Genomic DNA, 115,343 nt, shown 5'->3' with positions numbered 1-115,343 from the left:
CACACTGTGGTCCGGGGCCGGTGTCACGCGGGTCCGTGGTCAGTGCCGCGGAGCTACTTGGTCCACTGCGACCAGTCCATGTTCCAGCCGTTGAGGCCGTTGTCCGGCTGGATCGTCTTGTCGTGGGAGTTCGTCACGACCACGACGTCACCGATGAGCGAGTTGTCGAAGAACCACGCCGCCGGGGTACCCGAGTCACCGCCGCCGCGCGCGTCCAGCATGCCGACGCAGCCGTGGCTGGTGTTGGTGTTGCCGAAGACGCCGGAACCGCCCCAGTAGTTGCCGTGGATGAAGGTGCCGGACGTGGACAGGCGCATCGCGTGCGGCACGTCCTTGATGTCGTACTCGCCGCCGAAGCCGACGGTGTCACCGTTCATCCGGGTCACCCGGAGCTTCTCGCTGATGACCATCTTGCCGTTGTACGTGGTGGTGGCCGGGGCGCCGGCGGAGATCGCGATGTCCTTGATCTGCTTGCCGTCGCGGACGACCTTCATCCGGTGGGTGTTCGCGTCCACGGTGCTGACCTGCCGGCGGCCGACGGTGAACGACACCGTCTTGGCCTGCTTGCCGTAGACCCCGGGGCGTCCCTCGACGCCGTCGAGGTCGAGCTTCACGGTCACCTTGGTGCCGGCGGCCCAGTAGTCCTGCGGCCGGAAGTCCAGGCGGTCGTTGCCGAACCAGTGGCCCGCGATCTCGACGGCCGGGTCCGCCGTCACCTTGATGGCCTTCTCGACGGCCTCCGGGTCGGTGATCCCCCGGGTGAAGTGGATCGAGACCGGCATGCCGACACCGACCGTGGAACCGTCCTCCGGGGTGTACTGCCCGATGAAGGTGTTCTTCGGGACCAGCGTGGTGAAGGCGGTGTCCTTGGCGGACTCACGGCCCTTCTCGTCCTTCGCCACGGCGTGGACCTGGTACTTGGTCGCGGAGGCCAGGTGCTGGTCAGGCTCCCAGCTGGTGCCGTCCGCCGCGATCTTCCCCGCGACCTCGGCCCCCTTGGAGTCGGAGACCTTGACCGTGGAGAGCTTCCCCCGCTCGGCCGAGATCTTCAGCGCCCCGCTGGTGGCGACGGAGTCGGCACCGTCCTGCGGGGCGACCTTCACCACGGCCTGGGAGGCGCTGGTGTCACCGCCCTTCGCCCCGCCCTTGCCGGCGCCGCCCTTGCCCGCGTCCCCGCTGTCCTCGCCGCCGCATGCCGTCACCAGCAGCAGCAGCGCGCCCAGCACCAGGGCCAGCAGTCCGGTGGTCCCGCGTCCGCGCCGCCCGCTGCCCGCCCTGACCGATGTCCCCGATATCGGCTGCCCGTTCAATGTGGTCGTCTCCCCTCGCACGGCCTGGCCCCGCCAAGGCCGGCCCTGGGAGCTCGCAGGCTCCCGCCCCCGCGCGCTGCATATGCGCGCTCAGCGAAAGATAATCACACCGACTGCGGGCAGCTCTCCCCCGGAATGTCACCGTTCCGTCCCAACTCGTCTCGGACTTCCGCTGGTCGGGGGCGCTGCCCGCGCGAGGGGCCGTACAGAGCGGCGGCCCGGCCCGTCCCGGAGGACTCCGGAACGGGCCGGCGAGGCTCAGTGCACGGCGGAACCCGCCTTCCACTGCTTCCAGTTCAGGTTCCAGCCGCTCAGCCCGTTGTCCGGGGCCACCTGCTTGTCCTTGGAGTTGACGACCTCGACGACGTCACCGATGAGGGTCCGGTCGAAGAACCAGCCGGCCGGGGTGGACCCGCTGCCGCCCTGCTCGTCACGGAGGCCGATGCAGCCGTGGCTGACGTTGGTCGAGCCGAAGATGTCGTCGTCGGACCAGTAGTTGCCGTGCAGGAAGGTGCCGGACTTGGTGAGCCGGATCGCGTGCGGTACGTCCTTGATGTCGTACTCGCCCCCGAAGCCGACGGTCCGCCCGTCCATCCTGGTCACCTCGTGCATCTCGCTGACCACCATCTTGCCGTTGTACGTGGTCGTCGTCGGGGAGCCCGCCGTGATCGGGACCGTGGAGACGAGCTGCCCGTCCCGGCGCACCTGCATGGTGTGCGCGGCCGAGTCCACCCGGGACATCTGCTCCCGGCCCACGGTGAATCGGATGGTCTTGCGCTGGCTGCCGTACACCTGCGGCGCCCCCTCCACATCACGCAGCCCCACCTCGACGGTGACCTCGGTGCCCGGCTCCCAGTACGCGGCCGGGCGGAAGTCGAGCCGGTCGGCGCCGAACCAGTGCCCGGCCACCTCGACCGGCGGATCGCTGGTCACCCGGATGGCGCGCTGCACGGCCGCCCGGCGGGTGACCGGCCGGTTGAACTCGAAGGAGACGATCATGCCGGTGCCGACCGTGGACCGGTTCTCCGGCTTGAAGTAGCCGATGAAGCGGTGCTCGGGCACCACCGTGGTGAAGGTGGTGTGGCGGGCCGAGCGGTGCCCCGCGCCGTCCACCGCCACCGCGTCGACGCTGTACTTGGCGGCGAGCCCGAGCCGGCCCGCCGAGCCCTGCGGAGCCCAGGAGAGGCCGTCCTTCGCGATCAGGCCCCGCACCTCCTCCCGCTGCGCGTCCTCGATCCGGGTCACCTTGACGCTCTCCAGCCGCCCGTCCGGGACCTTCACCGCGACCTCGGCGTCCGCCTTCACGTCCTGGGCCCGGTCCTGCGGGGTGATCCGGATCGCCTCCTGCGGCGACCGGGACTTCCCGCCGATGATCGAACCGGCGCCCGAACAGCCGGTCAGAACAACCAGTACGGCCAGTACGACGAGCAGTCCCGACCGTCTCAGCACGGTGGCCTGTCTCGCGCCTGCCTTCTTCGCTACGTGGTTCACGTCCCCCCAACGACGTGGCCGCCGGAGGGAAACGTGAGTGCGGGGCCACTCGTGGGCAGAACAGAGGGGACGACCACACTCGGGGAGCCGCGGCCGGGACGCCGCGCGCTCCCTTTCGGTGCCGGTCCCCCAAGAGCCGCGGGAGGCGAACAGGTGTCGAGCGCAGCCGAGCAGGAGGCAGTGCCGAAGACGTGTCCGGGGCCGGTGGACCGGGCGGTGGAGCGGCCCGCGGTCGCCCCAGGACAGCGGGCGCCCGACGTGTGGCCCGGTACGCCGACGCCGCTCGGAGCCCGCTTCCGGGTGGGGCCCGACGGGGTGGCGGGCACCAACTTCGCGCTCTGGGCGGGCGGCGCGGAGGCCGTGGAGCTGTGCCTCTTCGAGGAGGACGGCACCGAGACCCGGCTGCCGCTGACCGAGCTGACCCACGAGATCTGGCACGGCTTCGTCCCCGGTGTGCGGGCCGGCCGGCGCTACGGCTACCGGGTGCACGGCCGCTGGGACCCGTGGACGGGCGCCCGCTGGAACGCGGCGAAGCTGCTCCTCGATCCGTACGCACGGGCCGTGGACGGCGATTTCACCCTTCCGGCCGAGGTGTACGGCCATGTGAGGGACTGGCCGGAACAGCAGGTCGCGGACACCGTGCGCGACGAACGGGACTCCGCCCCGTACGTCCCCAAAGGGGTGGTCGTCCACGATGACGACGACTGGGCGGAGGACCGGCGGCCCAAGACGCCCTGGGCCGACTCCGTCATCTACGAACTGCACGTGCGCGGCTTCACCGAGCGCCACCCCGGCATCCCGGAGGAGCTGCGCGGCACCTACGCCGGACTCGCGCACCCCGCGGCGATCGGCCATCTGAAGCACCTCGGGGTGACGGCGGTGGAGCTGCTGCCGGTGCACCAGTTCGCCCATGAGGACCATCTGCTGCGGCGCGGGCTGCACAACTACTGGGGTTACAACTCGATCGGCTACTTCGCCCCGCACGCCGGCTACTCCGCGAGCGGCACCGCGGGCCAGCAGGTCGGCGAGTTCAAGCGGATGGTCCGCGCGATGCACGACGCCGGGATCGAGGTGATCCTCGACGTGGTCTACAACCACACGGCGGAGGCGGGCGAGCTGGGCCCGATGCTGTCGCTGCGCGGCATCGACAACCGCGGCTACTACCGGCTCCAGTCCGACGCCCGCAGATACGCGGACTACACCGGCTGCGGCAACACCCTGCACGTGGTGCAGCCGAACGTGCTGCGGCTGATCACCGACTCGCTGCGGTACTGGGTCACCGAGATGGGCGTGGACGGCTTCCGCTTCGACCTGGCGGCGGCGCTCGCCCGCTCGATGCACGACGTCGACATGCTCTCCCCGTTCCTCGCGGTGATCGCCCAGGACCCGGTGCTGCGCCGGGTGAAGCTGATCGCGGAGCCGTGGGACGTGGGCAACGGCGGCTACCAGGTCGGCGCCTTCCCGCCGCTGTGGACCGAATGGAACGACCGCTACCGCGACGCCGTGCGGGACTTCTGGCGCGGCGCGCTGCCCGACGTACGCGATCTCGGCTACCGGCTGACCGGATCGAGCGACCTGTACGCGTGGGGCGGCCGCCGCCCGTACGCCTCGGTCAACTTCGTCACCGCGCACGACGGCTTCACCCTGCGGGACCTGGTGAGCTACGAGCAGAAGCACAACGAGGCCAACGGCGAGGGCAACCGCGACGGCACCTCCGACAACCGGTCCTGGAACTGCGGCACCGAGGGCGAGAGTGACGACCCCCAGGTCAACGCGTTGCGCCTGTGCCAGCTGCGCAACCTCCTCACCACCCTGCTGCTGTCGACCGGGGTGCCGATGCTGGTCGCGGGCGACGAGATGGGCCGCACCCAGGGCGGCAACAACAACGCCTACTGCCAGGACAACGAGATCAGCTGGGTCGACTGGTCGCTGCTGGAGCAGCCGCGGTGGCGCGCGCTGACCGAGCTGACGGCCCGGGTGCTGGCGCTGCGCCACACCCATCCGGTGCTGCGCCGCCGCGCCTTCTTCTCCGGCCGGCCGCAGGCCCCGGACGGGCTGCGGGACCTGGCGTGGTTCACCCGGCAGGGGGCCGAGATGACGGAGCAGGACTGGTACGCGCCGGCCGCGACGGTCGGGCTCTACCTCTCCGGCCGCGACATCCCGGGCCGGGACGCCCGGGGCGAGCAGGTGAGCGACGACAGCTTCCTCGCGGTGCTGCACGCCGGTGACCGCCCGGTGGACTTCCGGCTGCCGGGGGCGCCGTGGGCGCGGGAGTACGAACTGGTCCTGGACACCGCGCGAGAGGACCAGTCCACCGCACCGGGCACCGTCCACCGGGGCGACTCGGCCCTCACGGTGCCCGCGAGATCGGTCCTGCTGCTGCGGGTACGGGAGTGAGCCCGGCGGGGGTTGGACAACAGCCGCTCAGCCCAGGATGCCCCGGTCGTACGCGACGGCGACGGCCGCAGCGCGGTCCTTGGCGCCCAGCTTGGCGAAGACATGGGTGAGATGGGTCTTCACCGTGGCCTCGCTGATGAACAGCACGGCGGCGATCTCCCGGTTCGACGTCCCCCTGGCGACGAGTCCGAGCACTTCGCGCTCCCGCGCGGAGAGCGTCTCGCCGCCGGACGCGGCGGGCGCGCGCACCCGTGAGATGAGCCGGGAGGCGATGGCGGGCGACAGGACGGTGCGGCCGTCGGCGGCGGCGCGCACCGCGGTGAACAGCTCCTCGCGCGGGGCGTCCTTGAGCAGGTATCCGGTCGCACCGGCCTCGATCGCGGGCAGGGTGTCGGAGTCGGTGTCGTACGTGGTGAGGACCAGGACCCTGGAGCGGGCGCCGCGCCGGGTCAGTTCGGTGATCGCCGCGACTCCGCCGCCGCCGGGCATCCGGAGGTCCATCAGGACGACGTCGGGGTCGCGCAGGACGGCCATCTCGACGCCCTCGACACCGTCGGCCGCCTCGCCGAGCACCTCGAACTCCGGCGCGGACGCGAACATGCCGCGCAGTCCGTCCCGTACGACGGGGTGGTCGTCGACGACGATCAGCGTGATGACGCGCGCGGGTTCCTCAGCCATAGCGGCCCACCGTACTGTGCCCGCGGGCGGTGCGGTCGCTCAGTCGTCGCGGACCAGCGGGACCCGGGCGCAGACCGCGGTGCCGAGGCCGGGGCCCGTCTCCACCTCGACCGTGCCCGCGATGCGTTCGGCGCGGGCCCGCATGCCGCCGAGCCCGAACCCGCCGGCGCCCCGGTACGGCTCCAGCGCGCCCGGGTCGAAGCCCCGCCCGTCGTCCCGGACGTCGAGGGTGATCTCGTCGCCCATGTAGGACAGCGTGACGCCGGTCCGGGAGGCGGCGGCGTGCCGGCCGGCGTTGGCGAGGGCCTCCTCCGCTATCCGGAGCAGGGTGGCGCCGACCTCGTCGTGCAGCGGCTCCGCCGTACCGGTGACGGTCAACTCGGCCCGGACGCCGGTACGTTCGGACCAGCTGGTGACCGTCTTCTTGAGGGCGCCGGGCAGGTCGTCGTGCTCCAGCGCGGCCGGGACCAGATCGTGCACGGAGCGGCGCGCCTCGCCCAGGCTGTGCCGGGCCAGCGCGGTGGCCCGCAGGAGGTGTTGGCCGGCCAGTTCCGGATCGGTGACCGCCGCCGACGTCACGGCCTGGAGCTGGGCGATGATTCCGGTCAGCCCCTGGGCGATGGTGTCGTGGATCTCGGCGGCCAGCCGCCTCCGCTCGTCGGCCACCCCGGCCTCACGGGCCTGGACGAGGAGCTGGGCGTGCAGTCCGGCGTTCTCCGCCATGGCCTGTTCGAGCCGGGCGTTGGCGGACTCCAGTGCGGCGATGGTCTCGTCCTGGGTACGGGACTGCTCCGCCTCCCGGCTGCCGATCTGGGCGAAGACCATGGTGAGGGTCCCGTGCAGGGCGAAGAGGATGACGAAGGCGACCCAGTTCATGAGGCTGACGGGCGGCAGGCCGCTGCCGGACTGCGAGCCCGCCATGATGGCGGCGGTGGCCAGCAGCCCGGCCCTGACGCCCCTGCGCGGAAGCAGCCGGGCGGCGTCGAAGTAGCCGAGCGTCGTGAAGATGGCGAAGAACGGGTTGCACCAGGTCAGCCCGAAGGCCAGCAGGGTGCGGACGACGAAGTAGGACTGCGCCGCCCGCGAACCCGCCGCCGCCCGCGACCGTCCCCACCCGAGCTGGAGGACGAGGGCCAGCGGGACGAGGACCGAGACGGCGTACACGTCCTGCCGGGACATGATGAGGTCACCGGTGACGGCCGAGACCGCGGTGGCCAGGGCGAGCAGTCCGTACGGCCCGTACCGGAAGAACCGCTCCCACCACTGCTCGGCCGTCGGCGCCCCGGTCACGGCTTCGCTCTCACCCGCGTACATGGCTGAAGTCTCCCCGATCCGCTGCTCCCCCTACTCCTCCTACTCCCCCTGCTCCCCTCACTCCCAGCGGAACGTGCGGATCGCGACCGCCGCCACCGCCGCGGCCCACAGCACCATCACCCCGAGGTAGGCCCAGCTCGGCCAGGCTCCGGAGGCCGCCCGGTCCAGCGCCTGAGAGGCCGCGCCGAACGGGGTGACCTGGACGATGCGGCGGAGGGTGCCGGGCATGGCCTGCACCGGCACCCAGACGCCCGCGGTGAACATCATCGGGAAGAAGACGACCGAGCCGATGGCGGCCGAGATCTTGGTGGTGCGGGAGACCGCGCAGACCAGCGAGCCCAGGGCCAGCACGCAGGCGACGGCCAGCAGCAGCGCCAGCAGGTAGCCGAAGGGCTGTCCGGGCAGCCGCACTCCGAACGCGATCCGGCCGACCGCCATCACCAGCACGGCGGAACCGAGCCCCGCCACACCGTGCAGGACGATCTGCGCGCCGAGCAGGGCCGCGGGTCGCACCGGAGTGGTGGACATCCGGCGCAGGATGCCGCGCTCGCGGTAGCCGGTCAGTACGGGCGGCATCGCCTGGAGCCCGGCCATGATCATGGCGAGCAGCACCGCCACGGGGACGTAGAGGTCGATCACGCGCCGGCCGCCGAGTCCGTCGTCGTGCTCCCGGAACGACGGGATCAGTCCCAGGACCGTCATCAGGACGGTCGGGAAGACCAGGATCCAGAAGAGGCTGCCGGGCTCTCGCAGGAAGAGCCTGGTCTCGGACCTGAGGACCGCGAACGAGGCGCCGGAGGGGATGGCGCGGGGAGTGCGTGCGGGGGCGGTGTGCGAAGTAGCCATCTCAGACTCCCCGTTCCATGAGGTCGTGGCCGTCGGCCGGGCCGGAGTGCTCGGTGAGGTCGAGGAACGCGTCGTCCAGGGTGGCTTCCAAGACGCGCAGTTGGTGCGCGGTGATACGGAGCCGGGCCAGCAGCGAGATCACCGCGTTGACGGTCTCGTCGGTGCCGTTGATGACGATCCGGCCGCCCCGGCTCTCGTACGAGGCGGCGCCTGGCAGCCGGGTCAGTTCATCGTCGTCGAGCGGCTGCGAGGGCGTGAAGGAGATGACCGTGGAGCTGGCGGCCTTGGCGATCAGCCCGGAGGGGGTGTCGAGGGCGGCGAGCCGGCCCTTGTCGATCACGGCGATCCGGTCGCAGAGCCGCTGGGCCTCCTCCATGAAGTGGGTGACGAGCAGCACCGTGACGCCGCTGTCCCGCACCTCCTCGATCAGCTTCCAGGTGTCGCGCCGGGCGCGCGGGTCGAGGCCGGTGGTCAGCTCGTCGAGGACCACGACCCGGGGACTGCCGACGAGGGCGAGCGCGATGGACAGCCGCTGCTTCTGACCGCCGGAGAGCAGGCCGAACCGGGTGGTGAGCTTGGTGTGCAGGCCGAGGCGTTCGGCCAGTGACCGCCAGTCGGCGGGGTCCGGGTAGAACGCGCTGTACAGTTCGAGCGCCTCGCCCACCGTGATCTTGGGCTGGAGTTCGCTCTCCTGGAGCTGGGCGCCGAGCAGCAGCGTCACCCGCTCGTGGTCGGCGACGGGGTCGAGCCCGGCGACGCGGACCGTACCGGAGTCGGGGACCCGCAGTCCCTCGACGCATTCGACGGTGGTGGTCTTGCCGGCGCCGTTGGGGCCGAGGATCCCGAAGATCTCCCCCTCCTCGACGGTGAAACTCACCCCGTCCACCGCGGGGCGTCCGGCGTAGGCCTTGCGCACCCCGTCCACTTCGATGATTGCCATGCCACGAGCATCCCGGCCCCGGCCCGCGTGCTCCATCCGCCATCGCGCTCGAACCGGCATCAGCCGATCGGCTGATGCCGGACTACGACCGTCTTGCGGGCCGTCAGGCGCCCGCGTCGGCGTTGGTGGCCGGCCCGGTGGCGGAACCGGCCTCCTCGCTCTCCGACAGCCGTGCCTCCAGGCGTGCCACGGCCAGCCGTTCGGCCTCCTTGCGTACCGACGTGAGCCTTGCGTCGGCCAGCAGCATCGGCGCCATCCACAGCAGCCCCCAGGGACCGAACCCGTGGACCACGCCGGTCGTCCGGAGCAGCAGACTCGTCAGCGCCGAGAGCGCGAACGACACCGCCCACGCCTCCGCACGATGCCGGGCGGCCCAGCGCAGCCAGCCGGTCCCCGGCCCGGAGAGCGCTTCGAGTGTGTCCGCGAGAACGGCGGCCCGCCGGTCGTCGGGCCGGGCCGCGGCGGCGGCCCGGGCCTCGGCCCGCGCCTCCCCCGGCCCCCGGCCCTTGAGGGCTTGGGCGATCTCGTCGCTCCGGGTCTCGCGCTCCCGCCGCTTCACGGCGGTCTCCGCGGCCGACATCCGCAGGTCCTGCCAGTAGCCGCGGCCGGCCCAGCGATGGGCGGCCCGCAGCTGAGCGTTCTCCGCGGAGTCGGGGGCGAGCTCTTCGAGGCGTCGGGTCAGCTCCGCGGCACGGGCGGCACGGCCCGGGTAGTCGAACGAGTCGCTGCGCAGGCACAGCTCGGCGTATCCGGCCAGCAGTCCGAGATGGTCCGCGTCCAGGGCCAGCCCTCTGCGGAAGGCGCGTTCGGCCTCGGTGTCGTGGTCGTCGTCGTCCTCCGAGGCGTGCGCCACGGCCAGCCAGCAGTACAGATCCGCGTGCGGCCCCGACTCGTCGAGCCCCTGGGTGGCGGTGCGCCGGACCCCGGCGAGGCCTCCCGCGAGAAAGAGCTGCTCACAGCGCTCGTTGTACACGTCGGTCGTCGTCATGTGTCCCGCCCCTGATGTTCACCGCCCCGGCCGCGCGTGACCCGCGACAGCCGCCCCTCCCCGGGGCCGACCAAATATCGGACGCGGTGTGCTTTGCGTCAAGCTGCGGCCTGGGCCGGAAATTCAGATGAGCGATGTCAGTGGTGAACCGTAGGCTCGCGCCTGATGCCCGAAGAACATGTAGAGCCCAAAGACCGGTCCACCGCACGCTCCCTGATGCGGCTGTGGCCGTACGTGAAGCCGGTGCGGGCCCGGCTCTCGTCCGCCGTCCTGATCGCCGTCGTCGCCTCGTGCCTCGGGCTGGTGATCCCGCTCGTGCTGAAGTGGATGGTCGACGGCCCGGTCGCCGGCCGGGACCCGGGCGGCGTCTGGCTCGGGGCGCTGTACCTGCTGCTGCTCGGGATCGCGGAGGCGTTCCTGTTCGGCCTCCGGCGCTGGGTGGTGGCGCGTCCGCTGGCCGGCGTCGAGGCGTCGATGCGGGCCGCCCTGTACCGGCATCTGCAGCGGCTGCCGGTGGCCTTCCACGACCGGTGGCCGTCGGGCCAGCTGCTGTCGCGCGGGACCACGGACCTGATGCTGGTGCGGATGTTCCTGGCCTTTCCGCTGACCTATCTGGTGGTCAACTCGACCACCATCGTGGTCGGGTTCGTGATTCTGCTCGGCCAGGAGTGGACGCTCGGCCTGGTGCTGCTGGTCCCCGTCGCACCGCTGATGATCGTCTGCTCGGTCTTCGAGGCGAAGTACTCGCTGGTGGCGCGCAGCGCCCAGGACCAGGTCGGGGACCTGACGACGGTGGTCGAGGAGAGCGTGCTCGGCATCCGGATCGTGAAGGGCTTCGGCCGGCACCGCAGCCAGGCACTGGCGTTCCGCGCCCTCGCGCGGCGGCTGCGGGCCACGGAACTGGACAAGGCGCGGCTGCTCGCGGGCATCTGGGCCCTCATCACGACGATCCCCGAACTCGCCATCGGGGCCGCGCTGGTGCTCGGCACCATCGAGGTGGCGGACGGCGGTCTGTCGGCGGGCACACTGGTCGCCTTCCTCTCGACGGCGCTCGCGCTGCGCTGGCCGGTCGAGTCGATCGGCTTCCTGCTGGCGATGTGCCAGGAGTCGGCGTCGGCGACCGACCGGTTCTTCGAGGTGATGGACGTGGCCGAGGAGAAGGAGACCGCGACGCAGCGGGTGGCGGGCTCGTCCGGGGCGGGGTCCGGTGCGGGCGGCATGGTCTTCGAGGGGGTCCGGTTCCGTTACCCGGACGCGGCGCCGGACTCCGCTCCGGTGCTGGACCGGATCGATCTGCGGATCCGGCCCGGCGAGACAATGGCCCTGGTCGGGGCCACCGGAAGCGGCAAGACCACGCTCACCGCGCTGGTGCCCCGGCTGCACGACGCCACGTCGGGGCGGATCACCCTGGACGGCGAGGACATCACCGCGATGCCGCGCGAGCGGCTGCGGGAGCTGGTGTCCGTGGCGTTCGAGGAGCCGACGCTCTTCTCCGCGAGCGTCGCGGAGAACGTCCTGATGGGCGCGGAGGGCGCGGGCGAGGACGAGTTGCGGCGAGCCCTTTCTGTCGCGCAGGCCGACTTCGTCCACGATCTGCCGCACGGGACCGGCACCCAGGTGGGCGAGCAGGGGCTGAGCCTGTCCGGCGGTCAGCGCCAGCGCCTCGCGCTGGCCCGCGCCGTCGTCGGCCGGCCGCGCTTCCTGGTGCTCGATGACCCGCTCTCCGCGCTGGACGTGCACACGGAGACGCTGGTCGAGGCGGCGCTGCGCAGTGTGCTGAAGGAGACCACGGCGGTGGTGGTCGCCCACCGGCCGTCCACCGTGATGCTCGCGGACCGGGTGGCGCTCCTGTCGGAGGGCCGGATCAGCGCGGTCGGCACCCACCAGGAGCTGCTGCGCGGCAACGCCGAGTACGCCTGGCTGATGTCCGGCGCGGACCTCCCGGACGACCCGGACTCGTTCCCGCCGGCCCCCGGACCCACCACCGACACGCTGGGCATGTACGCCCCTGCCGAGGAGGGCAGCAGCCGATGACCAGCACCACGACGGGGCGGCCCACGGAGGACGACGAAGAGAAGGCCGCCCCGGCCCCGGCCCCCAGGGACTCCTTCGACCGCGATGACCTGCCCACTCCCCGTGGCGCGACGCGCGAGCTCCTCCTGTCACTGCTCCGCCCGCACCGCGCCCGGGTGGTGGTGGCCGCGCTGTTCCTGCTGGTCCAGCAGATCGCGGTGCAGGCGGGGCCGCTGCTCGTCGCGTACGCCATCGACAGCGGGGTGCCCGCGTTCCGGGACGAGGACTACGGGCCGCTGATCGCCGTGGGCCTCGGCTACGCCCTCTGCGCGGCCGGTGCGGGAGCCATGCAGTACGCGTTCATCAGGGCCTCGGCGGGGGTCAACCAGGACGCCCTGCTCGATCTGCGCGGCCGGATCTTCCGCCATGCCCAGGCCCTGAGCGTGGACTTCCACGAGCGGTACACCTCCGGGCGGCTGATCTCCCGTTCCACCACCGATGTGGAGTCGCTGCGGGAGCTGCTCAGCGAGGGGCTCCAGGAGCTGATCGGGGTCGTCCTCTCCTTCGTCTCCATCTCCCTGATGCTGCTCTGGCTGGATCTCGCGACGGGCGCCGTCGCCGTGCTCTCCTTCGCCCCGCTGTATCTGCTGGTGCGGCAGTACCAGCGCCGGGCCGGAGTCATCTTCGCCGCCCGGTCGACGGCGATCGCCGCGGTCATCGTGAAGTTCGCGGAGACGATGAACGGCATCCGGCCCGTCCAGGCGTTCCGCCGGGAGCCGGTCAACGACGCGGTGTTCCAGGAGCTGAACCACGAGCACCGGCGCACCAACGGCGCCGCGATGATCGAGAACGCGCGTTATGTCGTCGGGTCCCGGCTGATCGCCAACACCGCGGTGGCCGCCATCGTGCTGTGGGGTGCCTACCGGGTCGCCTCCGGCACCCTGGCCCTCGGAGTGCTGGCCGCGGTGGTGCTGTACCTGCGGCGGCTGTACGACCCGATCGACCGGCTCAGCATGTTCCTGAACTCCTACCAGTCGGCGGCGGCCTCACTGGCGAAGATCGCGGGCCTGCTGGCCCAGACCCCGACGGTCCCGGAGGCCCTGGAACCCCGGGAGCTGCCGCCGCTCAAGGGCGAACTGCCGGGCCGCGAGGTGGTCTTCGACGCGGTGAGCTTCGCCTACCGCACGGGTGGTGAGGTGCTGCCCCGCTTCGATCTGACCGTACCGGCCGGCCAGACGCTGGCCGTGGTGGGTTCGACGGGCGCCGGCAAGTCGACGCTCGCCAAGCTGCTGGCCCGCTTCTACGACCCGACCGAGGGCCGGGTGCTGCTGGACGGGGCCGACCTGCGGGATCTCGCCGTCCCCGAACTGCGGCGCGGGGTGGTGATGGTGACCCAGGAGGCGTTCCTGTTCTCCGGGACCGTCGCCGAGAACATCGCGATCGGCAGCCCGGACGCGACCCGCGAGGAGATCGAGCGGGCCGCGAAGGCGATCGGCGCCCACGAGTTCATCAGCGGCCTGCCCGACGGCTACGACACCGACGTACGCAAGCGGGGCGGCCGGATCTCGGCCGGCCAGCGCCAGTTGGTCGCCTTCGCCCGCGCCCTGCTGGCGAACCCGGCGGTGCTGATCCTCGACGAGGCGACCAGCTCCCTCGACATCCCGGGCGAACGTGCGGTGCAGCGGGCGATGGACACCGTGCTGCACGGCCGCACCGCGGTGGTGATCGCCCACCGGCTGTCGACCGTGGAGATCGCGGACCGGGTCCTGGTGATGGAGCACGGCCGCATCGTGGAGGACGGCGCCCCCGCCGAACTCATCGGCGGCACGGGCCGGTTCGCGGGGCTGCACCGGGTGTGGCGGGAGAGCCTGGTCTGATACCGGCCGAGAGCGGATCCGGCCAAAGATCACCTCTTTGGCCCTCCGCACGACACCTTGATCCCGATGTGCCGGTTGTGCCGCGCGTAACGACTCCAACGCGAAGGCAGCTCACTCCGATGACCACCACCCGTACCGTCACCCGGGGCGCGATCACGGCCGCACTGGCCACCGCGCTCTCCATCGGCATCACCTCCACCGCCCTGGCCGGCCCGGACGGGGCCGGCAGCTATCGGACGGCTGCCGCCCAGCAGCCGGGGGACGGATGGACCGGGGAAGGCGGGCTGTCACTCAGTCCGGCCGACAACGAGAGGGTCGAGGACTACATCGAGGACGCCGAGCGCGCCGAGCGGTCCATCAGTCCCCAGGTGCGGGCCGCGGCCTGGATCGCGGGCGCCGAGGTGATCGGCTTCGAGAACCGGCTGAAGTCCCCGGACTCCCTCAAGCGAAAGGTCGCCACCTCGCTCAAGGAGCGCCCCGGGCAGAGCGCCGAGACCGTGCTCGCCACTCTCAGTGACGCGGTGCGCTACACCCTCCAGTGGCGCGACGGCCAGTACACGGACGGTGTCACAACCGCCGCCCAGGAACTCTCCTCATGGGGCAACGACAGTACGAAGTGGTCCAACACCTGGGGCCGCACCGATGGGTACAAGGGGCTCAACAGCGGTTGGCGCGCTCCCCGTTCGGGGCAGCTCTTCGAGATCCAGTTCCACACCCCCGCCAGCAAGGGGGCCCAGGAAGCCACCCACAAGCTGTACGAGGAGCAGCGCCTCCCGGGCACCGGCCCCGAGCGGAAAAAGGATCTCCAGGAACAGCAGAACGCCCTCTTCGCCGCCGTACCCGTCCCGGCCGGCGCGGACCGGCTGACCGCACCTCTCCCCGCCCGGGTACCCGCACCCCTGGGGTAGCGGCACCACCGGCACGGCCCGGCGGCCGGCCCCGGCACGGCAGGTTCCTCCCGCCGGCACCGGGGCCGGGCCGTAGGCTGCGGGCCATGAATACGGCGATGACCAGCGGTGCGACCACTGAGCCCGCCATCCTTGACGCCATGGAGCTGACTTCCGATCCGGATCTGGGGGCTCGGTTCGTGGAGTCGGCTCACCGGATCCTGGCAGACCTGGTCAGTGGAGGTGCCGCGCTGGGCTGGGTCGAACCACCCTCGCGGGATGAGGTGGCGGAACTTGTCGGCCACGTCGTCTCCGCAGCGCGGTCCGGGGACGCGGCCTTGCGGGCCGCATACCTCGGCCACCGGCTTGTCGGGTTGGGGTACTGGCTGCGCCACGCCCGGCCGACCCACCGGCCACACGCCGATCTGGAGAAGATCGCGGTGGATGCCGCTGCCCATGGCCGTGGTGTCGGTCGGGCGCTGACCGCTGCCCTGATCGCCGACGCCCGGGAGGCGGGGATCGAGGTCCTCACCCTGGACGCCCGTGGCGACAACATCAATGCCTTGCACCTCTACCGGTCGCTGGGCTTCACCGAATACGGCCGCCTGCCCGACTTCGTAGCCGTCGGCGAGCACCGCTACGACAAAGTCCTGTGCATGCTGGACTTCCGTCGGCAGAGCTGACCACGAGCACACGCGAGAGCCCGGCGGCGACAGATCGCGAAGGCGGTCTCAGGGCTCGGCCGGCCCGGACTCCCCCGCCCGCCGCAGCACCACGAACGAGACCAGCGCGGCCAGCGCCATCGCCGCGGCCGCGCCCGCCGCCGCTGCGTTCAGGCCGTGGGTGAAGGCCTTGAACGCGGCGGAGAGCAGGGCGTCCTGGCCGCGTGACGGGAGCTCCCGGGCCACGGCCACCGCGCCGCCCAGGGTCTCGCGGGCCGCGTCCGGTGCGGTGGCGGTCATGTCGCGCCCGTAGACCACCGCGCCGAGCGAGCCGAGCAGGGCCATGCCCAGGGCGCCGCCGAGTTCCTGGCCGGATTCGAGTACGGCGGCCGCGGAGCCCGCGCGCTCGGGCGGGGCGGCGCCCAGGGCGAGTTCGTTGGCGAGGGTCATCGCGGCGACCAGTCCACCCGCGTAGACGGCCGAGCCCGCCAGCGTCATCCAGAGCGGGGAGCCGGTGCTGATTCCGGTGAGCCAGAGGAAGCCCGCCGCCGAGACGAGGAACCCGCCGCCCATGACGTATCCCCGGTCCAGGCGCTTGGCGAGCGCGCCCGCGGCGGGTGCGGCGACGATGACGCCGACGGACGGCACCAGGCTCCACATCGCGGCCTCGAACGGGCTCTTGCCGAGTACCGACTGCACGTACTGGGAGAAGAAGGCGGCGAAGCCGATCGTCGCGCCCATCGCCAGCAGGTTGACCAGGACCGAACCTCCGTAGGCGCGGCGGCGCAGGAGTGCCAGGTCGACCATCGGGTGGGCGAGCCGGCTCTGCCGGTGGACGAAGACCAGGCCGAGGACGAGACCGACGGCGATGCCGAGGGCGGGCAGCGGCCGGTAGCCGTGCTTGGCGAGCTCCTTGATGCCGTGGATCACCGGCAGCAGCGCGGCGAGGGAGAGCACCGCGCTCAGGACGTCGAACCGCGCCTTCACCGGGCTCCGGGACTCCGGGAGCAGGACCGGCGCGAGCACCAGCAGGAGCCCCATCGCGGGCAGGTTGATCAGGAAGACCGCGCCCCACCAGAAGTGTTCGAGGAGGATTCCGCTGACGACCGGGCCGAGCGAGATCCCGGTGGCCATCACCGTCGTCCACAGCGCGACGGCCCTGGACCGCTGGCCGCGGTCGTGGAACAGGTTGCGGACGAGCCCGAGCGTCGACGGCATCAGGCAGGCACCGCCCACCCCGAGCAGCGCGCGGGCCGCGATCAGGGCCTCCGGGGAGCGTGCGAGGGCGGCGGCGAGGGACGCGGCGGCGAAGACGAGCGTGCCGGCCATCAGCACCTTCCGGCGGCCGATCCGGTCGCCGAGTGCGCCCATGGTGATGAGCAGCCCGGCCAGCACGAAGCCGTACATGTCCAGGATCCACAGCTGCTGGGTGGAGCCCGGTTCCAGGTCGGCGCCGATGGCGGGCAGTGCGTAGAAGAGGATGGAGACGTCCATCGAGACGAAGAGCAGCGGCAGCATCAGCACGCCGAGTGCGGTCCATTCACGGCGGCCCGCGAGGGCGGCCGGCGGTGAGGAAGTCATGCCGCGAGCAGAGCAGCGGGCCCGCGTACACCACAAACAGCGCCGTAGTGCATGCCCCTTGTCCCGTGGCGGAGTTGAACGGTTCGGGCAGGTCGTCACGGTGTACGTCGTCCGCGGTGCACTAGTACAGTCCGCTCCGTGCCGATCGAACCGCCCTACCTCAGGATCGCCGCCGAGCTGCGTCGGCGGATCGTCTCCCGTGAACTCGCCCCGGGTGAGCGGCTGCCCTCCACCCGTGCCGTCGTCCGGGAGTGGGGTGTCGCCATGGCGACGGCCACGAAGGCGCTGTCCGTGCTGCGCGCGGAGGGTCTGGTGCGGGCCGTGCCGGGGGTCGGCACCGTGGTCGCGGAGCACGGGCAGAGGATCGCGGCCGCCGGGCAGGGTCCGGCGCTGAACCGCGAGCGGATCGTGCGCACCGCCGTCGGACTGGCCGATGCCGAGGGGCTGCCGTCGGTGTCGATGCGCCGGGTCGCGACCGTGCTGGGCACCTCCACGATGGCGCTGTACCGCCATGTTCCGGGCAAGGCCGAGCTGGTGCGGCTGATGTCGGAGGCGGCCTTCGGCGAGCGTCCGCTCGGTTCCGTACCGCAGCACTGGCGGACCGGGCTGGAACTCGCCGCCCGCTGGCTGCGCGCGATGTACGGGCGGCATCCGTGGATGGTCCAGGCGATGGCGTCCTTCACCCGGCCCACCGCCTCCCCGCACGCGATGGGGTACACGGAGTGGACGCTGCGTGCCCTCAGGGGCACCGGGCTCCCCCCGCACGCCATGCTCCACACCCACCTCACCCTGTTCGCCTACGTGCAGGGGGTGGCGCTGGCGGCCGACATGGAGGCGCAGGCGCTCCAGGACACCGGGCTGTCGGACGAGGAGTGGATGACGCGGAACGAGCCACAGTTCGAAGCCGTCTCGACAGGTGGTCACTTCCCGGTTCTTCACAGTCTTTTCGAACACGACAACTTCGAGCTCGACCTCGACACACTCTTCGAATTCGGGCTACAGAGGACTCTGGACGGCATCGCGGTGATGATCGGCGAAACGTCCGCTTAACGAACATGACCATTACGGCAACGGACGAATTCCGGCCATCTTGTTGACGCGGTCCTGACAGCAACGCCCTTCTGCTGACACTGTTCACCCCGTTCTGCGCACTGCCTGCTCTGCCCGGACGGCTCACTCAGCCGCCGGTACCCCCCTTGCAGAAGGAGTCCGCGTGAGATCCACGCCCAGCCGTCGTACCACCGCGACCGGCGCTCTGATAGCCGCAGCAGCTCTCCTGGCCGCCGGAGTCCAGACCGGCACAGCCACCGCAACACCGGCCGGCGACACCAGCGCCGCCGCCATCACCGCCGCGGCATCCGCGGGCGCCGACCACGGCGCGCTGCCCAAGCAGCTCTCCCCCTCCCAGCGGGCGGAGCTGATCCGCGAGGCCAACACGAGCAAGGCGGCCACCGCCAAGGACCTCGGTCTCGGCTCGCAGGAGAAGCTCGTCGTCCGGGACGTGATCCAGGACAACGACGGCACCACGCACACCCGTTACGAGCGCACCTTCGGCGGGCTCCCGGTACTCGGCGGCGACCTGATCGTCCAGGAGTCGAAGGCCGGCGCGACCGAGAGCGTCACCAAGGCGTCCAAGGCGACCACCGCCCAGCTGAAGGCCGTGGACACGACCGCGAAGGTCGCCCCGGCGGCGGCCGAGAAGCAGGCGCTCGGCGCCGCGAAGGCCGACGGCTCGGCGAAGACCGCTGCCGAGAAGGCGCCCCGCAAGGTCGTCTGGATGGCGAGCGGCACACCGCAGCTCGCCTACGAGACCGTGGTCGGCGGGCTCCAGGACGACGGCACCCCCAACGCGCTGCACGTCGTCACGGACGCGACCAGCGGCGCGAAGATCTACGAGTGGCAGGCCATCGAGAAGGGCACCGGCAACACCGAGTACAGCGGGCAGGTCACCCTCGGCACCGCCCCCTCGTACACGCTGACCGACACCGGTCGCGGCGGCCACAAGACGTACAACCTGAACCACGGCACCTCCGGCAAGGGCACCCTCTTCTCCGGCTCGGACGACATCTGGGGTGACGGCACCCCCCAGAACGCCGAGACCGCCGCCGCCGACGCGCACTACGGCGCGGCCGAGACGTGGGACTACTACAAGAACGTCCACGGCCGGACGGGCATCCGGGGCGACGGCGTCGGCGCGTACTCCCGCGTCCACTACGGCAACAGCTACGTCAACGCCTTCTGGGACGACAGCTGCTTCTGCATGACGTACGGCGACGGCAGCGGGAACGCCTCGCCGCTGACCGCGCTCGACGTCGCGGCGCACGAGATGACGCACGGCGTCACCTCGAACACCGCGGGTCTGGTCTACAGCGGTGAGTCCGGCGGCCTCAACGAGGCGACCAGCGACATCTTCGCCACCGCCGTGGAGTTCTACTCCAACACCAGCGCCGACCCGGGCGACTACCTCATCGGCGAGAAGATCGACATCAACGGCGACGGCACCCCGCTGCGCTACCAGGACAAGCCGAGCAGGGACGGCGCGTCCAAGGACGCCTGGTACTCCGGCATCGGAAACGTCGACGTCCACTACTCGTCGGGCCCGGCCAACCACTTCTTCTACCTTCTCTCCGAAGGCAGCGGCGCCAAGACGATCAACGGCGTCAACTACAACTCCCCGACCTCCGACGGCCTGCCGGTGACCGGCATCGGCCGCGACAAGGCCGCGCTGATCTGGTTCAAGGCGCTCACCACCAAGTTCAGCTCCAACACGAACTACGCGGGTGCCCGCACGGGCACGCTCGCCGCGGCCGGTGAGCTGTACGGCACGACCAGCGCCGAGTACAAGGCCGTGGCCGACGCCTGGGCCGGCATCAACGTCGGCTCCCGTCCCGGTGGCGGCACCGACCCCGGCGGCACGGTCTTCGAGAACACCACCGCCACGGCCATCCCGGACCACGGCTCGGCCGTCACCAGCTCGGTCAACGTCACCGGCCGCACCGGCAACGCCCCGAGCACCCTCAAGGTCGGCGTGGACATCACCCACACCTACCGCGGTGACCTGGTCATCGACCTGGTCGCCCCGGACGGCACGGCCTACCGCCTGAAGAACTCCTCCTCCAGCGACTCGGCGGCCAACGTCAAGACCACGTACACGGTCAACGCCTCCTCGGAGACGGCGAACGGTACCTGGAAGCTGAAGGTCCAGGACGTCTACTCGGGCGACACCGGGAAGATCAACAGCTTCAAGCTCACCTTCTGAAACCGGCAGCACCGCATGCCGCGTAGCTGACGCGGCATCCCGCCCGGGAGGAGAACGGACTCCTCCCGGGCGGCGCCGTGCTCAGTTGGGGTTGTTCGCGTGGGTCAGCGTCTCCCAGGCGACGAACAGGTTGTCGGTCCCGGCGGGCCTGCGCTGCTCGGTGAGGGTCTGGGTGTTCGTCATCGCGATGCCCATCCGGTTGTGCAGCGCGTTGAACCCGACCTCGGTGACCGGGCCGAGGTTGTCCTTGAGCGATCCGCCGCAGAGCGAGGACGGAACGGCCGCCCCCAGCTGGTACTTGGCGTGCAGCCCCAGCGCGTGGCGCAGCCGGTCCGCGATCTCCGGGTAGAGGTCCTGCCCCTGGATCCGGCTGGTCTCGGCGATGTGCGAGATGGCGGAGAGGCCGTAGCCGGTGTGGGTGAGGTCGCGACAGGTCTCCTGGGAGAGCCCGTCCATGAATGTCGACTGGCCCTGCCAGTAGTTGATGATCTTGTCGCGGGTGTCGAGCCCGCTGCCGGGCGCGGTCTTGGGCAGCGCCCCGTCCGAGGTCAGATAGATGTACGCGGGAACCCGGCCGCGGAACTTTGCCACCGCCTTGTCGTACGAGGTGCGGTCCTCCAGGAACACCGAGATGCCGATCGCGGCCTCGGTCATGCTCAGTTCCCAGTTCCCGTTGCTGTTCGACCCATTGATGACCTTGGGCAGATAGACGTCGCGCAGCATGGTGGCGAACCGGCCCGCGTTGGGCCAGCCGCTGTACGTGTACTTGATGATCTCGGCGGCCTTCGGCCAGGAGGAGCCGGCCCAGCCGGTCTGGAGCGGGGCGTTGCTGTTGGTGTGGTCCTTGATCACGGCCGACCAGGCGTCCATCAGCTCGATGGCCTTGGCGGCGTACCGGCTGTCCTGGGTGATGTACCAGGCCAGCGAGAGCGTGTAGGCGGCTATCGCGTCCTCGCGCTCGTCGGTGCAGCCGTAGTTGGGGTTGGAGTACGAGCCGCACTCGACGACCGCGCGGGGCTTGGCGGTACGGGTCAGCGAGGCGTACTTGCTGGCCATCATCTGGTCGTACGCGCCTTTCCAGGGCTGCGCGCCCGCCTGCACCTTGGCGCGCACGAAGTCCAGCTGGGGACGGCTGACGAGGACGCCGGGGTGGGTGAAGGCGGCGGGGGCGGCGGCCGCCGCCGGGGCCGGCTCCGGGGCGGCCCGGACGGCCGAGGCGGGGTTCATGGAGAGGCCGGTGATCAGTGCCGCGAGAGCGCTGGCGAGGCCGAGGCCGCGTGCGATGGTTCCGGTGCGCATGTGGGGGTGCCTTCCGGTGCGGGGGAGGTCCGGCAACTCGACCCGAGACCAAGGAAGTTCATATGCATGAACTCTGGGCCGAGTTGTGAACCCTGCGATGAGTGAGGAACTTAAAGGCATCGCATGAGCACGTCAAGCACCTGTGTTCAGAAGACGAAGGGCCCGGCACCGTGGAGCGGCACCGGGCCCTTCGCATGGGGCGAGAGAACGCAACGTCAGCGCATCAGCAGCCCCGCGCCCTCGCCCGTGGCCCCGGTCGGCTGCGCGACCAGGCCGAGTTCGGCGCCGCCGGCCAGCAGCCGGTGGGCGGGCAGCACCCGCACCGTGTACCCGTAGGGACCCGTGCGGTCCAGGGCGAGCGGGCCGTCGTACAGCCAGCGCCCCTCCAGGTCCTGGCCGCCGGCCGGCTTCAGCGGGAAGACCTGGGCGTCGGTGATGGCGTCGGCGGCGTCCACCCGGCCGGCCACCGCCTGCACCTCCACCTCGTCCGGCTCCAGCGCCCCGAGGGTGATCCGGACCCGCAGCGCCAGCGTCGAACCCAGCTCCGCGGAGCCGCCCGCCCCGGTGGGCGTCACCGCCTCGACGTGGTCGACCGCCACCCGGGGCCAGGCCGCCCGGACCCTGGACTTCCAGTCGGCCAGCTCCCGTGCCGTGGTGGCGTCCAGCGAGCGCTGGGCGCGGGCCGCGGGGGCGTACAGCCGCTCCACGTACTCCCGGACCATGCGATCCGCGAGGACCTTGGGGCCAAGGGTGCCCAGGGTGCGGCGGACCATCTCGATCCAGCGGTCCGGGAGCCCCGCTGCCCCGTGGTCGTAGAAGCGCGGGGCGACCCGGTCCTCGATCAGCTCGTAGAGCGCGTTGGCCTCCAGATCGTCACGCCGGTCCTCGTCCATGGCGGAGCCGTCGGCCGTCGGGATCGCCCAGCCGAAGTCCGGCTCGAACCACTCGTCCCACCACCCGTCCAGGACCGACAGGTTGAGGCAGCCGTTCAGCGCCGCCTTCATCCCGCTCGTACCGCACGCCTCCAGCGGGCGCAGCGGGTTGTTCAGCCAGACATCGCAGCCCGGGTAGAGCTTCTGGGCCATCCCCATCCCGTAGTCGGGCAGGAAGACGATGCGGTGGCGCACCCGGGGGTCGTCCGCGAACCTGACCAGCTCCTGGACCAGCCGCTTCCCGCTGTCGTCGGCCGGATGCGCCTTACCGGCCACGACGATCTGGATCGGCCGCTCGGGGTGGAGGAGCAGCGCCCGCAGCCGGTCGCGGTCGCGCAGCATCAGCGTCAGCCGCTTGTACGAGGGCACCCGGCGGGCGAAGCCGATCGTCAGCACGCCGGGGTCGAGCACGCCGTCGATCCAGCCCAGCTCGGCCGGCTCGGCGCCCCGGGTGCGCCAGGAGGCGTGCAGCCGCTCCCGCACCTCGGTGACCAGCTGTTCGCGCAGCGTCCGCCGTACGTCCCAGAGCTGCTGGTCGGGGATGCCGGCGGCGGAGTCCCACCGGCCGGGGGCGGCGCCGGACTCGGTGCGCAGCCGGTAGATCTCGGGGGCGACCCAGGTGGGTGCGTGGACCCCGTTGGTGACGGAGGTGATCGGCACCTCAGGGGCGTCGAAGCCCGGCCAGAGCCCGGCGAACATCTCCCGGCTGACCGCCCCGTGCAGGGTGGAGACGCCGTTGGCCCGCTGGGCGAGCCGCAGGCCCATCACGGCCATGTTGAAGACGCCGGGGTCGCCGCCGTCGTACGTCTCCGTGCCGAGGTGGAGGATGCGGTCGGCCGGGACACCGGGCAGTTCCCCGTCGTCACCGAAGTGACGGGCGACCAGTTCGCGGTCGAAACGGTCGATCCCGGCCGGCACCGGGGTGTGGGTGGTGAAGACGGTGCCCGCCCGTACGGACTCCACTGCGGCGGCGAAGTCCAGTCCGTCGTCCGAGAGCTCCCGGATGCGCTCCAGGCCCAGGAATCCGGCGTGGCCCTCGTTGGTGTGGAACACCTCGGGCGCGGGGTGGCCGGTGAGCCGGCAGTAGCTGCGTACGGCGCGGACGCCGCCGATGCCCAGCAGTATTTCCTGGAGCAGCCGGTGCTCGCTGCCGCCGCCGTACAGCCGGTCGGTGACCTCGCGTTCGCCGGGGGCGTTGCCCTCGACGTCGGAGTCGAGCATGAGGAGCGGCACCCGGCCGACCTGGGCCTGCCAGATGTGGGCGCGCAGCGAGCGGCCGCCGGGGAGCGCGAGGACCACCTCGCTCGGTGTCCCGTCGGCTTCGCGCAGCAGGGTGAGCGGCAGCTCGTTGGGGTCGAGGACGGGGTAGTGCTCCTGCTGCCAGCCGTCCCGGGAGAGGCTCTGGCGGAAGTAGCCGTGGCGGTAGAGCAGGCCGACGCCGACCAGGGGAACGCCCAGGTCGCTGGCGGCCTTGAGGTGGTCCCCGGCGAGGATGCCGAGCCCGCCGGAGTACTGGGGCAGGGCCGCGGTGACCCCGAACTCGGGTGAGAAGTAGGCGATGGCGGCGGGCAGTCCGACGCCCTGCGCCAGCTGTTCCTGGTACCACCTGGGGCCCTGGAGGTAGTCCTGGAGACCGGCGGACACCTCGGCCAGCCGGCGCAGGAACTCCTCGTCCCCGGCCAGCTCGGCGAGCCGGCCGGCGGACACGGAGCCGAGGAGGCGCACGGGGTCACCGTCCGCCGTCCGGCCGGCCACCGGGTCGACGGACTGGAAGAGCTCACGGGTCTCGGTGTGCCAGGACCAGCGCAGGTTGCGGGCGAGGTCGCTGAGCGGTTGAAGGGGGTCGGGAAGGACGGGACGCACGGTGAATCGACGAATGGCCTGCACGTGTTCCACCTTTACAGGGGACGTCCGGATCCGAGGGGACGCACCACGCTGTGCGCCGCTCCGTCACCCTCGACGTTAGCCGGGCGCGGCACTCGGCAACCACGGCGCACGGCCGTCCGGCGGCGTGCGACCCCGGGCGGGCCGACCGCCCCCTCCGCTCCACGCCCCGCGCAACGCCGGCCACTGGACTCCATTTCAGGCACATCCGTCACAGGGGTTATGGCCGATTCCCTCCCCGCATGCGGCCTTGTGGACCTTGGCCCCACGGGGAAGGCTTCCCAGTGGCGCCCGCCGCCCCCGCGTGCGCCGGATTTCCGCAACCCCGCGCATGCGCGGCGGAGCCCGGCGCATTCAGACCGTCACAGATACGCCCGAGTAGTTAACAAACCACCGGATTGGCCCACCGGCATCCGTGGGAAGGCTTCTCCGGTACCCGGAACGAATGCGTTCGGACGACAGCTCAAGGCGATCCGGCTCGGACCCCGAAGCCGGTTCATCCGCCGTTCGGCGGCATTCCACCCACGGTTCGTATGCAATCGGTGCGGCCGTGCGCATTCGATCCACACCCGTGCACCACACCCGCGACCCATCCATTCGAGTGCCATTCGAGTGAACGCGGACAGGAGCGGCCATGCCCACACCCCACCAGTCGTCAACGGAGCAGCTAGAAAGGACGGAACCCCACCATCGCGGCGCGCGCGTTCAGCCCTCCGCGGCCGCAACGCGCCCTGTTGAGTCCGAGCTCCAGTCCCCAGGTGATTTCATGATCGGTCGCATTCCCGTCCTCGACGTCCGCCCGCTCGTCGATTGCGGAAGAAGGCCCGCCAAGGCGGTCTCCGGTGAGACCTTCGAGGTCTCTGCGACCGTCTTCCGCGAGGGTCATGACGCGGTCTCGGCCAATGTCGTCCTGCTGGACCCGAACGGGCGTCCCGGCCCCTGGACGCCGATGCGCGAACTCGCCCCGGGCACCGACCGCTGGGGCGCGGAGGTGACACCGGACGCAGAGGGCCGCTGGACGTACACGGTCGAGGCCTGGAGCGATCCGGTGGCCACCTGGCGGCACACCGCGCGGATCAAGATCCCGGCGGGGATCGACACGGCGCTCGTCCTGGCGGAGGGTGCCGAGCTGTACGAGCGGGCTGCGGAGGGCGTGCCCAAGCGGGACGGCCGCGAGGCGGTGCTGGCCGCGGTCGACGCCCTGCGCGACACGTCCCGGCCGGCCGCCGCCCGGCTGGCCGCCGCGCTCACCCCGGAGGCGGCGGCCGCGCTGGACCGTCATCCGCTGCGTGAGCTGGTCACCGCCTCGCGCCCGCTGCCGCTCGTCGTCGAGCGCCGGCGTGCGCTGTACGGCTCCTGGTACGAGCTGTTCCCCCGGTCCGAGGGCGCCAGGACCGAACCGGCGAAGGCGCCGCGCAAGAGCCGTACGGGCAAGCCCGCCCCGGCCCCGAAGCCGCCCCGCATCATCAGCGGCACCTTCCGCACCGCCGCCGAGCGGCTGCCGGCGGTCGCCGCGATGGGCTTCGACGTGGTCTACCTGCCACCGGTCCACCCGATCGGGACCACCCACCGCAAGGGCCCGAACAACTCCCTCTCGCCCGCCCCGCACGATGTCGGGGTGCCCTGGGCGATCGGCTCGGCCGAGGGCGGCCACGACGCCGTGCACCCCGATCTCGGCACTCTCGACGACTTCGACCATTTCGTGGAGACGGCCCGGAACCTGCGCATGGAGATCGCGCTGGATTTCGCCCTCCAGTGTTCCCCCGACCATCCGTGGGTCACGGAACACCCCGAGTGGTTCCAGCACCGCGCGGACGGCTCCATCGCCTACGCGGAGAATCCGCCGAAGAAATACCAGGACATCTATCCGATCGCCTTCGACAAGGATCTCCGCGGAATTGTCACGGAGACCGTGCGCATCCTCCGCTTCTGGATGGATCACGGGGTACGGATCTTCCGCGTCGACAATCCGCACACCAAGCCGGTGATCTTCTGGGAGAAGGTGATCGCCGACATCAACCGGACCGATCCCGATGTGATCTTCCTGGCCGAGGCATTCACCCGTCCCGCGATGATGCGCGCGCTCGCCACCATCGGATTCCAGCAGTCGTACACCTACTTCACCTGGCGGAACAGCCGGCAGGAAATCACCGAGTACGTGACCGAGCTCTCCGGCGAGTCGGCCTCCTGCATGAGGCCCAATTTCTTCGTGAACACCCCCGATATCCTGCCCGGATATCTCCAGGACGGCGGCAGGCCCGCCTTCGAGGCACGGGCGGTGCTCGCGGCGACACTCTCCCCGGCCTGGGGGGTGTACGCGGGGTACGAGCTCTGTGAGAACGCCCCGATCCGCAGCGGCAGTGAGGAGTACCTCAACTCGGAGAAGTACGAGATCCGGCCCAGGGACTGGGAAGCCGCCGAGCGCGAGGGCCGGTCGCTGGCCCCGCTCATCACCACGCTCAACCGGATCAGGCGCCGCCACCCGGCGCTGCAGCAACTGCGTGACGTGCACTTCCACTCGTGCGACAACGACGCCCTGATCGTGTACAGCAAGCGGTCCGGTTCGAACATCGTTCTGATGGTCGTCAACCTCGACCCGCACCACACCCAGGAGGCGACCGTCTCGTTGGACATGCCGCAACTCGGCCTCGACCGGCACGAGAGCGTGCCGGTGCGCGACGAGCTCACCGGCACTTCCTATCACTGGGGCAGGACCTTCTATGTGCGCCTTGAGCCGGGCGTCACGCCCGCGCACATCGCCGTCCTGCGACCGTCCCCGCCGACCGGAGGGTCACCCACACCATGATCGTCAACGAGCCCGTCCACGACTTGTTCGAGGACACCCCGGCCAAGGACCGCGATCCCGACTGGTTCAAGCGCGCCGTCTTCTATGAGGTACTCGTCCGTTCCTTCCAGGACTCCAACGGCGACGGCATCGGAGATCTGAAGGGCATCACGTCCAAACTGGACTACCTCCAGTGGCTGGGCGTCGACTGCCTCTGGCTGCCGCCGTTCTTCAAGTCGCCGCTGCGCGACGGCGGTTACGACGTCTCCGACTACACCGCCGTGCTCCCCGAGTTCGGCGACCTCGCCGACTTCGTCGAGTTCGTCGACGCCGCACACCAGCGCGGCATGCGCGTGATCATCGACTTCGTCATGAATCACACCAGCGACCAGCACGACTGGTTCCAGCAGTCCCGTACCGACCCCGACGGTCCGTACGGCGACTACTACGTCTGGGCCGACGACGACAAGCAGTTCCAGGACGCCCGGATCATCTTCGTCGACACCGAGACGTCCAACTGGACCTTCGACCCGGTGCGCAAGCAGTACTACTGGCACCGGTTCTTCTCGCACCAGCCCGACCTCAACTACGAGAACCCGGCCGTGCAGGAGGAGATCATCTCCGCCCTGCGCTTCTGGCTGGACCTCGGCATCGACGGCTTCCGGGTCGACGCCGTGCCGTACCTCTACCAGCGCGAGGGCACCAACTGCGAGAACCTCCCGGAGACCCACGGCTTCCTCAAGCGGGTCCGCAAGGAGATCGACGCCAACTACCCGGACACCGTGCTCCTCGCGGAGGCCAACCAGTGGCCGGAGGACGTCGTCGACTACTTCGGCGACTACCGGGCGGGCGGCGACGAGTGCCACATGGCGTTCCACTTCCCCGTGATGCCGCGGATCTTCATGGCCGTACGCCGCGAGAGCCGCTACCCGGTCTCCGAAATCCTGGCCAAGACACCGGCGATCCCGTCCGGCTGCCAGTGGGGCATCTTCCTTCGCAACCACGACGAGCTGACGCTCGAAATGGTCACGGACGAAGAGCGCGACTACATGTACGCGGAGTACGCCAAGGATCCTCGGATGCGGGCCAACATCGGTATCAGGCGGCGCCTGGCACCCCTGCTGGACAACGACCGCAACCAGATCGAGCTGTTCACCGCCCTGCTGATGTCGCTGCCCGGCTCCCCGATCCTCTACTACGGGGACGAGATCGGGATGGGCGACAACATCTGGCTGGGCGACCGGGACGCCGTACGCACCCCGATGCAGTGGACGCCCGACCGGAACGCGGGCTTCTCCTCCAGCGACCCGGGCCGGCTCTTCCTGCCCACGATCATGGACCCGGTCTACGGCTACCAGGTCACCAACGTCGAGGCGGCGATGGCGTCACCGTCCTCGCTGCTGCACTGGACGCGCCGGATGATCGAGATCCGCAAGCAGAACCCGGCGTTCGGCCTCGGCTCGTACACCGAACTGCCCTCGTCCAACCCCGCGGTGCTCGCCTTCACCCGTGAGCACGGGGACGACCTCGTGCTGTGCGTGCACAACTTCTCGCGGTTCGCGCAGCCGACGGAGCTGGATCTGCGGTCCTTCAACGGGCGTCATCCGGTGGAGCTGATCGGCGGGGTGCGCTTCCCCGCCGTCGGACAGTGGCCCTACCTGCTGACTCTCGCCGGACACGGCTTCTACTGGTTCCGCCTCCGCAAGGACGCGCCGCCCAGCTGACCGACAGGCGGCACCCAGGCTCTGGTGCGGGGCGGTTTCCGCCGCTCCGCACGGGGCACTCTCCACCCATATCGAACGCTTCAGGGTCCTTCCTGGATCCTCCTGGCGTTTCGTTCCCTCCGAGTCGAGTCCGTACGGACCATCCTGACCCGACACGTCCCGCACAGCCGGACAGCAAAAGCCGCAATCCGGGACACTCTTCGCATCCTGTGGTGTGCCCGGGGAAAGGACGCGATGCCATGTCGGAGGCTGCATCCGCTCAGGTCACCCTGGCGAACAGCACAGCCCTGCTCCCGTCTCTCGGACCGCTGCTCCACGAATGGCTGCCCCGGCAGCGCTGGTTCGCGGGCAAGGGACGGCCGATCACGGCCTTCTCGCTCGTCTCGGCCACCGAGATACTGCCGGTCGAGAAGCCCGGCGACACCGCCGCCGCCACCACCGGCCCCGGACTCCTGCACCTGCTGGTCCGGGTCCATCAGCCCACCATGCCCGCCCAGCCGCCCATCGACAGCTACCAGTTGCTGCTCGGCGTGCGGCCCACCCTGCCGGCCCGGCTGGCGCCCGCCCTCATCGGCCATGTGACGGACGGTCCGCTGGCCGGGCTGACCGTCTACGACGGACTGCACGACCCGCGCCTCGCCGCCCTACTGCTGGAACGGCTGCGCACCCCCGGCACGCTCGGCGCGCTCCGGTTCGGCCGGGGCGCCGCCCCGGTCCCGGCCGGTCTCGCGCCCCGGGTGCTGGACACCGAGCAGTCCAACTCCTCGCTCGTCTACGGCAACGCCTACATCCTCAAGATCTTCCGCCGGGTCTTCCCCGGCACCAACCCCGATCTGGAGCTTCCCCTCGCGCTCTCCCGCGAGGGGTGCGGGCGCGTTCCGGCCCCCGTCGCCTGGTTCGAGGCCGCCGTCCCCGAGCCCCTCACGCTCGGGGTGCTCCAGCCGTTCCTGAACGGCGCGCAGGACGGCTGGCAGCTCGCCCTGCGCGCACTAGCGGCGGGCGACGACTTCGGCCCCGAGGCCCACGCGCTGGGGCGGGCCACCGCGGAGGTGCACACCGCGCTCGCCGCCGCGCTGCCCACTCCGGCGCTGCGCCGGGGCGAGAGCGAGGAGCAGGCCGCCGGTATGGTGCGGCGGCTGGAGGCGGCCGCGCACGCGGTGCCGGAGCTGGTGCCGTACGTACCGGGGCTGCGCGCCGCGTTCGACGCCGTGACGGTGCTGGGCCACCGGGGGCGGAGCTGGACGGCGCAACGGGTGCACGGCGATCTCCATCTCGGCCAGACCCTGCGCGGGGCCGACGGCTTCTGGTCGCTGATCGACTTCGAGGGCGAACCGGCCCGGCCGCTCACCGAGCGCCGCAGCCCGCAGCCACCGGCGCGCGACATCGCCGGGATGCTCCGTTCCTTCGACTACGCGGCCCGCTCGCACCGGCCGTGGAACGCCGACTGGGCGGCGCGCTGCCGCTCCGCGTACTGCGACGGCTACGCCGCCGCCTCCGGCGTCGATCCCCGCGCGGAACCCGAACTGCTGCGGGCCCACGAGACCGACAAGGCGGTGTACGAGGTGCTGTACGAGGCACGGCACCGGCCCGACTGGCTGCCGGTCCCGATGGCCGCGATCCACCGCCTCGCCGCCGACGCCACCGGCTGAGCCCCGCCGTGCGGACCGGCCCGCACCCGGTCCCCCGCCTCTCCCGCCCCACCCGACCGCACCCCTCAAGGAGGCTGTCCCTGTGACCGCCCGCAAGCCGTCCCGCAAAGCGCCCGCTCCCGCCCCCGCCACGAGCACCCCGGAGGCCACGCCCGGCGCGTCCGCGTCCGCCTCCGCCGCCGCGTCCGCCTCCGCCTCCGTCTCCGCCTCCGAGCACGCCGACGCCGCCGCAGGCCCGGCGACCGGAACCCTCGCACCGCTGGAGGCGAGCGCCCCTCCCCCGGAGCCGGTCACCACCCCGATGCCGACGCCTGACGCGGCCCCGTCCGCCGCGCCCACACCATCCCCGGCCTCCGCTACGGGCCCGGCCCTCGATCCTGCTGCCGCTCCCGCTCCCGCTCCCGCCAAGCGGGCCAAGCGAGCGGCGGCCCCGCCCCGGCCACGCCGGGCCGGCGGTCAGGGGGTCCGCCCGGCCCGCCCGCTGGACGAGGGGGACCGGGCCCGGCTGCTGGCGGGCGAACACCACGCCCCGCACGATCTGCTCGGCGCGCACCAGATCCGCGGCGGGGTCGCCTTCCGGGTGCTGCGGCCCTTCGCGCGGTCTGTCACGGTGCTGGCGAAGGGGCTCAGGGCCCAGCTGCACGACGACGGCGACGGGTTCTTCTCCGGACTCCTGCCGATGCCGGCGGTCCCCGAGTACCAGCTGCTGGTCGGCTACCCGGACAACGAGATCGAGATCCACGACCCGTACCGCTTCCTGCCCGCGCTCGGCGATCTCGATCTGCACCTGATCGGTGAGGGCCGGCACGAGGAGCTGTGGACCGCGCTGGGCGCCCGGACGATGGAGCACCAGGGCGTCGCCGGAACCCGGTTCACCGTCTGGGCCCCCAACGCACGCGGGGTCCGCGTCTCCGGCGACTTCAACTACTGGGACGGCACCGGCTTCCCGATGCGTTCGCTCGGCTCGACCGGGGTGTGGGAGCTGTTCCTGCCCGCGATCGGGGAGGGCGCGCTCTACAAGTTCGACATCTGCCGCCCGGACGGCACGCACACGCTGCGCGCCGACCCGATGGCCCGCCACGCCGAGGTCCCGCCCGCCACCGCCTCGGTCGTGACGGCCGCGCACCACGTATGGCAGGACCAGGAGTGGATGGCGCGCCGCGGGAACGTCCCGGCGCACGAGGCGCCGATGTCCGTCTACGAGGTGCATCTGCCGTCCTGGCGACCCCGTCTCACCTACCGTCAGCTGGCGGAGCAGCTCCCCGCGTACGTACGCGATCTGGGGTTCACGCATGTGGAGCTGATGCCGGTCTCCGAGCACCCCTTCGGGGGTTCCTGGGGCTATCAGGTGACCGGTTTCTACGCCCCGACCTCCCGGATGGGCACGCCGGACGACTTCCGCTTCCTGGTCGACGCGCTGCACCGGGCCGGGATCGGCGTCATCGTCGACTGGGTGCCCGCGCACTTCCCGCGCGACGAGTGGGCGCTGGCGGAGTTCGACGGCCGGCCGTTGTACGAGCACGCGGACCCGCAGCGGGCCGCGCACCCGGACTGGGGCACGCTCGAATTCGACTACGGCCGCACCGAGGTGCGCAACTTCCTGGTATCCAACGCCACTTACTGGTGCGAGGAGTTCCACATCGACGGGCTGCGGGTGGACGCCGTCGCCTCGATGCTCTACCTCGACTACTCGCGCGAGGAGGGCGAGTGGTCCCCGAACGAGCACGGTGGCCGGGAGAACCTGGACGCCGTCGCCTTCCTCCAGGAGATGAACGCCACGGTCTACCGGCGCAGCCCCGGAGTCGTCACCATCGCCGAGGAGTCCACCGCCTGGGACGGTGTCACCCGGGCCACGCACCACGTCGGTCCGGGCGGTTTCGGCGGGCTCGGCTTCGGGCTGAAATGGAACATGGGCTGGATGCACGACTCGCTGGAGTACGTGTCGAAGGAGCCGGTGCACCGCAAGTACCACCACAACGAGATGACCTTCTCGATGGTGTACGCGTACAGCGAGAACTACGTGCTGCCGATCTCGCACGACGAGGTCGTGCACGGCAAGCGGTCCCTGGTCAGCAAGATGCCCGGCGACTGGTGGCAGCAGCGCGCCACCCACCGCGCCTACCTCGGCTTCATGTGGGCCCACCCCGGGAAGAAACTGCTCTTCATGGGCCAGGAGTTCGCCCAGGGGGCGGAGTGGTCGGAGGGCCACGGTCCGGACTGGTGGCTGCTCGATCCCTCGTACGCGGCGGAGAGCGACCACCGGGGCGTGCGGACCCTGGTCAGCGATCTGAACGCGGTGTACGGGACGACGCCCTCGCTCTGGCAGCGCGACACGGTCCCGGAGGGGTTCGCCTGGGTGGAGGGGCACGCTGCGGAGGACAACGTGTTCGCCTTCGTCCGGTACGACGAGGAGGGAGCGCCGCTGATCGCCGTCTCGCACTTCTCCCCCGTGGTGCGGCACGACTACCGGATCGGGGTGCCGGACGGGCCGGCGGCCTGGGTGGAGGTGCTGAACACGGACGCGGCGCGGTACGGGGGCGGCGACGTGTGCAACGAGGAGCCGCTGAAGCCGGAGGCCGTACCGTTCCACGGCAGGGAGGCGAGCGTGACCCTGACGCTCCCGCCGCTCGCGACGGTGTGGCTGCGGCCCGCCTGACAGTCCGGCGGCGGCCCCGGGTCATCTCCCCCGGGGCCGCCGCCGTTTCCTGCCGTGCCGGTCCGGCGTCAGTACACCGTGTCCCGCTGGTCCGGTACGACGCTGCCGTCGCCGCGCCGCACGGGGCCGAAGCCACCGCCGGGCTCGGTGTAGGCGGCGGTCGCGCAGGGGTAGGCCGTGCTCTTGCGGGGCAGCGGCTCGATGAACATGGGGTTCACGACCCAGCGGCCGTCGGCGTTGTCGTAGGCACGGCACATCACCTCGTTCTTGTTGCGGTTGAGCACGAGGTGCGCGCCGGTGGCGTCACCGACGAACGTCACGTCGGTGTCGGCGTCACCGCCGCCGAGCGTGATCCGCCGGTCCGGGGCCTGCTTCTGCCAGGCGGCCCGGCCCTTGATCCCGTAGATCTCCTGGTTGATCCAGCAGCGCTTGCCGTCGATGTACGGGATGGCCTCGCCCTCGGTGACGCCCGTTCCGCCGCAGCCCTCGTTCCTGGTCGTGATGCGGCCCTTGCGGTCGAGTACGGAGCGGATGGCGACGGTGTGCGCGCGGTCGATTCCGATGCCGCGCGACCAGACCTCGGTGACCGGCTCGGAGCCCGCCGAGACGATCCAGACGTCGAACCCGGCTTTCTGGAGCGTACGGACGAGGTCACGTTGCTGTTCGTAGTACCGGACGTAGGCGGGCAGGACGTGGGTGCCGACGGTGCGGGTCGCGCCGACGGGCGCGGCGAGGGCCTCCGTGCGGGCGGCCGCCGTGTACGCGCGCAGTTCGGGGACGGTGTGTCCGGCGAACAGCTGGGGCACCCAGGCGTACTGCGGAACGGTGCGCCGGTGGTTCCACTTGCCCGCGAAGGCGGCCTCGCCGCTCATCGTGGTGCCGTCCTCACGGATCTGGAGGATCTCGTCGGCGCAGCGGGCGTTGGTGGAGGTGGGCAGGGGCGCTCCCACCGCGACGTCTGTGCCGCAGGCCTCGGTGAGGGCCTTGTCCGCGGTGCCGGTCAGCCACTTGCTGGTGTCCTTCCAGCGGGCGGGCCGGAGGATCTTGTCGTGCCGCAGGGACCAGCTGATGGTGGCGTCGGTGACGTCGTTCTTGGTGATGGTGTTGTCCCAGTCGAACGCCGCGACCGGGCGTGGTCCGCCCCTGCCGCGGCAGCTGCCGCGCTCGTCGATCACGCGCTGCAGCCGGGCACGGTTGTCGCCGTACCAGGGGAGGTCGTCGGAGAGTTGGGGGCAGCGGGCCGTCGGCGTCGCGGACCCGCGACCGGCCGGGGAGGCTGCCACGGGGCCGGCCGCGGCCGCGACCGCGAGTGCGGCGGTCACCGCCGAGGTCCACGCGAGAACAAGTCGGGTACGCATGCGAGTGGACCGTACATCAATGTTTCCGCGATGTTGAGGGGGCGCGCGCCGGTCCCGGAACGTGGGCCGGGGCGCGCTCGGGTCCTCAGACCGCCGCCGGGATCACCTCTTCGAGCTCCTGGAGCAGCCGCCGCTTCGGCCGAGCGCCGACCATCGACTTCACGGGCTCGCCGGAGCGGAACACCATCAGGGTCGGCATCGACAGCACCGCGTACCGGGAGGTGATCCCGGGGTTCCGGTCGACGTCGATCTGGACGATCCTGACGCGCTCGCTCTCCTGCGCCGCGATCTCCCCCAGCACCGGGGCGAGCTGGCGGCACGGTCCGCACCAGTCGGCGGTGAATTCGACGAGGACGGGGAGCGAGGCCCCCAGTACCTCCGCGTCGAACGTCTCGTCGGTGACCTCGGCCACGCCATCCACCTGGATCATGTGTCGTCCTCCCAGTTCAGTTCACATCGTGGTTCGGGGCCGCCGGGCAGTTCGGCGGACGCCTCCAGCTCGGCGCGGGCCAGCTGGGCGCCCACCTCCGCGCGGACCGACCGCAGCTGGCCGATGAGCGCGTCCAGCTCGCCGAGCTTGCGCCGGTAGACGGCCAGCGACGCCGGGCAGGAGTCACCGGCCGGATGACCGGCCCGCAGGCAGTCGACGAAGGGCCGGGTCTCCTCCAGGTCGAACCCGAAGTCCTGCAGGGTCCTGATCTGTTGGAGCAGCCGCAGATCGCCCTCGTCGTAGGTGCGGTACCCGTTCTCCGCCCGCCGCGTGGGCAGCAGCCCGCGCGACTCGTAGTAGCGCAGCGTCCGCGTCGTCGTTCCGGCCCGCTCGGCCAGCTCCCCGATTCGCATGTTCCGACGGTAATCCTTGCCGTCGGCGTCAAGGCAAGGGCGGCAGGGGCGGGACGACTGGAGGGCGGACGCACGCCGGGCCGGTACGGAAGCTCCGTACCGGCCCGGCGTGCATGGGGGCGCTTATGCCTTCACGAGCGAGGGCTGTTCCTCGCCACCGTCCCTGGCCTCGGGGACGTGCGGTTCCGCAGGGCCCTCGTCCGAGAGCATCGTCTCGTCGAACGGCAGCGCCCCGGAGAGGACCTGGTCGACCTTCTCCCGGTCGATCTCCTTGGTCCAGGTGCCGACCAGGACCGTGGCGACCGCGTTGCCCGCGAAGTTCGTCAGGGCGCGGGCCTCGCTCATGAAGCGGTCGATGCCGACGATCAGGCCGACGCCGTCCACCAGCTCCGGGCGGTGCGACTGGAGGCCGCCCGCGAGGGTGGCGAGACCGGCGCCGGTGACGCCTGCGGCGCCCTTGGAGGCGATCACCATGAAGACCAGCAGCGAGATCTGCTCGCTGATGCTCAGCGGGTCGCCCGTCGCGTTGGCGATGAAGAGCGAGGACATCGTGAGGTAGATCGCGGTGCCGTCGAGGTTGAAGGAGTAGCCGGTCGGCACGGTGATGCCGACGACGGGCTTGCTGACGCCCAGGTGCTCCATCTTCGCGATCAGCCGGGGCAGAGCCGATTCGGACGAGGAGGTGGAGAGGATGAGCAGGAACTCCCGGCCCAGGTACTTCAGCAGGGAGAAGATGTTGAGCCCGGCCACCAGGCGCAGGATCGCGCCCAGGATCAGGAACACGAAGAGCCCGCAGGTGATGTAGAAGCCGACCATGATGACGGCGAGGGACTTCAGCGCGTCCACGCCGGTCTCACCGACCACTGCGGCCATGGCGCCGAAAGCGCCGACCGGGGCCAGCCACATGATCATGGCGAGGATGCGGAAGACGAGGCGCTGGATGTGGCCGATGCCGCGCAGTACGGGCTCGCCGGCCGATCCCAGGGCCTGCAGCGCGAAGCCCGCGAGCAGGGCGATGAGCAGGGTCTGGAGCACCTCGCCCGAGGTGAACGACGACACCATGGTGTCGGGGATGATGCCGAGCAGGAAGTCCGCGGTGGACGCGCTGTCCCCTGCCTGCGCCTCACCGGCGGCACGGGTCGCCTCGGTGATGTGGAGGCTGGAGCCGGGCTCCAGGATGTTGCCGACGACCAGGCCGATGGCGAGCGCGACGGTCGACATCACCAGGAAGTAGCCGAGGGCGAGACCGCCGACGGCGCCGACCTTGGCGGCCTTGCGTACCGAGCCGACCCCCAGCACGATCGTGCAGAAGATGATCGGCGAGATCATCATCTTGATCAGATTGACGAAGCCGGTTCCGATCGGCTTGAGCTCGACGGCGGCATCCGGGGCGACGAGGCCCACCAGGATGCCGAGCCCCACCGCCACGATCACGGCGAGATACAGATACTTCGAACGGTCCCGTTTGGCGGCGGCCACTGCCACGAGGGTCTCCTCGGCTCTTCTTTGTCCCTCCCCCGTCCCTGGGGGCCCCGGCGACTATTCCGCGCCCTGTGACACCGGTCACCCTTACGTGCATTTCGTTCATATGTTTTCGGCCATGGACTGGCGGGTGCCGGTGGCCGCGGAGAGCCTGATCACGTCGAGAAGGCGGTGTGCTCGCAGGCCCGCCTCGAAGTCCGGGGAGTCGCGCGAGCCGGTGCGGAGGTCGTGGGCCAGCCGGGCGTACATCTGCGCCACGTTGAAGCCCTCCGTGTCCGGGCCGGCCCCGGACACCCAGCGGTACCTGCCGGGGATGGGCAGCTCCTGCCGGGTCCCGCCCGGGGCAGGGGTTCCCAGCAGACGGAGTTCACCGATCTGGACGCCCGCCGCGCCGCTCGCCCCGGTGGAGACGATGACGAGGTCGCTCCTGGTACCGGAGATTTCCAGCCGGGTCCGGGCACCGGTGACCTTGGCGTCGTGGATGTGCGCCGAGACGACGGCGCCGCCACCGAGGGTCGCGTTCAGCAAGAGATGGTCCGGGCCGGTCGCCTCGACCGCTTCGCCGGTTTCGGCGACGGTGTAGCCGGGGCGCTGGACGGACAGCGAGGCCGAGAGGTCGCTGATGCCGCCCAGTACGTACTGCAACGCGTCGAGCGTGTGCCCGCCCGCGACCTCCAGGAGTCCGGCACCGCTGCCGGAGTCGAGGGTGTAGGCCGCCCAGCCGGGAATCCTCTCCCCGGCCCCCTTGTCACGGGTGGCATACACCGCGGCGGAGGTGACCCGTCCCACGTGACCGGCGGCGACCAGGTCGCGGGCGTAGACGATCGCGGGGGCGTTGCGCGCCTGGAGCCCGATCACGTGGTGGACGCCCGCCGCGTGGGCCGACTTCGCGAGTGCGGCGGCCTCCTCCGTGGTCCGGGCCAGCGGCCACTCGCAGTACACGTGCTTACCGGCCGCCAGCGCCGCCCCCACCAGTTCGGCGTGGGCGGGAACCTTGACGGTGACGGCGACCAGGTCGACCTCCGGGTGCTCGGCGAGCCGCCGGGCGTCGGTGAAGGCGTGCGCGGCTCCGAACCGGCGCGCCGCCGCGTGAGCACTCTCGGGACGACTGGTGCCGACCGCGGTGATCTCGTAGTCCGGCAGCGCCGTCAGGGCCGGGATGTGCGCCCGAGCCGCCCAGCCCCGGTCGGGGTTCGCGCCGATGACACCCACCCGGATCTTCTTCGCTTCCACGTCCATGGTTCCCGCCCACTCCCGCCCACTCAAGCGGACAACACTTGTCCGCTTAGGGGACCTTAGCTAAGCGGACAGAGGCTGTCCATTTATTGCTAGAATCGGGCTCATGAACCGACCGGACAGTGCCGTGGACCGCTTGCTGGCCGACGCGTCCGGACGCCGGCCGAGGGCCGACGCGCGGCGCAACGTCGAGCGGCTGGTGGCTGCGGCCCGGATCGCGGTGGCCGAGGTCGGCGTCGGTGTCTCCGCGCACGAGATCGCGCGCCGGGCCGGTGTCGGCGTCGGCACCTTCTACCGCCGCATCCCCTCTCTCGAAGTGCTGCTGGAAACCGTGCTCGACGAGGTGCTCGACGAGATCGCGGAGCTGGCCGACCACGCTCTGGACGACCCCGATCCCTGGCACGGGCTGTGTACGTTCGCCACCGCCTTCGTGCGTCTGCGCGCCGAGAGCTGCGGCATCAGCGAGGCGCTCGGAGGCGCCTGCGGAGACGCTCTGGACCAGCGTCTGACCGGACTGCGGGAGCGGATCCGGCGCCTGGTGGAGCGCGCCCAGGCGGCCGGTGCCATGCGCTCCGACGTGACCTGGCAGGACGTACCCTTCCTCTTCGCCGCCGCCGCGACCGGTGCCCACACGCTGGGCATGCGAGCCGGCGAGCAGCAGTGGGAGCGCAATCTCCACATCGTTCTCGACGGCCTGCGCCCCACCCGGGCGGGTCCGCTGCCGGGCACACCGCCGGACACACCACCGGGCCGAAGCCTGCCGCACTGACCGCCGCTCCGCTCCCGGCAGGCAGACTGGAACCATGCGCATCCCCCGCCCCCGTGCCCGTCCGCGCAGCCTGGCCGGACAGCTCTTCGCCATGCAGGTGGTGCTGGTGGCGGCCGTCGTGGCGGGGTGCGCCTTCTTCGCGTACGCCTCGGGCAGCGCGCAGGCCCGCGAGACCGCGACCCGGCAGGCGCGGGCGGTGGCGCTCTCGGTGGCCGATTCACCATCCGTACGGGAGGCCATCCGCACCCCGGACCCCTCGGCCGTCCTCCAGCCGTACGCGGAAGCGGCCCGCAGGCACACCGGGGTCGCCTTCGTCACGATCATGGATCCGCACCGGGTCCGCTGGACCCACCCGGACACCGGCCAGATCGGTGCGACCTTCCTCGGGCACACCGCGCGGGCGCTGCGCGGCGAGACGTTCTCGGAGACGTACACCGGCACGCTCGGCCCCTCCATCAGGGTCGTCACGCCGGTCCGGGACCACGGCAGGATCGTCGGCCTGGTCAGCGCGGGCATCACGGTCGACCGGGTCTCCACCCAGGTGCGGGAGCAGCTGCGCGCGCTGGCGCTCGCGGCGGGTGCGGCCCTGGCGCTCGGCGGCCTCGGCACCTATGTGATCAACGCCCGCCTCCGGCGGCACACCCACGGGATGAACGCCGCCGAGCTGAGCCGGCTGCACGACTACCACGAGGCCACGCTGCACGCGGTGCGCGAGGGGCTGTTGATGCTCGACGGGCAGCGCAGGATCGCCCTGATCAACGACGCGGGCCGGGAGCTGCTGGGTCTGGCCCCGGGTACGGTCGGGCGCCGGGTCGGCGAACTCGACCTGCCGGCGCCGCTGACCGGGGCGCTGCTCGCCTCCGAGGAACGGGTCGACGAGGTCCACCTGACGGCGGACCGGGTGATCGTGGTCAACACCCGTCCGGTGGTGGGCGGGGAGCGGCGCGGCACGGTCGTGACCTTGCGCGACCATACGGAACTCCAGGCGCTGTCCGGCGAGTTGGACTCGGAGCGGGGGTTCACCCAGGCGCTGCGCTCGCAGGCCCATGAGGCGGCGAACCGGCTGCACACGGTGGTGTCGCTGATCGAGCTGGACCGGGCGGAGGAGGCGGTGGGCTTCGCCACGGCGGAGCTGGAGCTGGCTCAGGCGCTGACCGACCGCGTCGTCGGCGCGGTGGCCGAACCGGTGCTGGCGGCCCTGCTGCTGGGCAAGGCGGCGCAGGCGAACGAGCGGGGCGTGGAGCTGGTGCTGGCGGACGACAGTCTGATCGACGACGGGGCGCTGCCCGCGTCGCTGCCGCAGCGCGATCTGGTGACCGTCCTCGGCAACCTGATCGACAACGCGGTGGACGCGGCGTCGGAGGCGGTGGCCGGCCCGCCGGACACCGTCCCCGGGGACGGCGCCGTCCCCGCCCAGCGCGCCTCGTCCCCGCACCGCCCGGTACGCGCCCGGGTCACCGTCACGGCACTCGCCGGGGACGGCGAACTGCTACTGCGGGTCGCGGACAGCGGGACCGGCGTCGATCCGGCCGACGCCGCGGAGGTGTTCCGGCGCGGCTGGTCCACCCACGGCGCCGGTCGCGGGATCGGCCTGGCGCTCGTGCAGCAGGCCGCGCACCGCAACGGCGGCTCGGTCACACTGGAGCGGGGGCCCGACGGCGGCGCGGAGTTCACCGTACGGCTGCCGCTGCCCGACGGCGGCGGCGTGAGAAGGAGCAGGACCAGATGAACCCCGTGATCAGGGTGCTGGTCGTCGAGGACGACCCGGTCGCCGCCGACGCCCATCAGCTGTACGTGGACCGGGTGCCGGGGTTCGCGGTGGCCTCGGTCGCGCACTCCCGCGCGGAGGCGGTGCGCGCGCTGGAGCGCACGCCGGTCGATCTGCTGCTCCTGGACCTCTACCTGCCGGACGGGCACGGTCTGCACCTGTTGCGTTCGCTGCGGGCTGCCGGGCACACGGCCGATGTGATCGCGGTGACCTCGGCCCGCGATCTGGCCGTGGTCCGGGAAGGGGTGTCGCTCGGTGTCGTCCAGTACGTGCTGAAACCGTTCACCTTCGCCACCCTGCGCGACCGGCTCGTCCGCTACGCGGAGTTCCGGGCGGCGGCCGGTGAGGCCAGCGGACAGGACGAGGTCGACCGCGCGCTCGCCTCGCTGCGCTCCCCGCAGCCCGCCCGGCTGCCCAAGGGGCTGAGCGGTCCGACGCTGGAGGCGGTGACGCGGGCGCTGCGCTCGGCCCCGGACGGGGTGACGGCCGCCGCCGCGGGCGTGGAGCTGGGGATCTCCCGCATCACCGCGCGCCGCTACCTGGAGCACCTGGTGGACGCGGGGCGTGCGGTGCGCAGTCCGCAGTACGGACAGATCGGGCGCCCGGAGCTGCACTACCGTTGGGTGGCGGAGGCCCGCTGAACAGACCGCGAGCACGCCCCGCAGTCCCTCCGCAGTCCCTCCGCAGAGCCTTCGCAGTCCCTTCGCGGGCCCTAGGAGATTCCTACGAGCCGTGGCCTAGGTGGAACACACCGTAGTCAGACCGCCTCCGACCTCTTACGGTAGGGCCGTGCACCCCACCCCGCCTTTCAACGCCCCCGCCGCGCGCAGACTGCGCGAGGCCCTGGGAATGGCTCCCGGTCATGTCGCCTACGGCCTCGGCGCCCAGTACGGACTCCGGATCACCGCCGAGACCGTAGCCGCCTGGGAGCGTGGACTCGCCCTGCCGAGCGAGTACGAACTCACCGCGCTCGCAGGCGTGTTGTGGTGCGCTCCCGGTGAACTCCTGACCGCCGCCCGGACCCTGCGCGAGCACCGGGTCGCCCGGCAGCTGTCGCCGGACGAGCTGGCGGGACTGGTGGGGCTGGCCACCTCCGCGTATCTGCGCATGGAGGAGTCCGGGCGGTGGCGTGGCAACGAGCGCCAGTCCGCGGCGCTCACCGAGGCGCTGGGACTGACGGCGGCCGACTTCGTGACGGCGACCGGCCGGGACGAGGAGCTGGCAGAGCTGCTGCGCAGCGCCGTGACGACGCGCTGGCAGGCGTACGTGAAGCCGGTCGCGAAAGTGGTGCCGGTGGACCGGCGGCTGCTCCAGGGCGTCCTGGAACAGCTGCACTCCGAGTACCAGGCGCTGATGGTGTCCACACTGAGCTGGAGCAGCACCGGCAGCGAGCGGGAGGGTGCGACGGGTGACGCGGGCCGGGCGTTCCTGGCCCAGATAGTGGGCCGGTTCTGGCAGACGACGGAGAAGTGACCGGCGCACGCCCGCGCTCCTCAACGGCCCCCGTCACGCCCGCCGTCGTAGCTGTGGTGCGCGCAGGCGCAGCGGCGCACGAGCAGAATCCCTCCGCCGTGCGGCAGCGGCACGTCCTCGGTCCGGCGGCACGCGCGGTGCAGCTCCGTGTACCCGGGTCGCTGGGCGACCCTGCACTCGGCGGACATCTCCGCGCCCTCCGCCCCGGCGCTCACAGGTACCTCCTGCCGCTGCTCACCGCGTTCAGCTCACGGGTCCGCTCCCGGACGGACCTCAGCCGCTCCTCGTCCGCGACCCGGCGCACGCCGTCCGGGGTGGCCTGGCCCCCTCGGCGTAGCGCCTGAGCCAGCCGGACGGCCACGTCCGCGCGCACCCGCCCCAGCTCCACGAGCCGTAGCCGCGGGGACGCGACGTCGAGCCCGAGCGAGGGGAGGACGATGCCGGCCTCGGTCAGCGCCGCTCTCAGGGACTCGACGGCCGCGGCGGGGGCCGAGTCGGTGTTCTGGTTCTGCTGCTCATTGATCGCCATGAACAGGACGTTAGAAGCCGGGCGTTGGCGGCGATATGCTGCTTTCTCGAATTTGCTCGGGAGACGACCTGTCTTGCTGATGTTTTCTCCCGTGTCCGGCCGGACACGGTGGTGCCCGGCCCGCACCTGCCGCCAAGCTGTTGGATCTACCCCTGGAAGGGAGAGCGTCCATGGCACGGCAGTTGCGCTTCACCGGCACGGACAGCAAGGTCGACGGCTGCCCCGCTCTGCACACGGACGACGGCACCGGCGAGATCATCGTTCAGGGCACACCCGTGACCGACCCCGATGACCTCGCGCAGCTCCGGCACTTCGGGCCGGGTGAGGCAGCGGTGTCCGTGCCGCGCGAGCTGCTCGTGAACTGGGGGCCCAAGGAGGTGGAGCGCGTGCCGGAGCTTGTCGACCGGACCACCTTCCGCCGCCTCTTCGAGACCTTCGAGCACACCGCTTGGCGGCTGGAGACGCGGCGCGGTTACGCGTCCGACCGGCAGGATCCCGACTTCCAGGAGTTCCTGGCCACCGGCTCCTCGCCGTGCGACCCCGATGAGCCCTGGTTCGTCACCATCGGAGCCCAGACCGACGCGGGAAAGACGGTCGGCCGTGTCCGCATCGCGGACATGCCGCCCACGACCGAGCAGCTGTTCCTCCTCGACTACGCCCGGCACAACGCGGCGGTCGGTGAGGACATCCGCTACCTGTGGCGCGCGGACGCCGCGGGTCTGCCGTCCGAGGACTTCTGGATCTTCGACTCGCGCGTCGTGGCCGTGCTCCACTTCGACGACCAGGACAACCTGCACAGCTTCGAACTGATCACGGAACCGGCGGAGGTCGTGCGGTATGCGATCGTGCGCGACGCAGCGATGCACCACGCCGTCCCGTTCGTTCAGTTCGCCGCGCAGGTGGCAGCAGCGGAGTAGCGTGTCCGGCCGGTGAGCACCGACTATCAGCAAGCCAGAGCGGCACTGGGCGCACGGCTGCGCGAGCTGCGCTTCTCTTGCCCCGGTGGCCGGCTCACCGGTCAGCAGCTCGCCCAGCGGCTCGGGTGGCCGGGCTCCAAGGTCAGCAAGTTGGAGAACGGCAAGCAGACGGCCACCCCCGAGGACCTGAGGGCGTGGGCCGACGCGACCGGACAGCCGGGCGTGTACCCGGAGCTCGCCGCCCGACTGGCCGGGTTCGAATCTCACATCAGGTCATGGCGCAGGGCCCTGGCGAACGGCTTCAAGCCGCTGCACGAAGGGCTGAGTGCGGAGATCGACCGCACCTCTGTCATGTGGATCTGGGAGGAGTCCGTCGTTCCCGGGCTGCTGCAGACCCCCGAGTACGCGCGCCATGTCATCCGGCGGTACTCCGAGCTGCTGGGCGGGGCGGGCGACATCGAGGACGCGGTGCGATCCCGGGCGCAACGGCAGGAGTGGCTGTACCGGCCCGGCCGCAAGCTGCACGTCCTGACCTGGGAGGCCGCGTTGCGGTCGCTGATCTGTCCTGCCGCCGTCCTGGCCGCCCAGCTCGACCGCCTCACCGGAATGATCGGCCTGGACACGGTGGAGCTGGGCGTCATCCCGTTCACGGCGTCCATGGAGATCGTGCCCGCCAACGGCTTCTGGATCCTTGACGACCGCCTGGTCGTCGCGGAGGACTGGCACGCCGAACTGTGGCTGGACGACGCCGACAACGTCACCTTGTACAAGAAGGTGTGGCAAACCCTCCGCGAGTCACCGTCCACGGCGCCGACGCCCACCGCGTCATCGTCTCCGCCCGGCGCGCGCTCGACCCCCGTTGACCGCGCCCGGCGGCCGGGTCCCGGTCCGCGGTGCGGGCCGGGACCCGGCCGCCGGCTCAGAACACCGACTCGGCCTCGTGCATCCGCTCCAGCGGAACGTGCTTCAGCTGGGTCACCGCGTCGGCGAGCGGCACCATCTCGATGTCGTTGCCGCGCAACGCCGTCATCCGGCCGAAGTCACCCCGGTGGGCCGCCTCCACCGCGTGCCAGCCGAAGCGGGTGGCGAGCACCCGGTCGTACGCGGTCGGCGTGCCGCCGCGCTGCACATGGCCGAGGATGACCGGCCGGGCCTCCTTGCCGAGCCGGGTTTCCAGCTCGACGGCGAGGCGGTTACCGATGCCCTGGAAGCGCTCGTGGCCGAACTGGTCGATCGCGCCCTTGGCGTACGGCATCGAGCCCTCGGCCGGGTGCGCGCCCTCCGCGACGCAGATGACGGCGAACTTCTTGCCGCGCGCGAACCGCTCCTCGACCATCTTGACCAGGTCCTCGACCTGGAACTTCCGCTCGGGCAGGCAGATGCCGTGCGCCCCGCCGGCCATTCCGGACTCCAGCGCGATCCAGCCCGCGTGGCGGCCCATCACCTCGACGACCATGACGCGCTGGTGGGACTCCGCGGTGGTCTTCAGACGGTCTATGGCCTCGGTGGCGACGCCCACGGCGGTGTCGAAGCCGAAGGTGCGGTCGGTGGCCGAGATGTCGTTGTCGATGGTCTTCGGTACGCCGACGACGGGCATTCCGGCGTCCGCGAGCATCCGGGCGGCCGTGAGGGTGCCCTCGCCGCCGATCGGGATCAGCGCGTCCATGCCGTAACGGCGGCTCAGCTCGGCGCAGTTCTCGGCCGCCTCGCGGAGCCGGTCGCGCTCCAGCCGGGCGGAGCCGAGGATGGTGCCGCCGCGGGCGAGGATGCCGCTGACCGCGTTGAGGTCGAGGGGACGGTAGTGGCCGTCCAGCAGCCCCTTGAACCCGTCCTCGAATCCGATGACCTCGTCGCCGTGACCCACCACGGCACGGTGCACGACCGAGCGGATCACTGCGTTCAGGCCTGGGCAGTCTCCGCCTGCGGTGAGAACTCCGATGCGCATCGTGCTTTATCTCCTGCTCGCTAGGGCCTGTCCGGCGGCAACTGCGGAATCCCCCGTACCGTGAGCCACGGTGATTGTCCCATGCCGAGTACGTACCCCGCGCTCCCGGCTGCTCCGGGGCCGCGGAGAGGGGCTTTCGCCCGGCGGGCGGCCCCTCGGCCCCCGCAGGTATCGTCAAACAGGCGATATCACCCATACCTGCCAGTCAAGGACGGGAGAGCACGCGTGACGCGCAGCGTGTACGTGACCGGGATCGACCGGGGAGACGGCCGCCAGGTCGTCGATCTGGGAGTCATGGAGCTCCTGACACGTCAGGTTGACCGGGTCGGGGTGTTCCGCCCGCTGGTCCACGACGATCCCGACCGGCTGTTCGAGCTGCTGCGGGCCCGCTACCGGCTCTCCCAGGACCCGGGGACGGTCTACGGCCTCGACTACCACGAGGCGTCCGCGATCCAGGCCGAGCAGGGTACCGACGAACTCGTCTCCCGGCTCGTCGACCGCTTCCACCGGGTCGCCCAGGCGTACGAGGTGGTCATCGTGCTCGGCACCGACTTCGCGGCCACCCAGCTCCCCGACGAGCTGGCCCTCAACGCCCGCCTCGCCAACGAGTTCGGCGCCTCGGTCATCGCGGTGGTCGGCGGCCAGGAGCAGAACGCGGAGTCCGTGCGGGCCGAGACCCGCAACGCCTACCGCGCGTACGCCGGTCTGGGCTGCGACGTGGTCGCGATGGTGGTGAACCGGGTGGCCGCAGAGGACCGCGAGGTCATCGCGGAGCGGCTCGCGGCCACGCTGCCCGTCCCCATTTCCGTACTGCCCGACGATCCGGCCCTCTCGGCGCCGACGGTCGCCCAGATCACCGCGGCGCTGGACGGGACGGTGCTGCTGGGCGACGACGCGGGGCTGGCCAGGGACGCGCTGGGCTTCGTGTTCGGCGGCGCGATGCTGCCGAACCTCCTGAAGGCGCTGACGCCGGGCTGCGTGGTGGTGACGCCCGGGGACCGGGCCGATCTGGTGGTCGGCTCGCTGGCCGCGCACAGCGCCGGGACCCCGCCCATCGCGGGCATCGTGCTGACGCTGAACGAGCGTCCCGGCGAGGAGATACTCACGCTGGCGGCACGGCTCGCACCGGGCACCCCGGTCGTCGCGGTGGCCGACGGTTCCTTCCCCACCGCCGAGAAGCTCTTCGCCCTGGAGGGCAAGCTGAACGCGGCGACGCCGCGCAAGGCCGAGACGGCGCTGGGCCTCTTCGAGCGCCATGTCGACACCGGTGCGCTCCTCGACCGGATCTCGGTCGCCCGCAGCGGCCGGGTCACGCCGATGATGTTCGAGCACGAACTCCTGGAGCAGGCCCGCGCCGACCGGCGCCGGGTGGTCCTGCCCGAGGGCACGGAGGAACGGGTGCTGCGCGCCGCCGACGTACTGCTGCGGCGCGGCGTCTGCGACCTCACCCTCCTCGGTGACCCCGGCGTCATCCGCAAGAAGGCCGCCGACCTCGGCATCGACCTGGCCGGAACCCAGCTCGTCGACCCGCAGACCTCCGAGCTGCGCCAGGGCTTCGCGGAGCGGTACGCGCAGCTGCGGGCCCACCGCGGGGTCACGGTCGAGCTCGCGTACGACGTCGTCTCGGACGTCAACTACTTCGGCACCCTGATGGTCCAGGAGGGGCTCGCGGACGGCATGGTCTCCGGCGCGGTGCACTCCACGGCGGCGACGATCCGGCCGGCCTTCGAGATCATCAGAACGAAGGGGGCCGAGCAGAGCTCGTCAGGCAGGGTGGCGGCGGGCGCTGGGGGGACCAAACCCGATGCCTCGATCGTCTCCTCCGTCTTCTTCATGTGCCTCGCGGACAAGGTCCTGGTGTACGGCGACTGCGCGGTCAACCCGGACCCGAACGCGGAGCAGCTCGCGGACATCGCCGTGCAGTCGGCCGTCACCGCCGCCCGCTTCGGCGTGGAGCCCCGGATCGCGATGCTCTCGTACTCGACGGGGACCTCGGGCACGGGCGCCGACGTCGACAAGGTCCGCGAGGCGACGGAACGGGTGCGTGCGAGTCACCCGGAGCTGATGATCGAGGGCCCGATCCAGTACGACGCGGCGGTGGAGCCGAGCGTCGCCGCGACGAAGCTGCCGGGCTCAGAGGTGGCGGGCCAGGCCACCGTCCTGATCTTCCCGGACCTGAACACCGGCAACAACACCTACAAGGCCGTGCAGCGCTCGGCGGGAGCGGTGGCCGTCGGCCCGGTCCTCCAGGGACTGCGCAAGCCCGTCAACGACCTGTCCCGGGGCGCGCTGGTGCAGGACATCGTCAACACCGTGGCGATCACGGCGATCCAGGCACAGGGCGAGGAGCGACCCGCATGACCACCAACGAAGGCGCCGCAGCAGTCGAGGGGGCGAGCCGGGTGCTCGTCCTCAACTCCGGCTCCTCCTCCGTGAAGTACCAGCTGCTGGACATGCGCGACCACTCCCGGCTGGCGTCCGGGCTGGTCGAGCGGATCGGCGAGGAGACCTCCCGGCTGGTGCACACCCCGCTGACCGGCGGCGGTGGCGAGAGCCGCGAGCGGCTGGGCCGGATCCCCGACCACGACGCGGCGCTCAGGGCGGCCGCGGAGGAGCTGGCCGCCGACGGGCTGGGCCTGGACTCCCCCGAGCTGGCGGCGATCGGCCACCGGGTGGTGCACGGCGGGCTGAGGTTCACCGAGCCGACCCTGATCACCGAAGAGGTGCTGAAGGAGATCGAGCGTCTGGTCCCGGTGGCGCCGCTGCACAACCCGGCGAACATCACCGGCATCCGCACCGCGCAGGCGCTGCGCCCCGACCTGCCGCAGGTCGCGGTCTTCGACACCGCGTTCCACACCACGATGCCGGAGTACGCGGCCCGGTACGCGATCGACGTCGAGACGGCCGACGCGCACCGGATCCGGCGCTACGGATTCCACGGCACCTCGCACGCGTACGTCTCGCGCAAGACGGCAGAGCTGCTGGGCAGGACGCCCGAGGAGGTCAACGTCATCGTGCTGCACCTGGGCAACGGGGCGTCGGCCTCGGCGGTCAGGGGCGGCCGGTGCGTGGAGACCTCGATGGGACTGACCCCCTTGGAGGGGCTGGTGATGGGTACGCGATCGGGAGACATCGATCCGGCCGTCACCTTCCACCTCAAGCGGGTGGCGGGGATGTCGGCGGACGAGATCGACGTCCTGCTCAACAAGAAGAGCGGTCTGGTCGGCCTCTGCGGCGACAACGACATGCGGGAGATCCGTCGCCGGGTCGACGAGGGCGACGAACGTGCCGCCCTCGCCTTCGACATCTACGTCCACCGGCTGAAGAAGTACATCGGCGCCTATTCGGCGGTCCTCGGCCGGGTGGACGCCGTGGTGTTCACGGCGGGGGTCGGTGAGAACTCCGCTCCCGTACGGGAGGCTGCGATCGCCGGTCTGGAGGAGCTCGGCCTGGTGGTGGACGCGGATCTCAACGCCGTACGGTTCGGCGCACCCCGGCTGATCTCGCCGGATTACGCGCGGGTCGCGGTCGCCGTGGTGCCGACGGACGAGGAGCTGGAGATCGCCGGCCAGACCTACGCACTGGTCGACAACTGAGCACCCCCGCGCCCTTTTGTATCTTCCACCAGCCGGAATATTCCGCAGCTAAACAAACCGATAGGATCCGCCTCATGCGCCGTTCCAAAATCGTCTGCACCCTCGGCCCCGCCGTCGACTCCCATGAGCAGCTCGTCGCTCTGATCGAGGCCGGCATGAGCGTGGCCCGATTCAACTTCAGTCACGGTTCCCACGCGGAGCACCAGGGTCGTTACGACCGGGTCCGCGAGGCCGCCGCCGAGACCGGCCGGGCGGTCGGCGTACTCGCCGACCTCCAGGGCCCGAAGATCCGCCTGGCGAAGTTCGCCGAGGGCCCTGTCGAACTGGTCCGCGGGGACGAGTTCGTCATCACCGCCGAGGACGTCCCCGGGGACAAGTCGATCTGCGGGACGACCTACAAGGGCCTGCCCGGAGACGTCGCCAAGGGCGACCCGATCCTGATCAACGACGGCAACGTCGAGCTGAAGGTCGTCTCCGTGGACGGCCCCCGGGTCCACACCATCGTCATCGAGGGCGGGGTGATCTCCGACCACAAGGGGATCAACCTGCCGGGTGCGGCGGTCAACGTCCCGGCCCTGTCGGAGAAGGACATCGACGACCTCCGGTTCGCCCTGAAGATGGGCTGCGACCTGGTCGCCCTCTCCTTCGTGCGGGACGCCGGTGACGTCAAGGACGTCCACAAGATCATGGACGAGGAGGGCCGCCGGGTCCCCGTCATCGCCAAGGTCGAGAAGCCGCAGGCCGTCGAGAACATGGAGGGCGTCGTCGCGGCGTTCGACGGTGTGATGGTCGCCCGTGGCGACCTCGCCGTCGAGTACCCGCTGGAGAAGGTCCCCATGGTGCAGAAGCGCCTGGTGGAGCTCTGCCGCCGGAACGCCAAGCCGGTGATCGTCGCGACCCAGATGATGGAGTCGATGATCACCAACTCCCGCCCGACCCGCGCCGAGGCGTCCGACGTCGCGAACGCGATCCTGGACGGCGCGGACGCGGTCATGCTCTCTGCGGAGTCCTCGGTCGGCGCGTACCCGATCGAGACGGTCAAGACGATGTCGAAGATCGTCGTCGCCGCCGAGGAGGAGCTGCTCTCCAAGGGCCTCCAGCCGCTGGTGCCGGGCAAGAAGCCGCGCACCCAGGGCGGTTCGGTCGCCCGTGCGGCCTGCGAGATCGCGGACTTCCTGAACGGTGAGGCGCTGGTCGCCTTCACCAAGTCCGGCGACACCGCCCGCCGCCTCTCCCGCTACCGCGCGGCCCAGCCCATCCTGGCCTTCACCACGGACGAGTCCACCCGCAACCAGCTGGCCCTCAGCTGGGGCGTCGAGGCGTACGTCGTCCCGCACGTGGACACCACGGACGCGATGGTGGACCTGGTCGACGCGGAGCTGCTGAAGCTGGACCGCTACAGCAACGGCGACACAATGGTCATCACGGCCGGCTCGCCCCCCGGCGTCCCGGGCACGACCAACATGGTGCGCGTGCACCACGTGGGCGGTCAGGGCCGCGACTGACGGCCTCCGCCGCAGACATGACTGTGGGCCGCATCCCCGAAAAGGGGGTGCGGCCCACAGCCGTTGTGCGGCTCCCGAATGGGTCAGGGCTGCGTCAGCCGTCCTGGGTGAAGTAGTTGTGCAGGCCCGGCACCGTCAGCGTCCCGCCGAACTGGCCGGCCTGGGTCACCTTCACCTTGGTGAAGAAGGCGAACGGGACGTTGATCGGCGGCGGCGTCTCGGGGCTGAACGTGATCGGGATGAGGCCGAAGAGGTTGCCCTTCAGCTCCTCCGTGTACATCGTCACCGTGCCGTCTTCGATGGTGGAGTGGGAGCCCTGCTTCGCCTTCACGTGGCCGGTGACGCCCGGCTGCGGGCCGACCGTGAGCTGGTGGAGGTCCTTGATGTCGACGGAGGAGGCGGTGAACTTCAGCACCTTCTTCGTGGAGCCGTCGCCCTTCTGCACCTCCACGATGCCCTTGTAGTCGAGGCCGCTCAGGGTGAGCCGTGAACTCTCCAGGATCCACGGGTCGTTCGGGAGGCGGGGGATGCCCTGCTCCAGATCGGCGTCGGCCAGTGCCTTCGGGTCGGCGGTCGGGCACGGGAAGGAGGGCTTGGCGCCGTCCGGGATGTCCTCGTCCTTCTTGGGGTCGAGTCCCTTGACGTCCTTGTCCAGCTCCTCGACCGGCTTGCCGGCCTTGCCCGCCGCCTCGCGGATGGCTTCGGCGGTCTTGTCGGCCGTGTCCTTCGCCGCGTCCGTGACCTTCTTGACGGGCTTGTCGGCCGGCTTGTCCGCCGCCTTGCCGGAGGCCTTGTCCGAGGACTTCTCGTCCGTGGTGCTCGCGGAAGGCTTCGGGGACGCGGTGGTGGCACTCGGAGAGGGGTCGGGCGTCTTCTTGTCCGGTCCGTCGAAGAGGTCCTTGAGCGCGTCGCCGAGTCCCAGCGGGTCGAGCGGGTTCTTCGACTTGGTGGGCGAGGGGGTCGCGCTCGGCGTTTCGGCCGGGGTGTCGGCGGCCTTCTTCGTGGAGTCCGCCTCCGTGTCGCCCGAGGAGCTCGCGGACGGGGTGGCCGAGGGCTTCGGGGTCGTCGTCCCGTCGCTCTTGTCCGGCGTGGCCTTGTCGCTCGCCGTGGCGGACGGGGACGGCTTTTTCGTCTCCGAGGCGGAGGGCGACGGCGACTCGCTCGGCTCGTCGGAGCGGGTCACGCAGGGGCCGGGCGCGAACGGGATGTCCGTGTTGTCGTCGGCCATCGCGAGCCTGGGGGTGAGCCCCATCCCGACGAAGACAGCCGTCGGCATCGCTGCGAGCGCGAACGCCTTCTTACCGGAGGGCATGTGCAGCTTCGTCAGAAGCGACTTCCTGGGAGCGGCGTGCCGGGGCCCCCTGTGTTCCTGGAGCCCGCTCTCGTCCGAGCGGTTCATCTGCTTGTCGTCACCCCGCACGGTGCCTCCCGCCCTCGGCCTCGGCCGTCGAGTCGTACGGGGCCTGCTGCTCGGGGATGCCCGCCCCTTGGAGCGCGCCCTCGGGAAGCGGCTCGCCCTTCGCGAAGGAGAGGGTGCCTGGGGCCTCCTCGGCGGGAGCGGCCGCGGCCGGCGCGGGCTCTTCCTTCGCCGACGTCTCGCCCGGGACCCACGACACGGAGAGCGCGCCGCCGATCAGGGAGAACAGGAAGCCGATCACGAAGCCGCCGATGTTGGCGACGGGTATGGAGATGAGGGCCAGCAGAATCGCCGCGACACCGGCGAACACGCGGACGATGCTGTGGAACCACATCGTCAGGCCCAGCGTGACGAGCAGGACACCGATGATCAGCGAACCGGCGCCGGCCGTGGTGGACATCGCCAACGTCACGTTGCCGAGGTGCATGTTCGCGTACGGGAAGTACATGATGGGCGCGCCGCCCAGCATGGTGAACAGTCCGGCCCAGAACGGCCGGTCACCCCGCCAGGTGCGGAAGCCTCGCCGGGCGACGGAGAGGTAGTGCTCGTTCTGCCCTTGGGATTCGGGGCTCATGGAAAACAGCTCCCTGGGAACCGGTACTGCTGTGAGAAGGAGAAGGTGGACGGTCGGGGACCCGCTGTGCGCCCCCGACCGCCCGGGCTAGTGCCCTGGGCCGTGTTTCGAAAGTCCCGTCTGCGTGGCAACGCCTGGCACGCCCGCCCTACGGGCGGACGACGCTACTCTCGAAACACGCCCTAGTAGCACTCGTTGACGCCCTTGGACAACGCCAGGTGCAGACCCGGCAGCTTGAACGTTCCTGCCGTGGTGGCCCACGCCTGCTGCTTCACGCCCGTCAGCTTGGCGGTCTCGGCCCGCTGCGAGAACCCGTTCGGGTTGACGTACTTCCCGGCCTTGGGCTGGACGCCCGGGTTCGCCAGATCGCCCGTACGCACACCGATGTCGATATTTCCGAACTCGGCGTCAGCGTTGAGATCCGAGACGTCGAGGTAAAGACCCGTGGCGTCAACCAGTTTGCCATTGGTCTTGGCCGGGTCACCGGCTGTCAGCCGCAGCGTCACGCTGCCCAGCCCGAACGGCAGGTTGGGGGTGACGACCGACTGGCACATCTTGCTGATGGTGGCGTGGCTGAACCCGGAGACGGCCACGGCGTGCGCCTTGCCCTCCTTCGCGGGGTCGGCGCCGTCCTCCGTCGCGATGCTGCCGTACTGGACGAAGTTCTCGCCATTCAGCTCGGCGGCCGAGACCTTGAACTGCTGCCCCGACACGCTGAACGAAGCGGCGAGCGCGCCCTGCGCCAGGCCGACACCCACCGCGGCGGTGGCTATGACGCTCGGCACCATGACGACAGCGAAACGCTTCCATCTCGTGCCACCGCGAACCTGGGAACTCATACTTTTCCTCCTTCTCGGACGTACATCTCCGGCCTGGCATCCTGCCCGACGCGGGATGGGAGAAGTGCTACGTCCTCGGAAAGGAGAGCGCTAGCGAACGGAAACGTGAACCGCGCCCGAAACACCGGCGATCACCCCCGAGCGACAACCACTGGCCACGCGTTCGCGCAACCTCTTCGGACAGGCCCTGCGGGTATGCAGGAACCCCCCTGTCCGGAGCCGGCGCCACTGCCGCCGACCCACCCGGTGGGGACCCAACAGAGCCGCCGCACCGACTGGCAGCCGGACTGACGTTATTGGACCGAGCGTGGCCGATCGTGGTCCATTCGCGGCCGTGACACAAGGGGGTTCGTTACTCACTGGTAACGGCGCGATAACCCAGCCACGACCGGGCGGCACCGAGCGGCCACACAGGGTTGCCCACAACGCACAGACGAATCACGGCATTGGCGGCCGAAGCCGGACAGATCCCGGTCGGTGATTTACTCGGAGTAACAGCCGTTGCTTTTATCAAGATTTGGTAAAGCGCGGGCTTCTCTTATCGTCCTGACGCGAAAACGGCCGCGACTCCCACCAGGAGCCGCGGCCGTGTTGTCAGATCAGAACAAGACGCGCGCGAGAGCGGTGCGCGCGGCGCCGACCCGGGGGTCGTCGGGGCCGATCACCTCGAACAGCTCCAGCAACCGCACCCGCACCCGGTCCCGGTCTTCACCGAAAGTGCGGCGAACCGTCTCGACGAGACGGCCGAACGCGTCCTCGACATGACCGCCCACCAGATCCAGGTCGGCCGCGGCGAGCTGGGCCGGCACATCGGCCGGATTCTCGGCGGCGTCCTTGCGGACCTGCTGCGGGTCCGTCTTCTGGACCCGGGCCAGGAGTTCGGCCTGGGCGAGGCCGAGCTTGGCCTCGCTGTTGGCCGGCTCGTCGGAGAGGACGTTCTTGTACGCCTGGACGGCGCCGGCGAAGTCATTGGCGTCCAGCGCCTGCGCGGCCGCCTCCAGCAGGGCGTCGTACGGCCCGGCGGGCACCGGGGCGGGCTCCCGCACGCCGGCGCCGGGAGCCGCCGCGTCCTGGTCGACCGGGATGCCGGTGAGCCCGAAGCGCTCCTCGCCGACCTGGATCAGCTGGTCCAGGGTCTCCCTGATCTGGGCTTCGGGGGCCGCGCCCTGGAAGAGCGGCAGCGCCTGCCCGGCGACGACGGCGAAGACCGCCGGGATGCCCTGGATCCCGAACTGCTGCATCAGCATCTGGTTGGCGTCGACGTCGACCTTGGCCAGCACGAAGCGGCCGTTGTACTCCTGGGCCAGCCGTTCGAGGAGCGGTCCCAGCTGCTTGCACGGCTCGCACCACTCGGCCCAGAAGTCGATGACGACGGGGACTTCGGCGGAGCGCTGCAGTACGTCGCTCTCGAAGCCCGCCTCATCGACATCGAACACAAGAGAAGAAGCGGGTACGGCGGCGGGGCCACCCTGCCGGGCGGACTCGGCACGGGCCTGCTCCGCTTTTACCTTGGCCTCACCGGCCGCCTTCACCGCGGCGAGGTCGACGACGCCGCTCATGGACATGTTCCTAGGCTGCATGCGTACATCCTCCCCCCTCGGCACACCGTTCCGGAAAGCGATACGTGAACCGCGCCCGTCCGCGACCCCCGCCGGTGTGCGAGGTGTACGGACAGACACGGTCCGAGGGCCCCTGAAAGACCCGGTTCGGCACCCGGTCCCCACCCGGCGCCTGTGGCTGTCGTTCGTCCGTCGCGCGACGACGGCACAGCCGTCGTCCTTACGCTACGACCCGTAGCGTAACTGGCCACAGCCCCTGCTGAACAGGACCACCCGGTGATCTGTCTCACGGCCGACGGGGCCGGTCGAATTTAGCTACTGGCGGGTATGGTCGCGTCATGCTCAGCCGCAGCCACCCCAAACCCGCACGAACGGGACGCCCGCGCAATGCCGCGGCCGATGAGGCGATCCTGGAGGCGACCAGAGCCTCCCTGGTCGACCTCGGCTGGTCGAAGCTGACGATGGGCGATGTGGCGACGCGGGCCGGGGTCGCCAAGACGACGCTGTACCGGCGCTGGGCGGGCAAGAACGAACTGGTCGTGGACGCGGTCGCGGTCCTCTTCGACGAACTGGAACTCCCCGATCTGGGCAGCCTGTCCGCCGATGTGCAGGCGGTGGTGCTCCAGTTCGCCGCGCTGCTGGAGCGGCCGGAGACCCAGACCGCGCTGATGGCGGTGGTCGCGGAGTCGACCCGTGACGAGGCGCTGCGGACCCGGATCCGCGACTCGATCGTGGACCGGCAGAAGCGCCTCGTCCTCCAGGGCCGACAACGGGCCCAGGAACGGGGCGAGTTGCCGGTGGAGCAGGACGAGGTCACGGCGGCGCTGACGGCGGATCTGATCTTCGATGTGATCGCCGGCGCGGTGGTGCACCGGGCACTGGTGAGCGCCGAGCCCGTCGATGCCGACTGGGCCCGGCGCTTCACCCTGCTGCTCCTGGCGGGGCTGGGCGCTGCTGCGACCGAACGGCGCCCCGGGGCCTGAGGGCGCTTTCCCTTCACATGCCCGTACTCGGCACCTCTCAGAACCGGGCCAGATGCTCCACATCGGAGACGTGGAACTGCCCGTAGCCGAACGCCTCGCCGAGGGCCTCGTACCGGGCGTACTGGGCGTCGGTGAGCGGCACCCGACAAACGTTCAGCACGCGGAGGAGGAGCCGGAGACCGAGGTCGGGATCGACCTCGGTGGCGACCAGTTCCAGCCCCCGGACCACGTCGCCGGCCTCATGGCCGTGGAAGGTGGCTGCCTTGGCCGCCAGGGCAGGTGCCGCCGACCTGATGACCTCCACGACCGCGTCCACCGACTCCTCGGCGGCCCTGACCGGCTCGACGTCCGGCACCCGGGCAGGATCAGCCTGCCGCACCTGCCCGGAGCAGACAGCCGCGACCTGACGCAGCCAGTCCCGTCCGTCGACGCCGAAATAGGCGAGGTTGTAGCCCCCTTCCGAGGCCACCGTCCATACCGTGGCGATCACCTCGGTCGGCAGCGACGACTCCTCCAGCCGGACGGCGTCCTCAAGGATCGCCGAGGCGGCCGCTCCGGACGGGTCGTCCGTGTGTCCCGTAGCCGCGTCCGCGATGGTCTCCTCGACGGTCCGTTCGTGGGACCACGGCCCGGCGAAGAACTTGGTCAGCCGGCTGAAGCCGAAGTCCCAGTCAAATCGATGCACTGTCATGGTCGCTCTCAGTTCGGATAGGCGGTGCACACGACGAAGCCACCGCGTCCCTTGTGGGTCCACTTCTTGAGGAGGACAGTCACCTCGTTGCCGACTGTCGTGATGGTGCTGCCGTCAGGATGGTAGGCCTTGCCCAGCGATGGATAGGCGTCCCATTTCCCGTTGATGGTGAAGTAGTCGCCCGGTCCCGCAGTGTTCCGCCACCTCTCCAGCTTGGCGAAGGCGGCCTTGTTCCTGACGCCTCTCGGGTAGAAGTAGTCGGCGACCACCCGGTCCACCGCCTGCTGCGCGATGTCCCCGTTCGTCCATAGGGTGTTCTCGCCAGTGACCGAGCCGAGCGCGACGTTGACGCCGACGACCCGCTTGTCGCCCTTCTCCAGCGAACGCCGTTAGCGGAAGGCCGATTCGGCGATCTCGCCGGTGAACCAGCCGTCCTCGATGCCGCGCAGGATGCCGGAGGTCATCGGGCCGATCGGGTGCTGCCCGTCGGGGTGAGCCCGGGTGCCGCGCTCCCTGATCTGCTCGAAGATCTTCTCGGCGTCCGCCTCGATCCGGTCGGTGAGCTGCTCCACGTACCAGGAACCGCCCAGCGGGTCCGCATCTTCGACGTGATCGCCGGGGCCGTGGTGCACCGGGCACTGGTGAGCGCCGAGCCCGTCGATGCCGACTGGGCCCGGCGCTTCACCCTGCTGCTCCTGGCGGGGCTGGGTGCGGCCGCCGGCGGTTAGCGCCTGGGAGGTTACTTCTGCCAGGCGCAGCTGCCCAGCGTGGCCTTGCCCGCGGCGACCAGGCGGTCCGCCTGCTTCGGCGCCAGCAGCTTGGTGCGGTCGCTGTGGCAGACGACGGTGCGGTCTCCCTGTCCGGCCAGGTCCACCAGGATCTGGTCCCAGTGCCGGTACTGGACGTCATGGCCGGAGTCGGCGTACGTACGGACCACCGGGGTGACCGGCAGCGCCTTGCGCCAGTTGGCCAGGGCGGCGGCCGTCGGGACGGTGGTGTCCTTGTCGCCGCCGTACAGGTAGACGGGCGCCTTCAGCTTCGACAGGTCGGGGCCGGGGCGCTGGCAGTAGAGCCTCTGCTCGTGCACCTGCGGCGCCGGATCGGACTTCTGGCCGCGCTGGTTGTACGTGCGGGCGCCCTCCTCGTACGCGGTGTCGGCGAAGCCCGGGATGGACTTGACGGCACTGTCGTCGGGGAACGCCCACCAGGAGCGCGGGTCGGCTATCGAGTCCTTGACCGCGTCGGTCAGCGCGTCGTCGCTCAGAGAGCAGTACGCGGCCTTCTCGCCGTACGGCGGGAGCGCGGCGGCCAGGTGGAGGGCCTTGATCCGGCCGGGGGCGCGGGCGGCGAGCTCGGCGGCGTACGGGCCGCCGCCGGAGATCGCGATCACCGAGACCTTCTTGACGCCGATCCGGTCCAGGACCTCCAGGGCGTCCTTCGCGAAGTCGGCCTTGCCGAGGGAGGGGTCGTACTCCGTGTCACCGAAGCCGTTGCGCTCCACGGAGATCAGCCGGAGGCCGAACGACTCCCGGGTGGACCGGAAGAAGTCGGTCATGTGCGCGGCGCGCGCGCTGGTTCCGGTGCCGCCGATGTACAGGACCGGGGTGCCGCCCCTGCGCCCTTCGTCGATGTAGTGCGCGGTGCGGCCGCTGGAGAGCTTCGCGGCCTGCACATCCGGGCCGAGCGAGTCGAAGGTGTCCTGCACCCTCGGCTTCGGCGTCGGTGCGGCGCTGACCGCCGTCGAACCGCTGACCAGCAGCGTTCCGAGTACGGCGAGTGCGGCGCCCGCGGCCGCTGTCATTCTCCCGGACAGTCTCACGGTGTTGCCTCCAGAGGGGTACGAGTATCGCGGCTGCGCCTACCCGGGCCCCTGGAGGTGACACCTGTAACTACCAACTATCTGTCAGAAGCCGGGCGGCTCCGTGTAGGTGCCCCACTCCTCGCGCAGCACCCCGCAGATCTCGCCGAGGGTGGCCTCCGCCCGTACGGCGTCGAGCATCGGGGCGATCATGTTGGAGCCGTCGCGGGCGGCGGCCAGCATCGCGTCCAGCGCGGCGCCCACCCGGGCGTCGTCGCGGCCGCCCTTGCGGCCGGCGAGCTCGCTGACCTGGTCGCGCTCGACCTCGTGGCTGACCCGCAGGATCTCCAGGTCGCCGGTGACGGAGCCGTGGGCGACGTTGACGCCGACGACCCGCTTGTCGCCCTTCTCCAGCGACTGCTGGTAGCGGAAGGCCGATTCGGCGATCTCGCCGGTGAACCAGCCGTCCTCGATGCCGCGCAGGATGCCGGAGGTCATCGGGCCGATCGGGTGCTGCCCGTCGGGGTGGGCCCGGGTGCCGCGCTCTCTGATCTGCTCGAAGATCTTCTCGGCGTCCGCCTCGATCCGGTCGGTGAGCTGTTCCACGTACCAGGAACCGCCCAGCGGGTCGGCCACGTTGGCGACGCCGGTCTCCTCCATCAGCACCTGCTGGGTGCGCAGGGCGATCTCGGCGGCCTGCTCCGAGGGGAGCGCGAGGGTCTCGTCCAGGGCGTTGGTGTGCAGGGAGTTGGTGCCGCCCAGGACCGCGGAGAGCGCCTCCACGGCGGTGCGCACGACGTTGTTGTAGGGCTGCTGGGCGGTGAGCGAGACTCCGGCGGTCTGGGTGTGGAAGCGGAGCCACTGCGCCTTGTCGGTCTTCGCGCCGTACGTCTCCTTCATCCAGCGGGCCCAGATCCGGCGGGCCGCGCGGAACTTGGCGATCTCCTCGAAGAAGTCGAGGTGCGCGTCGAAGAAGAAGGAGAGGCCGGGGGCGAAGGTGTCGACGTCGAGCCCCCGGGAGAGGCCCAGCTCCACGTATCCGAAGCCGTCGGCCAGGGTGTACGCCAGCTCCTGCGCGGCCGTGGCTCCGGCCTCGCGGATGTGGTAGCCGGAGACGGAGAGCGGCTTGTACGCGGGGATGTCGCGGGCGCAGTGCTCCATCAGGTCACCAATGAGGCGCAGATGGGGCTCGGGCTGGAAGAGCCACTCCTTCTGCGCGATGTACTCCTTGAAGATGTCCGTCTGGAGCGTGCCGTTGAGCACGGCCGGGTCGATGCCCTGGCGCTCGGCGGCGACCAGGTACATGCAGAAGACGGGCACGGCGGGGCCGCTGATCGTCATCGACGTCGTGACGTCACCGAGCGGGATGTCCTTGAAGAGGACCTCCATGTCGGCGGCGGAGTCGATGGCCACCCCGCAGTGGCCGACCTCGCCGAGCGCGCGGGGGTCGTCCGAGTCGCGCCCCATCAGCGTCGGCATGTCGAAGGCGACGCTGAGGCCGCCGCCGCCCGCGGCCAGGATCATCTTGTAGCGCTCGTTGGTCTGCTCGGCGTTGCCGAAGCCGGCGAACTGGCGGATCGTCCAGGTGCGGCCCCGGTAGCCGGTCGGGTAGAGCCCGCGGGTGAAGGGGTACTCCCCGGGCCAGCCGATCCGCTCGAAGCCCTCGTACGCGTCCCCCGGCCGGGGTCCGTACGCGGGCTCGACCGGGTCACCGGAGAGCGTGGTGAAGTCCGCGTCACGCTTGCGGGCCTTGTCGTAACGGGCCTGCCAGCGTTGGCGGCCTTCCTCGATCGCGTCAGCTTCCATGCGTACAAATTTACTAGGACGTCCTAGTAAATGTCGATGGCAAACCGCCCGGCGCTTTGCGCGGGGCGGTTCGGGCCAGGCTTCGGACCGGCTTCGGACCGGCGCCGGTCAGGCCTTCGCGGGTACCGGGGCGGCGTCCGTGAGCAGCGGCTCGACCTCGCGGACGACCTTGCGCTCGACGAAGAACGCGGCCGTCGGGATCGTGCCGGCGATCAGCACCCAGAGCAGCTTGCCCATCGGCCACTTCGCCTTGGAGCCGAGGTCGAAGGCGAAGATCAGGTAGATGATGTAGAGCACGCCGTGGATCTGCGAGACGACGAGCGTCAGGCCCTCGCCGGTATCGAAGCCGTACTTGAAGACCATGCAGGTGCAGAGCACGAGCAACATGACGGCGGTGACGTAAGCCATCACCCGGTACCGGGTCAGGACGCTGCGTTTCATGCCATCGAGCCTAACCGGACGTCCGGGGCGATCTTGCAGCGGGCCGGGCCCGGAACCGTGCCCTCCGCGGACCCGCTCAGATCTCCTCGAAGTCCTGGGCGGCGATCCGCAGCGGCCGCAGCAGCGCGAAGATCTCGCCGCACTCCTCCGCGTCGTACACCCCGAGCCCGAACTCCATCGCGACCAGGTCCTCGGTGGCCGCCTCGACGACCTCACGGCCCTTGTCGGTGATCGAGGCGAGCGTGCCCCGCCCGTCGTTCGGGTTGGGACGCTTGTCGACCAGGCCGGAGCGCACCAGCCGGTCCACGGTGTTCGTGACGGACGTGGGGTGGACCATCAGCCGCTCACCGATCTTGGACATCGGCAGCTCACCGGCCTTGGAGAAGGTGAGCAGGACCAGCGCCTCGTACCGCGCGAACGTCAGTCCGTACGGTTTGACCACCGCGTCGACCTCGGCGAGCAGGATCTGCTGCGCACGCATGATCGAGGTGATCGCACCCATGGAGGGCACGGGGCCCCAGCGCTGCTGCCAGTGTTCGTCGGCGCGGGCGATGGGATCGAAGGGGAGACTGAGCGGCTTCGGCACGGCATCGACCTTACCCACTGGTCACATGCTGGTCCGCCCCGTCTCGAACTTCGGTCCGAATTCGGTGAGCGGGTCCGGTTCTGCGGACCTCCGCCACGAGCACCAGCAGGCACAGGGTGCCCACGGCTCCCGCCCCGGCGACCACCTGGTGCACCGGGAAGAACTCGGCGGCCAGGCCCGCCAGCGCCATGCCGACGCCCTGGAGCGTCATGAGCCCGGCGGTGAGCACGGTCATGGCCCGCCCGCGCAGCTCGTCCGGGACGGCCTCGACGAACCACTGGTCGAGCCCGATGACGTACGCGGAACCCGCCCCGGCCAGCACCAGCGCGACGGCGGCCAGGGCCGCTCCGGGACGGAACCCGTACAGCACGAGGGGCAGCAGCCCGGCCCCGGCGAGGGGCAGCACGACGCGGGAGCGGGTACGGGGGCTCAGTGCGGCGCCCGTGTACAGCTCGGCGGCGATGGAGCCGACCGGCATCGCGCACATCAGCAGCCCGAGCGCGGCGCTGCCCACACCGATCTCGTCGGCGTACGGGGCGGCCAGCGCCTCCGGCGCGACGACGAACATCGGGGGCAGCCAGAAGAGCAGCAGCAGCGCCCGGATCCGGCGGTGGCCCAGCACCAGCCGGGCGCCCGCGAGCGACTCCCCCAGCAGGGTGCCGCCGCCCTTGCCCGTGGTGCGGGCGGGCCGGTCCCGGGTGCCGAGCCTGAGCAGCGCGGCCGAGCAGAGGAAGGTGGCGACGGTGATGGTGATCGCACCGCGCGGCGAGACCACCGCGAGCAGCAGCCCGCCCACGCCGAAGCCGGCCAGCAGCGCGCTCTGCGAGACGATCCGCAGCAGCGAGCGGCCCAGCACGAAGAGGTCGCCCTCGCCCAGGATGTCGGTGAGCGCGGCCATCCTGGTCCCGGTGAAGACCGGTGACACGGCGGCCACCAGGCAGCGCAGCAGGAGCAGTCCGGCGACGGGGGTGCCGGGGAGCACCATCACGGCGACGCAGGCCGCGCAGATCAGGTCGCAGGTGACCAGGACCCGGCGCGCGGGGTAGCGGTCCGCGATCCCCGCGAAGAGGGTGCCGCCGACGAGGTACGGCAGCATGCCGAGCGCGAAGGTGAGGGCGCTGAGCAGGGGCGAGTCGGTGAGGTCGTACACGAGGACGGTCAGCGCGAGCTCGCTGACGACGACGCCGAGCAGCGAGAGCAGATGCGCGGCGAAGACGGCGCGGAACTCGACGACGGCGAAGACGGCCCGGTAGCCGCGGGAGGGTTCGGACGGTTCCGCGTCGGGTCCCGGCCCGGCGGGTCCGGACACGGTCACGGGGGCCGCGGGGGCCCGGAGCGCGGGCGGTTCGCTCGGGTCAGGGGGACCGGCGCGCTCCGGGTCGCGGGGCGGGTGGCCGCCCGTCGGCGGATCGGTGTCTCTCGGCATGGACGCAGCCTGCGGGAACCCGGCACGCGGTCCGTAGACTTTCGGTCCCAGCCGAATCTTCCCGGGGCCGCGTATGCCGTTCCATCTGCATTTCGACGAGAGCGATCTGCTGCGCTGCCGGTTCGCGCTCTCCCCGCTCGGGGAGACCCAGGCCGCCGTGCGGGTGCTGGCCACGCCGCAGCGGCAGGGCTATCACCTGCCGTGGCTGCGCCGGATCCGGGAAGCGGCCGCCGGGCTCGATCTCGGGCCGCTGTGGCTGCTGATGAACGAGCGCGGTCACAGCCCGGACTTCTTCTGCCCGCCGCCGCTGGGGCCGCTCACCTCGTTCGAGGAGGAGATCGCGGGCGTGCGGGCGGTCGATCCGGGGCTGGCGCGGGAGGACATCGCGTGGGCGCTGTCGGACCGGCCCGGGGCGCTGGACTCCCCCGCCGGGCGGGCGCTGCTGGCCGATCCGGCGCGGACCGTGCGGGAGCTGGCCGATCTGCTGGAGCGGGCCTGGCGGGCGCTGGTCGAGCCGCACTGGCCCCGGCTGCGGGCGCTGCTGGAGGCGGATGTGGCGTACCACTCGCGGCGGCTGGCGGCGGTCGGCTTCGAGCGGCTGCTGAGCGAGTTGAGCCCGCAGCTGAGCTGGGCGGACTCCACGCTCACCATCGCCCGCACGGCCGGCCGGCACTCCCGGGTACTCGGCGGGCAGGGCCTGGTGCTGATGCCGAGCGTGTTCGCCTGGCCGAACGTGGTCGGCGGCTTCGAGGCCCCCTGGCTGCCCGCGGTCATCTACCCGGCACGCGGGATCGGCGGGCTCTGGACGGAGCCGGGCGACCGCACCCCGGACGCGCTGGCCCGGCTGCTCGGCCGGGCCCGCGCCGACGTCCTGTGCGCGCTGGACGAGCCGGCCGGCACCACCGCGCTCGCCCACCGGCTCGCCCTCGCGCCGTCCTCCGTATCCGGGCACCTGTCGGTGCTGCGGTCCTCCGGGCTGCTGACCTCGCGCAGGTACGGGCACCAGGTGCTGTACGAGCGGACGCCGCTCGGGATCGCGCTGGCCGCGCCGCAGCACCCGTGACCGGCGCGGGTCACAGACCGAGCGTGCTGAGCCGGTCCTCGTAGCGGATGGCGAGGTCCTCCGGCTCGTCGGCCGGGTCGTGCCACATGCTCTCCAGCTCGGACCGGACGGCGGCGGGCAGGGCTTCGTAGCGCCGGGTCCAGGACTCGCCGTCCGGCATCCAGTAGCCGACGACCTTGAAGCGCTCGGCGGGGAGCCGCAGTTCCCTGCGCAGGTAGCGCCGCACCGCGCGCAGGGCGTCCGTCTGCCCCGCGACCCACACGTAGCCGCCGGTCAGGTCGGTGCCGGGCGGGATCGCGGCCTCGACCAGTTCGGCCAGCCGGCTGGGACCGTGGCCGTTGCCGCCGTAGGTCCAGGTGGCCCGGACGCCGGGCCGGTCCGGGAGCGGCTGGACGCAGGACGGGTCGGGGACCTCCAGGACGGCCCGGGTGATGACGTGGTCCGGGGTGTTCTCGATGAGGCGTCCGACGGCGGGCAGACCGCTCAGGTCGGAGACCAGGACCTGCCGGGAGAGGTCGGCCGGGGGGCTGTAGAGGCCGGTCGGGGAGTTGAGGCCGATGACGTCGCCGGGGCGGGCGGCGGCGGCCCAGCCGGACGCCGTCCCGTGGCCGTGCAGCACGAAGTCGATGTCGATCTCGCCGGCCTCCGGACGGGCGGACCGGATCGTGTAGGTGCGCACCGGGGCCTCCGGCCGTCCCTCCGGGGTCCGCCAGCCGCCGTTCTCCGTCGAGTCGGGCAGGGAGACATCGGTCCGGTCGGGGCCGTGCGGCAGGAACAGCCGGACGTACTCGTCGCCGACGCCCGTGGAGGTGAACGCGGCGAGGCCCTCGCCGTGGAACGTGATGCGGGCCATGGTCGTGCTGAGCGGCCGGACGCGGGCCACCACGGCGCGGTGAATGGTCATGGGTGCTGCTCCTTCGGGTGTGAGGGGGTGAAGGTGGGTTCGGGATCGGTCGTCGGGATCGGCCGTCGGGATCGGCCGCGGTCGTCTAGGGGCGGCCGGTTCTGCTCGTGTACGCCTGCCAGAGGGCCGCGTACTCGCCCCCGGAAGCCAGCAGTTCGTCGTGCGTGCCCTGCTCGACGACCTCGCCGCGCCGCAGGGTGAGGATGCGGTCCGCGTCGCGCGCCTGCTCCAGTCGGTGCGCCACGATCACGCTGGTACGTCCACGGGTGACGCGTTCCAGGGCCTGCTGGAGCGGACCGCGGGTCTGCTGGCCGGACTGGGCGGTGGCCTCGTCGAGGACGACGACGTCCGGGTCGGCTATCAGCGCGCGGGCCAGCGCGAGGTGCTGGACAGAGCCGTCGTCGACGGGGGTGCCCGCCGCGCCGAGCACCGTGTCGAGCCCCGCCCGCGTCCCCAGCGCCCAGTCGGCCCCGGCCTCTGCCAGTCCCCGGCGGAGTTCGTCGTCGGTGGCGGTGGGCCGGGCGATCCTCAGGTTGTCCGCCAGGGTACCGCCGAACAGGTGGATCTCCTGAGTGACCAGGTACCGGGACGGGACCCGTCCGGCCGCCGCCTCTCCCGCTGTGATCTCGCCCCGGTCGGGTTCGGCCAGTCCGGCGATCAGCTGGGCCAGGGTGCTCTTCCCGGAGCCGCTGGCGCCGACGAGCGCCAGGCTCGAACCCGGCGGTACGTGGAACGAGACGTCACGCAGGGCGTCGCGGCTGCCGTCGTACGAGAACGAGACGCCCTTGACGTCGATCGCCGGGCGGTGGCGCGCGTCCCCCGTGCCGGGCCGCCCGTGCCCGGCACCGGACCGGCCCAGCTCTGTGATGCCCACCAGCCGCGACAGCCCGGCCGTCGCCCGCTGGATGTCGTCCAGGCTCCCCAGCAGCGCCCCGACAGGGCCGAAGAGGCGGTGGAAGTAGAGGGCCGCGGCCGTGGCGGCGCCCACCGAGACGGCGCCGGAGCCGAGCAGCGCGAAACCGGTGACGAGTACGGCCGCGAGGCCGAGGAACTCCGCCGTGTTGAGCAGGCCCGTGAACCGGTTGCGCAGCCGTACGCCGTCGCGCTGCCGTGCGATGGCCAGTTCGCTGTGTCCGGCCAGCGCGCCGAGGTGCCGGTCCTGCGAGCGGTACGTACGGATCGTCTCGGCGCCGTGCACCGCCTCGATGACGGACTGGCCCCGGGTGGACTCCAGCCGGCGGATGTCCGCGTACACGACGTGCGAGCGGGCGAGGAACTGCCGGGTCGCGAGGATGTGGACGGGCAGGCAGACCAGGCCGGCCAGGGCCAGGCGGATGTCGAGGACCGCGAGGCCCACCAGGCTCAGGCCGATCGTGAAGCTCGCGTCGGTGACATCGGGAAGCACGTCGGAGGCGGCTTCGGAGACCGCTTCCACGTCGCGCGTCACCCGGGAGACGACATCGGAGCTGTCCGAGGACTCCAGCGTGCTCGCCGGAAGGTGCACCGCGGTCTCGAACACGTCCTCGCGCAGCGCGGCGAGCACACCCTGGACGAGGACGACCAGCATCCGGCCACCGGCGTAGGCGAGTGCGGACCCGGCGACGGCGACGAGCACGAGGGCAGCGCCGAGCAGCGTGACGCGGCCCCGGCCCTCCCCGTCCGCGACGGCGTCCACGACGGCGCCGAGTACCGGGGGCGTCGCGAGTGTGACGGCCGTACCGCAGCCCAGCGTCAGCAGCGCGGCGGCGAGCCGGGCGCGGTGCGCGCCGAGCCGGCGGACGATCTCCTCGCGGGTGCGGCGGGGGCCGGCGATGGGCAGGGCGCCGGGTGCGGGGGTCATCTGGTCGTTCCGTTCGGTCCGGGGTGGGCGCCGCCGAGGTCGACGACCCGGTCGCAGGCGGCGAGCAGGATCGGGCTGCTGGTGATGAGGAGCGTGGTGGCGGGCAGTCCCCGCAGTCCCGCGGCAATGCGCTGCTCGGTCACCGGGTCGACCGCGGTGGCGGGTTCGTCGAGGACGACGAGGTCGGCGTCGGCGTGCAGGGCACGGGCGAGCAGCAGGCGCTGCCGCTGGCCGCCGGAGAGCCTGCGGCCGTGCTCACCGACTTCGGCCTGGTCGCCGCCGACCAGTTCGAGTACGTCGTCGAGCATCGCGGCCCGCAGCACGGCCGGGTCGCCGGCACCGCCCGTGGGGGTGAGGTTGGAGCGCAGGGTGCCGGAGAACACCGCGCCGTGGTGGGGCGGCGCCGCGATCCGGGCGCGCACCGGCTCCGGTCCGAGGTCGACGGCGTCGGTGCCGTCGATCAGGAGTTCGCCCCGGCGGAGCGGGACGCGGTAGCCGAGCCGGTCGCTGAGCTCGCGTGCGTGCCCGGGGTGGCGGGGGACGACGCCGAGGAGTTCGCCGGGCCGCAGGTCGAGGGGCTCGCCGTGCTCGGGCGGGTGCCACCGCAGCGCGGGGCGGGAGCCGGCGGTGACGTGGGCGGAGCTCTCGCCGGTGCCGGTCCCGGCGGGGCCGATCAGGTGCGGTTCGTCCAGCAGGTCGCCCAGCCGGCGGGCGGAGGCCCGCTTGTGGAACCAGTTGGAGGCGAACGTACCGACGTGGGTCAGCGAGCCCTGGAGGAACTGGGCGAGTCCGAGGACGGTGACGAGCCGGCCGATGGTGATGCTGCCGTCGAGCGCGAGGTATCCCGACGCCGTGGAGAGCGCGGCGAGGAGCGCTCCCGACAGCAGCCGGCTGAGGCTGCCGTACGCCAGGACGGAGCGCGAGGTGGCCACGGCCGCGCGCCTGGATTCCCCGCTCGCGGCGCGGTAGCGGCGGGCGGCCTCCGCCCGTGCGTTCATGCCGATGACCACCCGGAGTCCGGTGATCATGTCGGTGGCCACCTCGCCGGCCCTGGCCGCCGTACTCTGCTCGGCCAGTCCCCGCGCCTCCAGCGGCATCGAGACCCGGCGCATCACGACGAGCACCAGGACCGTGCCGGCGATGACGCCCAGGCCCAGGGGTACGGAGATCAGCAGCAGGGCCGTCGAGGCGGTGAGGATCGCGGTGACCGTCGAGGCCTGCTGCACGACGCTCCAGGAGACCCCGGCGACGCGGTAGGTGTCGGACGAGACCAGCGAGAGTGCCTCGCCGGGGCCGGGCCCGCGGCGCAGGGAGCGCGGGTGCAGCAGCCGGGCCATCACCCGTTGCCGCAGCTCGTGCTCGCCGTGGCCGTAGACGTCCACCATGGCCGTCGACGCCCGCCGGTACGACAGGGACAGTACGACGAAGACGGCGCCCAGGACGCCGAGCCACTGGAGCAGGGCGGAGCGGTCCTGCGGGGCGAGTGCCCGGTCGATGACCACGCCGATGAGGACCGGCACCAGTGCCTCGCACAGCTGATGGACCATGAACGCGAGGGTGGTGAGGGCGAGCAGGCGGCCCCGGCCGTCGCGCAGCAGTGCGACCCGGAACAGCGCCGCGACGGAGTTGGGCCCCCGGGCACCGCTGTCCGGACCGGGTCCGCCGGCGGGGGCGGTGGCGGCCGGGTTCACCGGGCGTCCCGTCGGCGGGTCAGCGGGACGACCATGGGGGTGCCGGTGACCGGGTCGGGGACGACCTGGCAGGGCAGGTCGAACACCTCCCGCACCAGGGCGGCGGTCACCACCTCCTGCGGGGTGCCCTCGGCGACGACCCGGCCGTCGCGCATGGCGATGAGATGGCTCGCGTAGCGGGCCGCGTGGTTCAGGTCGTGGAGTACGGCGACGAGGGTGTGCCCGGCGCGGTGCAGATCGGTGAACAGCTCCAGCAGGTCGATCTGGTGGGCGATGTCGAGGAACGTGGTCGGTTCGTCCAGCAGCAGGACCGGGGTCTGCTGGGCGAGGACCATCGCCACCCAGACGCGCTGGCGCTGGCCGCCGGAGAGTTCGTCGACCGCCCGGCCGGAGAGCTCGGTGACGGAGGTGGCCGCCATGGCGTCCAGGACCGCCTGTTCGTCCTGCCGGGTCCACTGGCGCATCAGCCTCTGGTGCGGGTGGCGTCCGCGGGCGATCAGGTCGGCCACGGTGATCCCGTCGGGCGCCACGGAGGACTGCGGCAGCAGCCCGAGCGTCCGGGCCACTTCCCTGGAGCCGTACTCCGCTATGGACCGGCCGTCGAGGACGACCTTGCCGGCGGTGGGCCGCAGCAGCCGGGACACGGCGCGCAGCAGGGTCGACTTGCCGCAGGCGTTGGGGCCGATGATGACGGTGAACGAGCGGTCCGGGATGGCTACGTCCAGGTGCTCGGAGACGGGATGCCGGCCGTAGCCGATGGAGGCGTCGAGCACCTGAAGGCGTGCCGGGGCCGGGGTGCGGGTGCGGGCGGGCTGCGTCGTGACGGTCACGGGTACTCCTCGCGGACGGGCGGCGGGCGGGCTAGGGCGTGTCGTCAAACTGCCGTCGTCGCCCGGAGGGCGGCCGGGCGGCGTCAGGTGGGTGCTCTCGGCGTGCCGGCCCCAGGCCCCTGTACTGGACGTACCGGGGTCTGGGGCCGGTGCGGCGAGAGTGCGTGCATGGCGTCGCCCGGCAGACGGCAGCTTGACGACACGCCCTAGGGGGGCCGGGCGCCGGGGACGGCAGGACTGGTGCGCTCATCCCCGCCGCCCCGCGTACCGGCGGGCGAGCAGGCAGGCCAGATAGGCGCCTCCGACGCACACCGTGACGACGCCCACGGGCAGGTCGACGCGCTGGGCGATGAAGTCGGCGCCGGTCAGGACCGCGGCGCCGGTCAGCGCGGCGGGCCCGATCCGGACCGTGGTGGAGCCGCGCGTCAGCCGCTGGGCGATCTGCGGCGCGGCGAGCGCGATGAACGAGATCGGGCCGACGGCCGCGGTCACGAGCGCGGTGAGCGCGACCCCGGTGAGCGTGGCCGCGAGGCGTGCGCGCTGGGCGCGGACCCCGAGGGCCACGGCCGCGTCGTCGCCCAGTTCCAGATGGACCAGGGGCCGCGCCACGGCTGCGGAGCAGATCAGCAGGACGACGAACACGGCTGCGGCCGGACGCAGTTGCTCGAAGCCGAGTCCGCTGAGGGAGCCCGCTCCCCAGGTCGCCGCCAGCATCGCCTGCTGCGGGTTGACGGAGAGCAGCAGCATCGAGGTGAGGGAGGAGAGGAAGGCGCCGACGGCGATCCCCACGATGATGAGGCGGAAGGGTGCCAGGTCCTTGCGGTAGGCCAGCAGGTACACCAGGAGCGCGGTCAGCGCCCCGCCGATCAGTGAACCCGAGGCGACCGCGAGGTAGTTGGCGGTGCCCAGCACGAGCATCACGACGCTCGCCCCCGCGTAGGAGCCGGAGGCGAAGCCGATCACGTCGGGCGAACCGAGCGGGTTCCTGGTGAGCGACTGGAACAGCGCGCCGCTGATGGCGAGCGCCGCTCCGCAGAGAAGCGCGAACAGCAGGCGTGGCAGCCGCCAGGTCACGACCACCAGCCGGTCGCGGGGGTCGGCGTCCGGGTCGAACAGGGCGGACAGCACCTGGGCCGGGGTGAGCTGGATGGACCCGGTGCCGAGGGTGAGGACGCCGAGGGCGGCCACGGTGACGGCCAGGGCGGCGCAGACCAGCACGGTCCGCCGCTCGACGCGCAGGGCCAGGCCGGGCCGCCGCCAGGCCCAGACGGTCCGGCCGAAGTCGACCCGGTCCGCTGCGGCGTCCTTCGTCGTCGTGGCGTTCACAGGGTGCTCACCTTCCGGCGCCGGACGAGCGCGACGAGGACGGGTGCGCCGACGAGCGCGGTGACGAGCCCGACCCGCATCTCGCCGGAGGGCAGGACCACGCGTCCGATGATGTCGGCGGCCAGCAGGAAGGCGGGCGCGACGACGATCGTGACGGGCAGGATCCAGCGCTGGTCGGGTCCCGTGAACCAGCGGACGACGTGGGGCACCATCAGCCCGACGAACGAGATCGGGCCGGCGACGGCGACCGAGGTCCCGGCCAGCAGGGTGACGGCGAGCACCAGTACCGCCCGGGTCAGGGCGAGCCGGGTGCCCAGCGACCGGGCGAGGTCGTCGCCCAGCGCCAGGGTGTTGAGCGAGCCCGCGCTGCCCAGTCCGAGGACGAGCCCGGCGCCGATCAGGGGCAGGGCGACGGGGAGGATGTCGAGCGACCGGCCCCCGATGGAGCCGACGCCCCAGAACCGCATGACGTCGAACGTGGTGGTGTTCTTGAGCGCCATGGCGGAGGTGAAACCGCCGCACACGGCGGTGAACGCGACGCCCGCGAGGGTGAGTTTGACCGGGCTGCCCCGGTCCGCGCCGATCGAGCCGAGCGTGTAGACGAGCACCGTGAGCCCGAAGGCCCCCGCCAGGGCGAACCAGATGAACTGGCCGGCTCCGGTGTACCCGAGCACGGCGACGGCGAACGTCACCGCGAGGCTCGCGCCCGCGTTCACGCCGAGGATGCCGGGGTCGGCCAGCGGGTTGCGGGTGAACGCCTGGATCAGCGCGCCGCTGAGGCCGAGGGCCGCACCGACGACCAGCCCGATCACGGTGCGGGGCACCCGCAGTTCGCGCACCATCACGTGCTCGTCGGAGTCGTCGAAGTGGAACAGCGCGTCCCACACCGTGCCGGGGGCGATGGAGCGGGCGCCGACCATCACGCTGAGGACGGCGACGACGAGCAGCAGCGCGATCGCGGCCAGCAGGATCAGCGGGCGGTACCGGGTGCGCCGGGCCGGACCCGCGGCGCCGCGCGGGTCCGGCACATCGCGCGCCGCGCCGGTGGTGAGGTCACCCGTGGGTGAGGCGGTCGTCATGGTTGTCCTTGGGAGAGGGCGTCACACGGGGCGGCGGACGGCGGTCAGGAGCCCGCGCCGGCGCTCCCGTTGCCCGCGACGGCGTCGGCGAGCATCGGGACGTAGCGCTTCAGCGCCCAGGGGATGGAGAGCACCGAGGGTCCGCTGGTGGCCATGCCCATCGCCGGATCCTGTACGAACGCGTAGTTCTTCCCGGCGATCGGCTTCCAGCGCGAGAACAGCGGGTCCTTGAGCGAGTAGGGGACCTCGTCGGCGCCGTTGGCCCAGCCGACGAAGATGTCGGCGTCGATCGTGTCGAGCTTCTCCAGGCTGACCCCGCCGTACCAGTTGGTGCCCTTGGCGGTGGACGCGATCGCCTTCATCGACGGGGTGTTGCGGAAGCCCATCTCGGTCAGCAGCCGGACCCGGGCGTCGTAGTTGAGGTACAGCCCGACCTCTGTCGAGCCGGGGGTGAGGGCGACTCCGTAGGTGAACGTCCTGCCCTTGAACTCGGGGTGCTCCTCGGTGACCTCGGCCAGCCGGCCCCGGACGTCGGTGACGAGGCTCTCGGCCTTCTTCGTCTCGCCCATGGCCTTGCCGATGGTGCGGGTCATCTCCTGCCAGGTCCCGCCGTCCCAGGGCTTGTTCAGGTACGGGATGGTGGGGGCGATTCCGGACAGGCGCTTGTAGTCGACGTCCGAGATGCCGGAGTACAGGCCGACGATGAGGTCGGGCTTCAGCGAGAGGATCTGCTCGAAGTCGATCTCGCCCGCGTCACCGTAGTTCAGCGTCTCGGGCAGCGGTCCGCCGAGTTTCTCGACCGTGCTGCGGAACCACGGGGTGTAGCCCTGCTTGTCGCCGCCCCACTGCTTGTCGACGCCGACCGGGACCGTGCCCAGCGCCGCGACCACGTCCAGCGACATCCAGCTGACCGCCACGACCCGCTTGGGCTTCGCCTTGATCGTCGTGGTCCCGTGGCCGTGCTTGATGCTCACGGGGAACGCGCCCGGAGCGCTGCCCGGCTTCGCCTCCGCCGGGTCCGGACCGGAGCCGCCGCTGCCGCAGCCCGCCAGCACCACGACGGCCGCGAGCATCAGCGCCATGAGGCGTGCGACGGCGCCCGTTCCGCGTTCGGCCGGGATGGATATGGACATGCTTCTCCTCGGATCTGCGCGCGTCGCGGTGGAGCGACGGCGGATGTACGGGGAGGGCGGCCGTGGCGGGACGACGCGTATGCGACCGGACCCGCTTCAACTTAGGTAACCCTCACCTAAGTGAACGCTAAGGAGCGGCGGCGCTCGAAGGGGGCGCGAACTGGCCAGGGTCTGTCGCGATTCGGCCACCCGCCGAATCGGCGGCACACGGGGCAGTGCGCGGTGGGAGGTGGGACCGTCAGCGGCCGGCCTGCACCGGTACCGCCTGATCGCGCAGGTACTCGGTCGGGCTGACCCCGGTCACCCGGCGGAAGGCGGCGGAGAACGCGCTCGTCGTGGAGTAGCCGCAGCGGTGCGCGACCAGACTGACCGGACGGCCCTGGGCCAGCAGCGTCGTCGCCGCGGACATCCGCACCAGCGACCGCCACCGCGCGAAGGACATGCCGATGTCGCGGCCGAACGCACGGGTGACGGTACGCACGCTCAGCGCGTGCCGCGCCGCCCACGCCTCCAGCGAGAGTTCGCTCTCCGGATCACGCATGACGTCGTCGGCCAGGGCGCGGATGCGCGCGTCCTCGGGGACGGGGACGTCGATGGCCGGATGCGGGTCGTCCTCCAGTAGGTCCAGGACGACGCGCTGGGTCCGCAGCCGGAGATCGTCGGGCATCGACGTGGTGTCGAGGTGGAGCAGCATCTCCTGGAGCGCGCGCAGCACCCGCAGCGGGCGCAGGCCGGACCAGTGCGGCGGAATCGCCGCACTGGTCACGTAGGTGTAGCAGCTCACGCCGCCCGGGTCGGCCGAGGAGTCGTGCGGGGTGCCGGGCGGCAGCCAGATCCCCTGCCCCGGCACGAGCCGGCGCACGGCGTTACGGGTATGGAGCGTCAGCGAACCGTGCCGGGGCCAGACGAGGAGTCCGTCGGAGTGCGTGTGCACACCGGCGGTGACCGGGGCCGCCGGGGGGTTCCCGCCGAGGACGGCGGTGGTGAGCAGATAGGGGGCGGACACCTGGGCGCCGCCCGCCGACGGCTCGGCCCATCGGAGCGCGGCCGCCGGGAGCGGCTCGCCGCGCTCACGGCCCGGGACTGTAGCCAGCATGAAGTTAGGCTACCCTAACTTGCCGCTCGGCCGACGTGCCCCGGTGTCAGTCGGCCAGGTACCGCTCGACCGTCTCGACCTTGGAGTTCAGACCGTCGGTCACGCCGGGGCGGATGTCGGCCTTGAGGACGAGGGAGACCCGTCCGGACCGCGCCTCGACGGCGGCGACGGCCCGCTTGACGACGTCCATCGCCTCGTCCCACTCCCCCTCGATGGAGGTAAACATGGCGTCCGTGCGGTTGGGCAGCCCGGACTCGCGGACGACGCGGACGGCGTCGGCGACGTACTCGCCGACGTCCTCACCGACACCCAGCGGACTGACGGAGAAGGCGACGATCATGCGCTGACCGTCCCTTCCCGGCGCGCGCGGGCGGCGATGACGCCGTCGGCCTCGTAGCGCTTGAGCACCTTGTCGCCGTACAGACCGCCGAACGGCAGCACACAGAGCAGGAAGAAGAACGCGACGCGCTTGAGCGGCCACTTGGTCTTGTTCCAGACGTCCAGCAGCAGCACGACGTAGATCACGAAGAGCACGCCGTGCAGCATGCCGAGCGGCATCATCAGGAAGTCGATGTCGGAGATCCTGCTCAGCACCGAGCCGAAGAGGATCAGCGCGGGGAAGGACAGCGCCTCGGGAATCGAGATGAGGCGCAGCCGGTGCAGGGCGGTGGCGGTCTTGATGTCCACGGGGGCACCTTCGGTGGGAGGACGGTGACAGCTTGTGAACGCAGGCACAAGCGCGACCATTGTGGCACCGGCCGCCGTCCGCACGTGTGGCGGGGGCCGTTTCGCGCCCTTCGGGCAGTTCTTGTCCTCATTCGCGGGACGGGCCTGATTTCCGGCGGCTACCGTCGCACCGTGGCAATGTTCCGACTCCAAGGCAGCAAGACGCTCGCCGTCGACCTGACCGGCGACGCCGTCAAGGCGAAGAACGGCTCGATGGTCGCGTACGACGGCCGGATGGCGTTCAAGAAGATGACCGGCGGCGGTGAGGGGCTGCGCGGCATGGTGACCCGTCGGCTGACCGGCGAGCAGATGGCCGTGATGGAGGTGAAGGGCGAGGGCACCTGCTACTTCGCGGACCGGGCGAGCGACATCAGCCTCGTCTCGCTGCGCGGCGAGAAGCTGCACGTCGAGGCGAGCAATCTGCTCTGCACCGATGCCGGGCTGCGGACCGGCACCACCTTCACCGGGCTGCGCGGCGGCGGGACGGGCAACGGCCTGTTCACCACCACCGTCGAGGGGACCGGCCAGGCGGCGATCATGTCGGACGGCTCCGCCGTGGCCCTGCGGGTCTCCGCCCAGTACCCGCTCTTCGTCGACCCCGGCGCCTACATCGCCCACCAGGGCAGCCTCCAGCAGCACTTCCAGTCCGGGGTGAACTTCCGGACGCTGATGGGCGAGGGGTCCGGCGAGTCCTTCCAGATCCGCTTCGAGGGCGAGGGACTCGTCTACGTCCAGCCCAGTGAGCGGAACACGATCGGGGGCGATCTCTGATGCCGTTCCGCGAGATCAACTCGAAGATGGTCGAGGCGACGGTGGTCCCCGGCCAGAAGATGTTCAGCCAGCGCGGCGCGATGCTGGCCTACCGGGGCGAGGTGTCCTTCACCCCGAACATCCAGGGCGGTCAGGGCGGCGTGATGTCGATGATCGGCCGACGGGTGGCGAACGAGGCGACCCCGCTGATGACGGTCGAGGGAAACGGCACCGTGATGTTCGGTCACGGCGGCCACCACATCCAGGTGATCAACCTGTCCGGGGACACCCTCTACGTGGAGGCCGACCGGCTGCTCGCCTTCGACGGCGCGCTCCAGCAGGGCACGATGTTCATGGGCTCGCAGGGCGGCGTGATGGGCATGGTGCGCGGCCAGGTGAGCGGCCAGGGCCTGTTCACCACGACGCTCAAGGGGCACGGCGCGGTGGCGGTGATGGCGCACGGCGGGGTGATCGAGCTGCCGATCACGCCGGGCCGCGAGGTGCACGTGGACCCGCAGGCGTACGTCGCCCACCACGGCGATGTCCGCAACAAGCTCTCCACCGCGCTCGGCTGGCGCGAGATGGTGGGGCGCGGCTCCGGCGAGGGGTTCCAGCTGGAGCTGAGCGGCAGTGGTGCGGTGTACGTCCAGGCGTCGGAGGAGAAGCTGTGAGCACGCCCGTGGTCTTCGATCCGATGACACTGCCGTCGGACGACAACGTCAACGCGTACACCTTCTGTGTGGAGCTCAAGGGGAGCCAGTGGTTCCTGCAGAAGGGCAAGATGATCGCCTATTACGGGCGGATCGAGTTCAACGGCATCGGGCACGGCCGCTTCGAGCGGCTGGTCCGTACGAGCTTCCACTCGCCGCTGCACGCGAGTGACTGGGTGGTGGCGGAGGGCAGCGGGAAGATGCTGCTCGCGGACCGGGCGTTCGATGTGAACTCCTACGACCTGGAGGACGGGAACCTCACGATCCGGTCCGGCAATCTGCTGGCCTACCAGCCGACGCTGGCGTTGAAGCAGTCGATCGTGCCGGGTTTCCTGACGCTGATCGGCACCGGGAAGTTCGTCGCCGCGTCCAACGGTCCGGTGGTCTTCATGGAGCCGCCGCTGCGGGTCGATCCGCAGGCGCTGGTGGGCTGGGCGGACTGCCCCTCGCCCTGCCACCACTACGACCACGGCTATATGCGGGGCGTGCTGGGCGGGATTCGGGCGTTCACCGGGATCGGCGGCGCCTCCGGCGAGGAGCACCAGTTCGAGTTCGTGGGCGCGGGTACGGTGCTGCTCCAGTCCACCGAGGTACTGATGGCCGAGCAGCCGACCGGGACGGTGCCGCAGCAGCCGGGTGTTCCGGGCGGGGGTCAACCTGGGTCCAGTCCCCGCACCCCAGGCCAGCTCGGGGACCTCCAACGGCGCTTCGGTTTGTGAACGGTACTCTGCGCAGTGTGACGCCGAACCGTCCGCACCTCACTCGCGGGACCCGGCCGGCGCGTGCCGGGCGTCACACCAACTAACTTCGTCCGGATTTCAACTTCTTAGGTAGAATCCATATATGGAGACCGAGACGGCCACCCGCTGGCTGAGCAACGCGGAGCAGTGCGCCTGGCGCACCCACCTGGATGTCAGCAGGCTGCTGATGCACCAGCTGGAGAAGGACCTCCAGCCGTTCGGCCTGACCAACAACGACTACGAGATCCTCGTCAACCTCTCGGAGTCGCAGGACCAGCGGCTGCGGATGAGTGATCTCGCCACCGCCACCCTGCAGTCCAAGAGCAGGCTCTCGCACCAGGTCACCCGCATGGAGAGCGCGGGCCTGGTCCGCCGGGAGAACTGCGAGTCCGACCGGCGCGGGCTGTACGCGGTCCTCACCGAGACCGGCGCCGAGACGATGCGGAAGGTGGCACCGCACCACGTGGCATCGGTGCGCAAGCACTTCATGGACCTGCTGACCCCGGAGGCGCTGGAGCAGCTGCACGCGGCCCTCGCCCCGGTCGCGGACCACCTGCGCGCGCGCCGCGGCTGACACAGCTCGACACCACCGGGGGCGGCGCTCAGCGCGAGACCGGCAGCCACAGCTCGAACCGGGCGCCGCGCTCCCCCGCACCGGCCACGGTCAGCCGGCCCCCGTGCCTGGTGGCCACATCGCGGGCGATGGCGAGGCCGAGACCGGCCCCGCCGTCGTCGCGGGCGCGGGCGTCGTCGAGCCGCACGAAGCGCTCGAAGATCCGCATCCGCTCCGCCTCCGGCACCCCGGCCCCGTCGTCCGTGACCGCGACGACCACGCCACCGGGTGCCGCCCGCACCTCGACGGCCACCGAACTCACCGCGTGCCGCTGGGCGTTGTCCAGCAGATTGCCGATCACCCGGGCCAGCTGACCGCGTGAACCGGTCACTTCGAGCCCGCCGGGCTCGGGCGCCGACACCACCACCGCCACCGGAATCCGGTCACCGGTGCGCTGCGCGACCTCCTCGCGCACCAGCGCGGCCGGCTCCAGCCGCGCGTTCCCGGGCCGCTCCCCCGCGTCCAGCCGGGCCAGCAGCAGCAGATCGGCGGCCAGCACCTGGAGCCGTACGGTGTCGGCCACCGCGCCCTCCACATCCAGCAGCTCCGGGTGCGCGGCGCCCACCTCCAGCTGGGTGCGGAGCGAGGCGATCGGGGAGCGCAGCTCGTGCGAGGCGTCCGCGACGAAGCGGCGCTGCCGGTCGACGGAGGACTCCAGCGCGGTGAGCGTCTCGTTGGTGGTACGGGCCAGCCGGGCGACCTCGTCGCGCGAGCCGGGCTCCGGCACCCGCCTGCCGAGATCCTCAGAGGCGGTGATCGCCGCCATCTCGCGCCGGATGTCCTCGACCGGGCGGAGCGCCCGCCGGGTCACCAGCCAGGTCACCCCCGCGACGACGAGCAGCACGACGGGGAGCGCGGCCAGCATCGCGGCGCGCACGCTCGCGACGGCCCGCTGCTCCGCGGCGAGCGGGGCTCCGGCGTGGACGGTCAGGGTCAGCCCGGCGGAGTCCGTCGCCTCGACGGAGGCGAACCGGTAGTCGGCGCGGTCGCCGTCGACGGTGGCGGTGCCGTTGCTGAAGTCCGGCTCATCGGTGGAGACCTCGCCCCGGCCGGGGTCTGCGCCCTCGTCATCGTCGTCGTCGCGGTCACCGTCGTCGTCACCCTTCTCCGGGGCGGCGGGCGAGGACTGCGGAGTGACCCGGTCCGTGCCGGTGCCGGAGATCGCCTCCAGGTCCTCGGAGACGGCGACCACCCGCCCGTCCTCGTCGGTCACCTGGACCGGGTGGTCCTCCTCGTCGCCCGTCTCCAGCTTGTCGTACGGGACGTCGAGGGCCAGCTGCCCCGCGGTCTCGCGGGCCGCCACCTCGGCCTGGAGGCCCGCCTGGTCGGTGAGGTTGGCGCGCAGGACCAGCAGGGCGGCCAGCCCGGCGGCGACGAGGGCGAGGGCGACGACCACCGTGGCACCGAGCGCCGCCCTGGCCCGTACCGATCTCACAGTGCCTCCAGCCGGTATCCGGCGCCGCGCACCGTGCGGATGGCGGCCGCGCCGAGCTTGCGGCGCAGGGTGCTGACGTACACCTCGACGATGTTCGGGTCGCCGTCGTAGGCGAAGTCCCAGACGTGCTCCAGGATCTCCGCCTTGCTCACCACCTGCCCGGCCCGCAGCGCGAGTTGTTCGAGCACGGCGAACTCCTTGGTGGTGAGCACGATCTCGTCCCCGCCGAGGTGGATCCGGCGTGCGGCGGTGTCCATCCGCAGGGCGCCGACGGTGACCACGGGCGAGGCGGAGCCGCCGCGCCGGCGCAGCAGTGCGCGGACCCGGGCGACCAGCACCACGTAGCTGAACGGCTTGGTGAGGTAGTCGTCGGCGCCGGTGTCCAGCCCCTCCGCCTCGTCGTACTCCCCGTCCTTCGCCGTCAGCATCAGGATGGGCACCTCGTGGCCGGCGGCGCGCAGGGCGGCGCAGACCCGGTAGCCGTTCATCCCCGGCAGCATGATGTCCAGGACGACCAGGTCGTAGGCGCCCTCCGAGGCCCGGTGCAGCCCTTCGAGCCCGTCGTGCACGACGTCCACGGCGAATCCCTCGGCGGTGAGCCCCCGGGCCAGGGAGATCGCCAGCCGCTTCTCGTCCTCCACGATCAACAGGCGCATGCGCACAGCCTCGCAAACCGGAGCTGAAGACGGCTTCAGGTGGCTTCAGGCTGCGTTCAGCATCACCCCGGCAGGGTGGATCCCGTCGCAACGGACCATCCGATCGGGGAGGACCCCTCATGAAGCGGAAGATCGTCATCGCCACCGTCACCGCCGCCGTTCTGGCCGGCGGCGGGGCCACCGCCGTCGCCCTTGCGGGCAGCGGCTCGACGGGCGGAACGAACGGAACGAGCGGCACGGCGAGCCGGGACAGCGCCCGCGTCACCGTCGGGGACGCGGCCGGGGCCGCCGTCCGGGCCGTCCCCGGCACGGTGACGGAGGCCGAACTCGACGAGGAGGACGGCCGGCTCGTCTGGGAGCTCGATGTGTACGGCTCGGACCGGGCCTGGCACGACGTGACGGTGGACCCGGGCAGCGGCAAGGTGATCGGCAAGCACGTCGACATCGACGACGACGGCGACCGGCACGCCCCCCGCAGGACCGCCGTGACGCTCGACGAGGCGGTCCGGGCCGCGCTCGGCTCCGTGCCCGGCACGGTGACCTCCGTCGAGCTGGAGGACCACGACGGACGCGGCGGCCGGGCAGTGCACTGGGAGGTCGACATCCGGGGCAAGGACGGCGCGAAGCACGAGCGGAACGTGGACGCGAAGACGGCGAAGGTCACGGTGGACCGGCCGGACAGCGACCACGGGGACGACGACGGGGACGACGACTGAGCGGCCGCCGCCCCTACGCCTCAGGGCACGTAGCCGGAGACGACCGTGCCGTCGCGGAAGCCGAGGAACACGACGTCACCGACGGCCAGCAGCTGCGGTGAGTCCTTGGGCGGATAGGGGACGCCGGTGTAGCTGGTGCTGTTCTCCAGCTCCCCGTCCGTCCGCCGGTACGTGGCGACGCCCCCGCGCGTGGCCGCGAGGACCAGGTCCCCGGCGACCGAGGGCGTGCCGCCCCCGTCCGCGAACCGGTCCGTGGGCCATTTCGGGACATCGCCGGCCACGGAGAAGGCGCGCAGGCTCTCGTCGTCGTTGACCACCACGGTTCCGTCGTCGGTCAGCGCCACCGGGCCCCGGACCGTGATCCCTGCGGCGATGATCCGGTGCTCCCCGGGCCGGTCCACGTCGTTCATGGCGGCGAGGCCCGTGCCCGACGCCGCCCGGCAGACCAGCACGCGCCCCCTGAGCACCGGATCCCGGCACGGGAAGTCGTTCGGTGACAGCCGCTCCTTCACGGCGCCCGTCGCCGCGTCGACGATCCGGGTGTCTCCCGCGACCACGACCAGCCGCCCGTCGTCGGCGACCAGGACGGGCCGGGTCCCGTCGTAGGGCTTGTGCCACAGTTCGCCCCGGTCGCCGGTCAGCCTGCGGGCGGCCAGCCTGCCGGTGCCGGGCGAACCGCCCGCGGTGACGTAGAAGAGGGTGTCGCCGTCCTGGACGGCGGCCGAACCGGTGTGCCCGGCAGGCAGTTTCGCGCGCCACCGCTCCTCGCCGTCCGTGATCCGGTAGCCGACCAGTGCCTGGCCGACGAACGCGTACACGGTCCCCTTCGTGAAGCCGGCGACGACGGCCCCGGCGGCGCTCTCCGGGACCCGCCAGCGCTTCTTGCCGTCGGCCGCGTCGAGCGCGGTGAGCCCCTTCGTCCCGCCGCACAGCAGGGCCGACTCCGCGTAGCCGCAGTCGCCCGTGCCGCCCTGGACAGTGGACTTCCACGCCTTCCAGCCGGCGGGCCGGACGGACTCATCGGTCGCGGCCTTGCCGAAGTCGCCCGTGCGGCCGCTGTCGGCCCGGGGAACCGCGCGGACGCCGACGGTCTCTGCGGCGTGCGAGGGACCGGTGCCCGGACCCGAGGACCGGGCACCGCTTCCCGGGCCGCCGCCACCGGCAGGCGGGTCCGGCCAGAGCAGGTAGCCCAGCAGCAGGCAGACCGTGACCGCCACGGCCGCCAGGACCAGCTGGGGCGCCCGGCGCGGACCGCCCGTCCCGCCGGCCACCTCCGGAAGGGGGAAGGCGAGGGGCGGCGGGCCGGGCGGCAGCGGCGGTGCCGCGTAGGGCGCGGGGCCGGACTCGGCCGGAGCCGAGTCGGCGCACTCCCTGGCCGCCCGCCCGTAGTCGGCCTGCTGCTCCCGTACCCCCGCCGTCCAGGGGAACGGGGCCACGGGCCCCTCCGGGAGCAGCAGCGCAGCCAGTTCCCGTGAGTCGGGGCGCCGCTCGGGCCGTGCGTCCAGGCACCGGGAGACCACCTCGCGCAACAGCGGTGGCACACCGGAGAGTTCGGCGTCACCCCGGGCGATCCGGAAGATCACCGCCGCCATGTCGGAGTCGTCGAACGGACCGCGCCCCGCCGCCGCGAACGCCAGCACCGCGCCCAGGCAGAACACGTCGGACGCGGGCACCAGCGCCGCCGAGCCGTTGACGTGCTCGGGCGAGATGTAGCCGGGGCTGCCGACCACGACACCGGTACGGGTCAGCTGGGTGGCGTCGAAGGCCTGGGCGATGCCGAAGTCGATCACCTTGGGTCCGTCGGGGCCCAGGAGCACGTTGCCCGGCTTCAGGTCGCGGTGCAGCACCCGCACGGCGTGCATGTCCGCGAGCGCCAGGGCCAGTCCCGCGCCCATGGCCCTGACCACCGGCTCCGGCAGCGGCCCGTCCCGGGTCACCGCCTCCGCGAGCGAGGGGCCGGGGACGTACTCGGTGGCGAGCCAGGGCGTCCGGCTGCTCGCGTCGCCCCCGAGGAACGCGGCGGTGCGGGGGCTGCGCACGGCGGCCGCCGCCTGGATCTCCCGCCGGAACCGGACCCGGAACCCGTCGTCCAGGTCGAGTTCGAGCCGTACGGTCTTCAGTGCGACGAGCGCCCCGTCGGGCACCCCGGCGGGCCGCGCCAGGTACACCTCGCCCATGCCGCCCGTGCCGAGCAGGCCGAGGACGCGGTAGGGCCCGATCCGGGTCCGGGTGCCGGGGGCCGGCCGTTCGATCATGAGGCGGACGCGCCGGGCAGCGGGACGGAGAACACCTTGCCGCCGTGCTGGATGACGTAGACGGCCCCGCCGACCGGCAGCACCTCCGGCGGCAGCACCTCTTCGGACAGCACGACGCCCCACTGGAGCGTGTCGTACTCCTTGCGGGCCTCCGGCCCCGGAGCGCCCTTGAGCGCGGTCCTGCGCAGCGGGCCGGGCTTCCCCGTGCCGTGCAGGGCGACGCTGTACAGGCTGGTGCTGTCCGCCCACACCAGGGTGTCCGCGACGATCACGGGGGGCGAGACGGCGTTGATGGGGTCACTGAAGGACCGCCGGTCCAGCGGGTAGCGGGCGAGGATCTTTCCGTTGTCCCGGCCCGCCAGGACGATCTCCGGGTCGATGTCGTCCTCCGCCCAGGGCAGGCCGGTGCGGACCAGGACGGCCACGTGGTCGTCGACGGCGGCGAGGGCGGCATCGTCGGTGACCGCGTCCGGCAGCGGAATCTCCCCGTCGGACGCGAGCGAGGGGATGCGGAGCCGCTGGACGGCCATGTGCGGGCCGTCGTCCGAGTAGGTGTACGCGGCGCAGTAGACGTGCGGGGCCCGGATCAGCGCGTCGTAGCACCGGGAGTCCTGCCCCTCCTCCCTGCGGCCGAGTTCGGCGCCGTCCCCGGTGCGCAGGGCGCGCAGTCCGTCCTGGCCGCGCAGGTAGAGCACGCCGTCCCTGGTGGTGAGCGGCCAGAAGTCGTACTCGTCGACCTTCGCGAGGTTGTCGCCCACCAGCGGTTTGCGCCACTGCTCCTTGCCGGTGGCGAGGTCGAACGCGGCCACCCGGGCGCCTTCCGGTACGGGGCCGATGTCCGCGAAGACCAGCCCGTCGGCGACCAGCGGCGCGCTCTCGAAGCCGTGCGTCGATCCGGCGCGGGTCTCCCAACGGGGCTTGCCGGTACGGGAGTCCAGCGAGACGATCCGGTCCCCGGTGGCGAGCAGCACAGAATCGCCGTAGACGGCGGGCCGGGTCGATCCGGACGGCATGAAGACCTGCCCCGTGGGGCTGATCCGGGCGCCGACCTCATCGGCGTCCAGCCGGGCCGAGTAGTCCCACAGCTTCTTTCCGTCGGACGGCGAGAGCGCCTCGTAGGAGCCGGCCGTGGTGCGGCAGACCAGCACGTCCCGGCCCGCCGCGCAGCCGAACGGGACCCCGGTCACCTTGCCCTGCCAGGTGTGCCACCCGGCCGGGCGGACGTCACGGCCGTACGGAACGGTGCCCGAGCCCTCCCGGCCGCCCTGGGCGTCGATGCCGGCGAGCACCTCGGCCGGCTCCTTCCGGTCTTCACCGCCCTGGGCGCCCTCGCGCAGGGCCAGCAGCGCTCCGGTCGCGCCTCCGAGGAGGACGAGCGCGGCGAGGGCGGCCAGGAGGTTCCGGCGCCGCCGGGAGCGGGGAGGCGTGGCCGGCTCCGGGGCGGGTGCGGGCTCCTGGGCGGGTGCGGGCTCCTGGGGCGGGCGCAGCACGAAGTCCGTCGCCACCGTGGGGTGGCGGGGCGCCTCCCGGCTGCCGGTGGCCGCCTCCGTGGGCGTGTATCCGGGCAGCAGCGGTCCGTCCAGCGCGCCGACCCTGGCCAGCTCCCGTTCGTACTCCGCGATCTGTCCCGTCACCGGGGCGGGCCATCCCTCGGCGGCGCCGGGGGCGAGCAGGGCGGCCAGCGCGGCGGCGGTGGGGCGGGCGGCCGGCTCTGCGGTCAGGCACTCCTCCAGGACGGCGCGCAGCCCCGCCGGTACCTCCGCCAGGTCGGCCTCGACGTACTTGACCCGGTACAGGACGGCGGCGACGGGGCCGTCCCCGAACGGGTCGCGGCCGGTGGCGGCGAAGCAGAGCACGGAGGCGAGGCAGAAGATGTCGGAGGCCGGTACGACGCGTCCGCTGCCCGCCACGTGTTCCGGGGACATGAAGGCGGGGCTGCCCACCATCCGGCTGGTGGTGGTGAGCGGGGTGCCGCCGGGGTCCCGGGCGATCCCGAAGTCGATGAGGCGTGGCCCGTCGGCGGCGAGCATCACGTTGCCGGGTTTCACATCGCGGTGGACGATGCCCGCCGCGTGGACGGCCGCCAGGGCCAGGGCCAGTCCGGCGCCCAGCATCCGGACCTCGGCCTCGCCCATCGCGCCCGCGCCCCGGACGGCGGCGGACAGGGTGGGCCCGGCGACGTACTCGGTGGCGAGCCAGGGCACTTCGGCGTCGGCGTCCCCGTCGAGCAGCGGGGCGAGGCGGGGGCCGGTGACGGACCGGGCGACGGTGATCTCGCGGCGGAAGCGGCTGCGGAAGCCGGGGTCCCGGGCCACGTCGCGGCGGACGGTCTTGACGGCGGCCGGGCCGGACCCGTCGTCCCGGTCCCCGAGGAAGACCTCGCCCATGCCGCCCGCCCCGAGCCGGGCCCGTATCGCGTACGGGCCGATCCGTCTGGGCGAGTCCTCCCGCAGCGGACTCAGCATGTGTCGCTCCCCCCTGGCGCGCATGACACGTGACCGGCGGCAATCGTGTCACGTACGGGGCGGGTGCGGCAGGGCGGAAGGACGCGAACGGCGCACTCCCGCCGCATGACTGACGCGTTATCAGCCCTGCGGCGCGGAACGCGCCAGGTCCGGGTGCGGCACTCCCCCGTTTCGGTGCGGCCCTCCCCGGTTCCGGTGCGGCACTCCCCGGTTCCGGTGCGGCACCCCCGGTTCCGGTGCGGCCCGCACGCCGCGCCGGAACCGGGGAGGGCTCCCGGTCCGATCAAGCCTCCCCGGTCAGTCCCGCCACCAGTTCGTCCGCCGCCGTGTACGGGTCGAGCCGGCCCGCGACGATGCGTTCCGCGAGGGCGCCGAGGCGCCGGTCGCCGTGCAGGTCCCCGATGCGTTCGCGGAGCCGGGTGACCGCGATCGTCTCGACCTCGCGGGCGGCGCGGGAGGCCCGGCGCTCCGCGAGCACCCCGTGCTCCTCCATCCACGCCCGGTGCTTCTCCAGCGCCTCGACGACCTCGTCGATGCCCTCGCCCCGGGCGGCGACCGTCTTCACGATCGGCGGCCGCCAGTCGCCGGGGCCCCGGGACTCCCCGAGACCCAGCATGTGGTTCAGCTCGCGGGCGGTGGCGTCCGCGCCGTCCCGGTCGGCCTTGTTGACCACGTACACGTCGCCGATCTCCAGGATCCCGGCCTTGGCCGCCTGGATTCCGTCGCCCATGCCGGGGGCGAGCAGGACGACGGAGGTGTCGGCCTGGGAGGCGATCTCCACCTCCGACTGGCCGACGCCCACGGTCTCCACCAGGATCACGTCGCAGCCCGCCGCGTCCAGCACCCGGATCGCCTGCGGGGCCGACCAGGCGAGTCCGCCCAGGTGACCCCGGGTGGCCATGGAGCGGATGTAGACCCCCGGATCGGAGGCGTGGTCCGACATCCGGACCCGGTCACCGAGGAGCGCGCCGCCGGAGAACGGTGAGGACGGGTCGACGGCGAGGACGGCGACCCGCTTGCCCTGCCGCCGGTACGCGGAGACGAGCGCGGAGGTCGATGTCGACTTGCCGACACCGGGTGAGCCGGTCAGGCCGACGACGTAGGCGTTACCCGCCAGCGGCGCCAGGGCCGCCATCACCTCGCGCAGCTGTGGCGACGCCCCCTCCACCAGGGAGATCAGCCGGGCCACGGCCCGGGGCCTGCCCTCGCGGGCCTGCTCCACCAGGGTGGGGACGTCCACCATCACCGCTCCGTTCACTCGCTCGCTCACTGCGTGTTCTGCGTACTGCCCGCTACTTGCCCGGAACGCGGAGGATCAGCGCGTCGCCCTGACCGCCGCCGCCGCACAGCGCCGCCGCCCCGGTGCCGCCGCCGCGCCGCTTCAGCTCCAGCGCCAGGTGCAGCACCACCCGGGCGCCGGACATCCCGATCGGGTGACCGAGCGCGATGGCGCCGCCGTTGACGTTGACCTTGTCCGAGGTCACGCCGAGGTCCTTCATGGACTGGACGGCGACGGCCGCGAACGCCTCGTTGATCTCGATGAGGTCGAGGTCCTCGACGCCGATGCCCTCCTTCTTGAGGGCGTGCCGGATCGCGTTGGACGGCTGGGACTGGAGCGAGTTGTCCGGGCCCGCCACATTGCCGTGGGCGCCGATCTCCGCGATCCAGTCGAGGCCGAGCGCCTCGGCCTTCGCCTTGCTCATGACGACGACGGCGGCGGCGCCGTCGGAGATCTGCGAGGAGGTGCCGGCGGTGATCGTGCCGTCCTTGGCGAAGGCGGGGCGCAGCTTGCCGAGCGACTCGGCGGTCGTCTCGGGGCGGATGCCCTCGTCCTTGGCGAAGAGGACCGGGTCGCCCTTGCGCTGCGGGATCTCGACCGGGGTGATCTCGGCCTCGAACAGCCCGTTCTTCTGGGCGGCGGCGGCCCGCTGGTGGGACTGGGCGCCGATCTCGTCCTGGGCGGCGCGGTCCAGTCCGAGGCGGGTGTTGTGCTTCTCGGTGGACTCGCCCATCGGGATGTTCTCGTAGGCGTCGGTCAGGCCGTCGTACGCCATCGAGTCGAGCATCTCGATCGCGCCGTACTTGTGGCCCTCGCGCGACTTCGGGAGCAGGTGGGGAGCGTTCGTCATGGACTCCTGGCCGCCGGCCACGACGATGTCGAACTCGCCCGCGCGGATCAGCTGGTCGGCCAGCGCGATGGCGTCGAGCCCGGAGAGGCACACCTTGTTGACGGTGAGCGCCGGGACGCTCAACGGGATGCCGGCCTTGACCGCGGCCTGCCGTGCCGGGATCTGCCCCGCCCCGGCCTGCAGCACCTGACCCATGATCACGTACTCGACCTGGTCGCCGCCGATACCGGCCCGCTCCAGCGCGGCCTTGATGGCGAAGCCGCCGAGGTCGGCCCCGGAGAAGCTCTTCAGCGAGCCGAGGAGACGGCCCATGGGCGTACGGGCGCCCGCGACGATCACAGAAGTCGTACCGGTCGTTCCTGACATGAGGCGCAGCCCCTTGGAATAGAAGTGAACGAGGGTTTACTTGAATGTACTGAGCGGTACCCCACCAGTCATCCGGCCGCGAGTGTGATCGCGCGCACGTTGCGTAACCGCCCGCAGAGCGCTGCACTGTTTCCATGCTGACGCGAATCGACCACATCGGGATCGCCTGTTTCGACCTCGACGCCACCGTCGAGTTCTACCGCTCGACCTACGGGTTCGAGGTCTTCCACACCGAAGTCAACGAGGAGCAGGGCGTACGCGAAGCCATGCTCAAGATCAATGAGACGTCGGACGGCGGCGCCTCCTACCTCCAGCTGCTGGAACCGGTGCGCGAGGACTCCGCCGTAGGCAAATGGCTGGCCAAGAACGGCGAGGGCGTGCACCACATCGCCTTCGGTACGGCCGACGTGGACGCGGACGCCGCGGACATCCGGGAGAAGGGTGTCAGGGTGCTGTACGACGAGCCCAGGACGGGTTCGATGGGGTCCCGGATCACCTTCCTGCACCCCAAGGACTGCCACGGTGTCCTCACCGAACTGGTCACGTCCAGGGCAGAGCACTGACGACAACATCTTCTCAGGGATACCCGGCCCGGTAGAGTGGGCTGTTCCGGGCCGGGGCCGGGTCGGGGCCGCGCCGCGTCCTCAGCCGTTGATCTGTCACCATTCCCCGGGGGGACCGTTCGCCGGCGGACGGTACTCGTGCGGAGTTTGCGACCAGGGTTGGGGTCTCCCCTGCTCGAACAGACTCGAACAGAGTTGAGAGCTCGGGGAAGGATGGGACCGCGCAGTGCGGGGCTACGAACGCCAGGAGAGCCACCGGGCTGAAGACGACCATCTCTCGCGGTTCGAGGCCGAGATGGACCGGCTGAAGACCGACCGGGAGAAGGCCGTCCAGCACGCCGAGGACCTCGGTTACCAGGTCGAGGTCTTGCGCGCCAAGCTGCACGAGGCCCGCCGCAGTCTGGCGACCCGTCCCGCGTACGACAGCGCGGACATCGGCTACCAGGCGGAGCAGTTGCTCCGTAACGCCCAGGTCCAGGCCGAACAGCTGCGCACCGACGCCGAGCGCGAACTGCGCGACGCCCGTGCGCAGACGCAGCGGATCCTCCAGGAGCACGCCGAGCACCAGGCGCGGCTCCAGGCCGAGCTGCACAACGAGGCCGTGCAGCGGCGCCAGCGGCTCGACCAGGAGCTGGCGGAGCGCCGCCAGACCGTCGAGTCCCATGTCAACGAGAACGTCGCGTGGGCCGAGCAGCTGCGGGCCAGGACCGAGTCCCAGGCCCGCCGGCTGCTGGAGGAGTCGCGGGCCGAGGCCGAGCAGGCACTGGCCGCCGCCCGCGCGGAGACCAACCGGCTGGCTGACGAGACGCGGCAGCGGCTGGGCTCGGAGGCGGAGTCCGCCCGCTCCGAGGCCGAGTCGATCCTGCTGCGGGCCCGCAAGGACGCCGAGCGGATGCTGAACGCCGCGTCCAGCCAGGCGCAGGAGGCGACCACCCACGCCGAGCAGCTGCGTACGTCCACGACGGCGGAGACCGAGCAGACCCGGCAGCAGACCGCCGAGCTGAACCGGACGGCCGAGCAGCGCGTGCAGGAGGCCGAGACGCAGCTGCGCGAGGCCCGGGTGGAGGCCGAGAAGGTCCTCTCGGAGGCCAAGGAGTCCGCGGTCAAGCGGCTGGCCGGCGCCGAGTCGCAGAACGAGCAGCGCACCCGTACCGCCAAGTCGGAGATCGCCCGGCTGGTCGGCGAGGCCACCAAGGACGCCGAATCGCTGAAGGCGGAGGCCGAGCAGGCGCTCGCCGACGCCCGCGCGGAGGCGGACCGGCTCCGCTCCGAGGCCGCCGACGACGCCCGCACCGCCGCCGCGGAGGACGCCGCGGCCCAGCTCGCCAAGGCGGCCCGCGCCGCGGAGGAGGTGCTGACCAAGGCGTCGGACGACGCGAAGTCGACCACCCGCGCGGCGAGCGAGGAGGCCGACCGGATCCGCCACGAGGCCGAGGCGGAGGCCGACCGGCTGCGCGGCGAGGCCAGCGAGCAGGCCGACCAGCTCAAGGGCGCGGCCAAGGACGACACCAAGGAGTACCGGGCCAAGACGGTCGAGCTCCAGGAGGAGGCGCGCCGGCTGCGCGGCGAGGCCGAGCAGCTGCGCTCGGAGGCCGTCGCGGAGGGCGAGCGGATCCGCGGCGAGGCCCGCCGGGAGGCCGTCCAGCAGATCGAGGAGGGCGCGAAGACCGCGGAGGAGCTCCTCGCCAAGGCGAAGGCCGACGCGGAGGAGCTGCGCGGCGCCGCCGGCACCGAGAGCGAGCGGGTCCGCACCGAGGCCACTGAGCGCGCGGCGACGCTGAAGAAGCAGGCGGAGGAGGCCCTGGAGCGGGCCCACGCCGAGGCGGAGACGCTGCGTGCCGAGGCCGAGGAGCTGGTGGAGGCGACGACGACCGCCGCCGAGCAGTCCGCGACGGAGCTGCGCGAGGAGACGGAGCGCACCGTCGCCGCGCGGCAGGCGGAGGCGGCCGAGGAGCTGACCCGGCTGCACACGGAGGCCGAGACCAGGGTCACCGCCGCCGAGCAGGCACTGAGCGAGGCGCGCACCGACGCGGAGCGCGTCCGGCGCGAGGCGAACGAGGAGTCGGAGCGGCTGCGGTCCGAGGCCGCCGAGCGGCTGCGCACCCTCCAGGAGCAGGCGGAGGCCGAGGCCCAGCGGCTGCGCGACGAGGCCGCCGCCGACTCCTCGCAGTCCCGTGCGGAGGGCGAGTCCGTCGCCGTACGGCTGCGGAGCGAGGCGGCCGCGGAGGCGGAGCGGCTCAAGACCGAGGCGCAGGAGAGTGCCGACCGGGTGCGCTCGGAGGCCTCGGCCGCCGCGGAGCGGGTGGGCACGGAGGCCGCCGAGGCGCTGGCCGCCGCCCAGGAGGAGGCGAACCGGCGCCGCCGCGAGGCTCAGGAGACGCTCGACGCGGCGCGCGGCGAGGCGGACCAGGAGCGCGAGCGGGCCCGCGAGCAGAGCGAGGAGCTCCTCGCCTCCGCCCGCAAGCGGGTCGAGGAAGCGCAGGCAGAGGCCCAGCGGCTGGTCGAGGAGGCGGACGGCCGGGCGACCGAGATGGTCTCCGCCGCCGAGCAGACCGCCCAGCAGGTGCGGGACGCGGTCAGCGGGCTCCAGGAGCAGGCGGAGGCGGAGATCGCCGGGCTGCGCTCCACCGCGGAGCACGTCGCGGAGCGGACGAAGTCCGAGGCGCAGGCGGAGGCGGACCGGCTCCGCGCCGACGCGCATGCCGAGCGGGAGCGGGCCGGTGAGGACGCCTCCCGGATCCGCTCGGTCGCGAACGAGGAGACCGAGGCCGCCAAGGCGATGGCCGAGCGGACGGTCTCCGACGCGATCACGGAGTCCGAGAAGCTGCGCTCCGACACCGCGGAGTACAGCCAGCGGATGCGGACCGAGGCGTCCGACGCGCTGGCCTCCGCCGAGCAGGACGCGGCGCGCAGCCGGGCCGAGGCCCGCGAGGACGCCAACCGGATGCGCTCGGAGGCGGCGGTCCAGGCCGACCGTCTGATGTCGGAGGCGACCGCGGAGAGCGAGCGCGTCCGTACGGAGGCGGCGCAGCAGGCGGCCCGGATCGGCGAAGAGGCGGCGGCCGAGTCGGAGCGGCTGCGGGCGGAGGCGGCAGCCACCGTCGGTTCCGCGCAGGAGCACGCGGCCCGGACCCGCGAGGAGTCGGAGCGGCTGCGGAGCGACGCGGAGGCGGCGGCCGAGCAGCTGCGTGCCGAGGCCCGCCAGGAGGCGGACCGGCTGCTGGACGAGGCCCGCGAATCGGCCTCGAAGCGCCGGGCCGATGCCGCGGCCCAGGCCGACCAGCTGATCAACAAGGCCCAGGAGGAGGCGCTCCGCGCCGCCACCGAGGCCGAGGAGCAGTCCGACACGATGGTCGGAGCGGCTCGCAACGAGGCGGTCCGGATCACCTCCGACGCCACCGTCGAGGGCAACTCCCTGGTGGAGCGGGCCCGGACGGACGCGGACGAGCTGCTGGTCGGCGCGCGCCGGGATGCCACCGCGATCCGGGAGCGGGCCGAGGAGCTCAGGACCCGCCTGGAGAGCGAGATCGAGGAGCTGCACGACCGGGCCCGGCGGGAGACCTCCGAGCAGATGAAGACGGCCGGCGAGCGCGTCGACAACCTGATGAGGGCGGCGACCGAGCAGCGCGAGGAAGCGGCGGAGAAGGCCAAGGAGCTGCTGGCTGACGCGAATTCGGAGGCGAGCAAGGTCCGGATCGCCGCCGTGAAGCGGGCCGAGTCGCTGCTCAAGGAGGCCGAGCAGAAGAAGGCCAGCCTGGTGCGCGAGGCGGAGAAGCTGCGGTCCGACGCGGAGGCCGAGGCCAAGCGGACGGTGGAGGAGGGCCGGCACGAACTCGACGTGCTGGTACGCCGGCGCGCGGACATCAACACGGAGATCTCCCGTGTCCAGGACGTACTGGAGGCGTTGGAGTCTTTCGAGACCCCCGCGGCGGGCGGTAAGGGAGCCGACAGCGTCAAGGCAGGCGCGACAGCGGGCACTCGTTCGAGTGGCAAGCCGTCCGATGGGTAGGACGTGTCCGGCGGGCTTCCGCGGTCCGGCATGGACGTTCAGCCCTCCGAGTGGCAAGGCTTGCGCGGGTTAGCCACTCAAAAGGGGTGTCATTCTCCAGATCAAACAGGCATCTGCTCGATGACACGCCGTCCGGGCCCCTAGGATTCCCTCTATCACCTCACCGGTCTTACTTCGACAGGAACCCCATGAGTGACCCTTCCTCCCCCTTCGGCTTCGAGCTCGTGCGGCGTGGTTACGACCGCGGTCAGGTGGATGACCGCATTACCAAGCTCGTCGCCGACCGTGATAGTGCTCTTGCCCGCATCACGTCTCTGGAAAAGCGCATCGAGGAACTGCACCTCGAAACGCAGAACGCCCAGGCCCAGGTGAACGACGCAGAGCCGTCGTACGCCGGTCTCGGAGCGCGCGTGGAGAAGATTCTGCGCCTGGCCGAGGAGGAGGCGAAGGACCTGCGAGAAGAGGCCCGTCGCGCCGCCGAGCAGCACCGCGAGCTGGCCGAGTCCGCCGCCCAGCAGGTCCGCAACGACGCCGAGACGTTCGCTTCCGAGCGCAAGGCCAAGGCCGAGGACGACGGCGTCCGCATCGTCGAGAAGGCCAAGGGCGAGGCCACCACGCTCCGCTCGGACGCGCAGAAGGACGCCGCGCAGAAGCGCGAGGAGGCCGACGCGCTCTTCGAGGAGACCCGCGCCAAGGCCGCCCAGGCCGCCGCGGACTTCGAGACCAACCTGGCCAAGCGCCGCGACCAGTCGGAGCGCGACCTCGCGTCCCGTCAGGCCAAGGCCGAGAAGCGTCTGGCCGAGATCGAGCACCGCGCCGAGCAGCTCCGCCTGGAGGCCGAGAAGCTCCGCACGGACGCCGAGCGCCGGGCCCGTCAGACGGTGGAGACCGCGCAGCGCCAGTCCGAGGACATCGTGGCCGACGCGAACGCCAAGGCCGACCGGATCCGCAGCGAGTCGGAGCGCGAGCTGGCGGCGCTCACCAACCGCCGCGACTCGATCAACGCGCAGCTGACCAACGTCCGCGAGATGCTGGCGACGCTGACCGGTGCCGCGGTGGCCGCCGCCGGCACCCCCGCCGACGAGGAGCCCGCCTCGCGCGGCGTCCCGGCCCAGCAGACCCGCTGACGCCAGGAAGCAACGCGGCAACGGCCGGTGGTCCCCCGACGCACCGGCCGGTACGAGTCCGACGCGCCCGGTTCCGCCTTTCTGGTGGCGCCGGGCGCGCGGCCGTTCTAGCGTGAACGCATGATCGAGCTGGATGGCCTCACCAAGCGATACGGCCGCAAGGTCGCCGTCGACCAGTTGTCCTGCCGGATCAGACCGGGAATGGTGACGGGTTTTCTGGGACCCAACGGGGCGGGCAAGTCCACCACGATGCGGATGATGCTCGATCTCGACAACCCGACCAGCGGATCCGTGCGCATCGACGGCAAGCACTACCGCGACCTGGAAGAACCCCTCAAGTACATCGGCGCGCTGCTCGAAGCCAAGTCGATGCACGGCGGCCGCAGCGCGTACAACAACCTGCTCTGTCTCGCACAGAGCAACCGCATCCCGCAGAGCCGGGTGACAGAGGTGCTGGACACGGTCGGCCTGACCGCGGTGTCCAAGAAGAAGTCCAAGGGCTTCTCCCTCGGTATGGGCCAGCGCCTCGGCATCGCCGCGGCGCTGCTCGGTGATCCCGAGATCCTGATGTTCGACGAGCCCGTCAACGGTCTGGACCCGGAGGGCATCCACTGGATCCGCAATCTGATGAAGACGCTCGCCTCGGAAGGCCGGACGATCTTCGTCTCCTCGCACCTGATGAGCGAGATGGCGCTGACGGCGGATCACCTGATCGTGATCGGCCAGGGGAAGCTGCTGGCCGACACCTCGATGGCCGACTTCATCCACCAGAACTCCCGCAGCTACGTACGGCTCCGCTCGCCGGAGCAGGAGCGGCTGCGCGACGTCCTGCACGCGGAGGGCGTCGTCGTCATCGAGTCGGGCAACGGCACGCTGGAGGTCGACGGCGCGACCTCGGAGGACCTGGGCGAGCTCGCCGCCCGGCACTCCATCGTGCTGCATGAGCTGAGTTCCCAGCGGGCCTCGCTGGAGGAGGCGTTCATGCAGATGACGGCGGACTCCGTGGAGTACCACGCGCACTCGGAACGAGGAGCCGCGCCGCCGCCGGTGGGACCGCACTGGGGCGACCAGTGGAATCAGCCGCCCGGCTCCACCCCCGGGCCTCCCGACAGCACTCCCGGGGCTCCCGGCGGGTCCGGCACCGGCAAGGGGGCGTGACGACGATGGCATCGGTACCCGCGGTCCTGACCTCCGAATGGACCAAGATCCGTACGGTCTCCTCTACCACCTGGACGCTGATCTCGGCGTTCGTCGTCACCGTCGCGATGGGCGCCGCGCTCTGTGCGGTGATGAACTCCCAGTTCAACGACCTCTCCGACGCGGAACGGGCCACCTTCGACCCGACCTTCGTCAGTTTCTCCGGGATGATTCTCGGCCAGCTGGCGATGGTGGTCTTCGGTGTCCTGGTGGTCGGTACGGAGTACAGCTCCGGCATGATCCGCGCCTCGCTGGCGGCCGTGCCGCAACGCGCCACGTTCCTCTTCAGCAAGATGCTGGTGGCCACGGTGCTGGCACTGGTGGTCGGCCTGGCCACCAGTTTCGTGACGTTCTTCCTCGGCCAGGCCCTGCTGGGTGACCACGGCACGGACATCGGCGCGGACAACGTGCTGCGGGCGGTGGTCGGCGGCGGCCTCTACATGGGGCTGATCGCGCTCTTCTCCATGGCGGTGGCGACGATGCTGCGCAGCTCGATGCTGTCGCTCGGCATCCTGATGCCGTTCTTCTTCCTGGTCTCGCAGATCCTGTCGGCCGTACCGGGCGCCAAGAGCGTCGCCCGGTACTTTCCCGACCAGGCCGGTTCCAAGATCATGCAGGTGGTGCCGGACGCGATGAACAGCGACCCGGCGCCCTACGGGCCGTGGGCCGGGCTGCTGATCATGGTGGCCTGGGTGGCGGCCGCGGTGATCGGCGGCTTCCTCGTACTCAAGAAGCGGGACGCCTGACGACAGCCCCCTGGCACCGGCGGAGGCCGCGGACCCCGGTCCGCGGCCTCCGCCGGGGACTCGCCGCCCGCAACGGCTTGGCCGGAACCGTAAAGGCCTGGTTATCCTCCTAACTCTTACGGGGGCGTGCGGCCGGACGGCCTGGGCCCCGACGACAGATAAGTCGATGGGGCTGGAGCATGATCGAGGCAGTCGGCCTGACCAAGCGCTATGGCGCGAAGACGGCCGTGTACAACCTTTCCTTCCAGGTGCGGCCGGGCACCGTCACCGGATTCCTCGGTCCCAACGGGTCCGGCAAATCGACCACCATGCGCATGATCCTCGGCCTGGACCGGCCGACCGCGGGCAGCGTGACGATCGGTGGCCACGCCTACCGCAGCCTGCCGAACGCGCCGCGTCAGGTGGGTGCCCTGCTGGACGCCAAGGCGGTGCACGGCGGCCGCAGCGCCCGCAACCACCTGCTTTCGCTCGCCCAGCTCGCCGGTATCCCGGCCGCCCGGGTCGACGAGGTGCTCGGGGTCGTCGGCCTCCAGAACGTCGCCCGCAAGCGTTCCAAGGGCTTCTCGCTCGGCATGGGGCAGCGGCTCGGCATCGCGGCCGCGCTGCTGGGCGACCCGCAGGTGCTGCTCTTCGACGAGCCGGTCAACGGCCTCGACCCGGAGGGCATCCTCTGGGTCCGCAATCTGATGAAGATGCTGGCGTCGGAGGGCCGTACGGTCTTCGTCTCCAGCCACCTCATGAGCGAGATGGCGCTCACCGCCGACCACCTGATCGTGATCGGCCGGGGCCAGCTGATGGCCGATATGAGCATCACCGACTTCATCTCGGCCAACTCGGCCGACTTCGCCCGGGTCCGGGTCCAGGACAACGGGTCCGAGCAGCGGGAGAAGCTCACCGCCACCCTCACGGAGGCGGGCGGCCAGGTGATGCCGGAGCCGGACGGCGCCCTGCGGATCACCGGGCTCGCCCTGCCCCGGATCAGCGATCTCGCCCATGACTCGGACGTACGGCTGTGGGAGCTCTCGCCGCACCAGGCCTCGCTGGAGGAGGCGTACATGCGGATGACGCAGGGCGCCGTGGACTACCGCTCGACGGCGGACCAGAAGGCGGGGCTGCAACCGCCCCCGCCGGGGATGGGATACGGGCAGCACCCCGGGTACGCCCCGCCGCAGCCCGCCGTCCCCGACGTACCGCAGCAGGGCTGGTACGCCCCGCCGCCGCCCGGGGACAACCCGTACGCGACAGCCCCCGCACCGGTCGGCGCGGCGCCCCACGCCCCCGCCCAGGCCCCGGTGGCGCCGCCCGCCCCGAGCACCCCTGCCCCCGCCCCAGCCGCTCCCGCCCCGGCAGCGCCCGCCGCGGCTCCAGCAGACCTGACCGCGCGCGACACCAGCGAGGACCCCCGATGACAACGCCGTCCACGCCGCAGACGCCGTTCCAGCAGGCACCGTTCCAGCAGCAGGCGTACCAGCAGCCGCCCGCACCGCAGCAGAACGCCGGGGCCGGCTTCTACACCTCGCCGATCCCGGTGCGCCGGGCCACCCTCGCCGACGCGATCGCCTCGGAGTGGACCAAGATCCGTTCGGTCCGCTCGACGCTGTGGACGCTCGGTGTCCAGATCGTGCTGCTGCTCGTCGTCGGCCTGCTCTCCGCGATCGCGGTCGACGCCTCCGACACCGATCTGGGCTCCACCCCGGTGCTCAGCCTCGGCTTCTTCGGCGTTCTGCTCGGCTCGATCTGCGTGATCACGCTCGGCGTGATGACGATCGCCTCCGAGTACGGCACCGGGATGATCCGCACGACGATGACGGCCTGCCCCAGCCCCGGCCGGGTGCTCGGTGCGAAGGCCCTCGTCTTCTTCCTGCTCACCTTCGTCCTGACGACCGTGATGACCTCGATCGTCGCGGTGCTCCAGACGGCCATCCTGGATGCCGACGCCCCCAGCGGCTCCGACTGGCTGCGCAGCACGGTCGGCGTGGGCCTCTACATCGCGACGCTGGGGCTGCTCTCGCTGGCGATCGGTGCGCTGATCCGGCACTCGGCGGGCGCGATCACGGTCATGATCGGCGTGGTGCTGCTCCCGCTCGTGCTGGCGATCTTCATGTTCGCGGAATCGCTCGCGAGGGTCCAGAGGTGGCTCCTGGAGTACTCGATCCCCAACCAGCTCAGCAACTTCTACGACGCCTCTGTCACCGAATCCGGCCCGTCCGGCTGGGAACCGCTGTGGATCATTCTCGTGGTGACCGCAGTGGCCATGGGCGGCGCCTACCTCGCGATGAGCCGCCGCGACGTCTGACCCCGACGTCTGACCGGCCACCGCCCCGGTGCCGCGCACCGGAGGGGGACGTTCAGTACCGAGGCGCGTTCCTGGACCGCTGCACCCGCGTGGTGCGGCGGTCCTTCGCGTTCCAGCACGCCTTGTGCCAGTGCCTGCGGTCGTCGATGCCGCCGTACTGGGGCCAGGCCACCAGGTGCGGGACGCCGGACGGGATCTCCTGGTCGCAGCCGGGGCACCGGTAGCGCTTGCCCGCCGCGCTCGCGCCGCTCACCGGGCGGACCGACCAGTCCTCGCCCTGCCACTCCTCCGCGCGCCCGCCACCCCCGTACCGGTCCCCCACCGCGCCGGCGCTATCGGTGGGACTCTCGCCGCCTCGGGGGCGGTTGCGGCGCGGGGACACGGGACACCTCACGGGGCAGGCTGGGCAGTTCCCGTCCAGCGTAGGGCCATTCGGCGGGGGCATACGTACCGCACCGCGCGCGCCGGGCCACGGACGGGGCGGGTTACCGGAAAATCGCAACAACTTCCGGCCCGACCGTGCCTTTGGCACGTGTCAGACGTTGTTGCCAGCAGGGGAGAGCCGCGTCGGCCGCAAGGAGGCAATAGGCGATGCGTGTGGGAACGTTCGTACTGGCAGCCCAGTTCCCGGGGCAGGGGCCGGGGGAAGCGCTGCATCGCGCGATCCGGTCCGCCGAGGTCGCGGAGGAGTCCGGACTCGACTCGGTCTGGCTGGCAGAACATCATTTCGTGCCGTACGGGGTCTGCCCGTCCGCGGTGACACTGGCCGCGCTGTTGCTCGGCCGCACCCGCAGAATCCGGGTGGGCACGGCGGTGAGCGTGCTTCCGACGCAGCACCCCGTAGCCCTCGGCGAGCAGGCCGCGCTGCTCCACCTCACCAGCGGCGGCCGGTTCATCCTGGGCGTCGGCCGGGGCGGCCCCTGGATCGACCTGGAGGTGTTCGGCGGCGGCCTGGAGGCCTACGAGAGGGGCTTCCCGGAGTCCCTGGGACTGTTGCTCGACTGGCTGCGCGAACCGCGCGTGGCGGGCCGAGGGGAGCGTTACGGCTTCCCCGAGGTGGCGGTGGTCCCCCGGGCCGACGAACTGTACGAGCCGGAGAGCGGTGAGCACCCCGGCGGCCCCGAGGTGGTCGTCGCGTGCACCTCGCCGAAGAGCGTGCGGCTCGCGGCCGAGAACGGACTGCCGATGCTGCTCGGCATGCACTGCGGGGACGAGGAGAAGGCCGAGATGGTCGGCCTCTGGCGGACCGCCGCGCTGGCCGCGGGCCGCTCGCCGGAGAGCGTGCGGGGGGCCGGCCACGTATCGGCGGGGGTGGCCCAGATCGGGGACCGCGTCGAGGACGCCACCGAGACGCTCGTGAAGGCCATGCCCGGCTGGCTGCGGCAGGGCCTGGACGCCCATGTCACGGTCGACGGCCGGCACCGGGTGATGCGCGACCCGGTCGGCTATACGGAGATGCTGTGCGGCATTCACCCGGTGGGCCCGCCCCGGCTCGCGGCGGACCGGCTCGCGGCCACGGCGGAGCGCACGGGTATCACGCGCTTCGCTCTCCTGGTCGAGGGCTCGGGAGATCTGGTGGCCACGGAGGAGAACGTAGCGCGGCTGGGCACCGAAGTGCTGCCGCTCCTGAAATGACCGCCGGAAAGGGCACTTCCGGCGTACGAACGGGAGCTGCCGCCCCGGACCAGTCGCACCTCCCGCGGCCCGGAGCGGCAGCAACGACGTTCAGCAGTCCCGGAGTTCGGGCGACTGGTTGAGCAACTGGCCCCTCACCGAGGTGAACTTGGCCAGCCGGTCGTCGACCGAGGCGTCCAGCGGGAACACCGCGACGCGGTGGCAGTTCTGGAATGCCAGACGCACTCCGAAGTGCCGCTGCAGCGCGCCGCGGATCGCGTCACTTGCGAGTGCGCGCAGCAGCTGGCCGCGTGCCTGCTCGCTGGGCGGCGGCGTCTGGTTGTCGGCGAACTCGCCGCCGTCGACCTTCAGCTGAGCCACCAGCGAGCTGATCATCTCCCACGCGAAGGGCAGGGAGGTCCGGACGCAGTCGACGAAGTCGGCTTCGTCGACCTCGCCTCGCTCGGCCTGTTCCAACAGCGCCGGTGAGACGTCGAGCGACATGGGTTCTCCTCTCGCGACCCCGGCAGAGTGCCGGAGCCTTACGGGCAGGGAAGGAGGACGGCGACGCAGCGTGCACAGACGGCGACCTCCTGCATCCACGGTAAGGGCGCAGTCCGGGCCGCACCAGGAGATTGGGAACACAACCGGCCAATAACGAAGGGGTTCAAAGACGGACAAGCCAGATTCGGTCAGGTAGGGACGGGGATGGAGTGACGGGTGGGTGAATCGCGTCGACCGCCTGTCGTCGAGTAGCGTTGCCCACCATGCGTCTCGTCATCGCCCGCTGCTCCGTGGACTACGCGGGCCGGCTCACGGCCCACCTGCCCTCCGCTCCCCGTCTGATCCTGGTGAAGGCGGACGGGAGCGTGTCGATCCACGCCGACGACAGGGCGTACAAACCGCTCAACTGGATGTCGCCGCCGTGCACCCTGAAAGAGGGCTCCGGCGACACCGAGGGCGTCTGGACCGTGGTGAACAAGGCGGGCGAAAAACTGATCATCACCATGGAGGAAATCCTCCATGACTCGTCGCACGAACTGGGCGTCGATCCCGGTCTGATCAAGGACGGCGTGGAGGCCCACCTCCAGGAGCTGCTCGCTGACCGGATCGAGACCCTCGGCGAGGGTTACACGCTGATCCGCCGCGAGTACTTCACCGCCATCGGCCCGGTCGACATCCTGTGCCGCGACGCCGACGGCGGGACCGTGGCCGTCGAGCTGAAGCGGCGCGGCGACATCGACGGCGTGGAACAGCTGACCCGCTACCTGGAGCTGCTCAACCGCGATCCGCATCTCGCCCCGGTGAAGGGCATCTTCGCCGCCCAGGAGATCAAGCCCCAGGCCCGCGTACTGGCAACGGACCGAGGGATCGGCTGCGTGGTCCTCGACTACAACGCGATGCGCGGCATCGAGGACGACAAACTCCGCCTGTTCTGACAACGCGAAACAAACCCGCCGGGCCTATCAACCCCGTCCGACACCTCAACCCGTCCGGCGATTGAGGACACACCCTCACTCCGGAGACCGGAACCCCGCCGGGCGGGCGCTCATTTCAAGCCCGTCCGACACCTCAAGCCCGTCCGGCGATTGAGGACACATCCTCACCCCGGAGCCCGGGACCCTGCCGGACGGGCGCACAAATCAAGCCCGTCCGGCGATTGAGGACAAGGCGCCCGCCCCAGGCGCCCGCACCCCGCTTCCGCTCAGACCACCGACGGGCTCTCCGACGGCGCCCCGGACCCCTCCGCACTCGCGCTCATCGCCCCCGAAGGCCCACTCGCCGAGTCCGACGAACCGGGCTCAGTCGGCTCGTCCGTCTCGGGGTCCGTGGGCGACGGCGGCTCACTCGTCGGCGGAACAGAAGTGCTCGGGGACTCGCTCACCGGCGGCGGATCCGACTCCGGCGGCTCGGACGACCTGGACGACGTGTCGGACGGGCTCGGCCCGTCGCTCGACGGCTTCCCCGAGGAGGACGGGGTGTCCGCAGGCGCACTCGACCCCGGGGACGAACTCCCGCTGCCGGTCGGCGCGGAGCCGGTGCCCGTCGGCCCCGGCGTCGACGACGTGGAGCCGGTCGCCGGGGAGGACGGAGCCGTCCGGTCCGTCGGCTCCTCGGCCGGGACCTCGTTCTCACCGTCGTCGCCCTCGCTCACCGACTGCTCGGTCGAGACGGCGGGATCGTCCTGCGGATCGCTGTTGGACGTCAGCCCGAGTGTCACCACCGTGCCGAGCACTCCGGCCAGCAGCACACCCGCACCCGCGGCGACGAGATTGCGGCGCGCCCCGCCCAGCACCGCGAGGCGGCCGCCCGGCCCGCCGCCGGCACCCTTCGGAGCGGCCTGCCGAGACAGGACGGTGGCGGTGCCATCGGCGTACGGCACCGGCGTCGTGACCGGTATGACGGACGTCGTGGCACCGGACGGCGTCGCCTCGAAGCGGCTCGCCGGCCCTTCCTCGTCCACCGTGACCAGCCCGGCCGCAGCGGCGCCGGAGAGGTCCGCGACCAGGGCGAGCGCCCGGCGCCCGGCCACGGCCCCCGGCTTGTCGGCGAGCGCCCCGCGCATGCTGATGGAGGTCTCCAGCTCGGCCCTGGCCCGGTCCGGATGACCGGCGCAGAGCGCGAGTACGCCCAACTCGTGGTGGAAGTAGGCCTCTTCGGCCACCTCACCGGCGATCCGGGCCGCTTCCTGGCCGATCCGCAGGGATTTCTCCCAGGCGCTCCAGTGCAGCCCTGCCGCGAAGGCGGGCGAGGCGCTGCGGGCCAGCAGCACGGCGACGCTCGTCTGCCCGGCCCCGTCCCCCGGCACCAGCTGGGTCATCGCCGCGACGATCGCGTCGGCCTCCGCGACCGTCCGGGCGGGGGTGACCGAGGGGTGACCGGCCCACCAGGCATAGTGCTGGGCGGCCGTACGGGCCCGGCCCGTGGCCTCGTCCCCGTAGCCGGCGGCCGCCAGCTGGGCGAGCACCCCGGCGGCCAGCCGGTAGCGGGACCCGGCCGGGGAGAGCAGCCCGCAGCCGGCCAGTTCCCCGAGCGCGGCATCGGCGTGGGTGTCCCCCACGAGGGCGGGCAGATGCGCCTGGTGCGGCACCTCGCCGCCCAGCGCGACCGCGAAGCGCAGGGTGTCGCGGGCCGCGTCGCTCAGCCGGGAGGCGAGCAGCGCGGCGGGCGCGGCGCCCTCCCCGAGGCTGGGCAGCGGCAGATCGAGGGGTTCGGGCGGCAGCGGTGCCTCTGCGGGCCGGTTGTCGAGGTAGCCGTACTCGTCGTACGCGGTGGGGTCGGCGCGCAGCAGGTCGCGCTGGCGCAGCAGGGCGCCCGCCTGGACGAAGCGCAGCGGGAGGCCCTCGGACTCGAACCAGAGGTCGCCCGCCCAGTTGGCCTCCTCCTCGGTGAGCGGCCGTTCGACCACCCGCTCCATCAGGACGACAGAGGCGTCGCGGTCGAGACCGGTGAGGAAGACCTCTTCGAGGTGGGAGTCCGGGTCCGGTGCGGCGACGTCGGGCGTCGCGGCGAGCAGGAAGGCGCATTCGGGCGTCGCGTCGAACAGTTCGTCCAGCGCGGCGCCGCCGAGCTCCAGGTCGTCCAGGACGACGACGGCGCCGGTGGTGCGCAGCTTCTCCAGCAGCAGCGCCCGGTCCGGGCGGTGCAGCGGTGCGTCGTGGATGGCGTCGAAGAGTCCGTACAGCAGGTCGGTGACGGTCCGCTTGTGGCCGTTGAGCCGGACGACTCCGTCCGGTGCGAGTCGCGCGCAGTCCGCGGCGACCGCTTCGAGGAGCGCGGTTCGGCCGGATCCGGCCGGTCCGGTGAGCCGTACCGAGCGTCCTCGGGCCAGCAGGCGGACCAGCCGCTCGCGTTCGTCCGCGCGTTCCAGGAGGGGCAGCTGGAGGACGGGGGGTCCGGGCGGCACGGGCGGTGCGGCGGCGCGTTCGCGGTCCGCGCGCTCCTCGGGGGTGCGGCGGACCGGCTCCGCGGGGTGCTCGCCCGGCCGGACGGGTTCGACCTCGCTGCCGTCGACCGGGTTGACCGTGAGCAGGAGGCTGCCCGATATGAGCTGGACGACGCGGGCCTGCTGCGGTGTTTGCTGACCGAAATCGGGCGTCAGCGGATCGCGGGCGGGGCGCCGGCGGCCGGCGTCCTGCGCGGAGCCGTTGCTGTCGTGGCCGTACTCTTCCGGCCCCCGGTGTGTCGGGTCCATCGCCAAAGCCCCCAAGACGCGTCGAGCGCGGTTGTCCCTCCCGGCCTCGCACGTCCAGCTGTTGCTTCCGGTCCGGTGTCAGCCAGGTGGGTCCGTCAATCGGCAGACGGCCGAACCCTAAACCTTCGCACAGTATCTACGAACATCCGGGGTGCCGTGCCGCCCGACAGATCACGGTCTCGTGAGGATTGTGCGGGACCGGCCGCGGGTGCGGACGGGTGTCCGCCGCCCGTCGGGTACCTCAGACGCGTGGCAGGGACTCCGCCGCGAGTCCGCCCTCGATGGCCAGGATGCGGTGCAGTCTGGTGGCCACCAGAAGTCGTTGCATCTGCGGTGGCACCCCGCGGAGCACCAGCCGCCGGCCGGACCGCCCGGCCCGTCTGTGCGCGCCCATGATGACACCGAGTCCGGTGGCATCCCATGAATCCAGCTCGGTCAGGTCCAGCACCAGATCGCCGACTCCGTCGTCGAGGGCCGAGTGCAGGACCGTACGGGCGTCCGCCGCGCTTCGGACGTCGAGGCGGCCCCCGACGACCAGCTCGGCGTGGTCGCCCCTGATGTGCATATGCGCTCCCCTGGAATGCTCCGTAGCAAGGTCCGTCTGTCTGAAACTGTCTCTGCCCCAACTGACTGCGACAGCGACAGGGAAGTTGCCGTCTGTAAGCGAACCGATACCGAATTCACTCCGTGGAGTGAACCGGGCCCGCCGTGGATCCCCCTGCGGATCCACTGATTCCGGGGGCGGCCCCCGTGGCCTCCGGGCCTGATTGACGGCAGATCAGGCACCGGAGGGCCAGAAACGATCAGTAGGTGTAAAAACCCTGCCCGCTCTTGCGGCCGATGTCACCTGCATCGACCATCCGGCGCATCAGCTCCGGAGCGGCGAACTTCTCGTCCTGGGACTCGGTGTAGATGTTTCCGGTGGCGTGCAGCAGGATGTCGACGCCGGTCAGGTCCGCGGTGGCGAGCGGGCCCATGGCGTGGCCGAAACCGAGCTTGCAGGCGATGTCGATGTCCTCGGCCGAGGCGACGCCCGACTCGTACAGTTTGGCGGCCTCGACGACCAGCGCCGAGATCAGCCGGGTGGTGACGAAGCCGGCCACGTCACGGTTGACGACGATGCAGGTCTTGCCGACCGACTCGGCGAACTCCCGCGCGGCGGCCAGGGTTTCGTCGCTCGTCTTGTAGCCGCGTACCAGCTCGCAGAGCTGCATCATCGGGACCGGCGAGAAGAAGTGCACACCGACGACGCGCTCCGGGCGCTCGGTCACCGCCGCGATCTTGGTGATCGGGATGGCAGAGGTGTTGGAGGCGAGCACCGCGTCGTCCCGGACGATCTTGTCGAGGGCCCGGAAGATCTCGTGCTTCACCTCCAGCTTCTCGAAGACGGCCTCGACGACGACGTCCGCGTCCGCGACCGCGTCGAGATCGGTGGTCGTGGTGATGCGGGCGAGCGCGGCCTCGGCGTCGGCCGCCGCGAGCTTGCCCTTGGAGACGAACTTGTCGTAGGAAGCCTTGATGCCGTCACGGCCGCGGTTCAGGGCCGCGTCGGTGACATCCCGCAGCACGACGTCCCAGCCCGCCTGGGCGGAGACCTGCGCGATGCCGGACCCCATGAGTCCGGCTCCGATAACGGCGAGCTTCCTGGCCACGTCGACACCCCTGCTTTCCATCCGGCTTCTGTTCCATACTCTCCGGCGGAGGTTAGTCCCCGTGGGGGGTGCTGGGGCCGCTAAGAGATGCGCGTCACGTCTCAAATGACGGACATCACACCGGGATGCGTCATTCGGCTGCGCGCCGGGCGTAGTTGAGCACCTTTTCGCCCAGCAGGTCCTCCATGTCGTCGAGCAGGACGAGGGCCTCCCTGGACACCTCGGCGGCCCTGCGGCCCGCGACCATCTCGCGCCCGATGTACCCCATGAGCGTGCTGTGCACCCACGAGAGCTGACCGGCCACCAGGACCGGGACGGCGTCCCCCGGCTCCGCGCCCGACTCCTCCAGGAGCGTCTCCTCCAGACGCAGGAGGGCCTCCTGCTGTATGTGCCAGAGGCGGGCCTTGAGACCGTCGGCGCCCTGGATGACCCGCATGAAGCTCTCGTACCCCTCGATCAGTCCGACGGTGGGCGACACGCCCTCCACCTGGACGCGCAGTTCGCGCAGGACGGCCTCCGCGGCGGACTCGCCGTCGTCCCGGCCCCGGACGTACCGCGAGAGCCGGTCGACGATGCCGCTGCTGCGGTCCAGGAAGAGGTCCTCCTTGGTCGGGAAGTAGTTGTAGACCGTGTTCACCGAGACGTCGGCGGCACGGGCGACCTCCGCGATGGTGACCGCGTCGAAGCCCCGTTCGAGGAAGAGACCGGTGGCCACGTCCGAGAGGTGCTGCCTGGTCCGGCGCTTCTTGCGCTCCCTGAGTCCCTCAGCCATGGACCCATCGTAGAGCTCGACTGGGGTGCCTGAATATTTGGTGTCATTGCAATTTTTCATTGACTCTGTTTTTGTGGTCGCTATGCCAATCATCAGCACGGCCGGGCTCGCCCGGACCTTCGACACCAAGGCCGGTCCGGTCCAGGCCGTACGCTCCGTCGATCTGACCGTCGCGGCCGGCGAGATCGTCGGACTGCTCGGCCCCAACGGAGCCGGCAAGACCACCACGCTGCGCATGCTCACCACGCTGCTCACCCCGACCGGCGGCGCCGCCACCGTCGCCGGCCACGACCTCCTCGCGGACCCGGCCGGCGTACGGGAGAACTGCGGGTACGTCGCCCAGTCCGGCGGGGTGGACCCGCACATCACGGTGCGGGAGGAGCTGGTCACCCAGGGCCGGATGTACCGGCTCGGCAAGGCCGCGGCGGTCGCCCGCGCCGGTGAGCTGGCCGGGGAGCTGGGCCTGTCGGAGCTGCTCGACCGCAGGACGGCCTCGCTCTCCGGGGGCCAGCGGCGACGGCTCGACATCGCGATGGGACTCACCCACCGGCCGCCACTGCTCTTCCTGGACGAGCCGACCACCGGCCTCGACCCGGGCAGCCGCACCGATCTGTGGAACCTGGTGCGACGGCTGCGCGACGCGTACGGCACCACCGTCGTGCTCACCACCCACTACCTCGACGAGGCGGACGCCCTTGCCGACCGGCTGGTCGTGATCGACGGCGGCGTGGTGGCCGCGCAGGGCACGCCGACCGCGCTGAAGACCCGTCACGCGGGCTCCCCCGCGGCCTCGCTCCAGGAGGCCTTCCTCGCGATCACCGGCCGCGCCCCCGCCGCAGAGACCGCTCCCGTCGCCGTTTAGGAACCGAACCCGATGCTTCTCCACGACACCGCGCTGATCTTCGGGCGGTACGCCCGGCAGACCCTGCGCTCGAAGTTCCAGATCCTCTTCGGCATCCTCATGCCGCTGCTGTACCTGCTCCTCTTCGGTCCGCTGCTCACCGGTCTGCCGCTCGGCAGCTCCGGTGACTCCTGGCAGATCCTGGTCCCCGGACTGCTGCTCCAGCTCGGCCTGTTCGGCGCCTCGTTCGCCGGTTTCGCCATCATCATCGACAAATCGACCGGGGTGGTGGAGCGGATGCGGGTGACGCCGGTCAGCCGGCCAGCACTGCTGCTGGGTCGGGTGCTGCGGGACACCCTGTTGTTCCTGTTCCAGGCGGTGCTGCTGGTGCTGGCCGCCCTGGTCATGGGGCTGCGCGCGCCGCTGCCCGGAGTACTGATCGGCTTCGCGTTCACCGGTCTGCTGACGGTCTCGCTGGCCTCGCTCTCGTACGCCCTGGCCATGAAGGTGAACACGCCGCAGGAGTTCGGCCCGGTGATCAACTCGCTCACCATGCCGGCCATGCTGCTCTCCGGGCTGATGCTGCCGATGACCCTGGGGCCGGCGTGGCTGGACGTGCTCTCCCACTTCACGCCGTTCCGCTATCTCGTGGACGCGGTACGGGACGCGTACACCGGCTCGTACGCCACCGCGCACATGCTGTACGGGGTGCTGGTCGCCCTCGGACTCGCGGCGCTCGCCGTGACGGTGGGCACACGCGTCTTCCGGAGGGCCGGGGCATAACTAGGCTGACCGCATGGTCAATCTGACGCGCATCTACACCCGTACCGGCGACCAGGGCACCACCGCCCTCGGCGACATGAGCCGGACCGCCAAGACCGATCTGCGGATCTCCGCGTACGCCGACACCAACGAGGCCAACGCGGTCATCGGTACGGCGATCGCGCTCGGGCAGCTCACCGACGACGTCGTGAAGGTCCTCGTCCGCGTACAGAACGACCTGTTCGACGTGGGCGCCGACCTGTCGACCCCGGTCGTCGAGGAGCCGAAGTACCCGCCGCTGCGGGTGGAGCAGTTCTACATCGACAAGCTGGAGGCGGACTGCGATCACTTCCTGGAGCAGGTGGAGAAGCTCCGCAGCTTCATCCTGCCGGGCGGCACTCCGGGCGCCGCGCTGCTGCACCAGGCCTGCACCGTGGTCCGGCGCGCCGAGCGGTCCACCTGGGCGGCGTTCGAGGCGCACGGCGAGGTGATGAACCCGCTGACGGCGACCTACCTCAACCGCCTCTCCGACCTGCTGTTCATCCTGGCCCGGGTGGCGAACAAGGAGGTCGGCGACGTGCTGTGGGTACCGGGCGGCGAACGGTAGCAGAGCGCGCCCGTCCCGCACTTCCAGCCCGTCCGGCGATTGAGGACAAGCCTCACCCGGGCGGGCCCGGCACCCTCGTCGTATCCCGCTCCTGCTCCGCGCCCCGCTTCGGGAACACCGTGTAGCTCGCCGCGATCACCAAATTGATCCCGACCACGAACAGCATCGTCCGCTGCCAGGACCGCAGCGATGCCACGTCCCCGTCCCCTCCCACGTACCAGACCGCCGCCTGGAGCAGCGCCAGCGCCGTCACGGCGGCCAGCGTCCACCGTCCGGCCACCCGCCACTCGTGGACCGCCCGCGCCATCCCGTACTTCGGCGGCTTCACCGGTGGCGGTCCGCCCGCGAAGCGGTGGGCGACGTGGGCGTCGACCCAGCGGATCGTCGAGTGGCCGAGGCCCACCGTGAAGCCGATGTACACGGCGGCCAGCCCGTGCTTCCAGTCCGGGGCGGCACCGTTCTTCAGGTCGACGGCCGTCACCACCAGCAGGACCACCTCCAGCAGCGGCTCGCACAGCAGCACCGCACCACCGAGCCGCGGCTTCTTCGCCACGTAGCGCAGCGCGAGCCCCGCGGCCAGCAGCACCCAGAAGGCGATCTCGCAGAGAACGATCAGCGTGACGATCACGGTCCTGCTCCTTTCGCTCCCCTCCAGCGTCGCCGCCCCGGCGCCCCCGGTCGTCGCCCGGAGTGACGAACCGCCACTGCATACTTCGATGTACTCGCGGCTCACTCCCCGTACGGAGGTCCGCCGGCGGCCCGCCGTGTTGGATGGCAGGGTGCTCATCCATCCCCGCCCCCACCGCGACGACGTCCTCATCGCGGTCGCCGGTCTGTCCGGCGGCGTGGTGCTGTGGCTGCTCGGCCTGCACATGCAGAACGGCCGGCCCCTCGACGCCCCCGGGATCGAGCTGGTCCCGCTCGCCGTGATGGCGGCGCTGGCGCTGCTGCGCCGGAGCGCGCCGCAGACCGCCCTGGTCATCGGCACCCTGGCGCTGGTCATGGACCAGTTCACGGCCGGGAACCTGGCGACCGTACTGCTGTACACCGACGTCATGTACGCCGCCGTGCTGTACGGCACCCCGGCGGCCGCCCGGCGCATCCCGGTGGCCACCCTCCTGATCACGGTCACCGTCACGGTCGGCTTCCTGGCCTGGTTCCGCAGTGCCGAGGCGCTGCTCATCGGCATCGTCACCGGACTGGTCTCGTTCGTGCCCGCGCTCACCGGGGTCAGTGTGCGCAACCATCGCGACGCCGCCGAGACCGAGCGGCTGCGCGCCGATCAGACGGCTCTGCTGGCCGAGATGGACCGGGCGCAGGCGGTGACAGAGGAGCGGGCCCGGATGGCGCGCGAGCTGCACGACCTGGTGGCCAACCACCTCTCCGCGATCGCCATCCACTCAACGGCCGCGCTCTCCATCGACGAGCCGGAGACGTCCCGGAACGCCCTCGGCGTCATCCGGGAGAACAGCGTCGACGGTCTGGCCGAAATGCGCCGTCTGATCGGGCTGCTGCGGACCGGCGCGGCGGATCCCGGACCCAGTGCCTCGCCCACCCTCGGTTCGCTGGACGCCCTGATCGAACAGCACCGTACGAACGCCGCCTCCAGCGGATTGACTTGTGTGCTGGAGGACTCCCGCACCGGAACCGGTCCCCTGCCGGCGCCGGTCGAGCTGGCCGCGTACCGCATCGTGCAGGAGTCCCTCACCAACGCGCTCAAGCACGCCGGGCCGGGGCCGGTCACGGTCCGGCTGGGGCAGCGGCCGGGGCGGCGGCTGACGGTGGAGGTCACCAGCGCCCTCGGGGACCGGCCCGGTCCGCGCGCGCCCGGATCCGGGGCCGGACTGACCGGGATGCGGGAGCGGGTGGCGCTGCTCGGCGGGGAGTTCGAGGCGGGACCGGTACCGGCCGGGATCGGGACGAAGATCTGGCGTGTACGGGCTGAACTGCCCGTCGGGGAAAGAAGCGTGCGGGCATGAGCATCCGGGTTCTGGTGGCCGAGGACCAGTCGGCGGTGCGTGCGGGGCTGGTGCTCATCCTGGGCAGCGCACCGGACATCGAGGTCGTCGGGGAGGCCGGTGACGGGGAGGCGGCGGTGCGGCTGGCCCGTGAGCTGCGCCCCGATCTGGTGCTGATGGACATCCAGATGCCCAGGCTGGACGGGGTGTCGGCGACGAGGCAGGTGGTGTCCGAGGGGCTGGCGGATGTGCTGGTGCTGACCACCTTCGATCTGGACAGTTACGTCTTCGGCGCGCTGCGGGCCGGGGCGTCGGGCTTCCTGTTGAAGGACACGGAGGCGCGCGCCCTGCTCGAAGCGGTCCGCACGGTGGCGAGCGGCGAGGGCCTGATCGCCCCGGCGGTGACGCGCCGGCTGATCGCGGAGTTCGCGGGTGCCACCGCCGCGCCGCCGGACACCGCGGACCGGGCGGTGCTGGACTCCCTCACCCGGCGCGAGCGCGAGGTGCTGGGCTGCCTCGGTGAGGGGCTGTCGAACGCGGAGGTCGCGGTGCGGCTTTCGATGGCGGAGGCGACGGTGAAGACGCACGTCAGCAGGGTGCTGGGGAAGCTCGGGCTGCGCAGCCGGGTCCAGGCGGCGGTACTGGCACAGGAGTTGGGCATCTGAGGTTTACTCCGGCCGTACCACGATCTTTGGTCTGGACCTCTTGACGATTGGTCCAGACCTTCTTAATCTCACCGAACACACTGCGGTGAGTACGACATGACAAGGCGTACTCAGGGCGGCGCAGGGTTTGCAGTCGACGGACCATCCCCGTTTGTCCGGACCTCACCCCAGGAGCACCGTTGAGCACTGAGACCCCCCGCCGGACCCGATTCAGACTCGGGGCCGGGAAAGCCACCAGATCAAGAGCCGTCGCGGGCCTCACCGCACTGCTCCTCCCGCTCGCCGCGATGGTCGGCATGGCCTCCCCGGCCGAAGCCGCGACCTCGGCGACCGCCACCTATGTGAAGAAGTCCGACTGGGGCAGCGGCTTCGAGGGCCAGTGGACGGTGAAGAACACCGGCACCACCGCCCTCAGCTCCTGGACCATCGAGTGGGACTTCCCGGCCGGCACCGGTGTCGGTTCCGCCTGGGACGCCACCGTCACCAGCTCCGGAAACCACTGGACCGCCAAGAACCTCGGCTGGAACGGCTCGGTCGCGCCGGGCGCCAGCGTCTCCTTCGGCTTCAACGGCACCGGCTCCGGTTCCGGCGCCGCCACCAACTGCAAGCTGAACGGCGCCTCCTGCGACGGCGGCAGCGTGCCCGGTGACAACGCCCCCTCCGCACCCGGCACCCCCACCGCGAGCGCCATCACCAACACCTCCGCGAAGCTGAGCTGGAGCGCGGCCACCGACGACAAGGGCATCAAGAACTACGACGTCCTGCGGGACGGCGCGGTCGTCGCCACGGTCACCGGCACCACGTACACCAACACCGGTCTCACCGCCGGCACCGACTACTCGTACACCGTGCAGGCCCGCGACACCGCCGACCAGACCGGTCCGGTCAGCGGCGCGGTCAAGGTGCACACCACCGGGGGCGGCGGCACCGACCCGGGCGGGCCCGGCACCGGCGACAAGGTCAACCTCGGTTACTTCACCGACTGGGGTGTCTACGGCCGCAACTACCACGTCAAGAACATGGACACCTCCGGTTCGGCCGCGAAGATCACGCACATCAACTACGCCTTCGGCAACGTCCAGGGCGGCAAGTGCACGATCGGTGACTCCTACGCCGACTACGACATGGCGTACACCGCTGACAAGTCCGTCGACGGCGTGGCCGACACCTGGGACCAGCCCCTGCGCGGCAGCTTCAACCAGCTGCGCAAGCTCAAGGCCAAGTACCCGAACATCAAGGTCCTGTGGTCCTTCGGCGGCTGGACCTGGTCCGGCGGCTTCGGCCAGGCCGCGCAGAACCCGGCCGCGTTCGCCGACTCCTGCTACAAGCTGGTGGAGGACCCCCGCTGGGCCGATGTCTTCGACGGCATCGACATCGACTGGGAGTACCCCAACGCCTGCGGTCTGACCTGTGACACCAGCGGCCCGGCCGCGCTGAAGTCGCTCACCTCCGCGCTGCGCACCAAGTTCGGCAGCAACAATCTGGTGACCGCCGCCATCACGGCGGACGGCTCCGACGGCGGCAAGATCGACGTCGCCGACTACGCGGGCGCCGCACAGTCGCTGAACTGGTACAACGTGATGACCTACGACTTCTTCGGCGCCTGGGACGCGAAGGGCCCGACGGCTCCGCACTCCCCGCTCACCCCGTACACCGGCATCCCGAAGGCCGGGTTCAGCTCCTCCGAGGCCATCGCCAAGCTGAAGGCCCAGGGCGTCCCCGCCTCGAAGCTGCTGCTCGGCATCGGCTTCTACGGCCGGGGCTGGACCGGGGTCACCCAGGACGCGCCCGGCGGCACCGCCACCGGCGCCGCCCCGGGAACGTACGAGGCGGGCATCGAGGACTACAAGGTCCTCAAGAACAGCTGCCCCGCCACCGGCACGATCGCCGGTACCGCCTACGCGCACTGCGGCACCAACTGGTGGAGCTACGACACCCCCGCCACCATCTCGTCCAAGATGACCTGGGCGAAGAACCAGGGCCTGGGAGGCGCGTTCTTCTGGGAGTTCAGCGGGGACACCAGCAACGGTGAACTCGTGAGCGCGATGAACAGCGGCCTCAAGTAGTCACCGCCGCTCAGCAACCCGCGTAACCCCCGAAAAGCACCGGGGAGACAGGTCCGCCCCCTGTCTCCCCGGTTTTCGTATGGGTGGCGCTACGCCACATTCACCCTCTGGCCGGGCGGTGCCGCCTCCAGCCAGGCGAGGAAGCCGGTCAGCGCGTCCTCGCTCATCGCCAGCTCAAGGCGGGTCTCACGGTGGAGACAGCCGAGCACGATGGCGTCGGAGAGGAGCGCGAGCTCCTCCTCGCCCTCCGGCATCCGGCGGGCGACGACCTCGATCGCGGAACGCTCCAGCACCCGGCGCGGACGCGGGGAGTAGCTGAAGACCCGGAACCAGTTCACCTTGTCGCCGCTGTACCGGGCGACGCCGTACACCCAGCCCTTGCCCGACAGATCGGGCTCCACGGGCACATTCCAGCGCAGGCTGCAGTCGAAGGTCCCGCCGGAGCGCTGAATCAGCCGCCGGCGCAGACCGAAGACGAAGAGACCAACCGCGACCAGTGCGACGACCAGCCCGCCCACCCACAGCGCGAGGAACATCTCCACCGACCTCCTCGCGTCATCGAGTAAACGGATACCGCCCGAACTTCACCTGCACCTGCATCGCCTCAGCCGCGACACGGTCTGGAGAGGTCTCCAGCTCGGGCCGCGGCTGAGGGTAAAGCCATTGCGCGGGGCGGCTACGGCGCCGCCACCGCACGCAGTCGCACATCGGCGCGACGCTCGGCGGCGCCGTCCGTGTCCGACTTCGCACGTTCCAGCGCACGCTCCGCGCGCTCGACATCGATCTCGTCCGCCAGCTCGGCGATCTCCGCCAGCAGCGAGAGCTTGTTGTCCGCGAACGAGATGAAACCGCCGTGCACCGCGGCGATGACAGTGGAGCCATCGCTCGTACGGATCGTCACCGGGCCCGATTCCAGCACACCCAGAAGCGGCTGGTGACCGGGCATGACGCCGATGTCGCCGGACGTGGTGCGCGCGACGACCAGGGTGGCCTCGCCGGACCAGACACTACGGTCCGCCGCGACCAGCTCGACGTGCAGCTCAGCAGCCAAGGGTGGCTCCTCGGGTCACCACCCGGCGGTCATGCCGGGTGTTGGGTCAATTCTACGGGGCGTGGTGAGGGGGACGGGACGCACCCCGTCCCCCTCGGTGAGCCGGAGGCTCAGGAGACGCCGAGCTCCTTGGCGTTGGCCTTGAGGTCCTCAATGCCACCGCACATGAAGAACGCCTGCTCGGGGAAGTGGTCGTACTCACCGTCGGCGATCGAGTTGAACGCGGCGATCGACTCGTCGAGCGGAACGTCCGAACCGTCCACGCCGGTGAACTGCTTGGCGACGTGGGTGTTCTGCGACAGGAAGCGCTCGATGCGACGGGCGCGGAAGACGGTGAGCTTGTCCTCCTCGCCGAGCTCGTCCATTCCGAGAATGGCGATGATGTCCTGGAGGTCCTTGTACTTCTGAAGGATTCCCTTGACCCGCATGGCGGTGTCGTAGTGGTCCTTCGCGATGTAACGCGGGTCCAGGATCCGGGACGTGGAGTCCAGCGGGTCCACGGCCGGGTAGATGCCCTTCTCGGAGATCGGACGGGAGAGAACCGTCGTCGCGTCGAGGTGGGCGAAGGTGGTGGCCGGAGCCGGGTCGGTCAGGTCGTCCGCGGGGACGTAGATCGCCTGCATCGAGGTGATCGAGTGACCACGGGTCGACGTGATGCGCTCCTGGAGGAGACCCATCTCGTCGGCCAGGTTCGGCTGGTAACCCACCGCGGACGGCATACGGCCGAGCAGGGTGGACACCTCGGAGCCGGCCTGGGTGTACCGGAAGATGTTGTCGATGAAGAAGAGCACGTCCTGCTTCATCACATCGCGGAAGTACTCCGCCATGGTCAGACCGGCCAGCGCGACCCGCAGACGGGTGCCCGGCGGCTCGTCCATCTGACCGAAGACAAGCGCCGTCTTGTCGATGACGCCGGACTCGGCCATCTCCTCGATGAGGTCGTTGCCCTCACGGGTACGCTCACCGACGCCCGCGAACACCGACACACCGTCGTGGTTGTTGGCGACGCGGTAGATCATTTCCTGGATCAGCACGGTCTTGCCGACACCGGCACCACCGAACAGACCGATCTTTCCACCCTTGACGTACGGGGTGAGAAGGTCGATGACCTTGACGCCGGTCTCGAACATCTCGGTCTTCGACTCAAGCTGGTCGAAGGCCGGGGCCTTGCGGTGGATGGGCCAGCGCTCGGTGACCTCGGCCTCGGCCTCGGGCTTGTTCAGGATCTCACCAAGGGTGTTGAACACCTTGCCCTTGGTCATCTCGCCGACCGGCACCGTGATGCCGGTGCCCGTGTCGGTCACCGGGGCCTGGCGGACCAGACCGTCGGTGGGCTGCATCGAGATGGCACGGATCACGCCGTCGCCGAGGTGCTGGGCGACCTCAAGCGTCAGGACCTTGATCTTGCCGTCCTCGGCCGGGTCGGCCACCTCGACGGTCAGCGCGTTGTAGATCTCCGGCATCGCGTCGACGGGGAACTCCACGTCGACGACCGGGCCGATGACCCGGGCGACGCGGCCCGTGGCAACGGCCGTCTCAACTGTGGTCGTCATTACTTGTCACTCCCCGCGGTCGCGTCGGCCAGCGCACTGGCACCACCGACGATCTCGCTGATTTCCTGGGTGATTTCGGCCTGGCGGGCCGCGTTGGCAAGCCGGGAGAGGCTCTTGACGAGCTCCCCGGCGTTGTCGGTGGCCGACTTCATCGCGCGGCGGCGGGCAGCGTGCTCGGAAGCAGCGGCCTGCAGCAGCGCGTTGTAGATCCGACTCTCGACGTACCGCGGAAGCAGGGCGTCCAGGACGTCCTCCGCCGACGGCTCGAAGTCGAACAGCGGCAGGATCTCTCCCTTGCCGTCCTCGTCCTTCGTGAGGTCGAGACTGAGCGGCAGCATCCGGTTGTCCACCGGGTTCTGCGTCATCATCGAGACGAACTCGGTGAAGACGATGTGCAGCTCGTCCACGCCGCCCTCGGCGGTCTCCTTGCTGA

General features: G+C 71.4%; 96 protein-coding genes and 4 pseudogenes (1 of these 100 cut by a window edge). 43 read left to right on the top strand and 57 right to left on the bottom strand.

Annotated elements, in window-relative coordinates:
• Positions 1-53: 53 nt before the first annotated feature.
• Positions 54-1,310, bottom strand: a complete 1,257-nt coding sequence (locus tag ACZ601_RS31105; RefSeq protein WP_469544281.1) for a L,D-transpeptidase — start codon at positions 1,308-1,310, stop codon at positions 54-56.
• Positions 1,311-1,568: 258 nt separating this feature from the next.
• Positions 1,569-2,801 (bottom strand): L,D-transpeptidase, encoded by a 1,233-nt coding sequence (locus ACZ601_RS31100; RefSeq protein ID WP_469544279.1) that lies wholly within the window; start codon positions 2,799-2,801, stop codon positions 1,569-1,571.
• A gap of 204 nt (positions 2,802-3,005) precedes the next feature.
• Between ACZ601_RS31100 and glgX the strand changes: the two genes are divergently transcribed.
• Complete coding sequence (glgX, locus tag ACZ601_RS31095) at positions 3,006-5,198, top strand: glycogen debranching protein GlgX (protein ID WP_469544329.1); 2,193 nt, start codon at positions 3,006-3,008, stop codon at positions 5,196-5,198.
• A 27-nt stretch (positions 5,199-5,225) separates the two neighbouring features.
• Here glgX and ACZ601_RS31090 read toward each other — a convergent pair whose 3' ends face one another.
• From ACZ601_RS31090 to ACZ601_RS31070, 5 genes are all read right to left on the bottom strand, one after another.
• On the bottom strand, positions 5,226-5,876 hold the full coding sequence (locus tag ACZ601_RS31090) for a response regulator (protein ID WP_469544277.1): 651 nt from the start codon (positions 5,874-5,876) through the stop codon (positions 5,226-5,228).
• Between the two features lie 39 nt (positions 5,877-5,915).
• Complete coding sequence (locus ACZ601_RS31085) at positions 5,916-7,190, bottom strand: sensor histidine kinase (protein WP_469544275.1); 1,275 nt, start codon at positions 7,188-7,190, stop codon at positions 5,916-5,918.
• Between the two features lie 57 nt (positions 7,191-7,247).
• Entirely contained in the window at positions 7,248-8,036 is a 789-nt protein-coding gene (locus ACZ601_RS31080; protein ID WP_469544273.1) for an ABC transporter permease, read from the bottom strand.
• 1 nt (position 8,037) lies between these two features.
• Positions 8,038-8,976 (bottom strand): ABC transporter ATP-binding protein, encoded by a 939-nt coding sequence (locus ACZ601_RS31075; protein WP_469544271.1) that lies wholly within the window; start codon positions 8,974-8,976, stop codon positions 8,038-8,040.
• Between the two features lie 103 nt (positions 8,977-9,079).
• Entirely contained in the window at positions 9,080-9,964 is an 885-nt protein-coding gene (locus tag ACZ601_RS31070) for a tetratricopeptide repeat protein (protein ID WP_469544269.1), read from the bottom strand.
• 165 nt (positions 9,965-10,129) lie between these two features.
• Between ACZ601_RS31070 and ACZ601_RS31065 the strand changes: the two genes are divergently transcribed.
• The 4 genes from ACZ601_RS31065 (at position 10,130) to ACZ601_RS31050 (ending at position 15,424) form a co-directional block, all read left to right on the top strand.
• Complete coding sequence (locus ACZ601_RS31065; RefSeq protein WP_469544267.1) at positions 10,130-11,998, top strand: ABC transporter ATP-binding protein; 1,869 nt, start codon at positions 10,130-10,132, stop codon at positions 11,996-11,998.
• A complete protein-coding gene (locus ACZ601_RS31060) occupies positions 11,995-13,854 on the top strand; it encodes an ABC transporter ATP-binding protein (protein WP_469544265.1) in 1,860 nt (619 codons plus the stop codon). The genes ACZ601_RS31065 and ACZ601_RS31060 overlap by 4 nt, the downstream gene beginning before the upstream one ends.
• A gap of 119 nt (positions 13,855-13,973) precedes the next feature.
• Entirely contained in the window at positions 13,974-14,762 is a 789-nt protein-coding gene (locus tag ACZ601_RS31055) for an ATP nucleotide 3'-pyrophosphokinase (protein ID WP_469544263.1), read from the top strand.
• 98 nt (positions 14,763-14,860) lie between these two features.
• Positions 14,861-15,424 carry a GNAT family N-acetyltransferase gene (locus tag ACZ601_RS31050; RefSeq protein ID WP_469544327.1) on the top strand — a complete coding sequence of 188 codons (564 nt, stop codon included), beginning with the start codon at positions 14,861-14,863 and terminating at the stop codon, positions 15,422-15,424.
• A gap of 48 nt (positions 15,425-15,472) precedes the next feature.
• On the opposite strand, the gene ACZ601_RS31045 is transcribed toward ACZ601_RS31050, so the two are convergent.
• Positions 15,473-16,984 (bottom strand): MFS transporter, encoded by a 1,512-nt coding sequence (locus ACZ601_RS31045; RefSeq protein WP_440576062.1) that lies wholly within the window; start codon positions 16,982-16,984, stop codon positions 15,473-15,475.
• Positions 16,985-17,122: 138 nt separating this feature from the next.
• On the opposite strand from ACZ601_RS31045, the gene ACZ601_RS31040 reads away from it, so the two are divergent.
• Positions 17,123-18,034 carry a TetR/AcrR family transcriptional regulator C-terminal domain-containing protein gene (locus ACZ601_RS31040; RefSeq protein ID WP_469544260.1) on the top strand — a complete coding sequence of 304 codons (912 nt, stop codon included), beginning with the start codon at positions 17,123-17,125 and terminating at the stop codon, positions 18,032-18,034.
• Positions 18,035-18,197: 163 nt separating this feature from the next.
• A complete protein-coding gene (locus ACZ601_RS31035; protein WP_469544258.1) occupies positions 18,198-20,243 on the top strand; it encodes a M4 family metallopeptidase in 2,046 nt (681 codons plus the stop codon).
• Between the two features lie 81 nt (positions 20,244-20,324).
• Here the strand turns inward: ACZ601_RS31035 and ACZ601_RS31030 are convergent, their stop codons facing one another.
• Positions 20,325-21,542 (bottom strand): alginate lyase family protein, encoded by a 1,218-nt coding sequence (locus ACZ601_RS31030; RefSeq protein ID WP_469544256.1) that lies wholly within the window; start codon positions 21,540-21,542, stop codon positions 20,325-20,327.
• Positions 21,543-21,757: 215 nt separating this feature from the next.
• Positions 21,758-24,361, bottom strand: a complete 2,604-nt coding sequence (gene glgP / locus ACZ601_RS31025) for an alpha-glucan family phosphorylase (protein WP_469544254.1) — start codon at positions 24,359-24,361, stop codon at positions 21,758-21,760.
• 763 nt (positions 24,362-25,124) lie between these two features.
• Between glgP and ACZ601_RS31020 the strand changes: the two genes are divergently transcribed.
• From ACZ601_RS31020 to glgB, 4 genes are all read left to right on the top strand, one after another.
• Positions 25,125-27,164: an alpha-1,4-glucan--maltose-1-phosphate maltosyltransferase gene (locus ACZ601_RS31020; protein ID WP_469544253.1), complete on the top strand. Its 2,040-nt coding sequence runs from the start codon at positions 25,125-25,127 to the stop codon at positions 27,162-27,164.
• Positions 27,161-28,867: a maltose alpha-D-glucosyltransferase gene (gene treS, locus ACZ601_RS31015; RefSeq protein WP_440576068.1), complete on the top strand. Its 1,707-nt coding sequence runs from the start codon at positions 27,161-27,163 to the stop codon at positions 28,865-28,867. The genes ACZ601_RS31020 and treS overlap by 4 nt, the downstream gene beginning before the upstream one ends.
• 239 nt (positions 28,868-29,106) lie before the next feature.
• Entirely contained in the window at positions 29,107-30,516 is a 1,410-nt protein-coding gene (locus ACZ601_RS31010; RefSeq protein WP_469544251.1) for a maltokinase N-terminal cap-like domain-containing protein, read from the top strand.
• A 259-nt stretch (positions 30,517-30,775) separates the two neighbouring features.
• The gene (gene glgB, locus ACZ601_RS31005; RefSeq protein ID WP_469544325.1) at positions 30,776-33,172 is read left to right on the top strand and encodes a 1,4-alpha-glucan branching enzyme; all 2,397 of its coding nucleotides are present in this window, start codon (positions 30,776-30,778) and stop codon (positions 33,170-33,172) included.
• A gap of 68 nt (positions 33,173-33,240) precedes the next feature.
• On the opposite strand, the gene ACZ601_RS31000 is transcribed toward glgB, so the two are convergent.
• The 5 genes from ACZ601_RS31000 to ACZ601_RS30980 form a co-directional block, all read right to left on the bottom strand.
• Complete coding sequence (locus ACZ601_RS31000) at positions 33,241-34,530, bottom strand: HAD family hydrolase (protein ID WP_469544249.1); 1,290 nt, start codon at positions 34,528-34,530, stop codon at positions 33,241-33,243.
• Positions 34,531-34,615: 85 nt separating this feature from the next.
• A complete protein-coding gene (gene trxA / locus ACZ601_RS30995; protein ID WP_469544247.1) occupies positions 34,616-34,960 on the bottom strand; it encodes a thioredoxin in 345 nt (114 codons plus the stop codon).
• Entirely contained in the window at positions 34,957-35,373 is a 417-nt protein-coding gene (locus tag ACZ601_RS30990; RefSeq protein WP_469544245.1) for a MerR family transcriptional regulator, read from the bottom strand. The genes trxA and ACZ601_RS30990 overlap by 4 nt, the downstream gene beginning before the upstream one ends.
• Before the next feature lie 123 nt (positions 35,374-35,496).
• On the bottom strand, positions 35,497-36,858 hold the full coding sequence (locus ACZ601_RS30985) for a cation:dicarboxylate symporter family transporter (RefSeq protein ID WP_469544243.1): 1,362 nt from the start codon (positions 36,856-36,858) through the stop codon (positions 35,497-35,499).
• Between the two features lie 99 nt (positions 36,859-36,957).
• Complete coding sequence (locus ACZ601_RS30980) at positions 36,958-38,094, bottom strand: Gfo/Idh/MocA family protein (protein ID WP_469544241.1); 1,137 nt, start codon at positions 38,092-38,094, stop codon at positions 36,958-36,960.
• Positions 38,095-38,197: 103 nt separating this feature from the next.
• Between ACZ601_RS30980 and ACZ601_RS30975 the strand changes: the two genes are divergently transcribed.
• The 4 genes from ACZ601_RS30975 to ACZ601_RS30960 all read left to right on the top strand — a co-directional run bounded on the left by ACZ601_RS30975 (position 38,198) and on the right by ACZ601_RS30960 (position 42,101).
• Positions 38,198-38,860 (top strand): TetR/AcrR family transcriptional regulator, encoded by a 663-nt coding sequence (locus ACZ601_RS30975; RefSeq protein ID WP_469544239.1) that lies wholly within the window; start codon positions 38,198-38,200, stop codon positions 38,858-38,860.
• Between the two features lie 34 nt (positions 38,861-38,894).
• On the top strand, positions 38,895-40,589 hold the full coding sequence (locus ACZ601_RS30970; RefSeq protein WP_469544238.1) for a sensor histidine kinase: 1,695 nt from the start codon (positions 38,895-38,897) through the stop codon (positions 40,587-40,589).
• A gap of 5 nt (positions 40,590-40,594) precedes the next feature.
• Complete coding sequence (locus tag ACZ601_RS30965) at positions 40,595-41,269, top strand: response regulator (RefSeq protein WP_440579040.1); 675 nt, start codon at positions 40,595-40,597, stop codon at positions 41,267-41,269.
• 208 nt (positions 41,270-41,477) lie between these two features.
• The gene (locus ACZ601_RS30960) at positions 41,478-42,101 is read left to right on the top strand and encodes an XRE family transcriptional regulator (protein WP_469544322.1); all 624 of its coding nucleotides are present in this window, start codon (positions 41,478-41,480) and stop codon (positions 42,099-42,101) included.
• Between the two features lie 20 nt (positions 42,102-42,121).
• Here ACZ601_RS30960 and ACZ601_RS30955 read toward each other — a convergent pair whose 3' ends face one another.
• On the bottom strand, positions 42,122-42,316 hold the full coding sequence (locus ACZ601_RS30955; RefSeq protein ID WP_469544236.1) for a hypothetical protein: 195 nt from the start codon (positions 42,314-42,316) through the stop codon (positions 42,122-42,124).
• A 104-nt stretch (positions 42,317-42,420) separates the two neighbouring features.
• Positions 42,421-42,630: pseudogene (locus tag ACZ601_RS30950) on the bottom strand (hypothetical protein); the annotation flags it as partial.
• Between the two features lie 170 nt (positions 42,631-42,800).
• Between ACZ601_RS30950 and ACZ601_RS30945 the strand changes: the two are divergent.
• Positions 42,801-43,547, top strand: coding sequence for a DUF6879 family protein (locus ACZ601_RS30945; RefSeq protein WP_469544234.1), 747 nt, complete (start codon positions 42,801-42,803; stop codon positions 43,545-43,547).
• A gap of 12 nt (positions 43,548-43,559) precedes the next feature.
• A pseudogene (locus ACZ601_RS30940) lies at positions 43,560-44,410 on the top strand (helix-turn-helix domain-containing protein).
• 56 nt (positions 44,411-44,466) lie between these two features.
• Here the strand turns inward: ACZ601_RS30940 and ACZ601_RS30935 are convergent.
• Positions 44,467-45,492 carry an ATP-dependent 6-phosphofructokinase gene (locus ACZ601_RS30935; RefSeq protein ID WP_440575670.1) on the bottom strand — a complete coding sequence of 342 codons (1,026 nt, stop codon included), beginning with the start codon at positions 45,490-45,492 and terminating at the stop codon, positions 44,467-44,469.
• A 225-nt stretch (positions 45,493-45,717) separates the two neighbouring features.
• On the opposite strand from ACZ601_RS30935, the gene pta reads away from it, so the two are divergent.
• The 3 genes from pta (at position 45,718) to pyk (ending at position 50,593) form a co-directional block, all read left to right on the top strand.
• On the top strand, positions 45,718-47,853 hold the full coding sequence (gene pta, locus ACZ601_RS30930; RefSeq protein ID WP_469544232.1) for a phosphate acetyltransferase: 2,136 nt from the start codon (positions 45,718-45,720) through the stop codon (positions 47,851-47,853).
• On the top strand, positions 47,850-49,088 hold the full coding sequence (locus ACZ601_RS30925; protein WP_469544229.1) for an acetate kinase: 1,239 nt from the start codon (positions 47,850-47,852) through the stop codon (positions 49,086-49,088). The genes pta and ACZ601_RS30925 overlap by 4 nt, the downstream gene beginning before the upstream one ends.
• Before the next feature lie 74 nt (positions 49,089-49,162).
• Complete coding sequence (gene pyk / locus ACZ601_RS30920) at positions 49,163-50,593, top strand: pyruvate kinase (protein WP_327339104.1); 1,431 nt, start codon at positions 49,163-49,165, stop codon at positions 50,591-50,593.
• Between the two features lie 94 nt (positions 50,594-50,687).
• Here the strand turns inward: pyk and ACZ601_RS30915 are convergent, their stop codons facing one another.
• The 4 genes from ACZ601_RS30915 to ACZ601_RS30900 form a co-directional block, all read right to left on the bottom strand.
• Positions 50,688-52,013 (bottom strand): hypothetical protein, encoded by a 1,326-nt coding sequence (locus ACZ601_RS30915; protein ID WP_469544227.1) that lies wholly within the window; start codon positions 52,011-52,013, stop codon positions 50,688-50,690.
• Positions 52,003-52,584 carry a DUF6114 domain-containing protein gene (locus tag ACZ601_RS30910; RefSeq protein ID WP_469544225.1) on the bottom strand — a complete coding sequence of 194 codons (582 nt, stop codon included), beginning with the start codon at positions 52,582-52,584 and terminating at the stop codon, positions 52,003-52,005. The genes ACZ601_RS30915 and ACZ601_RS30910 overlap by 11 nt, the downstream gene beginning before the upstream one ends.
• Positions 52,585-52,766: 182 nt before the next feature.
• Entirely contained in the window at positions 52,767-53,423 is a 657-nt protein-coding gene (locus tag ACZ601_RS30905; RefSeq protein WP_451304782.1) for a DUF6230 family protein, read from the bottom strand.
• 599 nt (positions 53,424-54,022) lie between these two features.
• Entirely contained in the window at positions 54,023-55,003 is a 981-nt protein-coding gene (locus ACZ601_RS30900) for a tetratricopeptide repeat protein (RefSeq protein WP_469544222.1), read from the bottom strand.
• 317 nt (positions 55,004-55,320) lie between these two features.
• Between ACZ601_RS30900 and ACZ601_RS30895 the strand changes: the two genes are divergently transcribed.
• Positions 55,321-55,965, top strand: a complete 645-nt coding sequence (locus ACZ601_RS30895; protein ID WP_440575678.1) for a TetR/AcrR family transcriptional regulator — start codon at positions 55,321-55,323, stop codon at positions 55,963-55,965.
• A gap of 37 nt (positions 55,966-56,002) precedes the next feature.
• Here ACZ601_RS30895 and ACZ601_RS30890 read toward each other — a convergent pair whose 3' ends face one another.
• The 3 genes and pseudogenes from ACZ601_RS30890 to ACZ601_RS30880 all read right to left on the bottom strand — a co-directional run.
• Complete coding sequence (locus ACZ601_RS30890) at positions 56,003-56,656, bottom strand: hypothetical protein (protein WP_469544220.1); 654 nt, start codon at positions 56,654-56,656, stop codon at positions 56,003-56,005.
• Positions 56,657-56,664: 8 nt separating this feature from the next.
• On the bottom strand, positions 56,665-56,925 hold the full coding sequence (locus ACZ601_RS30885) for a hypothetical protein (protein WP_469544334.1): 261 nt from the start codon (positions 56,923-56,925) through the stop codon (positions 56,665-56,667).
• Positions 56,926-56,973: 48 nt separating this feature from the next.
• Positions 56,974-57,255, bottom strand: a pseudogene (locus tag ACZ601_RS30880) (methylmalonyl-CoA mutase family protein); the annotation flags it as partial.
• Here ACZ601_RS30880 and ACZ601_RS30875 point away from each other — a divergent pair.
• A pseudogene (locus tag ACZ601_RS30875) lies at positions 57,256-57,384 on the top strand (TetR family transcriptional regulator); the annotation flags it as partial.
• 11 nt (positions 57,385-57,395) lie between these two features.
• Here the strand turns inward: ACZ601_RS30875 and ACZ601_RS30870 are convergent.
• The 5 genes from ACZ601_RS30870 to ACZ601_RS30850 form a co-directional block, all read right to left on the bottom strand.
• A complete protein-coding gene (locus ACZ601_RS30870; RefSeq protein ID WP_469544218.1) occupies positions 57,396-58,457 on the bottom strand; it encodes an alpha/beta fold hydrolase in 1,062 nt (353 codons plus the stop codon).
• A 102-nt stretch (positions 58,458-58,559) separates the two neighbouring features.
• A complete protein-coding gene (locus tag ACZ601_RS30865) occupies positions 58,560-60,260 on the bottom strand; it encodes an acyl-CoA mutase large subunit family protein (protein WP_469544215.1) in 1,701 nt (566 codons plus the stop codon).
• A gap of 108 nt (positions 60,261-60,368) precedes the next feature.
• Positions 60,369-60,701, bottom strand: a complete 333-nt coding sequence (locus ACZ601_RS30860; protein WP_440579142.1) for a DUF3817 domain-containing protein — start codon at positions 60,699-60,701, stop codon at positions 60,369-60,371.
• A gap of 76 nt (positions 60,702-60,777) precedes the next feature.
• Entirely contained in the window at positions 60,778-61,287 is a 510-nt protein-coding gene (locus ACZ601_RS30855) for a MarR family winged helix-turn-helix transcriptional regulator (protein WP_073737055.1), read from the bottom strand.
• A gap of 10 nt (positions 61,288-61,297) precedes the next feature.
• A complete protein-coding gene (locus ACZ601_RS30850; protein ID WP_469544212.1) occupies positions 61,298-62,713 on the bottom strand; it encodes an MFS transporter in 1,416 nt (471 codons plus the stop codon).
• A 73-nt stretch (positions 62,714-62,786) separates the two neighbouring features.
• On the opposite strand from ACZ601_RS30850, the gene ACZ601_RS30845 reads away from it, so the two are divergent.
• Positions 62,787-63,776: an ArsR/SmtB family transcription factor gene (locus tag ACZ601_RS30845; RefSeq protein WP_469544210.1), complete on the top strand. Its 990-nt coding sequence runs from the start codon at positions 62,787-62,789 to the stop codon at positions 63,774-63,776.
• Between the two features lie 10 nt (positions 63,777-63,786).
• Here ACZ601_RS30845 and ACZ601_RS30840 read toward each other — a convergent pair whose 3' ends face one another.
• From ACZ601_RS30840 to ACZ601_RS30795, 10 genes are all read right to left on the bottom strand, one after another.
• On the bottom strand, positions 63,787-64,680 hold the full coding sequence (locus ACZ601_RS30840; protein WP_469544208.1) for a siderophore-interacting protein: 894 nt from the start codon (positions 64,678-64,680) through the stop codon (positions 63,787-63,789).
• Between the two features lie 85 nt (positions 64,681-64,765).
• Complete coding sequence (locus ACZ601_RS30835) at positions 64,766-66,520, bottom strand: ABC transporter ATP-binding protein (RefSeq protein WP_469544206.1); 1,755 nt, start codon at positions 66,518-66,520, stop codon at positions 64,766-64,768.
• On the bottom strand, positions 66,517-68,211 hold the full coding sequence (locus ACZ601_RS30830) for an ABC transporter transmembrane domain-containing protein (protein ID WP_469544204.1): 1,695 nt from the start codon (positions 68,209-68,211) through the stop codon (positions 66,517-66,519). Before ACZ601_RS30830 ends, ACZ601_RS30835 begins: the two co-directional genes overlap by 4 nt.
• Positions 68,208-69,041 carry an ABC transporter ATP-binding protein gene (locus ACZ601_RS30825; RefSeq protein WP_469544202.1) on the bottom strand — a complete coding sequence of 278 codons (834 nt, stop codon included), beginning with the start codon at positions 69,039-69,041 and terminating at the stop codon, positions 68,208-68,210. The genes ACZ601_RS30830 and ACZ601_RS30825 overlap by 4 nt, the downstream gene beginning before the upstream one ends.
• A 246-nt stretch (positions 69,042-69,287) precedes the next feature.
• Positions 69,288-70,367 (bottom strand): FecCD family ABC transporter permease, encoded by a 1,080-nt coding sequence (locus ACZ601_RS30820; protein WP_469544200.1) that lies wholly within the window; start codon positions 70,365-70,367, stop codon positions 69,288-69,290.
• The gene (locus tag ACZ601_RS30815; protein ID WP_440576899.1) at positions 70,364-71,446 is read right to left on the bottom strand and encodes a FecCD family ABC transporter permease; all 1,083 of its coding nucleotides are present in this window, start codon (positions 71,444-71,446) and stop codon (positions 70,364-70,366) included. Before ACZ601_RS30815 ends, ACZ601_RS30820 begins: the two co-directional genes overlap by 4 nt.
• Before the next feature lie 44 nt (positions 71,447-71,490).
• On the bottom strand, positions 71,491-72,579 hold the full coding sequence (locus ACZ601_RS30810) for an iron-siderophore ABC transporter substrate-binding protein (protein WP_469544198.1): 1,089 nt from the start codon (positions 72,577-72,579) through the stop codon (positions 71,491-71,493).
• A gap of 238 nt (positions 72,580-72,817) precedes the next feature.
• Positions 72,818-73,675, bottom strand: a complete 858-nt coding sequence (locus tag ACZ601_RS30805; RefSeq protein WP_469544196.1) for a helix-turn-helix domain-containing protein — start codon at positions 73,673-73,675, stop codon at positions 72,818-72,820.
• 46 nt (positions 73,676-73,721) lie between these two features.
• Positions 73,722-74,015: an MTH1187 family thiamine-binding protein gene (locus tag ACZ601_RS30800; protein WP_469544194.1), complete on the bottom strand. Its 294-nt coding sequence runs from the start codon at positions 74,013-74,015 to the stop codon at positions 73,722-73,724.
• A complete protein-coding gene (locus ACZ601_RS30795; protein WP_024494214.1) occupies positions 74,012-74,362 on the bottom strand; it encodes a DUF3817 domain-containing protein in 351 nt (116 codons plus the stop codon). The genes ACZ601_RS30800 and ACZ601_RS30795 overlap by 4 nt, the downstream gene beginning before the upstream one ends.
• Before the next feature lie 177 nt (positions 74,363-74,539).
• Between ACZ601_RS30795 and ACZ601_RS30790 the strand changes: the two genes are divergently transcribed.
• The 4 genes from ACZ601_RS30790 to ACZ601_RS30775 all read left to right on the top strand — a co-directional run bounded on the left by ACZ601_RS30790 (position 74,540) and on the right by ACZ601_RS30775 (position 77,175).
• Entirely contained in the window at positions 74,540-75,172 is a 633-nt protein-coding gene (locus ACZ601_RS30790) for an AIM24 family protein (protein WP_311307676.1), read from the top strand.
• Entirely contained in the window at positions 75,172-75,822 is a 651-nt protein-coding gene (locus tag ACZ601_RS30785; protein WP_440576902.1) for an AIM24 family protein, read from the top strand. Before ACZ601_RS30790 ends, ACZ601_RS30785 begins: the two co-directional genes overlap by 1 nt.
• Positions 75,819-76,580, top strand: a complete 762-nt coding sequence (locus tag ACZ601_RS30780; RefSeq protein WP_469544191.1) for an AIM24 family protein — start codon at positions 75,819-75,821, stop codon at positions 76,578-76,580. Before ACZ601_RS30785 ends, ACZ601_RS30780 begins: the two co-directional genes overlap by 4 nt.
• Before the next feature lie 124 nt (positions 76,581-76,704).
• Positions 76,705-77,175 (top strand): MarR family winged helix-turn-helix transcriptional regulator, encoded by a 471-nt coding sequence (locus ACZ601_RS30775; protein WP_469544189.1) that lies wholly within the window; start codon positions 76,705-76,707, stop codon positions 77,173-77,175.
• A 28-nt stretch (positions 77,176-77,203) separates the two neighbouring features.
• Here the strand turns inward: ACZ601_RS30775 and ACZ601_RS30770 are convergent, their stop codons facing one another.
• Complete coding sequence (locus ACZ601_RS30770; RefSeq protein WP_469544187.1) at positions 77,204-78,649, bottom strand: sensor histidine kinase; 1,446 nt, start codon at positions 78,647-78,649, stop codon at positions 77,204-77,206.
• The gene (locus ACZ601_RS30765) at positions 78,646-79,305 is read right to left on the bottom strand and encodes a response regulator transcription factor (RefSeq protein ID WP_311303162.1); all 660 of its coding nucleotides are present in this window, start codon (positions 79,303-79,305) and stop codon (positions 78,646-78,648) included. The genes ACZ601_RS30770 and ACZ601_RS30765 overlap by 4 nt, the downstream gene beginning before the upstream one ends.
• Before the next feature lie 119 nt (positions 79,306-79,424).
• On the opposite strand from ACZ601_RS30765, the gene ACZ601_RS30760 reads away from it, so the two are divergent.
• On the top strand, positions 79,425-80,021 hold the full coding sequence (locus ACZ601_RS30760) for a PepSY domain-containing protein (RefSeq protein WP_469544184.1): 597 nt from the start codon (positions 79,425-79,427) through the stop codon (positions 80,019-80,021).
• Positions 80,022-80,041: 20 nt separating this feature from the next.
• Here the strand turns inward: ACZ601_RS30760 and ACZ601_RS30755 are convergent, their stop codons facing one another.
• From ACZ601_RS30755 to ACZ601_RS30740, 4 genes are all read right to left on the bottom strand, one after another.
• On the bottom strand, positions 80,042-82,276 hold the full coding sequence (locus tag ACZ601_RS30755) for a protein kinase domain-containing protein (RefSeq protein ID WP_469544183.1): 2,235 nt from the start codon (positions 82,274-82,276) through the stop codon (positions 80,042-80,044).
• Complete coding sequence (locus tag ACZ601_RS30750) at positions 82,273-84,741, bottom strand: serine/threonine-protein kinase (RefSeq protein ID WP_469544181.1); 2,469 nt, start codon at positions 84,739-84,741, stop codon at positions 82,273-82,275. Before ACZ601_RS30750 ends, ACZ601_RS30755 begins: the two co-directional genes overlap by 4 nt.
• 283 nt (positions 84,742-85,024) lie before the next feature.
• Positions 85,025-85,984, bottom strand: coding sequence for a methylmalonyl Co-A mutase-associated GTPase MeaB (gene meaB, locus ACZ601_RS30745; protein WP_440577501.1), 960 nt, complete (start codon positions 85,982-85,984; stop codon positions 85,025-85,027).
• A 49-nt stretch (positions 85,985-86,033) separates the two neighbouring features.
• Positions 86,034-87,236 (bottom strand): acetyl-CoA C-acetyltransferase, encoded by a 1,203-nt coding sequence (locus ACZ601_RS30740; RefSeq protein ID WP_440577496.1) that lies wholly within the window; start codon positions 87,234-87,236, stop codon positions 86,034-86,036.
• 134 nt (positions 87,237-87,370) lie between these two features.
• On the opposite strand from ACZ601_RS30740, the gene mce reads away from it, so the two are divergent.
• The 7 genes from mce (at position 87,371) to ACZ601_RS30705 (ending at position 97,174) form a co-directional block, all read left to right on the top strand.
• Positions 87,371-87,799, top strand: a complete 429-nt coding sequence (mce, locus tag ACZ601_RS30735) for a methylmalonyl-CoA epimerase (RefSeq protein ID WP_024490861.1) — start codon at positions 87,371-87,373, stop codon at positions 87,797-87,799.
• A gap of 226 nt (positions 87,800-88,025) precedes the next feature.
• Positions 88,026-91,808, top strand: coding sequence for a polarized growth protein Scy (scy, locus tag ACZ601_RS30730; RefSeq protein ID WP_469544176.1), 3,783 nt, complete (start codon positions 88,026-88,028; stop codon positions 91,806-91,808).
• Positions 91,809-91,996: 188 nt separating this feature from the next.
• On the top strand, positions 91,997-92,935 hold the full coding sequence (locus tag ACZ601_RS30725) for a coiled-coil domain-containing protein (RefSeq protein WP_073736861.1): 939 nt from the start codon (positions 91,997-91,999) through the stop codon (positions 92,933-92,935).
• A gap of 120 nt (positions 92,936-93,055) precedes the next feature.
• The gene (locus tag ACZ601_RS30720; RefSeq protein ID WP_440577499.1) at positions 93,056-94,093 is read left to right on the top strand and encodes an ATP-binding cassette domain-containing protein; all 1,038 of its coding nucleotides are present in this window, start codon (positions 93,056-93,058) and stop codon (positions 94,091-94,093) included.
• Positions 94,094-94,098: 5 nt separating this feature from the next.
• The gene (locus tag ACZ601_RS30715; protein ID WP_073736863.1) at positions 94,099-94,878 is read left to right on the top strand and encodes an ABC transporter permease; all 780 of its coding nucleotides are present in this window, start codon (positions 94,099-94,101) and stop codon (positions 94,876-94,878) included.
• A gap of 179 nt (positions 94,879-95,057) precedes the next feature.
• A complete protein-coding gene (locus ACZ601_RS30710) occupies positions 95,058-96,287 on the top strand; it encodes an ABC transporter ATP-binding protein (RefSeq protein ID WP_469544171.1) in 1,230 nt (409 codons plus the stop codon).
• On the top strand, positions 96,284-97,174 hold the full coding sequence (locus ACZ601_RS30705; RefSeq protein WP_440579477.1) for an ABC transporter permease: 891 nt from the start codon (positions 96,284-96,286) through the stop codon (positions 97,172-97,174). The genes ACZ601_RS30710 and ACZ601_RS30705 overlap by 4 nt, the downstream gene beginning before the upstream one ends.
• Positions 97,175-97,226: 52 nt before the next feature.
• On the opposite strand, the gene ACZ601_RS30700 is transcribed toward ACZ601_RS30705, so the two are convergent.
• Positions 97,227-97,556, bottom strand: a complete 330-nt coding sequence (locus ACZ601_RS30700; RefSeq protein ID WP_073736866.1) for an ATP/GTP-binding protein — start codon at positions 97,554-97,556, stop codon at positions 97,227-97,229.
• A gap of 209 nt (positions 97,557-97,765) precedes the next feature.
• On the opposite strand from ACZ601_RS30700, the gene ACZ601_RS30695 reads away from it, so the two are divergent.
• Positions 97,766-98,809, top strand: coding sequence for an LLM class flavin-dependent oxidoreductase (locus ACZ601_RS30695; protein ID WP_469544167.1), 1,044 nt, complete (start codon positions 97,766-97,768; stop codon positions 98,807-98,809).
• A gap of 90 nt (positions 98,810-98,899) precedes the next feature.
• Here ACZ601_RS30695 and ACZ601_RS30690 read toward each other — a convergent pair whose 3' ends face one another.
• Entirely contained in the window at positions 98,900-99,292 is a 393-nt protein-coding gene (locus tag ACZ601_RS30690) for an SCO5389 family protein (RefSeq protein WP_024490852.1), read from the bottom strand.
• 263 nt (positions 99,293-99,555) lie between these two features.
• On the opposite strand from ACZ601_RS30690, the gene nucS reads away from it, so the two are divergent.
• Positions 99,556-100,227: an endonuclease NucS gene (nucS, locus tag ACZ601_RS30685; protein ID WP_440579286.1), complete on the top strand. Its 672-nt coding sequence runs from the start codon at positions 99,556-99,558 to the stop codon at positions 100,225-100,227.
• A 266-nt stretch (positions 100,228-100,493) separates the two neighbouring features.
• Here the strand turns inward: nucS and ACZ601_RS30680 are convergent, their stop codons facing one another.
• From ACZ601_RS30680 to ACZ601_RS30665, 4 genes are all read right to left on the bottom strand, one after another.
• Positions 100,494-102,983: an ATP-binding protein gene (locus tag ACZ601_RS30680; RefSeq protein WP_469544163.1), complete on the bottom strand. Its 2,490-nt coding sequence runs from the start codon at positions 102,981-102,983 to the stop codon at positions 100,494-100,496.
• A 241-nt stretch (positions 102,984-103,224) separates the two neighbouring features.
• On the bottom strand, positions 103,225-103,548 hold the full coding sequence (locus tag ACZ601_RS30675) for an STAS domain-containing protein (RefSeq protein ID WP_440572976.1): 324 nt from the start codon (positions 103,546-103,548) through the stop codon (positions 103,225-103,227).
• A 238-nt stretch (positions 103,549-103,786) separates the two neighbouring features.
• Positions 103,787-104,635 carry a 3-hydroxyacyl-CoA dehydrogenase family protein gene (locus tag ACZ601_RS30670; protein ID WP_440572978.1) on the bottom strand — a complete coding sequence of 283 codons (849 nt, stop codon included), beginning with the start codon at positions 104,633-104,635 and terminating at the stop codon, positions 103,787-103,789.
• 130 nt (positions 104,636-104,765) lie between these two features.
• Positions 104,766-105,407, bottom strand: coding sequence for a TetR/AcrR family transcriptional regulator (locus ACZ601_RS30665; RefSeq protein WP_469544159.1), 642 nt, complete (start codon positions 105,405-105,407; stop codon positions 104,766-104,768).
• An 82-nt stretch (positions 105,408-105,489) separates the two neighbouring features.
• Between ACZ601_RS30665 and ACZ601_RS30660 the strand changes: the two genes are divergently transcribed.
• From ACZ601_RS30660 to ACZ601_RS30650, 3 genes are read left to right on the top strand one after another with little or no spacing between them, the layout of a single operon-like run.
• Entirely contained in the window at positions 105,490-106,269 is a 780-nt protein-coding gene (locus ACZ601_RS30660; RefSeq protein ID WP_469544156.1) for an ABC transporter ATP-binding protein, read from the top strand.
• Positions 106,270-106,281: 12 nt separating this feature from the next.
• Positions 106,282-107,031 (top strand): ABC transporter permease, encoded by a 750-nt coding sequence (locus tag ACZ601_RS30655; RefSeq protein ID WP_440572973.1) that lies wholly within the window; start codon positions 106,282-106,284, stop codon positions 107,029-107,031.
• A 13-nt stretch (positions 107,032-107,044) separates the two neighbouring features.
• A complete protein-coding gene (locus tag ACZ601_RS30650; RefSeq protein ID WP_469544153.1) occupies positions 107,045-107,617 on the top strand; it encodes a cob(I)yrinic acid a,c-diamide adenosyltransferase in 573 nt (190 codons plus the stop codon).
• A gap of 52 nt (positions 107,618-107,669) precedes the next feature.
• Here the strand turns inward: ACZ601_RS30650 and ACZ601_RS30645 are convergent, their stop codons facing one another.
• On the bottom strand, positions 107,670-108,245 hold the full coding sequence (locus ACZ601_RS30645) for a hypothetical protein (protein ID WP_469544151.1): 576 nt from the start codon (positions 108,243-108,245) through the stop codon (positions 107,670-107,672).
• Positions 108,246-108,396: 151 nt separating this feature from the next.
• Here ACZ601_RS30645 and ACZ601_RS30640 point away from each other — a divergent pair, with 151 nt between their 5' ends.
• The 3 genes from ACZ601_RS30640 (at position 108,397) to ACZ601_RS30630 (ending at position 112,306) form a co-directional block, all read left to right on the top strand.
• Complete coding sequence (locus ACZ601_RS30640; protein ID WP_469544318.1) at positions 108,397-109,596, top strand: sensor histidine kinase; 1,200 nt, start codon at positions 108,397-108,399, stop codon at positions 109,594-109,596.
• Positions 109,593-110,240, top strand: a complete 648-nt coding sequence (locus ACZ601_RS30635; protein WP_469544147.1) for a response regulator — start codon at positions 109,593-109,595, stop codon at positions 110,238-110,240. Before ACZ601_RS30640 ends, ACZ601_RS30635 begins: the two co-directional genes overlap by 4 nt.
• A 179-nt stretch (positions 110,241-110,419) precedes the next feature.
• Positions 110,420-112,306 (top strand): glycosyl hydrolase family 18 protein, encoded by a 1,887-nt coding sequence (locus tag ACZ601_RS30630; RefSeq protein WP_469544144.1) that lies wholly within the window; start codon positions 110,420-110,422, stop codon positions 112,304-112,306.
• 89 nt (positions 112,307-112,395) lie between these two features.
• Here ACZ601_RS30630 and ACZ601_RS30625 read toward each other — a convergent pair whose 3' ends face one another.
• The 4 genes from ACZ601_RS30625 to ACZ601_RS30610 form a co-directional block, all read right to left on the bottom strand.
• Positions 112,396-112,842, bottom strand: coding sequence for a DUF2550 domain-containing protein (locus tag ACZ601_RS30625; protein WP_037777657.1), 447 nt, complete (start codon positions 112,840-112,842; stop codon positions 112,396-112,398).
• Between the two features lie 140 nt (positions 112,843-112,982).
• Positions 112,983-113,357, bottom strand: a complete 375-nt coding sequence (locus ACZ601_RS30620) for a F0F1 ATP synthase subunit epsilon (protein WP_123523508.1) — start codon at positions 113,355-113,357, stop codon at positions 112,983-112,985.
• Positions 113,358-113,467: 110 nt separating this feature from the next.
• On the bottom strand, positions 113,468-114,910 hold the full coding sequence (atpD, locus tag ACZ601_RS30615) for a F0F1 ATP synthase subunit beta (protein WP_440572968.1): 1,443 nt from the start codon (positions 114,908-114,910) through the stop codon (positions 113,468-113,470).
• On the bottom strand, positions 114,910-115,343 hold the 3' end of the coding sequence (locus ACZ601_RS30610) for a F0F1 ATP synthase subunit gamma (RefSeq protein ID WP_073736879.1). Its footprint extends 481 nt past the window's final position; only the last 434 of its 915 coding nucleotides appear in the window; the start codon falls outside the window, past its right edge; it ends in the stop codon at positions 114,910-114,912. Before ACZ601_RS30610 ends, atpD begins: the two co-directional genes overlap by 1 nt.

The organism is Streptomyces sp. NPDC104307 (genome assembly GCF_055584045.1).
This window is presented reverse-complemented; position numbering and strand designations above follow the sequence as displayed.

Excerpts from the sequence above, each read along its gene's own strand:
- ACZ601_RS31090 (WP_469544277.1), bottom strand. The coding sequence starts at position 5,876 with ATGGCTGAGGAACCCGCGCGCGTCATCACGCTGATCGTCGTCGACGAC.
- ACZ601_RS31085 (WP_469544275.1), bottom strand. The coding sequence starts at position 7,190 with ATGTACGCGGGTGAGAGCGAAGCCGTGACCGGGGCGCCGACGGCCGAG.
- ACZ601_RS31080 (WP_469544273.1), bottom strand. The coding sequence starts at position 8,036 with ATGGCTACTTCGCACACCGCCCCCGCACGCACTCCCCGCGCCATCCCC.
- ACZ601_RS31075 (WP_469544271.1), bottom strand. The coding sequence starts at position 8,976 with ATGGCAATCATCGAAGTGGACGGGGTGCGCAAGGCCTACGCCGGACGC.
- ACZ601_RS31070 (WP_469544269.1), bottom strand. The coding sequence starts at position 9,964 with ATGACGACGACCGACGTGTACAACGAGCGCTGTGAGCAGCTCTTTCTC.
- ACZ601_RS31065 (WP_469544267.1), top strand. The coding sequence starts at position 10,130 with ATGCCCGAAGAACATGTAGAGCCCAAAGACCGGTCCACCGCACGCTCC.
- ACZ601_RS31060 (WP_469544265.1), top strand. The coding sequence starts at position 11,995 with ATGACCAGCACCACGACGGGGCGGCCCACGGAGGACGACGAAGAGAAG.
- ACZ601_RS31055 (WP_469544263.1), top strand. The coding sequence starts at position 13,974 with ATGACCACCACCCGTACCGTCACCCGGGGCGCGATCACGGCCGCACTG.
- ACZ601_RS31050 (WP_469544327.1), top strand. The coding sequence starts at position 14,861 with ATGACCAGCGGTGCGACCACTGAGCCCGCCATCCTTGACGCCATGGAG.
- ACZ601_RS31045 (WP_440576062.1), bottom strand. The coding sequence starts at position 16,984 with ATGACTTCCTCACCGCCGGCCGCCCTCGCGGGCCGCCGTGAATGGACC.
- ACZ601_RS31030 (WP_469544256.1), bottom strand. The coding sequence starts at position 21,542 with ATGCGCACCGGAACCATCGCACGCGGCCTCGGCCTCGCCAGCGCTCTC.
- ACZ601_RS31020 (WP_469544253.1), top strand. The coding sequence starts at position 25,125 with ATGATCGGTCGCATTCCCGTCCTCGACGTCCGCCCGCTCGTCGATTGC.
- treS (WP_440576068.1), top strand. The coding sequence starts at position 27,161 with ATGATCGTCAACGAGCCCGTCCACGACTTGTTCGAGGACACCCCGGCC.
- ACZ601_RS31010 (WP_469544251.1), top strand. The coding sequence starts at position 29,107 with ATGTCGGAGGCTGCATCCGCTCAGGTCACCCTGGCGAACAGCACAGCC.
- ACZ601_RS31000 (WP_469544249.1), bottom strand. The coding sequence starts at position 34,530 with ATGCGTACCCGACTTGTTCTCGCGTGGACCTCGGCGGTGACCGCCGCA.
- trxA (WP_469544247.1), bottom strand. The coding sequence starts at position 34,960 with ATGATCCAGGTGGATGGCGTGGCCGAGGTCACCGACGAGACGTTCGAC.
- ACZ601_RS30990 (WP_469544245.1), bottom strand. The coding sequence starts at position 35,373 with ATGCGAATCGGGGAGCTGGCCGAGCGGGCCGGAACGACGACGCGGACG.
- ACZ601_RS30980 (WP_469544241.1), bottom strand. The coding sequence starts at position 38,094 with ATGGACGTGGAAGCGAAGAAGATCCGGGTGGGTGTCATCGGCGCGAAC.
- ACZ601_RS30975 (WP_469544239.1), top strand. The coding sequence starts at position 38,198 with ATGAACCGACCGGACAGTGCCGTGGACCGCTTGCTGGCCGACGCGTCC.
- ACZ601_RS30970 (WP_469544238.1), top strand. The coding sequence starts at position 38,895 with ATGCGCATCCCCCGCCCCCGTGCCCGTCCGCGCAGCCTGGCCGGACAG.
- ACZ601_RS30960 (WP_469544322.1), top strand. The coding sequence starts at position 41,478 with ATGGCTCCCGGTCATGTCGCCTACGGCCTCGGCGCCCAGTACGGACTC.
- ACZ601_RS30945 (WP_469544234.1), top strand. The coding sequence starts at position 42,801 with ATGGCACGGCAGTTGCGCTTCACCGGCACGGACAGCAAGGTCGACGGC.
- ACZ601_RS30935 (WP_440575670.1), bottom strand. The coding sequence starts at position 45,492 with ATGCGCATCGGAGTTCTCACCGCAGGCGGAGACTGCCCAGGCCTGAAC.
- ACZ601_RS30925 (WP_469544229.1), top strand. The coding sequence starts at position 47,850 with ATGACCACCAACGAAGGCGCCGCAGCAGTCGAGGGGGCGAGCCGGGTG.
- pyk (WP_327339104.1), top strand. The coding sequence starts at position 49,163 with ATGCGCCGTTCCAAAATCGTCTGCACCCTCGGCCCCGCCGTCGACTCC.
- ACZ601_RS30910 (WP_469544225.1), bottom strand. The coding sequence starts at position 52,584 with ATGAGCCCCGAATCCCAAGGGCAGAACGAGCACTACCTCTCCGTCGCC.
- ACZ601_RS30905 (WP_451304782.1), bottom strand. The coding sequence starts at position 53,423 with ATGAGTTCCCAGGTTCGCGGTGGCACGAGATGGAAGCGTTTCGCTGTC.
- ACZ601_RS30900 (WP_469544222.1), bottom strand. The coding sequence starts at position 55,003 with ATGCAGCCTAGGAACATGTCCATGAGCGGCGTCGTCGACCTCGCCGCG.
- ACZ601_RS30895 (WP_440575678.1), top strand. The coding sequence starts at position 55,321 with ATGCTCAGCCGCAGCCACCCCAAACCCGCACGAACGGGACGCCCGCGC.
- ACZ601_RS30890 (WP_469544220.1), bottom strand. The coding sequence starts at position 56,656 with ATGACAGTGCATCGATTTGACTGGGACTTCGGCTTCAGCCGGCTGACC.
- ACZ601_RS30870 (WP_469544218.1), bottom strand. The coding sequence starts at position 58,457 with ATGACAGCGGCCGCGGGCGCCGCACTCGCCGTACTCGGAACGCTGCTG.
- ACZ601_RS30865 (WP_469544215.1), bottom strand. The coding sequence starts at position 60,260 with ATGGAAGCTGACGCGATCGAGGAAGGCCGCCAACGCTGGCAGGCCCGT.
- ACZ601_RS30860 (WP_440579142.1), bottom strand. The coding sequence starts at position 60,701 with ATGAAACGCAGCGTCCTGACCCGGTACCGGGTGATGGCTTACGTCACC.
- ACZ601_RS30850 (WP_469544212.1), bottom strand. The coding sequence starts at position 62,713 with ATGCCGAGAGACACCGATCCGCCGACGGGCGGCCACCCGCCCCGCGAC.
- ACZ601_RS30845 (WP_469544210.1), top strand. The coding sequence starts at position 62,787 with ATGCCGTTCCATCTGCATTTCGACGAGAGCGATCTGCTGCGCTGCCGG.
- ACZ601_RS30840 (WP_469544208.1), bottom strand. The coding sequence starts at position 64,680 with ATGACCATTCACCGCGCCGTGGTGGCCCGCGTCCGGCCGCTCAGCACG.
- ACZ601_RS30835 (WP_469544206.1), bottom strand. The coding sequence starts at position 66,520 with ATGACCCCCGCACCCGGCGCCCTGCCCATCGCCGGCCCCCGCCGCACC.
- ACZ601_RS30815 (WP_440576899.1), bottom strand. The coding sequence starts at position 71,446 with ATGACGACCGCCTCACCCACGGGTGACCTCACCACCGGCGCGGCGCGC.
- ACZ601_RS30810 (WP_469544198.1), bottom strand. The coding sequence starts at position 72,579 with ATGTCCATATCCATCCCGGCCGAACGCGGAACGGGCGCCGTCGCACGC.
- ACZ601_RS30805 (WP_469544196.1), bottom strand. The coding sequence starts at position 73,675 with ATGCTGGCTACAGTCCCGGGCCGTGAGCGCGGCGAGCCGCTCCCGGCG.
- ACZ601_RS30800 (WP_469544194.1), bottom strand. The coding sequence starts at position 74,015 with ATGATCGTCGCCTTCTCCGTCAGTCCGCTGGGTGTCGGTGAGGACGTC.
- ACZ601_RS30790 (WP_311307676.1), top strand. The coding sequence starts at position 74,540 with ATGTTCCGACTCCAAGGCAGCAAGACGCTCGCCGTCGACCTGACCGGC.
- ACZ601_RS30785 (WP_440576902.1), top strand. The coding sequence starts at position 75,172 with ATGCCGTTCCGCGAGATCAACTCGAAGATGGTCGAGGCGACGGTGGTC.
- ACZ601_RS30775 (WP_469544189.1), top strand. The coding sequence starts at position 76,705 with ATGGAGACCGAGACGGCCACCCGCTGGCTGAGCAACGCGGAGCAGTGC.
- ACZ601_RS30765 (WP_311303162.1), bottom strand. The coding sequence starts at position 79,305 with ATGCGCCTGTTGATCGTGGAGGACGAGAAGCGGCTGGCGATCTCCCTG.
- ACZ601_RS30760 (WP_469544184.1), top strand. The coding sequence starts at position 79,425 with ATGAAGCGGAAGATCGTCATCGCCACCGTCACCGCCGCCGTTCTGGCC.
- ACZ601_RS30755 (WP_469544183.1), bottom strand. The coding sequence starts at position 82,276 with ATGATCGAACGGCCGGCCCCCGGCACCCGGACCCGGATCGGGCCCTAC.
- ACZ601_RS30750 (WP_469544181.1), bottom strand. The coding sequence starts at position 84,741 with ATGCTGAGTCCGCTGCGGGAGGACTCGCCCAGACGGATCGGCCCGTAC.
- meaB (WP_440577501.1), bottom strand. The coding sequence starts at position 85,984 with ATGGTGGACGTCCCCACCCTGGTGGAGCAGGCCCGCGAGGGCAGGCCC.
- ACZ601_RS30740 (WP_440577496.1), bottom strand. The coding sequence starts at position 87,236 with ATGTCAGGAACGACCGGTACGACTTCTGTGATCGTCGCGGGCGCCCGT.
- mce (WP_024490861.1), top strand. The coding sequence starts at position 87,371 with ATGCTGACGCGAATCGACCACATCGGGATCGCCTGTTTCGACCTCGAC.
- ACZ601_RS30725 (WP_073736861.1), top strand. The coding sequence starts at position 91,997 with ATGAGTGACCCTTCCTCCCCCTTCGGCTTCGAGCTCGTGCGGCGTGGT.
- ACZ601_RS30720 (WP_440577499.1), top strand. The coding sequence starts at position 93,056 with ATGATCGAGCTGGATGGCCTCACCAAGCGATACGGCCGCAAGGTCGCC.
- ACZ601_RS30715 (WP_073736863.1), top strand. The coding sequence starts at position 94,099 with ATGGCATCGGTACCCGCGGTCCTGACCTCCGAATGGACCAAGATCCGT.
- ACZ601_RS30710 (WP_469544171.1), top strand. The coding sequence starts at position 95,058 with ATGATCGAGGCAGTCGGCCTGACCAAGCGCTATGGCGCGAAGACGGCC.
- ACZ601_RS30705 (WP_440579477.1), top strand. The coding sequence starts at position 96,284 with ATGACAACGCCGTCCACGCCGCAGACGCCGTTCCAGCAGGCACCGTTC.
- ACZ601_RS30695 (WP_469544167.1), top strand. The coding sequence starts at position 97,766 with ATGCGTGTGGGAACGTTCGTACTGGCAGCCCAGTTCCCGGGGCAGGGG.
- ACZ601_RS30690 (WP_024490852.1), bottom strand. The coding sequence starts at position 99,292 with ATGTCGCTCGACGTCTCACCGGCGCTGTTGGAACAGGCCGAGCGAGGC.
- nucS (WP_440579286.1), top strand. The coding sequence starts at position 99,556 with ATGCGTCTCGTCATCGCCCGCTGCTCCGTGGACTACGCGGGCCGGCTC.
- ACZ601_RS30680 (WP_469544163.1), bottom strand. The coding sequence starts at position 102,983 with ATGGACCCGACACACCGGGGGCCGGAAGAGTACGGCCACGACAGCAAC.
- ACZ601_RS30675 (WP_440572976.1), bottom strand. The coding sequence starts at position 103,548 with ATGCACATCAGGGGCGACCACGCCGAGCTGGTCGTCGGGGGCCGCCTC.
- ACZ601_RS30665 (WP_469544159.1), bottom strand. The coding sequence starts at position 105,407 with ATGGCTGAGGGACTCAGGGAGCGCAAGAAGCGCCGGACCAGGCAGCAC.
- ACZ601_RS30660 (WP_469544156.1), top strand. The coding sequence starts at position 105,490 with ATGCCAATCATCAGCACGGCCGGGCTCGCCCGGACCTTCGACACCAAG.
- ACZ601_RS30655 (WP_440572973.1), top strand. The coding sequence starts at position 106,282 with ATGCTTCTCCACGACACCGCGCTGATCTTCGGGCGGTACGCCCGGCAG.
- ACZ601_RS30650 (WP_469544153.1), top strand. The coding sequence starts at position 107,045 with ATGGTCAATCTGACGCGCATCTACACCCGTACCGGCGACCAGGGCACC.
- ACZ601_RS30635 (WP_469544147.1), top strand. The coding sequence starts at position 109,593 with ATGAGCATCCGGGTTCTGGTGGCCGAGGACCAGTCGGCGGTGCGTGCG.
- ACZ601_RS30625 (WP_037777657.1), bottom strand. The coding sequence starts at position 112,842 with ATGTTCCTCGCGCTGTGGGTGGGCGGGCTGGTCGTCGCACTGGTCGCG.
- atpD (WP_440572968.1), bottom strand. The coding sequence starts at position 114,910 with ATGACGACCACAGTTGAGACGGCCGTTGCCACGGGCCGCGTCGCCCGG.